The sequence below is a fragment of the Nocardia sp. NPDC058176 genome (genome assembly GCF_042883805.1).
Classification (GTDB): Bacteria; Actinomycetota; Actinomycetes; order Mycobacteriales; family Mycobacteriaceae; genus Nocardia.
In genome coordinates, this window is record NZ_JBHVVA010000004.1 from 173014 (window position 1) to 287747 (window position 114734).

The following is a 114734-nucleotide window of genomic DNA, read 5'->3' on the forward strand; positions in this document are numbered from 1 at the left end:
CACAGCAGGGTCACGACCCGTACGCGGGACAGGGTTACGCGCAGCCGGGTAATGGCCCCGCTCCCTACGACGCGCCCGCTTACGCCGCGCAGCCCTACGCCGCGCCCGACCACGGCGCACCGGCTCACGCCGCACCCGCCTATGGCGCGCAGCCCTATGCCGCGCCCGGCTACGGGACACCGGCTCACGCTGCACCCGGCTACGGGACACCGGATTACGGCGCGCCCGGCTACGGCGCATCGGCTCACGGCGCGCTCGGCTACGGGGTACCGGCTCATGCCGCGCCCGGCTACGGCGCATCGGCTCACGCCGTGCCCGCCTACGGGGCGCCACCTCACGGCTATGGCACGCCGGGTCATGGGCAGCCGCAGGTCAGCGGTGGTACCGCGATCGCCGCAGCCGTGATCGGTCTGGTGTTGTCCCTGCTCGGTGGGCTGTCCACGGCGATGACCGCCTCCGCCATGGAACACCTCGACGGGCGGATGGCCGGCAACGCCGAGGTTCAGCTGCTCATGTCCGGAGGATTCAGCGCGGCGATGTTCCTCGGCTCGATCCTGCTGTTCTGCCGCAAGGCAGGCGGCCGCGTGCTCGTGATCGTCGCGTCCGTGCTCGCGCTGGTGTTCAACATGGTCGGCATCGTCCTCGCGGTGGAAAGCAGATCTCGCTTCGACGTCGAAGTGAACATGGCTCCGATCATCGCCACCAGTGTGATCGGCGGCGGTATCGCCATGCTGGTGCTGTGCCTGGCCGCTGCCAAGTCCACTGATCGCTGGATCGAAGCGGGCCGCCGAAGCCCCTACCCGTACCGCTGACCCGACCGGTCGAGCGGGCGTGGCAGGGGCGCGGCGCACTCATTGGACCGAGCCGGTCCAATAGAGCCAGGTCAGCGCCCGGTAGGTGACTCCACCGGGACAATCCGCGGTCTTCCGATACGCTGGGCTCCCGTGACCGCCGCATCGTCCTCGGGTAACTCCGTCAACGCAGCTTCTTCCGCCCCGGCCAACCAGTACGACCTGATCGTGGTCGGCTCCGGTTTCTTCGGCCTGACCGTCGCCGAGCGTGCCGCGAACCTGCTTGGCAAGCGGGTGCTGGTGATCGACCGCCGCTACCACCTGGGTGGCAACGCCTACTCCGAGCCCGAACCGGAAACCGGTATCGAGATCCACAAGTACGGCGCGCACCTGTTCCACACCTCGAACAAGAAGGTCTGGGACTACGTCACCCAGTTCACCGAGTTCACCGGCTACCAGCATCGCGTGTTCGCGCTGCACAAGGGGCAGGCCTACCAGTTCCCGATGGGGCTCGGCCTGATCTCGCAGTTCTTCGGCCGCTACTTCACCCCCGACGAGGCACGGGCGCTCATCGCCGAGCAGGCCGCCGAGGTCGAGACCGGTGACGCGCAGAACCTCGAGGAGAAGGCGATCTCGCTGATCGGCCGTCCCCTCTACGAGGCGTTCGTGCGCGACTACACCGCCAAGCAGTGGCAGACCGACCCGCGTGAACTGCCCGCGGGCAACATCACCCGCCTGCCGGTGCGCTACACCTTCGACAACCGCTACTTCAACGACACCTACGAGGGCCTGCCCAAGGAGGGGTACACGAAGTGGCTGGAGAACATGGCCGCCTCCGAGCTCATCGAGGTGCGCCTGAACACCGACTGGTTCGACGTGCGTGACGAGGTCCGCGCGGCCAGCCCGGACGCGCCGGTCGTCTACACCGGCCCGCTGGACCACTACTTCGACTACGCCGAGGGCGAGCTGGGCTGGCGCACCATCGACTTCGAGACCGAAGTCCTCGACACCGGCGACTTCCAGGGCACCTCGGTGATGAACTACAACGACGCCGACGCCCCGTACACCCGCATCATCGAGCCGCGCCACTTCCACCCCGAGCGCGACTACCCGGCCGACAAGACGGTCATCATGCGCGAGTTCTCCCGCTTCGCGCAGACCGGCGACGAGCCGTACTACCCGATCAACACCCCCGAGGACCGCGCCAAGCTGCTCGCCTACCGCGAGCGCGCCAAGCAGGAGACCGCCGAGAACAAGGTGCTCTTCGGCGGGCGCCTGGGCACCTACCAGTACCTGGACATGCACATGGCGATCGGTTCGGCGCTGAGCATGTTCGAGAACGTGCTGCGCCCGCATCTGGAATCCGGCGCGGCTCTGGTGGACGAGGCGTGAGCGCGCAGCCGGTGCTCGCCGACGTGACCACGCCAACCCGCGCCAAGTCGCTGCTGCAGCGCGTGATCCTGCCGCGCCCGGGCGAACCGCTGGACGTGCGGACCCTCTACCTGGAGGAATCCACCACCAACGCCCGCCGCGCGCACGCCACCAGCCGGACCGCGCTCTCGATCGGCGCCGAGTCCGAGGTGTCGTTCTGCACCTACTTCAACGCACTGCCCGCCAGCTACTGGCGACGCTGGAGCGTGCTGAACTCGGTGGTGCTGCGCCTGGAACTGGCCGGGCACGGCCGGGTCGACGTCTACCGTTCCAAGGCCGACGGTTCGCGAATCCACGTGCAGGGCAAGGAGTTCGCCGTCGCCTCCGGCGCGGACTCGGTGTTCGTCGAGTTCGAGACCGATCTCGGCCCGTTCGAGGACGGCGGCTGGATCTGGTTCGACATCACTACCGACACGGCCGTGACGCTGCTGGCCGGCGGCTACTACGCCCCGCAGGAAGCGCCGGGCACCGGCACCATCGCGGTCGGCATGCCGACGTTCAACCGTCCCACCGACGCGGTGAAAACCCTTGGCGCCCTTGGTGCCGACCCGCTGGTGCTGGAGAAGATCGCCGCGGTGATCATCCCCGACCAGGGCACCCGCAAGGTCGTCGACGAGCCCGGATTCGCCGAGGCCGCCGCGGTTCTCGGTGATCGGCTCAGCATCCACAACCAGCCCAACCTCGGTGGTTCCGGCGGCTACAGCCGGGTCATGTACGAGGCACTGAAGTCGACCGATGCCGAATTCATCGCCTACATGGACGACGACATCGAGATCGAGCCCGACTCGATCCTGCGCGCCCTGGCCTTCTCCCGTTTCGCGAAGTCGCCGCTGCTGGTCGGCGGACAGATGCTCAACCTGCAGGAGCGCTCGCACCTGCACGTGATGGGCGAGGTCGTCGACCGCAGCATCTTCATGTGGAGTGCCGCGCCGAACGTCGAGTACGACCACGATTTCTCCAAGTACCCGCTCAAGGACCGCGACAACTCCAAGCTGCTGCACCGGCGCATCGACGTCGACTTCAACGGCTGGTGGACCTGCGTGATCCCGCGCCAGGTGGCCGAGGAGATCGGGCAGCCGCTGCCGCTGTTCCTCAAGTGGGACGACGCCGAATACGGCCTGCGCGCCCGCGTCGCCGGCTATCCCACGGTGACCCTGCCCGGCGCGGCGGTCTGGCACATGGCCTGGTCCGACAAGGACGACGCCATCGACTGGCAGGCCTACTTCCACCTGCGCAACCGCCTGGTCGTGGCCTCCCTGCACCTGCCCGGTGACGGCAAGCCGATGATCGTGAACACGGTCAAGGCCACCCTCAAGCACCTGCTGTGCCTGGAGTACTCCACGGTCGCCATCCAGAACGAGGCGATCCGCGACTTCCTGGCCGGTCCGGAAGGGCTGTTCGACCTGCTGCCGACCGCGCTGGGCAAGATCCACGCGATGCGCAAGCAGTACCCGGACGCCGTGGTCGTGCCGTCCTCGACCGAACTGCCGCTGGCCAGCCGCAACGGCGTCGGCGCGGTCGGCGAGCCGGGCAATCCGCTCGCCAAGGTCGCGCGCCTGGCCAAGGGCGTGGTGCACAACTTCCGCAAGGCCGACCCGGTCGCGCACGAGACGCCGCAGCTGAACGTGCCGACGCTGGACGCGCGCTGGTTCCTGCTCTCCCAGGTCGACGGCGTCACCGTGACGACCGCCGACGGCCGCGGTGTCGTCTACCGCAAGCGCGATCCGCGCAAGGCCGCCGAGCTGCTCAAGGAAGCGCTGCGCCTGCGCAAGGAACTCACCACCCGCTTCCCGGAGATGCAGCAGCGCTACCGGGCCGCGCACGCCGAGCTCACCAGCACGGCCGCGTGGGAGAAGGTCTTCAGCCAGACAGGAACCGAGAAGTGAACGCGATCAACCCGGAACTGCCCGAGCTGGACCTGCTCGACGAGGGCTGCGGCGGCGACTGCGCCTGCAGCGGCGAGTACGAAGAGGTGCCGGTCGAGGTCGCGATCCTCAACGCGGTGCAGGGCACCATCGGCACCAACCCGGCCGTGGTCTCGGCCGCGCGCGGCATGTCGCACTTCGGTGAGCACGCGCTGGGCTGGGTCGGCATCGCGGCGGCGGGCTGGCTGGTCGACAAGCCGCGCAGGCGGCAGTGGGCCGGTGTCGCGGTCGGCGCGGTCGGCGCGCACGCGGCCTCGATCGTGATCAAGCGGATCGTCCGGCGTCCGCGCCCGAACGATCCGTCGGTGCAGGTCAACGTGTCGACGCCGAGCAAGCTGAGTTTTCCGTCCTCGCACGCCACGTCCACCACCGCGGCGGCGGTGTTGCTCGGTAGATTGACCGGGCTACCCTTGCCTGCGGTGCTCGTCCCGCCGATGCTGCTGTCCCGGGTCGTGCTCGGGGTGCACTACCCTTCCGACGTGCTCGCCGGTTCCGCACTGGGGGCCGCGTCGGCAGCCGCCGTGCTCGCCGCCGAAAAGAGACTCCGACCTTGACCGCAACCGAAAGAACCTTGGCTGAGATGAGCGAAGAACCGTCCGCCGCCGTCCTGGACGAGGCTGTTGTGAAGGGCCCGCCGAAGACGCTGCTCGGCGGTGTCGTCAAGGCCATCCGCCCACGTCAGTGGGTCAAGAACGTGCTCGTGCTCGCGGCGCCGCTCGCCGTGGGCCCGGAGGCGATCAGCGACGGTGGCGTGCTCGTGCACGTCGCGATCGCGTTCGTGGTGTTCTGCATGGCGGCCTCGGGCATCTACCTGGTCAACGACTCGCTCGATGTCGAGGCCGACCGGGCGCACCCGACCAAGCGGTTCCGGCCGATCGCGGCGGGCGTCGTGCCCGTCAACCTGGCTTACGGTCTCGCCTCGATCCTGCTGATCGGCTCGATCGCCGCGTCGTTCCTGGCGTCCTGGCATCTGGCCGTGGTGATGGCGATCTACATCGCCATCCAGCTGGCCTACTGCCTCGGCCTCAAGCACCAGGCCGTGCTCGACATCTGCATCGTGTCCTCGGGCTTCCTGCTGCGCGCCGTCGCCGGTGGCGCGGCCGCCGACATCGTGCTCTCGCAGTGGTTCCTGCTGATCATGGCGTTCGGTTCGCTGTTCATGGCGGCGGGCAAGCGCTACGCCGAACTGCAGATCGCGCTGGAGACCGGCGCGAAGATCCGCAAGTCGCTGCAGTACTACACGCCGACCTATCTGCGCTTCATCTGGACCCTCGCCGCCACCGCGGTCGTGGTCTTCTACGGGCTCTGGGCCTTCCAGCAGGACTCGGCACGCGACACCCAGTGGTACTCGCTGTCGATGATCCCGTTTACCATCGCAATCCTGCGTTACGCGGTCGACGTCGACGGTGGCGAGGCCGGTGAACCCGAAGAGATCGCGCTGGGGGACCGCATCCTGCAGTTCCTCGCTATTGCCTGGATCGGAGCGGTAGGTGTCGCTGTCTATCTCACCTGACGAGATCGTGGTAGCGGAGCAGGAGTCAACCGAATACGAGCGGCTACGCGGCGAGGAATCGGCGCGTCCGGCCGCGCGTTTCACCGTCCTGTCCCGCGCCACCCTCGTGGGTGGGATCGTGCTCACCGTCGTGCTGTTCACGATCGGCGCGTGGCAGCGGCGCTGGATCGCCGACGACGGCCTCATCGTGCTGCGCACGGTGCGCAACCTGCTCGCGGGCAACGGCCCGGTGTTCAACATGGACGAGCGGGTCGAAGCCAACACCAGTACCGCGTGGACGTATGTGGTCTGGTTCTTCAGCTGGCTCACCCAGGCGCGGCTCGAGTACGTGGTGCTCGGCGTCGCGCTGACGGCCTCGGTGCTCGCGGTCGTGTTCGCGATGCTCGGCACCGCGCGGCTGTGGGGCGGTACCACCGGTCAGCTGCTCATCCCGGCGGGCGTGCTCGTCTACATCGCACTGCCGCCCGCCCGCGACTACGCCACCTCCGGGCTGGAGAGCGGGCTGGTCATCTGCTGGGTCGGGCTGCTGTGGTGGCTGATGATCCGGTGGAGCCAGGCCGCGGTGGTCAAGGTGCCGGGCCTGCTCGGGCTCGCCTTCCTCGCCGGTCTCGCCCCGCTGGTCCGGCCCGAGGCCGCGCTGATCGGTGTGGCGGCCCTGGCCATGATGTTCCTGGCCCCGATGCCGCAGTTCCGGTTCGGCCCGATCGTGCTGCGCGCGCTGATCGTGTTCGTCGCCGGGATCGTGCCGATCGCCTACCAGATCTGGCGGATGGGCTACTACGGCCTGCCCTACCCGAACACCGCGGTCGCCAAGGACGCGGGCGGGGCCAAGTGGGGGCAGGGCCTCACCTACCTGTGGGACCTGGTCGGACCGTACTACCTGTGGGTGCCGCTGCTGGTGCTGCTGGTCGCCGGGCTCGTCGTCGCGGTGACGCGCGGGTTCCTGGTCCGGCCGCAGTGGTCGGTGGCGGCGCTGCGTGGCTGGCTGCGCTCGCCCAGCGCGGTCGTGGTGATGGTGCTGGCCAGCGGGTTCCTGCTCACCGTGTACGCGGTCCGCGTCGGCGGCGATTTCATGCACGGGCGCATGCTGCTGACTCAGCTGTTCCTGCTGCTGCTCCCGGTGGCCGTGGTGCCGATCCGGTTGCCGCAGGGCGGGCTGCGCGCGTTCACCAAGGCGGACTGGTCGTTCGCCGTGCTGCTGTTCGCGCTGCTCGGGACCGCGGGCTGGTCGCTGTACGCGGCGAGCACCACCGCGATCACCACCGGCACCAAGATCAGTTCCTCCGGCATCGTCGACGAGCGCATCTACTACGTGCTCAACACCGGCAAGGATCACCCGATCCGGGCCGAGGACTACCTCGACTACCCGCGCATGCGGGCGATGCTCAACGACATCGCCGCCAATCCCAACGGCGGCCTGCTGCTGAACTCGCCCTCGTTCACGTTCTGGTACCTCGACCCGCCGCCGGAGCCCATCCCCGAGGAGGGCGCTGGGCACACGGTGTTCTTCCTGAACCTGGGCATGACGAGCATGAACGTGCCGCTGAGCGTGCGGGTGATCGACCCGATGGGCCTGGCCTACCCGCTGGCCGCGCATTCGGACCGGCTCGAGGACGGCCGCATCGGCCACGACAAGAGCCTCTACCCGGACTGGGTGGTCGTCGACACGGGCATGGTCGACCTGCACCCGTGGATGCCCTGGTACATGGACGAGGAGTGGGTCACCCAGGCCCGCACGGCCATGGCGTGCCCCGAGACGCAGGCGCTGTTGATCTCCACCCGCGACCCGCTGACCCTCGATCGGTTCAAGCACAACCTGCGCAACGCGTTCGGTTTCGCGAAATACCGGATCGACCGTGTTCCGAAGTACGAGATCCAGCGGTGTGGGCTGGTGGACCCGTTCCCCGAACCGCCGCGCTGAATCTGTCTCTTTGCGTCACACTGGACCCACCGAGTACCCGGTGACCCAGTGGTTACACCCGTTGGCCAGGCGTTTCGCAGTGGCGTATACCGCTAAATCACTTTTCGGTAACGCCAGGCTATCGATGTAGCGATATGGTCAACGAGAACCTCGCCCGTCGGCGCACTGGTGTGCCGGATGTCAGTCGGCGGCATTTGCAACCGCGGTTCCGCGCGAACCGCACGAGGAAAGGCCCAAAACAGAATGCGTGGCGGACGTCTGAGAACCAGGGGAGCCGGCTGGCTCAAGCGGGCAGCACTGGTTTCGTTGGCGGTTGTGCTGCCGCTGGGAGCATCGGTGGCCGGCCCTGCCGGTACCGCGTCGGCGGCTTTCAACCCGGATGGTTTCGATTTCTGGGTCGACTCCGAGATGGGCCCGATCAAGTCGCGGATCTTCCGCGCCGCGGACGGCAACACCGGTCGCGTGGTCTACGCGCTCGACGGTATGCGCGCCCGTGACGATCTCAGCGGCTGGGAGATCGACACCGAGGTCGCCCGTGCGCTGACCGCGAACAACATCAATGTCGTGATGCCGGTCGGCGGCCAGTCCAGCTTCTACGCGGACTGGAACGCCCCGAGCAACTTCTTCGGCATCGATGCCGGTTCGGGCGGCAGCTCGACCGGTTCGGCGGCCACCGGTTCCGCGATGACCGGTTCGTCGATCGCCCCCGCCCAGGTGGCAGGCAAGAAGAACACCTACAAGTGGGAAAGCTTCCTGACCAACAACCTGCGCAACGCGCTGGCCCAGCGGCTTGGCTTCAACCCCAACCGCAACGGTGTGTTCGGTCTGTCGATGGGCGGCTCGGCCGCGCTGACGCTGGCCGCCTACCACCCGGATCAGTTCAGCTTCGCCGGTTCGTTCTCCGGCTACCTGAACATCTCCGCGCCGGGTATGCGTGAGGCCATGCGAGTCGCGATGGTCTCGGCCGGTGGCTTCAACATCGACGCGATGGCGCCGCCGTGGGGCCCGCAGTGGCTGCGGATGGACCCGTTCGTCTTCGCGCCGCGCCTGGTCGGCAACGGCACCCGCGTGTGGGTCTCGGCCGCCAGCGGTATCCCGGGCGCGGGTGACGTGTCCAACCCGATGGAGATCGTCCAGGGCGTGCCGCTCGAGCTGCTCGCCATGGTGAACAGCCGGGCCTTCCAGGTCCGGATGGCCACCCTCGGCGGCGGCAACGCGCACTTCGACTTCCCGATCACCGGCGTGCACAACTGGCGCAACTGGGAGACCGAAGTCCACCGCATGATCCCGGATCTCTCCGCGAACATCGGCTAGCTCGAACGCTCGACGAAAAACCGCCCGGTGCGCGACGCACCGGGCGGTTTTCTCGTTTTCGTCACGATCCGACCCAGAGCCGGTGACGAATCATGTCCGAGAAGTGACTGTGAGTTGTGCTCACGGTCACTTTCCAGCAACATGTAGTGCATTCGTCACCGATTGATACACAGTGAGCATGCGTCGAGGTTGAATCGTCCGTTTTGCCCTGGATTGATCCATCTCGACGCCCGATGAGGGATCCGACTGCGTAGCTCGGGATTTGCGCATTCGGTCTGCGAGAAAGGTCTGATCGAATGCGTACACTGCGCCGCAAGCGTGGGCCCGTGAAGGTCGCGGCACCGGGTTCCTGGGTGCGGCGCTGGGCCGCAGGCGTGTCCATGGCACTGCTGGTGCCGATCGGGACGGTCGTCACCGGTGGCATCGCCCCCGCGTCGGCGGCGTTCAATCCCGCCGCGTTCGACTTCTGGGTCGATTCGCCCGAGATGGGCCCGATCAAGTCCCGCGTTCTGCGCGCGCGCGACGGCAACACCCACCGCGTCGTCTACGTCCTCGACGGCCAGCGCGCGCCGGAGACGCTCAACGGCTGGGAGATCGAGACCGACATCCCCAACGCGCTCGCCGCGGCCAACATCAACGTGGTGATGCCGGTCGGCGGCATGTCCAGCTTCTACGCCGACTGGAACGCCCCGAGCGAGTTCTTCGGCATTCCGGGCGCGGGCCCCGGCGGCTCCGGCTCCGGTGCGGCCGACGCCTTCTCCGGCGGCCCCGGCAAGAGCTACCGCTACACCTGGGAATCGTTCCTCACCAACCATCTGCGCAACGCGCTGGCCGCCCGGCTCGGCTTCAACCCGAACCGCAACGGCGTCTTCGGCCTGTCGATGGGCGGCTCGGCCGCGCTGACCCTGGCCGCCTACCACCCGGACCAGTTCTCCTTCGCCGGCGCGTTCTCCGGCTACCTCAACATCTCCGCGCCCGGCATGCGCGAGGCCATCCGCATCGCCATGCTCGACGCGGGCGGCTACAACGTGGACTCGATGGCACCGCCGTGGGGCCCACAGTGGCTGCGGATGGACCCGTTCGTCTTCGCCCCCAACCTGGTCGGCAACAACACCCGGCTGTGGATAGCGGCCGCCTCGGGCCTGCCGAGCAATACCGACGGCCCGCACATGGGCACCGTCAACGGGATGGCGCTCGAGGCGCTCGCGCTGGCCAACACGCGGGCCTTCGAGGTCCGCATGGCCACCCTCGGCGCCCGCAATGTCCACTACTCGTTCCCGCCCTTCGGCATCCACGCCTGGAACAACTGGAATGACGAGGCGCTGCGGATGATTCCGGATTTGTCGAACAACATCGGCTAGTCCGGCTCGAGCAGGAAACGCCCGGCGCATTCCCGCGCCGGGCGTTTGTTTTCCGGCGCTCGCCGGGGTGAACCGGAGGTTCACGGCCGCTGAGCTCGGCCGATCGCCGCGACCGGCGCACCGATTTCGAGCGCCGAGTTCTGTTGGCCTTGCAAGTGATTCAGCCGTCGAATATTCTGCGGCGAGCGTAAGTGTGACCAGATCGTTGTTTCACCTGTTCGATCGGCCGGATTGTCGGGGTCCGGCCGGTGCGTCGAGACAAGACTGGCATGCCACAACAGCAGAAAGAGAGCGGAATTCACATGCGTTTCGGCAGGGCCACCGCGCCGAAGGGTGACCACTCGGGCATGTCCCGAGCAGTAGCACCTCGTGGTTGGCGTAATCGAATTCTAGCTGTCGGCGCAGCGGCCCTCGTGCTGCCGCTCGCCGCGGGGGCGGCCCCGACCGCATTCGCCGCCCCGGTGTCCGCACCGGTGCTGCGGGCGCCTGCGGGCGGGTACGAAGAGCTGATGGTGCCGTCGAAGATGGGCCCGGTGAAGGTCCAGGTGCAGTGGGCGCGCCACGGCGGTACCGCCGCGCTCTACCTGCTCGACGGCCTGCGGGCGCGCGACGACCGCAACGCCTGGTCGTTCGAGACCAACGCGCTCGAGCAGTTCGCCAACGACAACGTCACCCTGGTGATGCCGGTCGGTGGCCAGTCCAGCTGGTACGCCGACTGGACCTCGGCGAGCAACACCAACGGCCAGAAGACCACCTACAAGTGGGAGACCTTCCTGACCGAGGAGCTGCCCACCTTCCTCGAGGGCTACGGCGTCTCCCGCACCAACAACGCGGCGCTCGGCCTGTCGATGTCGGGCCCGGCGGCGCTGCGCCTCGCCGCGCTGCACCGCGATCAGTTCAAGCACGCGTCCTCGCTCTCGGGCCCGCTGAACTGGAACGCTCCCGGCATGCGTGAGGCCATCCGCGTGATGATGCTCGACGCGGGCCGTTTCAACGTCGACTCCATGGCCGCGCCGTGGAGCCCGGCGTGGCTGCGGATGGACCCGATGGTCTTCGCGCCCGAGCTGCGTGGTCTGCCGATGTACATCTCCGCGGCGAGTGGCCTGCCCGGTGAGCACGATCGTCCGGCCGGTCTCGGTGGCGCCTACAACACCGCCAACGCGATGGGCATCGAGGTCATCTCGATGGTGAGCACCAGGGCCTTCCAGTCCCGGCTCAACACCCTCGGCATCAACGCGGTCTACGACTTCCCGTCCAACGGCACCCACTCGTGGAAGTACTGGGAAGACCAGCTGTGGAAGGCGCGTCCGCACATCCTGAACGCACTGGGCGCCTGATAGTTTCCGCCCAGCAACACCGATAAGACCGGTCCACCCGCAGGGTGGGCCGGTCTTTTTGCTGTGCCCGGCTATCGCGTGTCTTCCCCGGTTATCGGTCCGCGCTGCGGTACAACTCATCGGTGAGGCTGGTCCCAGGGCGGGGATGAGGAGGTCGCGTGTGTTGAAACATCGTGTCCGAGCGCCGATGCGGCGAAGCCGGAAACTTGTCAGCATCGCGGCCATGACCGCCGCCCTGCTCGCACCGGCCGTCGCCGTTCCCGCCCAGGCCAACGCGGCCGCCGCCGGAGTCCAGCGGGTGGAATGGCTCTCCGATCGCCGGGTGGCGATGTGGGTGTTCTCGCCCGCCATGAACACCCCGATCCAGGTGCAGATGCTGCTGGCCAGGGACTGGAACTCCCAGCCCGACGCGAAGTTCCCCCTGCTGCTGATGCTGGACGGGCTGCGCGCCCAGGACGACGAGAACGGCTGGACCAAGGACGCCGACGCCGAGGTCTTCTACGCCGACAAGAACGTCAACGTGGTGCTGCCGGTCGGCGGCCAGGCCAGCTGGTACGCCGACTGGATCTCGCCCGACAACGGTTTCACCTACAAGTGGGAGACGTTCCTGACCAAGGAACTGATCCCGGTCCTCGAACGCGACTGGCGCACCTCGGATGTGCGTGGGGTGCAAGGGCTTTCGATGGGCGGTACGGCCGCGATGAATCTGGCGGGCCGCAATCCGGGCCTGATGAAGTACGCGGCGTCCTACTCGGGGCTGCTCACCACGACGACGCTCGGGATGCCGCAGGCGATCCAGTTCGCCAACAAGGACGCGGGCGGGTTCGACTCGGGCGCCATGTGGGGTCCGCCCGGTGGTCCGGAATGGGCCGCGCACGATCCGTACCTGCTGGCCGAGAAGCTGGAGGGCGTGAGCATGTACGTCTCCAGCGGCAGCGGCCTGGCCGGTACCCACGACCAGCTCAGCACGATGCCGCTGATCAGCGAGAACTGGGCGGGCACCGGTCTGGAGATCCTGGCCAGGATGTCCACCCAGAACTTCGTGGCCAAGCTGGAGAAGCTGTCGATTCCGGTGCAGGCCAACTACCGTCCGGCCGGTACCCACACCTGGCCGTACTGGGATTTCGAGATGCGTCAGTCCTGGAACCAGGCGGCCGCGGCGCTCGGCACCGATGCCGGTGGTGCGGAATGCACCGTCGGCGGGGCGATCGAGGCGGTCGCGACCGGGGCCGACTGGCTCGGCGGCTGCATGACCGCGGAATACCCCGCGGCTTCCGGCGTCGTGCAGGACTTCCGCAACGGGCGGGTCTTCCATTCCGCCGCGACCGGCGCGCACGCGGTGGCCGGGCGGATCGGCGGCACCTACGCCGGTGTCGGCGGACCCGATTCCCCGCTCGGCCTGCCGACCGGCGCCGAGCGCGGCCTGCCCGACAACCGCGGGCGGATGCAGACCTTCGAGCACGGCTCGATCTACTGGACCCCGGCCACCGGCGCGCAGGTGGTGCGCGGCGCGATCCTCGACGCCTGGGGCAAGCAGGGTTTCGAGGGCGGACCCGCGGGCTATCCGGTGGCCGCCGAGGCGCCGACGCCCAGCCGCGAGGGTTCGGTGCAGTCCTTCGAGCACGGCCCGATCTTCTACAGCGCCGCCACCGGCGCGCACCGGCTGGAGGGCTTCATCCTCGACAAGTACGCCGAACTCGGCTTCGAGAACAGCCCGCTGGGCTTCCCGGCCGCCGAGGAGGAGCCGTTGAAGGACTTCGGCCGGTACGCGAAGTTCGAGGGCGGCAACATCTACTGGAGTCCGCTCTCGGGCGCGTGGTCGGTGCGCAACGGCGCGCTCGCCGACGCCTGGGGCGCGCAGGGCTTCGAGAACGGCAGGCTCGGCTATCCGGTGAGCGACGAATTCACCGTCCCCGGCGGGACCCAGCAGAATTTTCAGACCGGGTTCATCGTGGTGCGAGGCGGCAAATCCGAAGTTCACGGGGTGTGAGCCCGGACTGAGAACTCTCTGAGCATCGTCGCGTGCAACGCGAAGTGGATGGTTGTCCGGCTAGCCTGGTCAGCGACCGCTTCCCTGACGAATGATCGAGGAAAGACATCTTCATGCATCGGATCCCTGGCAAGGTAGCCGGATCGGTCGCGGCCCTGGCTGCCGTCGCCCTGTTGTCGGCCTGTGGTGGCAACGACTCGACCGCGTCGCAGACGCCCACCCTCTCCTCGAGCGCCGCCGCCTCGACGACCTCGGCCGAGGTCATCACCCCGCCGTCGGAGGCCGATCCCACGCCGTCGCCGGATTCCTCGGTTCCCGAGCAGCCGCAGACCGCACCGGAGGGCCAGCCGACCCCGGCCGGGCCGGTCACGGGCAACGATCAGGCCTTCCTCGACGAGCTGAGCAAGAACGGGATCAACCCGGCCGATCCGTCGATCGCGCTGACCGCGGCGAGCTACATCTGCTCGACCCGCGCCACCGGCGCCAGTGACGCCGATATCGCCACCTTCGTCGCCGCGATGGCCGGAACCGATCCCGCCTTCGACGAGTCGAAGATGGATGTCAACAAGGCAGCCGAGATCTACATCGCCGCCGCGACCTCGACCTACTGCTAGTGAACGCCCGTCCGACGCGACGCGCCCGCAGGTTCTGGCCCGCGGGCTGTCTGACCGTGCTGGCACTGCTCGTGCTGGTCGTGATCGTCATCGTGCTGCTGTGGTACCTGCTGGCAGGCCGGTTGCGCGAGCCGGGGCCGACACCGCCCGGTCCGCCGCCGCCCACGTCGCAGTCGGCGGATTGTCCCGATGTGATGCTGCTCTCGATCCCGGGCACCTGGGAGTCGGCCAGCAACGACGATCCCTACAACCCGAACTCGAACCCGATCTCGCTGATGCTCAGCGTGAGCGGGCCGCTGCGCGCGCAGTTCCCCGACGACCGGCTCGAGGTGTACACGGTTCCGTACGTGGCTCAGTTCTCGAACCCGATCGCCCTGCCGCCGGACGGGCAGGCCTCCTACAACAACAGCCGCACCGAGGGCACCGCGCGGGCGACCGACATCCTGGCCCAGCGGCACCGCGAATGCCCGCTGACCACCTACGTGATCGCCGGGTTCTCCCAGGGCGCGGTGATCGCCGGTGACGTGGCCGCCCAGATCGGCGCGGGCAACGGCCCGGTGCCCGAGGACAAGGTGCTCGGCGTGACGGTGATCGCCGACGGCCGCCGCACCGCCGAGAACGGCCCCGGCCAGCCCACCGAGATCGGCGACCCGGTGCCCACCGGTCAGGGCGCCGAGGTGGCGCTCAAGGGCGTCAATGTCCCTGGCATCAGCATGACCGGCCCTCGCCCCGGTGGCTTCGGCACGCTGGCGCCGAAGGTGAACTCGATCTGCGCGCCCGGCGACATGATCTGCGACGCGCCGCGCGAGGCCCTCAATCCGGCCAACGCGCTGGGCAGTCTGGCCGCGCTCATCCGCTCGGCGGGCAACCCGGTGCACGCGCTCTACGCCACCAACACCGTCGACGGCAACGGCACCACGGCCACCCAGTGGACGGTGAACTGGGCGGCCGGACTCATCGAGGGCGCGCCACACCCGCCGCATTCCTGAGCCCCTCCTGGCGGAGTTGTCACAGTCACAGCGGGTGCGTGATTGCCACCGATCATGCCTCGCTGTGACATCCGCACTCCGATTCGCTCGCACGCTGTAAAGTGCGCTGGTGATCGAGCCCGCATACACCGCACAGCCAGGAGCGAAGAGTTCATGACCGAAGCTGCCGCACCCGTCGGTGAGTTGACCGCGCTGGGTACGCCGCTGCGTCCGTTCCGCTTCGGAGCGGCCGGAGAGGGCAACAAGCAGGAGGGCGGCGCTCGCAAGTTCGTGCAGACCGCGCAGCAGGCCGAGGAATACGGGTACGACACGTTCTTCGTCCCCGATCACCTGGGCGACCAGATCGGCCCGATCGCCGCGCTGGGCGCGCTCACCCAGGCCACCTCCACGATTCGCCTCGGCACCTCGGTGCTGGCGAACGGCCTGCGCCATCCCGTCGTGCTGGCCAAGGACCTGGCCACCATCGACGTGCTGTCCAAGGGCAGGCTCGAGGTCGGTGTCGGCGCGGGCTGGATCAAGGAGGAGTTCGACAACGCGGGGATCCCGTTCGAACGCCCCGGTGTCCGGCTGGAGAAGCTCGACGAGTCACTGACCATCCTGGACACGCTGCTGCGCGGCCAGGAGTGCAACTTCGAGGGCAAGCACTACCAGGTGCGCGGCATCAAGGGCACCCCCCGGCCGCGCCAGGGTCCGCGTCCGCCGCTGTGCACCGGCGGTGGCGGCCCGAAGATGCTGGCGCTGGCGGCCAAGCACGCCGACATCGTCTCCATCGTCCCGCAGACCACCAAGAACGGTAAGGGCCTGCTCTCGGGCATCACGCTCGAGAAGACGATCGAGAAGGTCAACATCGTCAAGGAGGCTGCCGGTGACCGGTTCGCCGACATCGAGCTGAACTGGGCCATCACCGCCATCGTCATCACCGACGACCGGGAGAAGACGGCGGAGATGGCGTTGAACGCGATCGCCCGCGGCCTGCACCCCGACCTCGAGGTCGACGTGGAGCTCACCGTCGAGCAGATCCTGAATTCGCCCTACATCGCGATCGGCACGTTCGAGGAGATCGCCGAACAGGTCAAGCGTGTGCGCGAACTCACGTCGATGTCGTATGTGGGCATCTTCCCCACCCAGATGGACGCTTTCGCGCCTGTCATTCCGCTGCTGCGGGAGGACTGAGCGGGGGTTCTCTGTAACATGACTCTGGTTTGAGAACATCTAGCCGATAGCGGTCTACCGCGCAGACCGCTCGAAAATCCGCCAGGTTGTCAGGACGCACGCTCGGCGTGGTCCGGCAGGCCGGTGGCGATAGCGAGTCGGGGCCTCACAGGTGTCAGCGCCGCAGTGCGTTGCGATGATTCACCGGTGTCCGGGCCTCGGAGGAGAAGAAGGAATGGAAGAGACTTTCGACGACTACCTGGACGAGACCGGGAACATCATCATTCCCGAGGGTCGGACCCTGGTCGATCACGTCGAGAAGCACACCCGTAACGATGCGAACACGCTCGCGTACCGCTACATCGACTACTCGCGGGAACGCGACGGCGAGGTGCACGAGCTGACCTGGCAGGAGTTCGGAGTTCGGCTGCGCGCGGTGGCCGCTCGCCTGCAACAGGTGACCAACCCGGGCGACCGGGTCGCGATCCTCGCGCCGCAGGGCCTGGACTACGTGATCTCCTTCTTCGCGGCGATCTACGCGGGCACCATCGCGGTGCCGCTGTTCGACCCGGACGAGCCGGGCCACACCGACCGGCTGCACGCCGTGCTCGGCGACTGCGAGCCCTCGGCGATCCTCACCGCGACCTCCTCGGCCGCCGGTGTCCGCCAGTTCTTCCGCTCGCTGCCCGCCGCGCAGCGCCCCCGGATCATCGCCGTCGACGCGATCCCCGACACCCTCGGTGATTCCTGGATCCGCCCCGACACCGCGATCGACGACATCGCCTACCTGCAGTACACCTCGGGCTCGACCCGGGTGCCCGCCGGCGTGGAGATCACCCACCGCGCGGTCGGCACCAACCTGCTGCAGATGGTCAAGGCGATCAACCTGGACTGGAACTCGCGCGGCGTCACCTGGCTGCCGCTGTTCCACGACATGGGCCTGCTGACGGTGATCCTGCCCGCGGTCGGCGGCCGCTACATCACCATCATGTCGCCGAGCGCGTTCGTGCGCCGCCCCTCGCGCTGGATCAACGAGCTGGCCGCGGTCTCCGACGGTGCGGGCACCTTCGCCGCGGCGCCGAACTTCGCGTTCGAGCACGCCGCCGCGCGTGGCCTGCCCAAGGCGGGCGAGTCGCTCGACCTGTCGAACGTGATCGGCCTGATCAACGGTTCCGAGCCGGTGACGGTGTCGTCGATGAAGAAGTTCAACGACGCGTTCGCCCCGTACGGCCTGCCCAAGACCGCCATCAAGCCCTGCTACGGCATGGCGGAGGCGACGCTGTTCGTCTCGGCGACGAAGTCCGACGACGAGGCCAAGGTCATCTACGTCGACCGGCACGAGCTGAACGCGGGCCGGATGGTGCGCGTCGACCCGTCGCACGAGAACGCCATCGCGCAGGTCGCCTGCGGTTACGTGGCGCTGTCGCAGTGGGCCACGATCATCGACGGCGAGACGGTCGAGTCGCCCGAGGGCGGCCGCGAGCTGCCCGACGGCCGGGTCGGCGAGATCTGGCTGCACGGCAACAACATGGGCATCGGCTACTGGGGCCGCCCGGACGAGTCGACCAAGGCGTTCCGCAACAAGGTCACCGAGCGGCTCGCCGAGGGCAGCCACGCCGAGGGCACCGATGCCGACGCCGACTGGCTGCGGACCGGCGACTACGGCGTGTTCTTCGACGGCGAGCTCTACATCACCGGTCGCGTCAAGGACCTGGTGATCGTCGACGGCCGCAACCACTACCCGCAGGATCTGGAGTTCTCCGCCCAGGAGTCGTCCAAGGCGCTGCGGCCCGGTTTCGTCGCCGCGTTCTCGGTGCCGGCCAACCAGCTGCCGCCGGAGGTCTTCGGCGCCGACAGCCATTCGGGCCTGAAGTTCGACGCCGACGATGCCTCCGAACAGCTGGTCATCGTGGGCGAGCGTGGTCCCGGCGCGGGCAAGGCCGATCCGGGCCCGATCGCCGACGCGGTGCGCGCGGCGGTCTCGCAGCGGCACGGCGTCACCGCTCGTGACATCCTGCTGGTGCCCGCGGGTTCGATTCCGCGGACCTCCAGCGGCAAGATCGCCCGGCGGGCCTGCAAGGCCGCCTACCTCGAGGGAACGCTGCGCGGTGGTTACACCCAGCAGGCTTTCCCCGATGCACCAGAAGAGTAATCGGCACACCGAGTAGGCGATGACGCCCGGCATGACACGCATGCCGGGCGTCATTCCACGGCGCGCCCCGTACGCAGACAGGTAGCTTGAGGAACTGATGGCAAACAACGAGGGCTCCCAGAACCGCGCCGACGACCAGGGGACCGACACCCCTGCAGCCGCGGCCGTCCCGACCCCCGAGGCGACGGCCGCCCCGGCCGGTGAGCTCTCGGTCGCCGAGGTGCGCGAATGGCTGCGCAAGTGGGTCGCCGAGGCGACCGGGCAGTCGATCGAGGCGATCACGGTGGATCGGCCGATGGAGGAATTCGGGCTCGCCTCGCGCGACGCCCTCGCCCTCGGCGGGGACATCGAGGACTACGCCGGGGTCACCCTCGCTCCCACGGTGATCTACCAGCATCCGACGATCGGCTCGCTGGCCGAGATCATCGTCAACGGTGAGCCGGAGCTGCCCGCGGAGGACTCCGAGGACTACACCGCCGCGTACACGCCGTCGGAGGCGCACGACATCGCCGTCGTCGGTCTGTCGATGAGGCTGCCGGGTGCGGGGACGACGCCGGAGTCGACCTGGGATTTCATCATCGGTCGCGGGGACGCGATCCGTGAGCTGCCCGAGGGACGCTGGGACGAGTTCCGTGCCGATCCGTCGGTCGAGCAGGCCATCGAGGCGGGCAACACCCTCGGCGGTTACCTGGACCAGGACGTGGTCAAGGGCTTCGACGCCGAGTTCTTCGCCATGTCGCCGGTCGAGGTGGAGCGGGTCGATCCGCAGCAGCGGCTGATGATGGAGCTCACCTGGGAGGCGCTCGAGCACGCGCGCATTCCGGCCAGTGATCTCAAGGGCGGGCAGGTCGGCGTGTTCGTCGGCTCGTCGACCAGCGATTTCCAGCTGATCGCCTCCCTCGGTCTCGGCGATCGCGATCCGAGCCTGCCGGTGTCGGCCGAGGGGTACGCCCTGCTGGGCGCGTCGACCGGTGTCATCGCCAACCGCGTCTCCTACTTCTTCGACTTCCGTGGCCCGTCGGTCACCGTCGACACCGCCTGCTCGTCGACCATCGTCGCCGTGCACCAGGCCGTGCGCGCGCTGCGCCAGGGCGAGGCCGATGTGGCGCTGGCCGGTGGCGTGAACATGATCCTGGCCCCCGTCATCACCCTCGGCTTCGACCAGAACGGCGCGGTCGCCAAGGACGGGCACATCAAGGCGTTCTCCTCCGATGCCGACGGCATGGTCCGTTCCGAGGGCGCCGGTCTGGTCGTCCTCAAGCGACTGGCCGACGCCGAGCGCGACGGCGACAACATCCTGGGCGTGATCAAGGGTTCCGCGGTGAACTCCGACGGCCGCTCCAACGGCCTGTTCGCCCCCAACCCGGAGGCCCAGGCCGACGTCCTGCGCGCCGCCTACCGTGACGCGGGCATCGCCCCGTCGACCGTCGACTACATCGAGGCGCACGGCACCGGCACCCCCATCGGCGATCCGATCGAAGCCGAGGCGCTGGCCCGCGTCGTCGGCCGCGGCCGTGATGCCGACAAGCCCGCGCTGCTCGGCTCGGTGAAGACCAACTTCGGTCACCTCGAATCCGCGGCGGGCGTGCCTTCCCTCGCCAAGGTGCTGATGTCGTTCCAGCACAACGTGATTCCGCCGAACATCGGCTTCGCGGGCCCGAGCCCGTACATCCCGTTCGAGCAGGCCAACCTCTCGGTCGTCGACGAGCCCACCGAGTACCCGCGCTACAGCGGCGTGGCGACCGTCGGCATCTCCGGCTTCGGTTTCGGTGGCACCAACGCGCACGTGGTGCTGCAGGAATACGTGCCGAGCGTCGTGCCCGAGCTGGTTCCCGAGGTCACCGCCGAGCAGCTGGCCGAGGCCGAGGTCCTCGACGACGAGGAGACCACCGACGTCGTCGCCGAGGCCACCGCGATCACCGAGATCGCCGCCGAGCCCGTCCTCGAGTGGGACGGCGAACGCGCCGAGCCGCTGCCGGTGATCCTGCCGGTCTCCGCCTACCTGCCCTCGCGCCGCAAGCGCGCCGCCACCGAGCTGGCCGACTGGCTCGAGGGTCCCGGCAAGGACGTGCCGCTGACCGAGGTCGCCCGCGCGCTGGCCAAGCGCAGCCACCAGCGTTCGCGCGGTGTGGTGCTGGCCAAGACGCACGAGGAGGCCGTCGCCGGTCTGCGCGCCATCGCCGAGGGCAAGCCCGGTGCGGGCGTGTTCACCGCCGATTCCCCGGCCGCCGCCGCGCCGGTGTGGGTGATGTGTGGCTTCGGCGCGCAGCACCGCAAGATGTCCAAGCAGCTCTACAACGAGAACTCGATCTTCCGCAAGACCGTCGACCAGGTCGACGAGCTGGTGCAGGACGAGGCGGGCTACTCGATCCGCGAGATGTTCCTCGACGACGAGCAGGACTACGACGTCGGCACCTGCCAGGTCGGCATCTTCACCACCCAGCTCGGCCTGGCCGCGCTGCTGCGCGCGCACGGCGCCGAACCCGCTGCGGTGGTCGGTCATTCGATGGGTGAGGTCGCGGGCGCCTACATCGCCGGTGGCCTGAGCCTCGAGGACGCGGTGCGCGTGATCTGCGCCCGTTCGCGCCTGATGGGCGAGGGCGAGCAGATGATCACCGAGGACGACGTGCGCAACATGGCACTCGTCGAACTCAGCGCCCACGACGTGGCCGAGCTGCTGCCGCGCTTCCCCGACGTGGAGTGCGCGGTGTACGCCGCGCCGACCAACACCGTCATCGGCGGGCCGCGCGAGCAGGTCGAGCAGATCGTTGCCGAGGTGGAGGGCATGGGCAAGTTCGCCCGCATCCTGCCCACCCGCGGCGCCGGGCACACCTCACAGATGGACCCGCTGCTGGGCGAACTGGCCGCCGAACTGGCAGGCATCGAGCCCACCTCGCTGAAGGTCGGCCTGTACTCGACCGTCCACGAGGGCCTGCTGTTCAAGCCCGGCTCCGACCCCATCCACGACGAGCCCTACTGGGTGAAGAACATGCGCCACGCGGTGTACTTCACCAACGCGATCAAGGCCGCCGTCGATTCCGGGCACACCACCTTCCTGGAGCTGGCGCCCAATTCCGTTGCGCTGATGCAGGTCCTCGGCACCACCTTCGCCGCGGGCGTGCACGACGCGCAGCTCATCCCCACGCTCAAGCGCAAGGAGGACGAGTCCGCCGGTGTGATCGGCGCGCTCGCCCAGCTCTACGTGCACGGCCACGCCGTGAACCTGAGTTCGCTGCTGCCCGAAGGCGATTACGCCGACGTGCCGCGGACCGCGTTCGTGCGCAAGCAGTACTGGCCGAAGGCCAAGATCTCCTCGGGTGGCAACTCCCGCGTGCCCGGCGCGCACGTCGCCCTGCCCGACGGCCGCCACGCCTGGGAGGTCCAGGCCTCCTCGGTCACCGATCTGGCCGCGCTGGTGAAAGCCGCTGCCGCCCAGGTGCTCTCCGATGTCGCCGTCACGGTTTCGCACCCGCACGGCGCGCTGCCCACCACCGGCACGCTGACCACCACTCTCACCCCGCACCTCGGTGGTGCCTCGGTGCAGGTGCACGCCAAGTCGCCCGTCGGCTTCGCGCTGCTGTTCGACGCGGTCGTCACCTCCGGTGCCGCCCTGCCCGAACCGGTTGCCGCCGTTGCCGTTCCGGCCACCGACACCGCCGCCACACCGACCGCCGCCGAGCTCGCCGTCGCCACCAGCGACCGCTGGAACCCCGACAGCGGCGAGACCGTCGAGCAGCGGCTGTGCATCATCGTCGCCGAATCCATGGGCTACGCCGTCGAGGACCTCCCGATGGAGATCCCGCTGATGGAACTCGGCCTCGACTCGCTGATGGCGATGCGCATCAAGAACCGCGTCGAATACGAATTCGACATCCCGCAGCTGCAGGTCTCCGCCGTGCGCGACGCCAGCCTCAACGAGGTCGCCAAGGTGCTGCGCTACGCCATCGAGCACCGCGACGAGGTCGCGGCCATGGCGGAGAAGCAGGCTGCGGCCAAGGCGGCCGGTGAAGATGTCGAGCTGGGTGTCGACGCCAACTTCGTCGAGGCCGCGCGGGCCGCGATCGCCGCGGGTGATGATCCGCTGGCTGCCGCGAAGAAGGCGGGTGCCGAGCTGCCGTCGGATGCTGCTGAGCAGGCGTCGGATACCGCTGCCGCCGAATCGGTTTCGGATGCTGCTTCAACGGCCTCGACCGAGGCGAGCAGCACAGAGACCCCCGCTGCCGCGACCGTGCCGGTCGTGAACGGTACAGCCGCGCAGGCGATCCCCGATGTGGACTACTCGGCCCCGGCGGGCGACGAGGACAATGTTCCGCCACGTGACGCGGCCGAGCGCCTCACCTACGCGTCGTGGGCTGTCGTCACCGGTACGTCTCCGGGTGGCATCTTCAACACGCTCCCGATCCTGGAAGAGGAGGTCGCCGAGAAGCTGGCGGCCCGCCTCACCGAGCGGGTGGGTGCGGAGGTCACCGTCGACGATGTGCTCGATGGCGAGACGATCGAGCAGCTCGCCGATGTGGTCCGGCAGCTGCAGGACAGCGGTGCCGATGTCGACGGTTTCATCCGTCCGCTGCGTACGCGGACCGAAGGCTCCGACGCCACACCGGTTTTCGTGTTCCATCCGGCCGGCGGAAACACCCTCGTCTACGAGCCGCTGCTGCGGCGCCTGCCCGCCGACACCCCGATGTACGGCATCGAGCGGGTCGACGGCTCCATCGAGGAACGCGCCCGCCAGTACCTGCCCGAGCTGCGCAAGATCCAGGGTGACGGCCCGTACGTGTTGTACGGCTGGTCGCTGGGCGCGGTGCTGGCGATGCAGGTGGGTCAGCTGCTCCGCGAGGAAGGCGCCGACGTGCGTTACGTCGGACTGATCGACCTCGCGATGACGGTCGAGGACGAGGACAACAGCCCCGAGGAGCGCGTGCGCCGCCTCGAGCGTTACCAGGCCTTCGCGAAGAAGACCTACAACGTTCCCGCCGAACTGGACCGCGGCCAGATCGAGGAGCTTGCCGCTGCCACCGATGCCGAGCAGTTCTCGATGATCAGCGACTTGATCAAGCTGTCCGGCGCGAAGATCCCCGGCGGTGTGCTCGAGCATCAGCGCACCTCGTGGATCGAGAATCGCGCACTGGCGCAGGTGCAACCGCGCAAGTACGACGGCGATGTGGTCCTCTACCTCGCCGACCGCTACCACGACGGTGCCATCGAACTCGAGCCCCGCTTCGCCGACCGCAAGCCCAACGGCGGCTGGGATGAATACGTCTCCAACCTCGAAGTCGTCCACATCCCGGGCGACCACCTGCAGATCGTCGATGAGCCGCGTATCGGCCAGATCGGTGCCGACCTCGCCGCCAAGCTCACGAGGATCTCCGCCGAAGGGAGCTAAGTGAGCACCACCGCCGAGAAACTCGCGGATCTTCACCACCGGCTCGACCTTTCCAAAGAACCCACGGGTGCAAAGGGCATAGAGAAGCGGGCGCGTAAGGGGATCCCGAGTGCTCGGGCCCGGATCGACATGCTGATGGATCCGGGCACCTTCGTCGAGATCGGCGCGCTGGTCCGCAAGCCCGGTGATCCGACTGCGCTCTACGGCGACGGGGTCGTGGTCGGGCACGGTCTGGTCGACGGCAGGCCGGTGGCGGTGTTCTCGCACGATCAGACCGTTTACGGCGGTTCGGTCGGCGAGGCCTTCGGGCGCAAGCTGTGCGGGATCATGCAGTACGCGTCGAAGGTCGGGGTGCCGCTGGTCGGGATCAACGATTCCGGTGGTGCGCGCGTGCAGGAGGCGGTGAGCTCACTGGCCTGGTACGCGAACATGGCGCTGGCCGTCGAGCCGCTGTCGGGCATGGTTCCGCTGGTCTCGATGATTCTCGGCAACTGCGCGGGTGGCGCGGTGTATCAGCCGATCAACACCGATGTCGTGGTCGCCACCGAGTCGGCGCACATGTTCGTCACCGGCCCGAAGGTGATCAAAGAGGTCACCGGCGAGGACGTGAGCCTCGAGGAACTCGGCGGCGCGCGCACCCAGGCGCAGTACGGCAACATCCACCATGTCGCCAAGGACGAGGACGCCGCCTTCCAGTGGGTGCGCGAGTACCTGAGCTACATGCCGACCAGCTGCCAGGAACTCCCGCCGCTGGTGAATCCCGGGATGGAACCCGAGATCACCGATTCCGACCGCGAGCTCGACGGCATCATCCCCGACGCCGACAACGCCGGCTACGACATGCACGACGTGCTGCTGCGCATCTTCGACGACGGTGAGTTCAAGGAGATCAGCGCCGAGTCCGGCACCAACATCATCACCGGTTTCGCCCGTGTCGACGGTCGTTCGGTCGGCGTCGTCGCCAATCAGCCGATGGTGTCGGCCGGGGCCCTCGATGCCCGTGCCTCCGACAAGGGCTCACATTTCGTGCGCCTGTGCGACGCCTTCGAGATCCCGCTGATCTTCGTCGTCGACACCCCCGGCTTCCTGCCCGGCGTGGAACAGGAGAAGATCGGCGTCATCAAGCGCGGCGGCCGCTTCCTGTTCTCCTTCGTCGAGGCCTCGGTCCCCAAGATCACCCTGGTGGTCCGCAAGTCCTACGGCGGCGGATACGCCGTGATGGGCTCCAAACAACTCGGCGCCGACATCAACCTCGCCTGGCCCACCGCCCGCATCGCCGTCATGGGCGCCGAAAGCGCGGTCAGCCTCATCGGCGCCGCCCAGATCGCCGCCGCCCCCGAAGACCAGCGCGCCGCCGTCCGCCAGCAACTCATCGACTTCTACAACGCCACCATGGCCACCCCCTGGATCGCCGCCGAACGCGGCTACATCGACGCCGTCATCGAACCCTCCACCACCCGCCTCGAAATCCGCCGAGCCCTGAAGTTGTTGCAGGACAAGAAACTCCACCGCAACCCCCGCAAACACCACGTCTTCCCGCTGTAGCCGTCGCTGGTGACATGCGTCACACAGCGGATCCAGGCGGGTGGCGAGCGCGTCCAAGAGAGTATGGATAGCCGCCTGTTGGGGGCGACCGGCACGGTGTGACCAGGGCGGCGGCCCGTCGAGCGAATGTGGGACCTGAATAGTGCGAAAAATCTCCTCCTATGATTTCACTGTTGATCCGGATGACATCGATCTGGCGGCGCGGGGGCTGTGGAAAATTGCCGAAGACAATTCCCGTGCGGTCGCCTATTCGACGGAGTGGCTCGACGTGCAGGGCAGCGGCGGTGAGATTCTCACCCCGGTGCTGGAACAGCTGCAGGGTGCCTGTGATGTCGTGAAGGCGAATTACGAACGCCTGGGGCGGGTCACCGATGCGTCGTCCACCGAGCTGACGAACGCCGCGAAAATGTACCGCAAGACCGACAGTGCCTCGGCCGAAGCGCTCGACCGCACGTACGTTTCCGAGTGAGGCCGGCAAATGTCGAGTAAATTGAGCACCTATGATCCCAGCGCCTACCCGATCGACAAGCTGACCGCTCCCACCAGCTCGGATCCCGTCCCGGACTTCGTCGAGCTCATCATCGCCGGAAACGGTGTGAGCCTGACGTACTATGCGAATTTGATCATCAAGGGCGTGACCGGAACCGATCTGCTCGGGACCATCACCAACAAACTCTCCGGCGACTGGGGTGCGTTGCAGCAGTCCGCGGGAGCGATTCGGAATCTCACCGAATACAATACCGCTTTCCACAATTCGATCGATACCTCGATGAGTAATGTCGAGGATTCGTGGAAGGGTAACGCGGCCGACAGCGCACGCGAATTCTTTTCCGGATTGACCGCGGCTCTGGACAGTCAGATCGACCCGATGAACGAGGTCGCCGACGCGCTCGACGAATTCGCCCTCGCCTCGTACGGCATGGCGAACGGTATCGCCGGCGTGGTGCAGTATCTCGGTGATCTCGTCATCCAGCTGGTCGTCACGTGGGCGGCGCAGGCGGCCGCGGCGAGCAGTGTGGTCGGTGCACCGGCCGTGGCCGCCCTGAAGGCCGTCGAGGCGGCGATCCTCGCCTTCATGGCGCTCAAGGTGGTGCAGGTCATCAGCATGATCGGCAACATCGTCAACGGCGCGGAAGCGATGATGGGCTACCTGGTCGCCGGTGGATCGGCGATTCAGGCCGCCGAGGTGCCCGAGCTGGCGTCCACCTCCTACGACCATCCCGGAGTGTGACATGAAGCGCGACAACGAGCCGATGCTCGATCTCGCCGGTGGCGACACCGGAATGTCGAGGCATCTCGCGAAAGCTCTGAAAATCCTGGCCGACAGCGATATCGACAAGGGCCTGCAGAAGCAGTTCCGCGACATCGCCGAAGGCAAGACGAGCATGCGCGAGCTGGCCCAGAGCGAGGCGTTCCTGCGACTGTCCGACGCGGTTGTCCCGAAGGCGCTCGCCGATGTCGCGAACACGCCCGCCGACGAGCGGCAGCGGTGGGCCGCGGCTGGTGAGGCGATTCTGGAGCGGTACCGCAACGAGGTGCCGGATGAGCCGGCCGAGGCGCCCGCGAGCGAGCCGTCCCCGGGCGGACCCGCGCCCGCCGCTCACATCGCCGAGGAGCCCAAGGTCGTCCCCGGTACGCGCAAGCCCAATCGCGATCGGGTCGTCACGCCCGATGAGCCCGACGACGACGATCTCTACTACCAGGACCGGCGCAACAAGGGCTGGCTGCAATGAGCGACAGCGTGACTCCGTGACGAAGCAGGTCGTTGTTCCGCGCTACTACCACCGGCCCAACCGTGAGATCGCCATTCAGGTGCATCCGCCGAGTTCCTACACGGCTGAACCGAATCTGTATCCGCGGCCGTGGACGAGTCCGGGGGACGCGGCCATTCGGTTGCGCCGGTGCCGACAGCCGCTGCCGCATACCGGGCAGCACTGGCAGAAGCGAGGGTACGAGCTCCACGCGGCACCGCTGGAACTGGAGATCGATCACCCGCTGCCGGAGCTGTGCAGCAGGCATGGCGAGCCCGCCGTTGGTCGGCGTCCGGTCGAGGCGATCTTCTATGAGACGCGGGCCCATCCCCGGTTCCATCTGCCCCATCCCGGCGAACGGCGGGAGGATTTCAGCAGAGCGGACTGGAATCGGGCCGCGCCGGTGTCGACGATCCTCGTCGGTGAGTGGCCGGTCTGTGCGCAGTGCATGCATTCCGCGACTCGATATCGCAGGGTCGTCCGAGCGCTGTGGACGGCGCTGGCGATCATCGCGGTGCCGACCATCCTGATCGCGGTGCTCGGTGGCCGCGGATATCAATGGCCGACCGAACTCTCACTGTTGTTCTGCCCGGCGGTGTTCATCGTGCCGATCCTGGTCCGCTTGTTCGTGGGCCAACAGGAAGAACCGGTGAAGTTCCGGCCCATCTACGACGAACGATTCGTCTTCGTCGAAGCCGAGCCACGATTCCGCGCCGCGGTCGCGCAGTCCTGGCATCGCCGCCCGCCCTGGCCGGGCTGATGGTGAAACAACCGCGGGCCGCTACCCCGGAGGGTGGCGGCCCGCTGCGCTGACGTCGAGAGATTATGCGACGGTGGCGGATTCGATGATGACGTCGTCGACGGGGACGTCCTGGTGGGGGCCCGCGCTGCCGGTGGAGACGGCGGCGATCTTGTCGACGACCTCGGTGCCGTCGGCGACCTTGCCGAACACCGCGTAGCCCCAGCCCTGGCCCTGGGGGGCCGAGTGGTTGAGGAAGGCGTTGTCGGAGACGTTGATGAAGAACTGGGCGGTGGCCGAGTGCGGGTCGTTGGTGCGGGCCATCGCGACGGTGTACTTGTCGTTCTTGAGGCCGTTGGTTGCCTCGTTCTGGATCGGCGCCTGGGTCGGCTTCTGCTTCAGGCCGGGCTCGAACCCGCCGCCCTGAACCATGAAACCGGGGATGACGCGGTGGAACACGGTGCCGTTGTAATGGCCCGCGTTCACGTAGTTCACGAAGTTGGCGACCGTGTTCGGCGCGGCCTGGTCGTCCAACTCGAGCACGATCGGTCCGTAGTTGGTTTCGAGATTCACCTTGGTCATGGAGTCGAGTCTAGGGAGGGGAGGGGTTCGGAAGGGACCGGGGTCCGGCGGGCGCGTCGCATCGGGGGATTCGCGCCGGGTACCCGTGGGCGGCAACCGGCGCGAATATTGCCTACGATGTGGGGTGGAACCCGCGTGCGAGTGCGAGACGCACGCGGGTTCCTTTTATGGCCCCGTCATCTCATGCGGCCATTTCCGAATTCCCTCCCGGAATTGTCAGGGACCGACCGTGATCGGTACCGACGGGGTGGTGGTGTTGGCGACCCGATAGGTGCCGGTCACCGATCCGGTGGTGGCACTGGTCGGGCAGCCGAAGCCGCCGGTCACCGTGATGGGCGCCGGGGAATTGGTGGCCTGGACCGTCGAGGGGGTGCCGTTGGTCCAGGTGCCCGCCAGCGCGGCCGGCGCGCTGGGCGCGACGACCACCTTGCACGAGGCGAGCCCGCTGGTCTGGATGACCATGCCGCCGGTCGGGACATTGATCGTCCCGGCGATCGGCGACCCGTTCTGGCCCGTGATCGACCAGCTGCCACTGGTGGTCACCGTCGCGCTCACGCCCCACATGCTGGTGGAACAGCCGGTGAAGGTGGGTGCGCTGATCGGCACGGTGACCGGTCCGCTCGGGTTGGTGTTGCCCGGTGCGGCGGGTACGGCACCGGTCGCGGTGGAGGTGTTGCAGGTGATGGTGACACCACCCGCGACGGCCTTGACCGCGCCCTGGTTGGTGGCGGTCACGGCCGCGCCCGCGGGGCTGACGGTGGTCGAGGCCTGGGCCGCGGCGGGTCCGATGCCGAACGACGCCGCGGCCACCGCACAGCCCGCGGTGGCCAGTGCGGTGCGAGCGAAGAAACTGCTGTTGTACATGCGTACTCCTTGGGGAAAACGACAACTTCGGATGTGAAGATGTCGTGTTTCAAGAATACGAACAGGAATTTTCTGCAGCGGAGTATTCACGCCTACCATTTCATTCGGGAACCATCGCGTTTCGGCCGCCGCGATCGCGATCCGCATTTAAAATGCACGACCGTTACCGGGCGTAACGGTTACTCCGCTTTTTATCTATATGCATGCTGCACACTGGTATCGTCGGAAAAACTCCTGTGCCGCGCGCGCCCGCTCCTCGACCGCACCGGGCGGAACTCGATCGATAGCTGATTCGCATGATGCCGAAACCTCCGGCCATGCGCCGTTCGCTCCTCGCGCCCAGGGTCCAAGCGCGTCACACGCTTAATGAAACGCTTAAACTTCACATGATCGCGCAGGGGCCGGTTCGACAGCATGGCGTGCGGCCCCTCACAACGACGTGGGTGCGGATACCATGTCGAACCGTGCCAGACGCCGCAGCTGTTCTCACCAAGCCACCCGCAGAACCGGTGGCTTCCGCGAAGGACTTTCGGATCGCGCGATGGATCGCGATAGTCGCCGGAATCCTCGGCGCCGTGTTCGCGGTGGCCACGCCGTTCCTTCCGGTCAGCCAGACCACCGCGGAACTGAGCTGGCCGCAGAACGGCACTCTCGGCAACGTCGACGCGCCACTGATGTCCCAGGTGCCGATCGATCTGAACGCGACGATCCCGTGCGCCGCGGTCGCGCAACTGCCCGAGCAGGGTGGCATGCTGCTGGCGACCGCGCCGCCGCAGGGTGATCGCGCGGCGCTGGAGGCGCTGTTCGTCCGCGTCTCCGACACCTCGGTCGACGTGGTCGACCGCAACGCGGTGGTCGCCTCGGCGGAGCGCTCGGCGATGGACCAGTGCTCGGCGATCGTGATCAGCTCCGACCATGACCGCACGACCGCCGAGTTCCAGGGCCTGACCAGGGAGATCGAGCGTCCGATCGAGGGTCGGCCGGGCGCGGTCGAGACCGTGCGGGTCCCGGTGGCGGGCGAGCTGGCCGGCGATCTGCGCCCGCAGGTCGTCGGCGTGTTCACCGATCTGCGCGGTGAGGTGCCCGACGGCCTGTCGCTGACCTCGACGATCGACACCCGATTCACCTCGAGCCCCTCGGTGATCAAGCTGATCGCGATCATCGCGGCCGTGCTGTGCACGCTGCTGGCGCTCGGCGCGCTGGCCCAGCTCGACGGCAGTGACGGGCGCGGGCACCGCCGGTTCCTGCCCAAGAACTGGCTGCGCCCCACCTGGGCCGACGGCGCGGTGATCGGCACCCTGCTGACCTGGCATTTCGTCGGCGCGAACACCTCCGACGACGGCTACATCCTGTCGATGGTGCGGGTGGCCCCCGAAGCGGGCTACATGGCCAACTACTTCCGCTGGTACGGCGTGCCGGAGGCACCGTTCGGCTGGTACTACCACGTCATCCAGGTGTTCGCCGAGATCTCCACGGCCAGCGCGTGGGTGCGCCTGCCCGCGCTGTTCTGCGCGATCCTGTGCTGGATGGTGATCAGCCGCGAGGTGGTGCCGCGTCTGGGCAACGCCGTCAAGCGCAGTCAGGTGGCGCTGTGGACCGGCGGCCTGGTGTTCCTCGCCTTCTGGCTGCCGTTCGACAACGGCCTGCGCTCGGAGCCGATCGTCGCCCTGGGCGCGCTGCTGACCTGGGTCTCGATCGAACGCGCCATCGCCACCGGCCGGCTGCTGCCCGCGGGCATCGCGGTGCTGATCGCGGCATTCACCCTGGCCGCGGCGCCCACCGGCCTGATGTGTGTGGCCGCGCTGCTGGCAGGTATCCGCCCGCTGGTGCGGATCGTGGTGCGGCGGCATCGCGAGTTCGGCACCGTGGCGCTGCTCGCGCCGATCGCCTCGGCGGGTCTGCTGGTGCTCGTGGTGGTCTTCGGTGACCAGACCTTCGCCGGCATCCAGGAGGCCAACCGGGTTCGTCAGGCCACCGGCCCGAACCTGGCCTGGTACGAGGACTACCTGCGCTACTACTACATGTTCGTCGAGACCGTCGACGGCTCGCTGGCCCGCCGCTTCGCCTTCCTGGTGATGCTGCTGTGCCTGTTCACCACGCTGCTGGTGCTGCTGCGCCGCCGCCAGGTGCCCGGGATCGCCTCGGGTCCGACCTGGCGGTTGATGGGCGTGGTCTTCGGAACGCTGTTCTTCATGATGTTCAACCCGACGAAGTGGACCCACCACTTCGGCGCCTACGCGGGCATCGCCGGTGCGCTGGCGGCGGTGACGGCGGTGGCCGTCTCGCAGAGCGCGCTGCGCTCACGCAAGAACCGCGCGATCTTCCTGGCCGGATTGATGTTCGTGCTCGCCCTGTCGTTCTCCGGCATCAACGGCTACTGGTACGTCTCGAGCTATGGCGTGCCGTGGTTCGACAAGGTCATCTCGGTGCGCGGCATCCACTCCAACACCGTGATGCTGATCCTGTTCGGCGTCGCGCTGGCCCTGGTCGGCTGGTACGCGCTGCGCGAGGACTACGTGAAACCGGTGCCGTCGGTGCGCACCGCGCGTGGCAGGCGTATCCGCAAGTTCGCCGCCATTCCGCTGACGGTCGTCGTCGGGCTGATGGTGGCGTTCGAGGTGGCGTCGATGGTCAAGGGCGCGACCCAGCAGTACCCCGCGTACTCGCTGGCCCGCTCCAATATCGAGGCGCTCGGCGGCAACGCGTGCGGCCTGGCCAACGAGGTGCTGGTCGAGCCCGAACCCAACAGCGGCAGGCTGGAACCGATCGTCGACCCGGCCCGGCCGTTCGACGACCCGAACGATCCGCTGGCCGGTCGCGGCTCGGCGGGCTTCACCCCCAACGGGGTGCCGAGCGACCTGTCCGCCGACGCGGTGGAGGTGAAGCCGGGCACCGGCAACACCAGCAACCAGTCGGTCGGCGCCGCCTTCGCCGAGGGCGAGAGCGCCGGTACCGGCGGCGGTGAGGGCGCGCGCGGCATCAACGGGTCGACCGCGGCCCTGCCGTTCGGCCTCGATCCGGCCCAGACGCCGGTGCTCGGCTCCTACCAGGAGGGCGTGCAGCAGCCCGCGCACCTGCAGTCGGCCTGGTACGGGCTGCCGGAGCGCTCCGATGACTCGCCGCTGGTCGTGATCAGCGCGGCGGGCCGCATCCACTCCAAGACCGACACCGGCGACGACACCTACGGCCAGCTGCTGCTGGTCGAGTACGGCACCCGCAACCCCGACGGCAGCGTCACCGCGCTCGGCAGCTACCTGCCCCGCGACATCGGCCCGTTCCCGTCGTGGCGCAACCTGCGCGTGCCGCTGGCCGATCTCCCGGCCGAGGCCGATGCCGTGCGCATCGTGGCCAACGACCCGATCCTGATCGGTGACCAGTGGCTGGCGTTCACCCCGCCGCGGGTGCCGAAGCTGCAATCACTCGACACCTTCATCGGCCGCGATCAGCCGGTGCTGCTGGACTGGGCCGTCGGCCTGCAGTTCCCGTGCCAGCGTCCGTTCGCGCACCGCAACGGTGTCGCCGAGGTGCCGAACTACCGCATCCTGCCGGACCGGCCGCTGGCGATCTCGTCCACCGACACCTGGCAGGCCCAGGAGTTCGGCGGCCCGCTCGGCTTCACCCAGATGCTGGCGAGCCGGGTCACCATCCCGACCTACCTGAAGGATGACTGGGCCCGCGACTGGGGTTCGCTGGAACGCTACGACCAGCACCTCGACGCCGTACCGGCCGAGCTCACCACCGGGACCGAGTCGCGCGGCGGCCTGTGGGGCCCGGGGCGCCTGCGGGTGTTCTGACCCGGGCCCGGACAGTAGAAGGGGCGGACCACCTGGGTGGTCCGCCCCTTTTCGGCCGTAATGGGGGTGCAGGAGTCACACGTTGAGCATGCGACGGGTGAGGTCGCGGCGTAATACCTCTTGCGAAGGCAGTCTTTCCAGCACCCGCATCACGGCCGGTCGTAGTTCCTGCTTCTCGTCGTCGCTGAGCAGCTCGACGAGATCTCGCAGATCCATGTCATCGAAGGCTCCTGTCATACCCACAAGGGTACGTGCTCAAACGTGCCGACGACATGTCTTTACGCTGTCATTTACAGGTGCTTCATCAAGTCGAAATGTCCACGGCCGCAGCATGTTTCAATCCGTGCACGCGCAACTGCCCGCTCACTGCCCTTGCGCTGCCGCAGTCCCTACTTCGCCCGTATCGCAGGCTCTTTCGCCCATCCTGTCTGATCGATCACACTCACCGAGATCTCCGCGGGCGGCGCGGACTCGTACGGGGTGAACCGCTCCAGCGAGCCCCAATCCCGGCCGAGATCACGATCGAGATAGGTGGGGACAGTCTCGGCCCTGAGCAGCAGACCTGTCCACCCGAGCGGGCCACCGCCGATGTCGTCCTGCCAGGCATTGGACGCGTCGGAGCCGACCCGGTCGGGCAGAATCCGCCACTGCGGCGCCTCGGCGACCCCGTCGTGGTGCTCGAACGGGCGCTGGCAGGGGAAGGCGAGGCCGACGTGCCAGTCCAGCAGCACCGGATCGGTGCGGCCGACGACCGAGTCCAGGGTGGCCAGCTTCGGCAGCCGCGGCGGGGTCACCGCCAGCCACTGCCGCTGGGTGATGTCGTTGTCGACGGCGACCAGGCGCACCGCGTCGACGCCTTCGGGCAGCTGATCGATCGGCACGCGCAGGTTGCGCCACGACGGCGCGGGCCCGATGTCCATCGGCTCGACCGAACCGGACACCTCGACACTGCCGTCGGCGGACCTTGTCCCGTATTCCAGCCGCAGCTCCTGGCCGTAGTGCACGATGCCGTCGGTGTCGACGTAGCGGATGCGGCCCGCCGCGGTGACCACCAGCGCCTGATAGGCCGGATCCTCGCGCACGGCATCGGAGAGGTCGACGCGGTACCACTGTGAGGTCAGCCCGGCCTGCTGCTGCACGCCGTCCTGGTAGGAACCGAGCACGGGCGTGCGGGCGGGGTCGAGGCCGAAGGGCAGCGAGACGGAGCTGCCGTTGATGCCCACTTCCTCGGTGGTGCCGCCACCGGTACCGGCGCCGGTGGTGTTGGTGGTCTTGTTGGCTGAGTCCGTGTCGACCGAATTGGCGCCGCCGACCACGGTTTCGTCGGCATCGGCGGTCAGATCGTCGGCCACGCCGTTCGGGGTGAAGCCGGTGGATTCGGCGTTCAGCCCGTCGGCCGGATCGCCGTCGTACGGGGTGAGCAGGGAATCGGCCGTATTCGTCTCCACGAGCACGGCATCGGCCAAGGCGCAGGTGTTGCCCCGCAGCGACTCGATGTTCGACTTCGCGATCGAGTAGGCGGGGTACTGGGTGATGGCGCCCTTGGCCATCGACGCCACCTCGAACAGCACCAGCAGCGCCGCCGCGATGGTCAGCGGCATGGTCGCGAACCGGTCGAAACGTGGTGCGCGGGCGGGCTTTCGATAGGGGTCGCGCAGATGGAAGTAGAGCGCGAGCAGCAGGGCCAGCACGCTGAGCCCGAGGAACAGCGTCGACACGCCCTTGCCCGCCACCAGCGGCGCCTTGTCCCAGAACGGCACGCCGTAGCTCGAGACGTACCACCAGCCGTTGGAGCCGGTGAAGGTCATCGCGAGCAGGAACAGCACCGCCGCGGCGAACAGCGCTCGATTGCGTGGCGCGCGAATACCGTTGACGCCCACCGCGACCGCCGCCAGCGCCGCCAGCGAGCCCGCCAGGCCCGCGTAGACGCCGAAGTGATGGGTCCACTTGGTCGGCGTCCACATCATCAGCAGCATCGCCGCGAACACGATGCCGAGGATGCGCACCGACGGACCGCGCGAGGTGCCCGGGATCCGGCCCTTGCGCAGGACCTGCAGGATGCACACGAGCAGGCACAGCACCATCACCAGCACGCCGAAGCGGCGCGCGAGCGAGCCGTCGGGCGAGAGCATGAACAGCGAGTCCCAGCGGGTGCGTTCGTCGAACCAGGCGACATTGGGGCCGACCAGGGTGCGGACGCGGGTGGCCTCCATGACGGTGGCGAGGGTCTGATCGGCGAAGACGACGATCAGGACCAGGGTGCCCGCGGCGAGGCCGGGGGCGAGCAGGGCGGCGTAGCGGAAGATCGTGGAGCCCAGGGAGCGTCGCTGTCCCGTCGGCTTGTCGGTGACCACGTCCTGTCCGGCATCATCGGCAACCGCGCGGTCGGCGGCGATCCGGCGCGGCAGCACACCTTGGGCCCGCTTGATGATGATCTGCATGACCGGCCGCGTCCCCGCGATCAGCGCCGCGATACAGATCAACCCGGTCGGCCCGGCAGCCAGCGAGAACGCGGCGATCAGAATCGCCAGCGCCGCGGGCAGCAGTCGTCCGGTGGCGATGGCGCGTTCGATGGCGCACCAGGTGAGCAGCGCGCCCGCCGCGATCAGCGGTTCCGGGCGAAGGCCGTTGTCATAGGGCAGCCAGAAGGCGAGGAACACCAGCCCGGCCGTCCACAGCGCCACCTTGTCCCGGCGCACGCGAGCACCCAGGCGCGGCAGCACTTCCCGGCTGATCACCGCCCAGCAGACGAGCCCGGCGAGGAGGGCGGGCAGCCGCATCCAGATGCTGGCGTCGGAGACCTTCGTCATCCAGGCCAGCAGTTCGTAGGACCAGCCGAACGGCGCTTCCGGCACGCCGAACCAGCGGTAGTAGTTGGCCATGTAGCCCGACGGCCCCGACGCGCGAGCCATGTTCAGGATGTAGCCGTCGTCGGAGGTGTTGGCGCCGATCACGTGCCACAGCAGCAGCGTGCCGACCACCACGCCGTCGGTCGGGGTGACCCGCCACCAGTGCCGCGGCAGGAACCGGCGGGCCCGGCGGCCGTCGGAGGTGTCGAGCAGGTGCAGCGCGATCAGCGCGATGACGGTGAACACCGCGGCCGCGATCATCGCCGCGAGCTTCCACGGCGTCGGCGTGGAGGTGAACCGGGAGTCGATGTCGGCGTGCAGCCGGGCGCCGGTGAGCGCGGCCTCGTCGAGATCGGTGAACACGCCGACGATCTGCGGCCGCTTGTCCACGGTGACGGTGTTGCGGAACGGCGTTCCGTCCTCGCGGGTGATGCCGACGAACTCGACCGTCGTCGCCTCGATGGTCGAGACGATGTCGATCCGCTCGCAGCCGGCGATCTCGGCGATCGGCGCCGACAGCATCGGCACATCGCGTGCCTGCACCGCGAGCACGCCGTCGCGCGCGGTCACGCTCAGCCCGCGCGCGGTCTGGCCCGACTCGACCGGAATCGTGGTGAGCAGCGTCGTCGTCTGGCCGTCCTCGGCGCCGGGCAGCCCGCTCAGCATCGTGCACGGCAGCTGCGCGTCGAGCTGTTGGGGCACATACGACACCAGCGGCGCCTCGACACTGGTCGCGCCGGCCTGCGGCCACTGCAGGCTCGCGCGGTCCTGCTGCACCGGCAACAGCGGCGCCGACAGGGCAAGCACGAACCCGAGCAGCCCAGAGATCAGGGCGATCAGGCGGTATCGGGAGAACGCTCGTTCAGATCGGTCCGGTCGCACGGGGGTTGATGGTAGCCATCGAACCTGTGCGCGCGTCGGCGCCGCGTCCCGAAAGTGCTATCCGGTCATTTTCGTCGACCAGTCGAGCTGGGTTCTGATCCAGTCGGGGATCTCGGCGGCCGGGCGGGGGAAGGCGTCGAACTCGGCGCGCAGGTCCTCGACGGAGACCTCGGGCATCCAGTCCGCGACGGTGCCGGTGGAGTAGGTGGCCTTGTAGCGGGTGGGGCCCGCGATGAAGATCTCTGCGCTGAGCCAGGCGCCGGTGTTCTGGTCGTAGGACATGCGCTTGTGGTCGGCGAGGTGCTCGAGAACCTCGGGCGGGGGCACCAGATTGGCGACGGTGCCGTCGCGCTGTTTGGTCTGCACGCCCGCCACGGTGTGTCCGCCGATCTGCAGCGACCACAGCAGGACGAAGCGCTGGCCGGGCGCGAGGATGGCGATCGTCGCGTCGATCACGGCCCGTTCGATCTCGGCGAGTGAGCCCAGTGGCTCGCGAGGTGCGGGTTCGGCGTCCTCGCGCGCCTGGCGTGGCATCAGGAGATCGATCCGCTCGGGTCGGCTGAGCGTCATAGCTATACCTCTGCATCCGTACCGATCAGCACTACCAAAACTGATTTCGGTCGGCCGAACTTTCCAACATTTCGCAGCGTACTCGCCCCGCGACACGGACTTCGCGGTTTGTTGACACTGGCGGGACATATTGTCGTCTATCGAGCCCCCGCACACCAATGGCTACCGCGTGTTCATTGACACAGCCCGGTCTCAGGCGGCCGAGGCGCGCAGTGCGAACCAGCCGTCACGCGGGTCGGCGAAGCCGTGATAGATCAGGGGAACGCGCTGGTCGATCGCGAAGTACCGGTAGACCGCCGCCATCGCCTGCCGGATCGAATGCGCCTGGAAATCGTCGATCCGGCGGGGGCCGATGCGACGTTCCGGCAGCAGTTCCAAACGGGTCAGCTCGGCCGGATCGTCGACGTCGAGTCCCCAGGGCGCCGGTTCCTCGATGAGGTGATCGTGCAGCACGGTCCGCGCGGTCGACGGATCGTGGCGCGGTCCGGCGAACGCGACGCGCTGGGCGCGGGCGAGGCCGCGGGTGCTCAGCGGGGTGCGCACGGCCTGGATCAGGTCGATCAATTCGGCGTCGGGTTCGGGTGCGTGCCCGGTGACCGGCGCCTGTTCGAGCAGATGCAGCATCTGTCCGCCGTGGACCAGCGGTTCGGGCACCACGAAGACGCTGATACTCGGGCAGATGCAGTTCATCCCGGTGAGGCACACCCTGGTGTGCAACGGATCGGACATACGTCCTCCTCCGGTAGCGGGTCGGAGTTCTTGCCATCCGCCGGGAGGCCGGCGGGCGACCGTGCCGCACCAGTCAGTGTAGTGCGGTCGAGCGGTGTGGGCAGGGCGGATCGGGAACGATCTGCGCCGGGTTTCAGGCGATCGATTCGCCGTAGCGACGGGCCAGCGTGCGCAGGTGCTCGACCAGTTCCGGCGGGCCGTCCACCCGGAAGTCCATCATCAGCATGCTCAGGTAGATCGCGATCGTCTCCATCGCGTCGGCGCCGGTGAGCAGCGCGCAGCTGTGCTCGTCGATCGGCTCGACCACCCCGACGGCTGGATTGATCCTGGCGATCACGGTCTCGGCGGACGCGAGCACGGTGACGCGCGCGTGCACCCGCCAGCCCGTGCTCGCGATGTGGCGCATGACGAAGGCGACCAGGTCGTCATCGGGTGGTCGGCGGGGTGCGAACACCCGGGGACTCGCGTCCGCCCCGGTGATACCGGCGGCCGGAATCGCCACCCACGCATGGGTTCTCATGCTGTAGGCGACGAGGTACCAGCGGCGCTGCCAGTTGATCAGGCGATACGGTTCCAGCTCGGCGGTGCCATCGGCGGTCTCGACGGTGACGGCGGTGGTGCGGCGCACCGCGTCGGCCAGGGTGGTGAGGATGCCCGCGGCGACCGGGGCGTCGGGTTCGCGCGAGCCGGTGGTGGCCGGGCCGATCTCGGTGGCGTCGCGCAGCGCGGAGACCTTGCGCTGCAAGCGTTTCGGGAGAATCTGTTCGATCTTGCGCAGGGCCCTGGTGAGCTGGTCGCCGATGTCGGAGACGGCGAGCGAGCCGTCGTGCGCCACGGCGATGGACAGGGCCACCGCGACGGCTTCCTCGTCGTCGAGCAGCAGTGGCGGCATGGTCGCGCCACGGCCGAGGCGGTAGCCGCCGATGGCGCCGCGTTCGGCGTGGACGGGATAGCCGAGCTCGCGCAGCCGTGAGATGTCGTTGCGCACAGTGCGTTCGGTGATCTCGAGCCGGTCGGCGAGCTCGCGTCCGGTGTAGCTGCGGTCCTGCAGCAGGGCGAGCAGGCGCAGGACGCGGGGAGTGGTCGCGGACAATTTTTCACCTCGTCTTTTCGCCTCATTGAGAAATTAGGAAAGAAACGAGCCTAATAGGTTTCTAGGCTGGAGTCATCACCGAAACCGGGAACACCCGAAACGAAAGGCTCCATCATGAACAGCACCGCAACCACCTGGCGCGACCTGCTCACCACCGCCTACCAGGCGCTCGCCGACGTCGTCGCCGGTGTCGCCGACGATCAGTGGGACCTGCCGACGCCCTGCGCGGACTGGACCGTCACCCAGGTCGTCCAGCACGCCGCGGGCGATCAGCTCGCCTACGCCGCCGCCCTCGGGATCGGCACCGGCCCCACCTACAACCCCTTCGACCCCTCCGGCACGATCGACGGTTCCCCCACCGCCCTGGTCGGCGAAGCCGTCGCCCAGACCACCGCCGCCTGGTCCACCGTCACCGACACCACCCCCACCGTCCCGACCCCCCTCCCGCACGGCGACCTCCTGACCCCCGTCGCCGCGGGCATGGCCGCCCTCGACGCCGCCGTCCACGCCTGGGACATCGCCATCGCCACCGGCCAGCCCTCCCCCCTCACCGACGACCTCTCCGCCCAGCTCCTCGCCGCCGCCCGCGCCATCCACCCGGCCCCCGGCAGCGGGATCGACGCCGAAATCGTCGAACCCCTCCGCCAGTGGGGCGCCTACGCCCCCATCGTCGAAGGCAACTCCACCGGCGCCACCGACGACCTCCTCCACTACCTCGGCCGCACCCCCGCCTGAACGACGTGCCGCGATCGGCCCTTCCCTCGGGGGAGGGGCCGCAGCGTCAGCGGCGGACGGTGATCAGGGTGAAGGGGCCGATGTCGGTGGTGGTGAAGGCGGGGTTCTCGAAGAGGGACTTCGGGAAGGTGACGGTGTAGCGCTTGACGTTGGGGTCGTTGGGGTAGACGTCTTCGGCGAGGCGCAGGGTGTAGTTGTCGCCGTCGCGGCGGAAGAGGAAGGCGTCGGGGGCGCGCCAGGCGGCGGCGGTCATGGCGTCGAGAAGGGCGGTGGGGGAGTCGAGTTCGCTCCAGGCGGCGATGGTGTCGGCGCGGCCCTTGAAGTCGGCGAGGGGGTTCGCGTAGTGCGAGGTGAGGGCCTGGAAGCCGAAGTAGGGGTAGTAGGCGAGGAAGCTGGTGTCGGCGGTGAGGACGACGGATTCGCGTCGCGCACGGCCTGTTTGGGCCAGTAGGGCTTCGTCGATCTCGTGGTAGTAGGCGACGGCGGAGGGCTTGCGCTGGTCGGCGCGTTCGCCGTAGGTGCCGTCGGCGTCGGGGACGTCGGTGGGCACGGTGTCGGTGTAGGCGGTGTCGATCTCGTGGGTGAGCACGGTGGGGATCGACTGCGCGAAGGCCAGCGCGCCGAGCACGGCAACCACCGCGGCGGTGGTGCGCAGCGGGGCGGGTTCGTTGAGTGCCTGGTAGACCGCGCGTCCACCCTCGACGAAGCCGAAGACACCCGCGGCGGCGAGCAGGGCGAGCAGCACCGGCTCCAACCGGAACGACAGCAGAGTGGTCCCGGCGGCGGTCGCGGTCATCGACAGCAGCGTCCACAGATAGATCGCCACGACCCCGATCCCCAGCGCCTGCGCCCGCCGCGACGACCCGGCCCGCACCACCAGCCACAGCACGCCGAGCAGGCACAGCCCGCCGCGCAACGAGAACTCCAGCATCGGGAACGCCAGTTGCGCACCGGATTCGGGCAGATAGTGGAACGCGCTACCGGAGGGGATCTTCGCGCCGGAGAGCATCTTCAGCAGATACGGCGTCCACACGACAAGCGCCAGCACCCCGGCGATCACGCCGATCGCCACCAGGCGGGTCAGCGGGGCGATCGCCGCTCGCCAGGGTGCGGTCGTCGAGCCAGCGCCGGTCGGCGCGACTACGGCGGAGGATGTCGCGTCCGCGGTATCAGGCAACGCGTCGCCGGACTCGGACCGTTGGTCCGCTACATCAGCCGAAGCCGCCGCGGTGGCATTCTCGCTGATCGCGGCGGTCCTCCGCGCCCTGACCGCTCGCGAACCCCGCCGGGCTGCCGTGCGCCGCGCGTGCACAGCCAGCCCTGCCGCGAGCACGCCCATCAACACCACGGTGAAGGCCGCGATCGCGAGATACAGCGTGTAGAAGCAGGCCGCGACGCCGAGGAACAATCCGGTGCCGAGCACCGCGCCCCACCCGCCGCGCCCCGACGGCCGGTGCAGCGCACCCCACGCCAGGATCAGCACCGGCGGGATGAACAGCACCAGCACCGCGCCATAGGCCTCGGGCGAGGCGTAGGCCAGCGTCATCGCCGTCACCGCGGCGGCGGCACCCACCGCGAGATCGGCGCGCACCAGCTGCGTCCACAGCACCAGTGCCACCACCGCGGCCACCGCGAGCAGCCCGATCGAGTACGGCTTGAACGCTTCCCAGCCGTCCATGCCGAGCACGTTCGCCACGCGCCCGCCGAGCCAGAACCACCCGGCCGGATAGAACGGCGGGGTGTCCACATAGTTCATGTCCCGCAGCGCGGCACTGTCGGTGAGCCTGGTCAGGTACTGGGTGCGGAACTCCTGATCCACCGAGATCCCGAACAGATACAGCTTCGTCGCGGCCAGCGGCATCCCGAGCGTGACCGTCACGAAACCCGAAATCCCCACCCAGGACGCCAGTTTCGCCACCACCGGCCACTTCCGCAGCCGAATCAACGCCACCGCGAGAACCAGCAGCGCCACCGCGACGAACTGACCGACGGTGGTCAACGCCCGAGTCACGTTGGAGGAGTTGAACGCAGGCCACTGCACCGCCGAGAACGCGTACAGCCCGACCGCAGTCACCACCAGCGCTACACCAGCAGCCGCGACCCCTTCTCCGATCCCGGTCCAGATCCTGCGCCCCGGCCGCACCTGTTCATCGGTAGTCATCGGCGCGCAATCCTCCGGCTGCTGTCGGCTCCACGGTCGCAGCCAGCCTAGTGGAGGCCGGGCGGACCGCTGGTTTCAGACAGCCAGCTCGAGTGGCCCGTCGTGGACGTTGATTTGCCGCAGCTCGGTGGCGAACCGCGTCGCGGTGACGAAGTCTTTGTCGTCGTGGACGATGATGAGGTCGTGGTATCCGGCCGTCGCGCAGATCTGTAGGTCTATGGCCGAGAACGCGTTGATGCAGCCGCCCTGAGCCGCGCGATGTTGAAAGGTTCCGATCCACGAGCCAGCCGACTTCGGCACGGAGATCTCGCGGTAGAGCTGTTCGAACCGCGAGGCGAGCTTGGCGAATTCCGCGATGTTGCGCGAGGAGCTCAAGAACTCCGCTCGCTGGGGATAGCAGGAACGGATCAACTTGCTGGTAGTTGTGTCGCGCCAGGTCTCGCGGAGCTCGTCGGACCTGAGAATGCGCCACATCGCCGATGAGTCGATCAGGTAGCCCGTCACCGTCGACGTTCTGCTTTCTCGGCCCGGCGGCTGGCCTCAGCGCCCTCCAAGTCCATGTTCTTGGCCAGTTCGAAGAGCTCGTCGTAGGCGGCATCGAGGGTACGGCGCTCGTTGTACTCCTCGAGCGCGGCCGCGACCGCCGCGGTCTTGGTGCGATGCCCGCCCAGCCGCTTCGCCGTCTCCAGCGCCTCGTCGTCGATATCGATATGCGTTAGGGACATGTCAGCGCTCCTGTACATACTTTGGTCGACGCTCGTCTCCAAATTGTACATATCTTCCCCATCCTCCCCGTAAACGAAACCGCCGCCCCGTTAGCAACGGGGCGGCAGTGATTCGGAGCGGTGTCCGGTCTAGATGGGGAGCTTGCGGAAGATCGGCCGGGGGACGTGGCGCAGGGCCGACATGAGGAAGCGGGCCTCGCCGGGGGTCCAGACGATCTCGGTGCCCTTCTGCGAGGCGGCGACGGCCAGGCGGGCGACATCGGCCGGGTCGACGGTGAGCGGGGCTTCCTTGGTGCCGGTGGCTTCCCAGTGCGCCTTGGTCGCCGAGGTGCGGACCTGCATCGGGCGCACCACGGTGACGCGGGGGCCGTGCGGGCGCAGCGCCTCGCCGAGGCCGAGGTAGAAGCCGTCGAGGCCGGCCTTGGTGGAGCCGTAGACGAAGTTGGAGCGGCGCACGCGCTCACCGGCCACCGAGGACATCACGATGAACCGGCCGTGGCCCTGCGCCTTGAACTTGTCGCCCACCAGCACGCCCACCGAGACACCGGCGGTGTAGTTGATGCCGACGGTCACGACCGCCTTGCGCTGGTCCTGCCACAGCTGTTCGGCATCGCCGAGCACGCCGAAGGCGACGATGGCGACGTCCACGTCACCGGCGGCGAACGCCGCGTCGACGACCTTGGGGTGCGAGTCGGTGTCGAGCGCGTCGAAGTCGATGACGTCGACCTGGGTCGCCCCGGCCGCCTTCAACTCGGTGACGGCGTTCTCGAGCAGTGGATCGCCGGGCAGGTTCGCCAGGATGATCCGGGCCGGGCTCTTGCGCAGGTACTCGGCGCAGATCGCCAGCCCGATCTCGGACGTGCCGCCGAACAGCAGGATGGTCTGCGGGTTGCCAACTGCGTTGATCACTGGAGCTCCAGCCTCCTGGCCATATCGGACATGAAAACGCCGTTCGGGTCGACGCTGCGGCGGACCTTGATCCACTCGTCGATCCGGGGGTACATCTTGTGGAAGGCCTCGGCGGAGGTCCGCGAGTCCTTGGCGGTGTAGAGACGGCCGCCGAATTCCATCACGCGCCGGTCGAGGTCGCTGACCAGCTCGTTGAGGCCGCGCCGGATCGGGAAGTCGACGCAGATGTTCCACCCGGGCATCGGGAAGCTCAGCGGCGCCGCGTTGCCCTCGCCGAACAGCTTGAACACGTTGAGCGCCGAGATGTGCCCGGAGGCCTGGATGTCGATGATGATCCGCTTGAACTCCTCGACCGCCTCGGTCGGCACCACGAACTGGTACTGCAGGAAACCAGCGGGTCCGTAGGCCCGGTTCCACTCCGCGATCATGTCGAGCGGGTGATAGAACTGCGTCAGGTTCTGGATCTTGCCGGTGTAGGTGCCGCCCATGGCGTAGTACGCCTCGCCGACGGTGCCCAGCGACAGCCGGTTGGCCGACCAGCTGGGGAAGATGTTCGGCACGGTCAGCAGCTGCGGCGCGTCGAACTTCAGCGGGTTGCGGCGCAGCTTCTTGGGCAGCTCGTCGACCTTGGCCAGGCGGCCGCGGGTCAGGCAGGCGCGACCCAGCTTCGGCAGCGGGTTCATCACGTCGAACCAGGCGCTCGAGTAGGTGTAGTCGGCTTCGCTGCCGTCGCTGTGCACGGCGATGGTCTCGTCCAGCGTCGAGGTCTTGACGCCGTCGTTGAGGAAGTAGGCGGTCTCCGTCGGCGCCATCTCGATGGTGGCCCGCAGGATGATGCCGGTCAGCCCGTTACCGCCGACCGTCGCCCAGAACAGCTCGGCGTCCTCGCTCGGCGAGATCGTCCGCACCGCACCATCGGCGGTGAGCAGGTCGATCGAGCGGACGTGATTGCCGAAGCTGCCTTCGCTGTGATGGTTCTTGCCGTGGATGTCGGAGGCGATGGCGCCGCCGATGGTCACCTGGCGGGTGCCGGGTAGCACGGGCACCCACAGGCCGAACGGCAGCGCGGCCTTCATCAGCTGGTCCAGGCTCACGCCGCCGTCCACGTCGACGATGCGCGTGTCGCGATCGATGCGGTGGATGCGGTTGAGCCGGGGCATGTCGATGACCAGGCCGCCCGCGTTCTGCGCGTGATCGCCGTAGGAGCGGCCGAGGCCGCGCGCGATCACGCCACGGCGCAGGTGCGCTGGCTTGGCGTCGTTGTCCTCGGCGACCATGCTCACGGCCTTGACGATCAACTCGGGATCGCTGGTCGAGAGAACTTCGGCGGAGGTGGGTGCGGTGCGACCCCATCCGGTGAGCTTGCGGGTGCGCGTAGGGAGCGCAAACGGCCCATCGTCGGTGGTCGGAATGTTCTCGGACATCGGCTTAGAGGCTACATGCATGGCGACAGACGCGGCCGGTCTCGTAGTCTTCCTCACGTGCAAGCCCAACCGCATCTGCCCCTGCCCGCCGAAATTCCCCTGGTCGACGAGCCGGGCGGGACCGATGTCGACCTCAAGACGCAGATCGTGCGGTTCACCCTCACCGGTGGCTTCGCTGCCGTCGTCGACTTCGGGCTGCTCACCCTGCTGTCCAATGTCCTCGGCCTGCCGGAGATCCTGGCCAAGGCGATCAGCTTCATCGCGGGTACCACCACCGCGTACCTGATCAACCGCCGCTGGACGTTCAAGGCCGAGCCGAGCAGGGCGCGGTTCATCGCCGTGGTCGCGCTGTACGCGGTGACCTTCGCGGTGCAGGTCGGGATCTACGCGATGCTGTACTACACCCTCGCCGACGAGTGGTGGCGCCAGCCGCTGGCGTTCGTCATCGCGCAGGGCACCGCGACCGTCATCAACTTCGTGGTGCAGCGCGCGGTGATCTTCAAGATCAAGTAGGTCAGCCTGCCTTGGCGGCGGGGGCGGTGGGTTGCTTGCCCGCCTTGACGCCGAAGTAGTCACCGCCCTTGGCCCTGACATTGTCGGTGCCCCACTCGCGGCGGTCGCGCGCGACCGGGACCATCTGCGGAATGTGCTTGCGGCAGTGGATGTAGGCCTCTTCGACCTCGACGACGACCCACACCTGCGAGGTCTTTCCCCGTTCCGGGGGCGGCAGATCGTCGACGGTTTCGCGCAGCTCGCTGTCGGCGACCATGCGTGCCTTACCGTTGACGTGCAGCCCGATCAGATCGCGGACGAAGTCGATCATCAGGATCCCGACGTGCGGATTCTCGAGGATGTTGCCCAGGCTGGCCATCACCCCGTTACCTCGATATTCGGGGTACGCAATCGTGCGTTCGTCGATCACGTGCAGGAATCCCGGTGTCCCGGCGCGGAAGCTGGCATCGCACTCGCCGTGCGCGTCCGCGGTGGAGATGAAGGCCATGTCCATCCGGGCGACGAATTCGGTCATCGTCGGGTTGAGATGGTCGAGTACCTGGTCGTCGTAGAAGCGTTCGGCCCGTTCCGTGGTGCCCAACGTGTCCTGTAGCTCGTGCTCTCCGTCGCTGCCGACGTTTCTCTCGGGCATCGGGGCTCCCTCTGCTAGCCGACCGGGTGCTGCGGCCCTCGCGCCGAGACCCCCGCTGTGACCGCAATCTCAACCAGTGTAGGGGAGCATCACAAGTCGTGGGGCGAGTCCATTGTTGCGAATGGGATGAAAGCCGGTTTTGCGCAACGGTTTCCAGGACCGGACTGATCAGGCCGGTCCCACCGTCACCGGGACCCCGTTGAACACGGCGGTGCCGGAGATCGCGTCGACCACCGAATCATCGGTCAGTACATTGGCATTCACGCCCGCGGTCGCCGAGGCCACCGACTGGGTGGTGCTCGCGGCGTGGCCCCAGCCGTGCGGCAGGCTCACCACGCCGGGCATGATCGTCGGCGTCGGTTCCACCTGGACGGTCAACGTTCCGGCCGCCGAGGTGATCTCGGCCTGCTCGCCGAGCCCGAGTCTGCGCACGTCGTCGGGGTGGATCTGCAGCGTGCAGCGGTTGGACCCGCCGACGAGCCCGGCGATGTTGTGCATCCAGCTGTTGTTGGACCGCAACTGCCTGCGCCCGATCAGCACCATCTCCGGTGCGTCGGCAGTGCGCCCGTCCCGCAGGCGCGCCACATCGGCCAGCAGCTGGGGCGGGGCGAGTTCCACCCGGCCCGACGCGGTGCGCAGGACACCGGGCAGGCGTGGCCGCAGCGGTCCGAGGTCGATGCCGTGCGGGTTGTCCAGCAGGGTCTTCAGGCTGAGTTCGCCGTCGTTCCATTCGCCGTACGGACCGAGTTTCACCATCAGATCCAGGCGCTGTTCGGTGGTGTCGGCGCCGGTCAGCTCGTCGCGCCGGTCGCTCATCCCCGCCTTGTGCAGCATTCCGGCGATCACCAGTTCGTCGATCACGGCGATCGGGCTCTGCGCGCCGGTGCCCGCGTGCGGTTGCCCGCTGACGGCGGCGGCGAGCCGGGCGATCACCGCCGATTCCGCCGGCCTGCCGTCGAGCGCGACCAGCGGCGGCGAATACCGCGCGTAGTTGCGCACCGCGAACTGCAGCAGCGCGAAGTCGAAGTGCGGCGACTGGACCGAGCGCGGCGGCGGCAGGATGACATCGGCGTGCCTCGTCGTCTCGTTGACGTAGCGGTCCACACTCACCATGAACTCGAGCCCGGCCAGCCCCTGATCCAGCCGCGCACCGCTCGGCGCGGAGAGCACGGGGTTGCCCGCCACCGTCACCAGCGCCTTGATCTGGCCGTCACCCGGCGTTTCGATCTCGTCGGCGAGGGTGGCGACGGGCAGCTCGCCCATCGCCTCCGGCAGCCCGCGCACCCGGCTGGTCCACCGGCCCGGCCGGAACGGCCTGCTGCGCGCCACCCCGCCCGCGGCCGCGGCGGCGAACATGGCGCCGCCGGGGGAGTCGAGGTTGCCGGTGAGGGCGTTGATCGCGTCGACCAGCCACTGGGTGAGCGTGCCGAACTCGGCCGTGCAGGTGCCGATCCTGGCGTAGACGGCGGCCGTCGGCGCCGCGGCGAGGTCGCGGGCCAGCGCGCGGATCGCCGTCGCGGGAATTCCGGTGCGCGCGACCACCGCCTCGGGAGTGAAGTCCTCGGCCGCCGCGCGGAGCTCGTCGAGACCCTCGACCTCGACGCGCACATCGGTCAGCTCCTCGGCGAAGAGGACGTGCACCACCGCGAACAGCAGATACGCGTCGGCACCCGGCCGGATGAACAGATGCTCATCGGCGATCGCCGCCGTGCGCGTGGCCCGCGGATCGACGACGACCAACCGCCCGCCGCGCGCCCGCAGCGCCTTCAACCGGCCGGGGAAGTCCGGCGCGGTGCACAGCGAACCGTTGGATTCGAGCGGATTGGCCCCGAGCATCAGCAGGAAATCGGTGCGATCGAGGTCGGGGACCGGCACGGTCAGCGGATCACCGAACATCAGCCCGGCGGCGACCTGCTTGGGCATCTGATCGGCGGTGCTCGCGGTGTAGATGTGCCTGGTGCTCAGCGCGCGGATCAGGGCGGGCAGGTAGAGCGCCCCGGCGACGGTGTGCGCATTGGGATTGCCGAGGTAGATCCCGGTCGACCCGCTGCCGTGCGCGGCGACGACCTCGGCGAAGCGCGCCGCGATCAGCTCGAACGCCTCGTCCCAGCCCGCGGCGCGGAAACCGGCGCCCTCGCGGATCAGCGGGGTGGCGACCAGATCGGGGTCGTCGTCGAGTTTGCCGAAGCTGGCGCCCTTCGGGCACAGGAAGCCCTTGCTGAACGGATCCTCCCGATCGCCACGCACCGAGAGCACCCGATCGGTGTCGTCGAGGGTCAGGGTGAGACCGCAGACGGCCTCACACAGCGGGCAGGTGCGCAGCAGTGTTCGCGGAGCCATGTTTCATGCTTACGCCGCGTACCCCCGGCCGGGTTCGGAAACGCCGAAAACCCGCGACCGCGACGTCGGGGAACGTCGCGAGCGCGGGTTCGGTGGTTTCTGGGCCTAGCAGGCCACGGTGAGCGCGGTGCGCTTGCTGCGCGCCGCGGCGGAGCGCACGGCCGCGCCGAGTGCGACGACCGGCGGGATCCAGCGCGCCTCGGTGGGCGCGACGCTCCAGGCGGCCGAACCGGCGGCCAGCAGGGTCGGCGGCAGCGGGATGCTCGCGCCGTCGGTGTGCACGGTGACACCGGCCTCGCGCATCGCCTCGATCGCCATGGCGGCCTTGCGGACGCCGGTGACCAGGTGGATCTCGCGACGCTCCTGGCCCGGGATCTCGATCACGGGACCGGAGAGGTTGTTGGCGCGCAGGAAGCGGCGGACCGCGGCGGCCATGTCACCGGTGACCTCGATGGCGCTGAGGTCCTCGTCGGTGATCAGGCACAGGCCGTTGGCCGTTTCGGCAACCGTCCAACCAAGCGCGGCGTACTCCTGCGCGGCGGCACCCTTGTCGGTGCCCAAGGTGGTGGTCGGAAACGTCGTGCGCACTGTGTTCTCCATTCCCCGAATGCTGTCGTTCCTGCGTTCATGGGTCGTATCGGCTCGGGGTGGCCGCGGTGTTACGCCGTTACCGAAAAATGTCCGAGAGTGTCTGATACGTCTCAGTTCGGCAACCTTCGCTATCGCAGGTTGGGTCCGATCCGGGTTGGCGTAGGGGCTGAAACCGGGCAGGATTCGGGCTATGACCGAAGTGCCGGGCACCACCCCGTCGTCCGAGGAGGATGCCGAGGAGTTCGAAGCCGAATCACGCTGGCTCTCTTGGAAAGAGACCGACGTGAAGCGTTCGGCGGCCAAGTCCGACCGACCCGGCGCCGACAACGGCATTCCGGATGAAACAGACATACCACGCGATGCGGGCTTCGATGACCCGTTTCGCAGTACTCGTACCGCCAAGGAGTGGGCGGCCGAGGCGGCGCGCTCGCTGCTCGACGTGCAGTTCCGCAGGCCGGCGACCAGGACCTTGCTCCCGCTGGCCTACATCCTGGGCGTCGTCTCCTTCGGCATCGGCCTGCCGATCGCGCTGACGGTGCTGATGTGGAAGGCCTCGGTCCTGCTCGGCGTCCTCGCCGCGCTGGTCGCGGTGCCGCTCGGCCTCACCATCGCCGCCTCGGTGCGGCTGATGCTCGAATTCGCCGACAACGCCGCCCGTCTGGCCGGGCGGGTCGAGCACATCAGCGAGCTGGCCGACGGCCTGTTCCAGGCGCTGTCCGATGTCGCCGAACCGGTGAACCAGCTCTCCGAAGACGTTCGGGCCGTGCAGTTCTGGCGGTTCAGGAAGAAGAAGTAGTTCTGCGCGATGTCCGATTCATTGTGAAACAATCCGTCCGCAGATCTGATGATGCGTCAGCTGCGTACGGCGGCCTCCGAATGAGATGGGGGAGGCCGGATTTGGATACAGGGGGGAAGTATGGCTTCACCACAGGGCGTCACGGGTTCGACGATGCCGCGCAGGCAGCTGGGCAGGCACTTACGTGACCTGCGCAATCGTGCGCGGATGACGACACGGACCGCGGCGGCGCAACTGGAATGGTCGGAAGCGAAGATCTGGCGGATCGAGACTGGACAGACGTCGTTGCGCAGCCTCGACGTCGAAGCCATGTGCAAGGTGTACGGCGCACCGGCCGATCTGGTCGAACCGCTGGCCGCGTTGGCTCGGGAAACCAAGGCGCGGGGCTGGTGGACGGGCTACGGCGATGTGATCGCGGAGGGCTTCGAGGTCTACATCGGCCTGGAGGAGGCCGCGACGGGCCTGTCGCTCTACGAGGACGGGCTCGTTCCCGCGCTGTTGCAGACCGAGGACTACGCCGCGGCACTGCTCGAGCAGACCGTTCCCGGCCTGACCGAGGCCGAGCTCGAGCGCAGGCTGCGGGTGCTGCGCTCGCGGCAGGCGCTGCTCGGCCGCGCCGAATCACCGTTGCGGTTGCACGTCGTGCTGGCCGAGGCGGTGCTGACCAGGCGAATCGGTGACGACAAGGTGGCCGCCGGGCAGCGCGCGCGGTTGCGCGAGCTGGCCGAATCGGACACGGTGCACATCCAGGTGGTGCCCGCGGATACGGGCTACCACGCGGGGCTGGAATCAGGCCGGTTCGTGATCCTGGACTTCGGGGTCGACGGCTCGGTGGACAAGCCGGAACCGCCGGTGGTCTACGCCGAGACCTTCGCCGGTTCGGCCTATCTGGACAAGCCGAACGACCACGACCGCTTCCGCGGCGCGTTCGCCGACATCGTCGCGTCGGCTACGGGCACTGTGTAGTCCGGTCCCAGGAGTCGACGAGCACCGAACGGTGGGTGGGCAGGGCCTGGTCGTGGACCGCCCTGCCCTTGTCGGTCAGGTGGACGAAGATCGCGCGGCGGTCGTCCTCGCACATCATGCGTTCGACCAGGCCGTCGCGTTCGAGCCGGGCCACGGCGCGGGACAGCGCGCTTTGGCTCAGGTAGATGTCGCCGGCCAGTTCGGTCATCCGGTACTTCTGACATGCCGCGTCGACCAGGCGGTCCAGGGTCTCGAATTCGCTGAGACCGATGCCGTGGTCGTGCTGGAGCGCCTTCTCCAGTGCGCAGCTCACGGCGGCGTGCCGGGTGAGCAGTTCGCGCCACTGGCCGACGAGCTCGGTGGGCGCTTCGCTGCGCCGAGCTGTCGCGATGGCCGGGTTCGACATGCGGCCATCTTAGTGTCCCCGCCCTGTCTATGCAACCGCATCTTATGCGTTGGCAATTAATGCGTTCGCATGTAATGTCCTCGAACATGACTTCGCCAGCAACGCTGTCGGCCGCCGATCAGGCAGCCGATCCGACCAGGTGGCCCGCCCGGCTCTGGGCCATGCTGATCACCCTGTGCATCGTTCTGTTCCTCGATGGTCTCGACGTCTCGATGATCGGGGTCGCGCTGCCGTCCATCGGCGCCGAACTCGATCTGTCCACCTCCACCCTGCAGTGGCTCATCAGCGGCTACGTGCTCGGTTACGGCGGCCTGCTGCTGCTGGGCGGGCGCACCGCCGACCTGCTCGGGCGCCGCAAGGTCTTCCTCATCGCGCTCGCCGTCTTCGCCGTCGCCTCGCTGATCGGCGGCCTGGTCAGTGACCCGATGCTGCTGATCGTCACCCGCTTCATCAAGGGCCTGGCCGCCGCGTTCACCGCGCCGACCGGCCTGTCGATCATCACCACGACCTTCGCCGAAGGAAAGGCGCGCAACAAGGCGCTGTCGGTCTACACCGTCTTCGGCGCGGGCGGCTACTCCATGGGCCTGCTGTTCGGCGGCCTGATGACCGGCATCGGCTGGCGCTGGACCTTCCTGCTGCCCGTCCCGATCGCGCTCGCGGCCCTGGTCTCGGCCTACATCCTGATCCCCAAGGACGGACCCGCCGAAGAAGGCGGCCACGATCTGCTCGGCGCGTTGCTGTCCACCTCGGGCATGTTGCTGCTGGTCTACACCGTGGTCACCGCGCCGGAGGTCGGCTGGGGCTCGGCTCGCACGATCATCTCCTTCCTGGCCGTGATCGCCCTGTTCGCCGCGTTCGTGATCACCGAGCAGCGGGTGAAGCACCCGCTGGTCCGGCTGAGCATCCTGCGCAAGGTGAGCCTGGTGCGGGCCAGCCTGGCCGTCGTCGCGCTGGCCGGTTCGTACTTCAGCTGGCAGTTCATCGTCACCCTGTACCTGCAGGACACGCTGGAATGGTCGCCGCTGAAGCTGGCCATGGCGCTGCTGCCGGTGGGCGTGCTCGTGGTCGCCTCGGCGTTCTTCTCCGACAAGCTGATCGACCGCTTCGGCACCGGCCCGATCATCGCGGTCACCCTGTCGGTGATGGCCATCGGCTACCTGCTGTTCCTGCGCATCGACACCGCGCCCGGCTACCTCACCATGCTGCTACCCGCGATCCTGCTGATCGGCATCGGCTGGGTCGGCTTCCCGGCCATCAATGTGCAGGCCACCAGCGGAATCGACGACGACGAGCAGGGCCTGGCCGCCGGTGTCCTGCAGACCTCCATGCAGGTCGGCGCCGCCATCGTGCTCGCGGTGACCACCGCGATCGTCACCTCCGGTGTCCACCTGGGCAATTCGCCGCAGCAGATGCTCGACACCTACCGGCCCGGCCTGGAGTTCGCCGCGGGCGTCACGATCGTCGGCGCGCTGATCGCGCTCACCATCTTCCTGCCGCCGATGTTCCTGCCGCGCAAGGACGAACCGGTTGTCGACGAGGACGCCAAGGAGCTCGAACCGGTCGGCTGATCCGGACCGAAAAATGCCGAACGGCGCCACTTCTCGCAGGTGGCGCCGTTCGGTGTTTCACGTGGATCAGGAAAAAGGCGGGGCCGCTTCGTCTTTCGCCGACCGGATGTAGGTCAGTGGACGGCCGTCGCGGCCCTCGGTGGGCCAATCGATGCCGAGTCGCGGGTCGAAAGCGTCCATGTCCCGGTCGAATTCGGGGGAGTACTCGAGCGAGCACAGGTAGGTCACCGTCGAGCGGTTCTCCAGGGAGAGGATGGCGTGGCCGAGCCCCGCGGACAGGTACACCGAGCGCCGGTCGACATCGTCGAGCAGCACGCTGTCCCAGCGGCCGTAGGTGGGCGAACCCGGCCGCAGGTCGACCACCACGTCCAGGAACGCACCGCGCACACAGGTCACGTACTTGGCCTGACCGGGCGGATCGTCGGTGTAGTGGATCCCGCGCAGTACCCCGGCCGCCGAGACCGAGGTGTTCACCTGGTGTAACTCGAACGGGCGTCCGGTGGCCTTCTCGAACTCCGAGGCCTTGAACGACTCGCAGAACATGCCGCGATCGTCACCGAGCAGCCGAGGTGTCACCACCCAGGCGCCGGGAATGGCCAGTTCTCGAAAATCCATGCGTTACCAGTCTTTTCCACGATCGATCAGGTCGAGCAGATAGCGGCCGTAGCCCGAGCGCACCATCGGTTCGGCCAGCTCGCACAGCTGATCGTCGGTGATCAGGCCGCGCCGCCACGCCACTTCCTCCGGCACGCCGATCTTGAGGCCCTGGCGTTCCTCGATGGTGCGCACGTAGTTGGCGGCGTCGAGCAGCGAGTCGAAGGTGCCGGTGTCGAGCCAGGCGGTGCCGCGCGCGAGCACGTCGACGCTGAGCTTGTCCTGCTCCAGATAGGCCCGGTTGATGTCGGTGATCTCGTACTCCCCGCGCGCCGACGGCCGCAGCTCGCGCGCGATCTCGACCACGTCGTTGTCGTAGAAGTAGAGGCCGGGGATGGCGTAGTTCGAGCGCGGGACCTTCGGCTTCTCCTCGATCGAGACCGCGCGGCCCTGCTCGAACTCCACCACGCCGTAGGCGGTCGGGTCGCTGACCCAGTAGGCGAACACCGCGCCGCCGTCGATGTCGTGGAAGCGCTCCAGGCTGGCGCCGAGGCCGGGGCCGTGGAAGATGTTGTCACCGAGCACCAGCGCGGCCGGTTCGGTGCCGATGTGCCCGGCACCGAGGACGAACGCGCTGGCCAGACCGTCGGGGCTGGGCTGGACGACATAGCTGATCGAGATGCCGAACTGGCTGCCGTCACCGAGCAGCCGGGCGAACGCCTCGGCGTCGTCCGGGGTGGTGATCACCAGGATGTCGTCGATGCCGGCCAGCATGAGGGTGGACAGCGGGTAGTAGACCATCGGCTTGTCGTAGACCGGAACGAGCTGCTTGCTCACCCCGCGCGTGATCGGGTGCAGCCGGGAGCCGGTGCCGCCCGCCAGGATGATTCCGCGCATGGGAGGAGTCTATTGGCGGCCGGGGCCGCGGGCTTGCCGGGTTGGTCTTGTCGGTCACTTCGGGGTGCCGGGCTCGCCACGATCTGGTCACGGAGGTTTCGGCGGTTGGCGTGTCGGGCGATTACTGGTGCAGAGGCGACGTTCATCTGATTATGTGAGCGTCGATGTGTGAAACATCACTGTGTTAGATGTCAGCGTCGACATCCGATCCGGGGCTCCCGGGGTGGGACCGACGCGCCAGCTGTGAGGTAGGTGCGCGATGGGAGCGACCAAGATCGCCGGAACCGGTGTGCTGAGCGGGATCGTGCCCGCGGCCCCTGTGACCAGCGTCGAGCGGCCTGACCAGGGCATTGTCGTCAACTCCGGGCGGATGAGCACATCGTCACGGGTGTTGATGGGCGCCTGCCTCGGCGTCATCGGGCCGCTGCTGCGCACGGTCCCGATCAACCGGACGACCATTCCGATCGGCGCCGTCGCCGTCGACCTGCTCTCGCGGCTGCGGCCCGAGCCGCACGGCATCGAACGCGAGCAGATCCAGCTCGACGGCTTCCGGATGGAAATGGTGCGGCCCGCGGGCGGTTCCCGGGCGCTGCGCCACGGCGCGGTGCTGTATCTGCACGGCGGTGGCTTCGCCGTCTGTGGCCTGCAGACCCATCGGGCGGTCGTGGCCGGGCTGGCCCGGCGGACCGGCCTTCCGGTCCTCAATGTGGAGTACCGCCAGCTGCCTGGTTCGATCAGCGCCTCGGTCGACGACTGCGTGCTCGCCTACCGGTGGCTGCTGCGCCACGGCGCCGACCCGGCCCGCATCGTGTTCGCCGGTGACTCGGCGGGCGGCTTCCTCACCTTCGCCGCCGCCCTGCGGGCCCGCGAGATCGGCCTGCCGCTGCCCGCGGCGCTGATCGGGTTGTCACCGCTGCTCGACCTGGACTACCGGGCCAAGCAGGACTACGTCAACGTCCGCCGCGACGCCTACATCCCGCTGTCGGGACTGGAAGCGGTCGTTCGCCTCGGCGCGGAGACCGAGGGGCCGCTCGATCCGGCGTTGTCGCCGGTCAACGCCGACCTCACCGGACTGCCGCCGGTCCTGCTCATCGCCGCCGAAGACGAATTGCTGCGCTACGACTGCGAACTGATGGCCCACCGCCTCGCCGCGGCGGGCGTGCCGACCACGCTCGAACTGTGGCGCGGTCAGGTGCACGCCTTCATGAGCATCCTGCCGAGCATGCCGGAGAGCCGGTCGGCGCTCGGGCGGGTCTCGAAATTCGTTCGGGCGGCGCTGGAACCGGCGCAGCGGGCCCGCACGGCCTGAGGCCCCTCGGAACACGACCGTGCCCCCGCCCGGAATCCGGACGGGGGCACGGTCGTCTGTGTGCTGCGGAATTACTTGGCAGCGGCCGGCGGGACGGGAGCCGGCTGGTTGATGGTGATGATGTACTGCAGCGCGGCACCGATCGCGACCGGGGCGGTCACCAGGATCTGGCCGGCGATCACGCCGAGGGCGCCGATGGTGGTGGCACCGACGATGCAGCCGGCGAGGGGGCCCGCACCGAACAGGGCCAGCAGGACACCGGTCGCGACGAGGCCGGCACCGGCGCCGACGATGCAACCGACAGCCGCGCCGCCGAGGCCACCGACGAGGGTGCCGATGGCGGCACCCAGGGAGATGGTGGAGGTCAGGCGGGACCAGGCGGCCTGCTCACGCTCGTACTCGGTCTTCCACGGCGCCTGGCTCTCGAAGGGGAGCGCGACGGGCTTGTAGACGGCCTTGGCGGGATCGAGCTGCGGGGTCAGGGTCGCGGTGTTGCCCGAGATCTCGGCCGCGATGGGGAGCTCGAACTCGTCGAGGCGGAACGAGAGCGGGGTGCCGGCGACGGTGGTGCCGTTGGCGGCCTTGACCTTGAAGACACCGTCCTCGACGACCAGCGAGCCGGCGTCGGTGGAGATGACGGCCTTCGCGTCGTCGACGACCTCGGCGGAGTAGTTGACCGCGTCGGCCTCCGGGGCCGGAGCGGCGTGGGCGGTACCGGCGGCGACGCCAAGAGCGGCGATCAGCAGCGCCGAGGTGGCGGTGAATTTCCTCATCAGCATTTTTGTTTGAACCTCGATGTTGGAGCTTTCGGAGGGGACTCGATGATCCAAAGCCTTCGCAGCTAACGAGCGGTGAACCGGCCGTGACTGTCTATTCAAATTCCGTTCACTGTTGATACCCCGGAGTCTGTGCGTATCCAGAAACCTGAGCGACGACCGGGGTTTTTCTCAGGAAACAGAACTTCAAGTCTTAACCTGGAACGATTCACTGTGACCGAGATCACGTCACCGCCTCCGAGCTGGTCAGGTGGTGGTGAGCACGTATCGTTGGCCTGGTGCGAGTGCTCGTAACCGGCGGGGCCGGGTTCATCGGTGCGAATTTCGTCCAGCAGACCGTGGCCACGCGCCCGGACGTGGGAGTGACCGTCCTCGACGCGCTCACCTACGCCGGAAATCGCGCCTCCCTCGACCCGGTCGCCGACCGGATCGAATTCGTGCACGGCGACATCGCCGACCTCGACCTGGTCGACAATCTGGTCAGCGGTGTCGACGCGGTCGTGCATTTCGCGGCCGAATCGCACAACGACAACTCCCTCGCCGAACCGTGGCCGTTCGTGCAGACCAATATCGTCGGCACCTACTCGCTGCTGCAGGCGGTGCGCCGCCACGATGTGCGCTACCACCACGTCTCCACCGACGAGGTGTACGGCGACCTCACCCCCGACGAGCCCGCCTTCACCGAAACGACCGCCTACAACCCGTCGAGCCCGTATTCGGCGACCAAGGCGGGCAGCGATCTGCTGGTGCGCGCCTGGGCCCGCTCGTTCGGCGTGCGCGCCACGCTGTCGAACTGCTCCAACAATTACGGTCCGTATCAGCACGTGGAGAAATTCATTCCGCGCCAGATCACCAATCTCATCGATGGCGTGCGGCCGCGCTTGTACGGCGCCGGTCATCAGGTGCGCGACTGGATTCACGTCGACGATCACAATCGCGCGGTCTGGGACATTCTCGACCGCGGCCGGATCGGCCGGACCTATCTCATCGGCGCCGACGGCGAACTCGACAATCTCAGTGTCGTCCAGCTGATTCTGCGCGCCTTCGACCGCGACCCCGCCGATTTCGATCACGTGACGGATCGCCCCGGTCACGACCAGCGCTACGCCATCGACGCGAGCGTGCTGCGCGACGAACTCGGCTGGTCACCGCGCTACGCCGATTTCCGGGCCGGACTGGCCGACACCATCACCTGGTACCGCGAGAACGAGGACTGGTGGCGGCCGAAGAAAGCCGATACCGAACGCGCTTACGCGGCCGCGGGCGAACAGAAATTGTGACCGCACACCGTCATTCGGGGAATCATCCCCAGATGACGGTGTAATACGTTGCGGCCGCGGCGATCAGCGCGAAGGTCGAGGCGCAGGTGACGGTGATCGCCGTCCCGCGCGTCGGCGTGACGCCCTCGGAATTCGTGAGCCGAAGCGGCACCCACCGCGCGACGACCGCGAGGCCGACGATGGCCAGCGGGACGAAATACCGGCCCTGTACACCGTCGATGATGTAGAAATCGACCGGCGTGAACGACATGTACAGCGTCACATAGATCATCGCCACACTGGCCAGCACCGTGAGTGCCACGATCAGCGTGCGCCGGAAAGTGGCTGTCGCGGTGCTCATTCGATCGGCGATGCCGAAACTCACCGCGAAGGCGATCAGGCACGCCAGCATCGATACCGCGGGCACGTCCACATACGCGAAACCGAGTTCACCGAAGAACTGGTTGAACCAGCGGTGATCGCGCAGCGCGATGCTCTCGCCGAAGGTGTGCACGAATTGCACCGGGTCGCCGAGGATGCCCTTGAGCTGATCGGCCGGGCGCACCTGGCCCCACTGGTGCGGCGGGCGCATCAGGCTCATGCCGTCACCGGTCGGCGCGGCGATCTTGGTCCAGGCCAGGAACAGGGCGGCGCCGGTCGCGGCGAACGCCCATGGCAGGAACCTGAGTTTCCCGGCGAGGCCGAGCCGGTCGGCCGGAACGACCACGACGAGCATCGCCAGCAGCACATACGTCGGCTTGCTCAAAGGCAGCGCGATCGCCGCGGCCAGCAGCGCGGCGGTCTCCACCGGGCGCAGGCGGTCGCCGACGAACAGGGCCTTGAGCAGCAGTGCCGACACCATGATGGCGAGCGCGTTGGTGAGCGTGTCCGCGGTGACGGTGCCCGCCTGGAACAGCGCGATCGGCAGCACGGCGACGGTGAACACCAGCCACTGGCTGCGCCGCTCCCGCAGCGCGTAGAGCGCGAACCCGACCACCGCCAGGTAGGCCACCAGGCCCGCCAGACGGGTCAGCAGGTACATGCCGCCGACGCTCAGGTCGAGCGCCTCGCCGAGCCGGATGCCGACGGCGGCGGGGACGTAGGGCACCGGCGAGTAGGCGGCGGTGTTGGTGAACCACATCTGCTGGGTCTGCGCGGAGATCTTCGCGGCGCCGAGCCGGTCGTAGGCGGCCGGGTCGGCCACCATCGCGAAGGGCTCTTCGGGGTTCTGGTTGTAGTCGTGGAAGGCGTAGTTCATCAGCGCGTCGACGCTGACCGGGATCTGCCCGCCGTAGGCGACCCCGCGATCGTCCTCGATCTCCTGCGGGAACACCCCGCCGTGGGCGACCTGGTAGGCGCGGCCGAACTGGGTGAGCTCGTCGTGGCCCCAGAACGGCGGGGTCAGCACGGCGAACAGCGCGCCGAAGATGGTGGCGATCACCGCGAACGCGACGGTCGCGGCGCCGAAGCGCCGGGTCAGCGAGTGGATCGGGGCGAGCGCCCGGTCCTTGGCCGATGGTGTGGGAGCGGCGGTCTTGCTCGGTTCGACGGTGGTGTCCGGCTCGGTCGAGGTGGTCACCGAGGGTCTCCGGTCGCGATGTCGGCGTTCACCCCGACGGCCGAGTAGCGCAGGTAGACCAGTCGCGCCGTCTCGTGCCGGGAGCGGCGGATGCCGTCGAGGATCAATCCGGCGGTCCAGGCGAGGCTGCCCAGCAGTAGCAGCGTGAACGCCAGGAACAGCGTCGGGAACCGGGCCACCTCGTGGGTGTTGTAGAACTCGATCACGATCGGGACGGTGAGCACGAGCGAGACCAGCCAGGCCAGCGTGCCGAACAGGCCGTAGAACGCCACCGGGCGCTCGTGGCGGGCCAGGCCCAGGATCAGCGCCAGGATCTTGGTGCCGTCGCGGTAGGTGCGCAGCTTGGACTCACTGCCGGCCGGGCGGTCGCGGAAACCCACCGGCACCGCGGTCCGCGGCACGCGCAGGTGCAGCGAGTGGACCGTCAGCTCGGTCTCGATCTCGAACTCGCGCGAGACCGCGGGGAAGCTTTTGACGAAGCGGCGCGAGAACACCCGGAACCCGCTCAGCATGTCCTCGACGTTCTCGCCGAACACCTTGCCGACCACGCCGTTGAGCACCTTGTTGCCGGTCTCGTGGCCGGAGCGGTAGGCGCTGGTGTCGGTGTCGTCCTGCTTGCGCACGCCGAGCACATGGTCGTAGGGGCCGTCGAGCAGCGTCTTGATCATCAGCGGGGCCGCCGAGGCCTCGTAGGTGTCGTCGCCGTCGATCATCAGGTAGATGTCGGCCTCGATGTCGGCGAAGGCGCGGCGGACCACATTGCCCTTGCCCTTGATGTTCTCGTAGCGCACGATCGCCCCGGCCTCGCGGGCGCGTTCGGCGGTGCGGTCGGTGCTCAGGTTGTCGTAGACGTAGACGACGATCCCCGGCACGGCGGCCTTGAGGTCGGCGACGACCTTGGCGACCGCGGCCTCTTCGTTGTGGCAGGGGACCACGGCGGCAATGCGAAGCTCGGTGGAGTCCACCCGGGTCAATCCTCGAATGTCGGCAGCAAGGGTCATCGGGAGGTTACACAGCGCGTGTCCTGTTCGCTCACCCGGTTCCGCGAGCTTATCGCGGGGGTGGAAGCGCTCTCGGTGTACGGTCGGCCCGTGTCCCAGCCCGATCCCGCCGTCGCCACCCCCGTGCCACTCGTGTCGAAGGTCGTGACGGCGCTGCGGCAGGGCGCGGCATTCCTCGTCGTCGGGGCGATCGGGTTTCTCGTCGACGCGGGTACCTACAACCTGCTGGTGTTCTGGGACGGCGGATTCTCCTTCGGCGAAGGTGTGCTCCATCACGCTCCGCTACCCGCCAAGATCATCGCGATCGCGGTGGCGACGGTGGTCACCTACTTCGGCAACAAGTGGTGGACCTTCTCCCACAAGAAGACCGACAACCCGGGGCGCGAATACCTTCTGTACTTTCTGTTCAACATCGTCGCGATCGGCCTGCAGCTCGGCTGCCTCGGCTTTTCCCGCTATGTGCTCGATCTGTCCTCCCCGCTGTCGGACAATATTTCCGGCACCCTGATCGGTCAGATCGTCGCGGTCGTATTCCGCTATTGGGCCTACGACAAATTCGTCTTCACCGGCTCCGCGGCAACCGGGGAGCAACACGCGCGGGGTGCGGCAACGCCTCACTGACAGCGCGACCGCGCCGCGCGATTGATATCCTCACCCCCGCCCGCGGCGACGCCCTTTTCTTTACGTGACTGCCTGCGTCGGCGCAGTCGATACCGAGAATTTCGAGGACTTCATGGAGCAGTCGGCTACTCAAGCCGTGACCGAATCGAACGATCGGCGCGAGGCCGCGCCCGCATCGCTGCGAGCCGAGCACTCAGCGCCCGAACGACTCGTGCTGGCCAGGGGCATCTTCACCGGGCCGTCGGCACGGGTGAGCGACGAGCTGTACGCCGTCGTCAAGGGGGGCGCCGCGGTTCGCGAGCGGCTGGCGCTGCACCTGCCCAAGGGCGCCACCGCGCACACCAACACCTACTTCGGCCGCTTCGCCGCCAGCTACTGGCAGCGCTGGACCACCGTCACCGAGGTGAGCGCGAGCGCGCAGCTCACCGTCGGCAACAGGGCCAACGTGCGCCTCGTCGCCTCCGACATCGCGGGCCACCGCCGCATCATCGCCTCGCTGGTGGCCACCAGCAGCGGCGTCGTGAGCCTGACCGCGCCGCTGGATCAGTACGTCGACGGCGGCGCGCTGTGGCTCGAGTTCGACGCCATCGGCGGCGAGCTCGACATCACCGACCTGGCCTGGACCGCGCAGGCGCCCGAGCGGGTGCGCCCGGTCGCCATCGCGATCTGCACCTTCAACCGCGCCGAGGACTGCGCGCACACGGTGGCCGCGCTGGCCTCCGATCCGACCGTGCTGGCCGCCATCGACGCGGTCTACGTCGTCGACCAGGGCACCGACCTGGTCGAGAACCGGCCGCTGTTCCAGCAGGTGCGCCCCGACTTCGGCGACAAGCTGCGCTACATCCGCCAGCCCAACCTCGGCGGTGCGGGCGGCTTCACCCGCGGCCTCTACGAGGTGTCGGCGGCCAACGAGCACGCCGACGTCATCCTGATGGACGACGACATCCTCTGCGAGCCCGAAACGGTCCTGCGGCTGCAGGCCTTCGCCAACCTCACCGTCGAACCGACGCTGGTCGGCGCGCAGATGCTGTTCCTGCTCAACCCCGACTACCTCAATGTCGGCGCCGAGGACGTGCACCTGCACGAGCTCAAGCACGGCCAGAAGGTGCCCAAGGCGCTGCGCAACACCTCCATGCTCAAGAAGAACCAGGAGCGCCGGGTCGACGCGGGCTACAACGCCTGGTGGACCTGCCTGATCCCGGCCGAGGTGGTCGCCAAGATCGGCCTGCCGGTGCCGATCTTCTTCCAGTGGGACGACGTCGAGTACGGCGTGCGGGCGCGCGAGCACGGTTTCGTCACCGTCACCCTGCCCAACGCCGCGGTCTGGCACGCCGACTTCTACTGGAAGGACTACGACGACTGGGCGCGCTACTTCTCCACCCGTAACTCGCTCATCGTCGGCGCGCTGCACACCGATCTCGACGGCAAGGCGATCACGCGCGAGTTCTTCCGCTACATCGCCGAGCATCTCGTCGGCATGCAGTACGGCCTGGTGCACACCACCCTGCAGGGCATCGAGGACTTCCTGAAGGGCCCGAAGGTGTTGCGCGACGGCGGAATCGACGCGCTCGCCGCCGCCCGCGCCACCCGCAACGACTACCCGGAGACGATCAAGCACCCCGCCGCGACCCCGCCGGTGAACTCCGCCGACATCTCGGTCCGCCGCGCCGGTGGCGAACCCAGCCGCACCACGCTCGTGCTGATCAAGCGCGCGATCGCCCAGTGGACCGGCCGCACCCAGCACGGCCTGATCGGTGTCACCCGCGAGGACGCGCACTGGTGGCATGTCGGCCTGTTCGACCACGTGGTCGTCACCGACGCCTCCCAATCCGGCGTCCGCGTCCGCATCCGCGACAAGGCCCGCGCCCGCGCCCTGCTCATCCGCACCTACCGCACCCTGCGCAAACTCCGCAAGGAACTCCCGGCCCTCCAGGCCGAATACCGCGCCGCCGTCCCCGAACTCACCAGCCGCGAGAACTGGGCCCGCCTCTACGGCATCGACCCCAGCTAGCTCCCGCGGATCAAGATCACCACGCTCTGGTGGCGGTCGGCTCTCGGCCGATGCTCACACCAGAGCGTGGTGATCACTTGCCCAGGTCAGCGGTGGCCGCGGGCCTGGTAGTGGCGGCGCTGGAATTTGGTGATGTCGCGCCAGACCTTCTCGCGTTCGGCGGCCAGGCGTTTGTCGGTTTTGGCTGCTTGGTACTCGTTCTCCTTGGCGAGTTTGCGATAGCTGATGAGGCGACGTTCCGGGAGCGTGCCGTCGTCGATGGCGGCGCGCACGGCGCAGCCGGGTTCGGACTCGTGCGCGCAATCGGCGAAACGGCAATCAGCGGTGAGGGATTCGATATCGCTGAAGGTCTTGCTGATGCCCTCGGTGGCGTCGTACAGGCCGATACCGCGTAGGCCGGGCGTATCGATGAGCGTGCCGCCGCCGGGCAGTGCGCGCAATTCGCGGTGCACGGTGGTGTGGCGGCCCTTGCCGTCGACCGCGCGTACCGCGTTGGTGGCGAACACGTCCTCGCCGAGTAGTGCGTTGGCGAGGGTCGACTTGCCCGCACCGGACGGGCCGATCAGTGCGACGGTGCCGTCGAGCACCGCGGTGAGCACATCCAGCCCGGTCTCGGCGGCGGCACTCACCGCGAGCACCGTCGCACCCGGCGCGACCGCGCGCACGATGTCGAGTGGGATGTCCACCGCCGCATCGGCTTTGGTGAGCACCACGACCGGCTGGGCGTTGCTCTCCCAGGCGAGGGCGAGCATGCGCTCGATCCGGCCCAGGTCCACATCACCGTCGGCGGCGGTACAGATCAGCACGGTGTCGACATTGGCGGCCAGCACCTGGGCGACGGATCGCCCCGACACCGACGACCGGACGATGGCCGAGCGGCGCGGCAACAGCTGCCGCACAGTGCCTTCGGCATCGAGGCCGACCCAGTCGCCGGTGCACAGTCCGGTGAGGTCCCGGGTGCAGGTGGCTCTGGCCGGTCCGCTCGGTGTCACCACATCGCATTCGCTGCGGTCCATCCGGACGATCCTGGCCGGGATGCGCTCGGGGTCGAGCTGGGGGAGATATTCGTTGGCTACGGCTTCGGTCCAGCCGTAAGGGACGAGTCGGTCGTAGTCGACCATGAGGGGAATCCTTCGTCGGGTGCCGAACCCGAACGAGCGGATTCAGCGAGGTGAGGTGATGTCCGGAAGGGCCAGGGCGGGCGCAGCGATGCGCGGCCCGGGCGCGGCAATCCACGCGGGCGTATTCACGGACATCCACCTCCTCTCCAACGTTCGACCTCGACTCTGCCCGACGGCCCGAGAACTCCGCAACCGATTTATCGCCGGTGCCCGGCTACGGCACGAAGACCTCGACCGACTGCGGCAGGTTCGGCCGGTCCGTCCGCACGGTCAGCAGCACACGGCCAGGGCCGGTGCCGGCGAGGACGATCGTGGGGTAGGTGCTCGTGCGCCCGGCGGGGATGAAGTGGGTCACCGAGCCGGTGTTGCCGTGGTCGAGGTTGTGCCATTCGGCGACCAGGTGCACGTCGCAGGCCAGGACGGTCGGCGCCCAGTTGCCCAGCGGGGAGAAGCCCTGGGAGACCCGCAGCACCACCGAGTGCTCGGCGCCGGGCGCTTCGGTGTACTCGGCGAGCGGGCCGTCGAACCCGTTGCCCGCCACATTCAGGATGCCGACGCAGACGCCGTCGCCGAGGAAGGCGACCGGGGCGGTCCGGAAATCGGTCATGGCGCAGGTACGCGGGCCCACATTGGACCAGCCGAGCTGGCAGGGGTCGGCGGCGTGCGCGGTACCCGGTGCGGCGAGACAGAGCGCGGCGCCGGCGAGAACGGCCGCCGCGGCGGATGCGAAACTCTTCGTTGAGGTCACATCTCGCATCGTAAGACGGATCGGCCACTCATTTCCAGCGCGAACGACCCCCGATTTCCGGGGTTATTCCGGTTTGCCGAAATGTTCGTTGCGGCCCAGCGAGCGCAGCCGGAACCATTCCTTGAGCCCGGCCGGATCGCGGCGCGTCACCAGGAAGAACCAGGAGAAACGGATCCACTCCTGCGGCAACAACTTCCGCATACCCGGCTGCGACATCAGGTAGCCGCGGTTGCGGTAGGTGAAGTAACGCTTGACCGGGTCGTCCGGGTATTGGGTGTGCATCCGGCCGCCGAGGATCGGCTTGAATTCCTCGGCGCCGTTGGGATGCAGGTAGGCGGTCTGCAGACAGGTGCCGAACGGCAGGCCCGAGCGGACCAGGCGACGATGCACCTCCACCTCGTCACCGCGCACGAACAGACGCAGGTCGGGCACGCCGATCAGGTCGACGGCCTTGGCCGAGATCAGCGCGCCGTTGAACAGCGAGGCGATGCCGGGCAGGAAGTCCTCGTCACCGAGCTCGGAGCGCAACCGCCGCCACACCACGCCGCGGCGCAGCGGGAAGGCGAGGCGGTCGGGTTCGTCGATATCGCAGACCACCGGGGAGACCTCGACCAGATCGTGCCTGCGCGCGCAATCGATCAGCGTGGCGAGCACCTCGGGACCGTCGGGTCGGCCGTCGTCATCGGCCAGCCACACCCAGTCCGCGCCGAGGGTGAGCGCGTGCAGCATGCCGAGCGCGAACCCGCCCGCGCCGCCGAGATTGTGCCGCGAACCCAGGTAGGTCGCCTCGATCGGCTGCTGGGCGACCAGCTCGGCCACCGCGTCCTCGTTGGCGTTGTCGACCACGATCAGATGGTCGACCGGGCGCGACTGCGAGGCCAGCACCTTCAGCGACTCGGCCAGCAGTTCCCGGCGCTTGTGCGTGACGACCACCGCGATGATCCGGGCTTCCGGACCGGTCTCGGTGCGCAGATCGGCCAGCTCGGCGCCCTCGGGCAGTTCGGCGTCGTCGGGGAGTTCGGCGGTGTCAGGCAATTCGGTGGGCAGCTCGGCCTCCGCGGGCAAGTCGGCGGCGGGTTCGATCGGCGCCGCTGTCGCCTCGAGCCGGTCGGTCATGCTGAAACCGCCGGGCACGCTGGGGCGGCTCATCTTCGTTGCCGAATCCGGCTGTCGACCGCTCATGCCTGGTTCTGCTCCAGTTCCTTCTCGCCCGTCGCGCCCTCGGTCTCCAGTTCGCGCAGCACCTGTGCCACGTGATTACCCGCCTCGGGACCCTCGTACGCTCGCACAACTTCTTCGATCCCGCCGTGCAAGCGGATCTGTCCGTGGTCGACCCACATCGCGGTATCGCAGAGCTGGGCGAGGAACTCGTTGGAATGACTGGCGAAGACCAGGATGCCCGAGCGCGCGACCAGCGACTGCAGCCGCTCACGGGCCTTCTTCATGAACTCCGCGTCGACCGCGCCGATACCCTCGTCGAGCAGCAGGATCTCGGGGTCGATCGAGGTCACCACGCCCATCGCCAGCCGCACGCGCATGCCGGTGGAGTAGGTGCGCAGCGGCATCGACAGGTATTCGCCGAGCTCGGTGAAATCGGCGATCTCGTCGATCTTGGCCAGCATCTGCTTGCGCGTCTGACCGAGGAACAGGCCGCGGATGATGATGTTCTCGTAGCCGGAGATCTCCGGGTCCATGCCGACGCCGAGGTCGAACACCGGGGCCACCCGCCCGCGGATGCGGGCGCTGCCGCGCGAGGGTTCGTAGATGCCCGACAGCAGCCGCAGCAGCGTCGACTTGCCCGCGCCGTTGTGGCCGACCAGCCCGATCCGGTCGCCCTCCTTGAGCGAGAGGTTGATGTCACGCAGCGCCTCGACGACCACCACATCGGAGCTGTTGCGCCCGATCGCGCCGCCCGCCTTGCCCAGGAACGCCTTCTTCAGCGACCGCGACTTGGCGTCGAAGATGGGGAACTCGACCCACGCCTCATGGGTTTCGATACTCACACGGCTCATCGGAGTCTGCTCCTAAACCCAGTACGGGACGCGGGCACGGTACTGCTTGAGCGCCAGGATCGCCACGATCCAGCCGATCAGCGTGATCACGCCGACGATCACCCAGTGCCGCAGCGCCGACGGCTCGCCGAGCAGGGGCGCGCGGATGATCTCCAGGTAGTGGTAGGTGGGCACGATCTCGAGCAGCCGCGCCCGGTCGCTCATGTCGCCCGCCGCGTTCTCCAGCGCCTTGGTCGACCACATGACCGGGGTGAGCACGAACAGCATCAGCGTCATCGAGCCGAGGATCGGGGCGATGTCGCGGTAGCGGGTGGCGAAGATGCCGAACGCGATCGAGATCCACATGGCGTTGAGGAACAGCAGCAGGACCGCGGGGATCACCAGCAGGACCGAGGCGTCGAGATCACGCCAGATGGAGAACGCCACCAGCAGCAGGACATAGATCGCCGCATTGTGGAGGAAGAAGAGGAATTGTCGCCACACCAGGCGATAGACGTGCACGCTCAGCGCCGAGGGCAACTGTTTGATCAAACCCTCGTTGGCGATGAATACATCGGAGCCGTCGAGAATCGCGGCACTGATGACATTCCAGACAATCAGGCCGATCGTCACATAGGGGAGATATTCACTGATCGGCTGATCGAGCAATGTCGAATACAGCAGACCCATCGCCAAGGCCTGCAGACCGGTCGCGATGGTGATCCAGAACGGGCCGAGCACCGACCGGCGATACCGCTGCTTGATGTCCTGCCAGCCCAGCGACAACCACAGCTCGCGCTGATGGAAGCCGTCGCGCATGTCCTTGAACGCGCGCTTGAACGTCTGCGAGTCCGACACGATCGGGGTCGCGACGAGCAGCGGTGCGTCGGTGGTGTGCTCGGCTTCGGCTACTTCGGTCAGCTCGGTGTCGGTGGCTGAACCGTCGGTGTTGTCTTCGGAAGGCACGGGGCTCTCTTCGGGACGCGCGTCACTCTGGTCGGAGACCGATTCGGGGCGAGCGGAGGCGGCGGGCACGGTCCCCGACACTACAGTGTCTATTTCCGGCTGGCGCCGGGTGTTCGCGGCCCTGAGGGGCTTATAGGTACTGCCCGCCGCCGACGTGACCGCCCGTTTTGTGATCGCCCGCGTGCATGCCCGGTGGCAGTGCCCCTTGACGCATCTGTTCGAGCTGGGCGCGCGCGGCCATCTGCTGGGCGAACAGCGCGGTCTGGATGCCGTGGAAGAGCCCCTCGAGCCAGCCGACCAGCTGGGCCTGGGCGATGCGCAGCTCCGCATCGGAGGGCACCGACTCGTCGGTGAAAGGCAGGGTGAGCCGTTCCAGCTCCTCGCGCAGCTCGGGGGCCAGGCCCTGCTCGAGCTCGCGGACCGAGGACTTGTGGATCTCCTTGAGGCGCGAGCGGCTGGCGTCGTCCAGCGGTGCCGCGCGCACCTCTTCGAGCAGCTGTTTGATCATGGTGCCGATGCGCATCACCTTGGCGGGCTGCTCGACCATGTCGGCCAGCGATTCCCCGGCGTCACCGCTGTCCGCGTCGGCCTTCTCGCCGTCGTCGGGCACCACCTGCCCGGTGAAGGCGGCCTCGCCGTTCGCGTCGACCGGCACGGTGAGCGGACGGCCGTCGGGACCGATCACGACGATGGATTCGGGGACATCCTCCGAGTGCGTCATATCCCTATCATTGCGTGTGTGTCGGGTTCGCGCTAAAACCCCTACGCGGTTACACCGCGACGCCCGCTGCCCTTAAAGTGGCCACCATGACTTATGACGTCGCGAGGGTTCGGGGCCTGATACCGTCCCTGGGCGACGGCTGGATCCATCTGGACCCGCAGGCGGGGATGCTGGTTCCCGATTCGGTATCTCGTGCCGTCTCAACGGGTTTCCGTACCTCCTCGTTTTCGCACATCGGCCGCCACGGTGCGGCGACACGCAGCGGCGCCATTCTCGACGCCGCCCGCGAGGCGGTCGCCGACCTGGTCGGTGGAGATCCGGCCGGCGTCGTGCTCGGACCCGATCGCGCGGTTCTGCTGGCCTGGCTGGCCGAATCGCTGAGCTCGCGCCTGGGCCTGGGCACCGGCATCGTGCTCTCGCGCCTCGACGACGAGGCCAATGTCGCGCCCTGGCTGCGCATCGCCAACCGGTACGGCGCGCACGTGCGCTGGGCCGAGGTGGAGATCGAGACCTGCGAGATGCCGTCGTGGCAGTTCGAGGAGCTGATCGGCCCGACCGCGCGCCTGGTCGCGCTCACCGCCGCGTCCCCGATCGTCGGCTCCGCGCCCGCGGTCCGGGTGGCGGCCGACCGCGTGCACGACGTGGGTGGCCTGCTGGTCGCCGACGCGTTCGGCGCCGCGCCCTACGCGCTGATCGACATCGACGAGCTCAACGCCGATGTGGTCGCGCTGAGCGCGCCGTCGTGGGGCGGTCCGCAGGTGGGCGCGCTGGTCTTCCGCGATCCGGCCTTCCTCGACCGGATCCCGTCGATGTCGCTCAACCCCTACGCCAAGGGCGCTGAACGGCTCGAGGTGGGCGGGCACCAGTACGCGCTGCTGGCCGGGCTCACCGAGTCGATCGACTTCCTCGCCAAGCTCGACGAGCGCGCCACCGGCACCCGCCGCGAGCGGCTGGAGATGTCGATCACCTCGCTGCAGGACTATCACGATCAGCTCTTCGACCATCTGATGCAGGTGCTGGAGAAGATCGAGGGCCTGACCGTGATCGGCCGCGCCTCCACCCGCATCCCCACCGTCAGTTTCACGATGGCCGGGATGCAGGCGGAGAAGGTGGCGGCCAAGCTGGCCGACAACCGGATCGGCACGGTCAGCGGGGTGCACGGCGGGAGCCGGTTGCTCGACGCGCTCGGCGTCAACGACGAGGGTGGCGCGGTCACCATCGGGCTGGCTCCCTATACGACGCGCTACGAGATCGACCAGCTCGGCCGCGCGCTCATCGCCCTCGAATAAACCGCCGCCCGGCGAACTGTCGCGCTGTCGACAGCGGCTACTCGAGCTGAGTGTTCGGTCGCCACCGGCGCCCAACTGGTCCGTCCGCGTGCAGTGGATCCGACCGTTCCGGGCGCCGATCAGTCGCGGATGCGCAGAACCACCTTGCCGAAGGTGGCCGAGTCGTCGAGCAGCTCGTGCGCCCGTGCCGCCTCGGTGATCGGCACCTCCGCCGAGATCACCGGGACCACCTCGCCCGCGGCGACCTGCGGCCACAGCTGCGCCCGCACCGCCGCGATGATCTCGGCCTTGCTGCCGACACCGGTCCGCGGCCTGCTTCGCACATTCGTCGCGTGCACCGTGCCCCACTTGCGCAGCAGCGCGCCCAGGTTCAGGGTGCCCTCGACCCCGCCCTGCATGCCGATCACCACCAGCTGCCCGTGCGGGGCCAGCGCCTCCACATTGCGCTCCAGATACACCGCGCCCATGTTGTCGAGAACGATGTCGGCGCCACCCTCACCAGCGATCACCTCGACGAAGTCCTGCGTCCGATAGTTGATCAGCACCTCGGCCCCCAGCTCCGCGCACTTGGCCAGCTTCTCGTCCGACCCCGCCGTCACCGCCACCCGCGCACCCCGCCGCCGGGCCACCTGAATCGCATGCGTCCCGATCCCACCCCCGCCACCGTGGATCAACACCAACTGCCCCGCCCGCATCCCCGCCGTCAGCACCAGGTTCGACCACACCGTGGCCGCCACCTCCGGCATCCCCGCGGCCGCCACGGGATCGAGCCCCGCCGGAATCGGCAGCAACTGCGTGGCGGGCACCGCGACCAGCTCCGCGTACCCACCACCCGACAGCAGCGCACACACCCGATCCCCGACCCGCCAGTCGCTCACCCCCGCCCCGAGCGCGACGATCGTCCCCGAACACTCCAGCCCCAACACCGAACTGGCATCGGCGGGCGGCGGATAGAACCCCCGCCGCTGCAACAGATCGGCCCGATTCACCCCCGCCGCGATGACCTCGACCAGAACTTCCCCCGGCCCCGGCTCCGGATCGACCGTCACGGTCCACTCCATCACCTCTGGCCCACCGAACCCGTCCAACTCGATCGCGTGCATTCCGCCTCCCCGCGTATTTTGGCCAGACCCAGGTGCGTGGAACTTCGCGTTGGCGCCCGGCGGTTGCGTTGGTTGGTTCGTTGGCTCGTTCCCGGTGAGTTACCCATGTACTTGCGAGATCTGTGGGCGCAACGGCATCCGCTACGATCTCAGCTTAGGGAGACGTGGCAGAGCGGCCGAATGCACTCGCCTTGAAAGCGAGCGTGGCGTAAAAAACCACCGGGGGTTCAAATCCCTCCGTCTCCGCCACCGCCGGGTTCGGCGACGTCGTACGAGGGGAATTCTCATGACCGGTCCCGTCCCAGGGGCTGCCGTTTCGGCGCCGCCGCAGTTCCGTACCGTCCCGGGGCAGACCGGGATCATCGTCTACGCGTGGAAGATGCCGATCGCCTTCGGTATCGGCGTGAAGATCCGCGTCAACGGCTATCCGATTCCGAAGGCGAAGTGGGGCGCCAACTTCGTGCCGGGTCCGCCCGGGGTGCACACGGTGACCGTCGATTCGACGCAGCTGGGGATGGAGTACGGCGGTAGTGCCGTCGCGCTGCAGGTCTTCCCCGGGTACGCCACCGAGGTGCACTACACCGTGCCCGCGAACACGTTCGCGAAGGGCGTGCTCACGCCTGAGCGCCGGAGTGCGCCCGGCCAGGTGGTCGGGTACCTCAGCTTGGCGATCTGCGTCCTGCTCCTGGCGTTCTCGGTGTACGTGTTGGTCACGTAGTTCAGCTGATCCGCGCGGCGCTCGGCGCCCGCAACGCCACGATCTCCTCGGCGTGCGCCCCCACCCAATCCAGTAGTCCGCGCAGCTGTTCGGCCAGTTCGTGCCCCATCGGGGTCAGCTCGTAGGAGACGCGTGGTGGGACAGTGGGTTCCACGATGCGGATCATCAGTCCGTACTCGGTGAAGGTGCGCAGGTTCTGCGAGAGCATCTTCTCGCTGATGCCGCCGATCCGGTCGCGCACGATGTGGAACCGCATCGGCCCGTCGCGCAGGGCGGCCAGGATCAGTACGCCCCAGCGGCTCGTCACCTTGTCGAGGATGGTGCGGGCGGGGCAGTCCTTGTCGAATACATCACGTCGCGCGCCCGTGGTTCGTGCGTTGTCCGGGACACCTACCGCCATGACCTGAGCTTACCCAGAGGTAGGCCCTTTCCAGAAGTAAGCCCGATTCGTACCGTCGAGGCATGGTCGAATCCAGCAGAATCCTGGTGATCGGGGCAACCGGTCACGTCGGCGGTCAGGTGGCCGCGCAGCTCCTCGCCACGGGCAGCGCGGTGCGGGCGCTCGTCCGAAACCCCGGTGCGGCAGCACTACCCGCGCAGGTCGAGATCGCGCCGGGTGACCTGTCGGCACCGGACACCCTGCGTGCGGCGCTCGACGGCGTCGACGCGGTTTACCTGACCTGGCCCATGCTGTCCGCCGAGGTCGCGAAGGCGGTGATCGGCGTCATCGCCGAACGGGGGCGCCGTATCGTCCTGCTCTCCTCGGCAGCGGTCGACGACGCCCTCGACGAGCAGGACAACCCCGTCGGTCGCGCCCACGCGGTCATCGAACAGCCCATCCTCGATTCCGGCCTCGAGTGGACCTTCCTGCGCCCCCACGGATTCGCGACCAACACCCTCGAATGGGCCCCGCAGATCCGCACCGGAAACGTCGTGCGTGGCGCGTACGGCAAGGCGACGATGCCGCTGCTGCACGAAGCCGACATCGCCGCGGTCGCGGTCGAGGCGCTCACCACCGACGGCCACGCCGGTGCGCGCTACGAACTGACCGGCTCGGCGGCACTGAGCCGGATCGACCAGGTCGAGGCCATCGGCGCGGCGCTGGGCCGACCGCTGCGCTGGGAAGAGATCGATCCGGAATCGGCGGTCGACGAGATGCGCTGGCTGACACCGGAAATCGCCCGCTTCGTCCTCGGCGGCCTCGCCGCACTGACCGAGACCCCGGGCGAGCCGACCGCCACGGTTCGCGAGGTCACCGGCGCACCCGCCCGCAGCTATCAGCAGTGGGCGATCGACCACCGGTCCGACTTCGCGTGAGCACCTGAACGCGCCCCAGCCGAGCATTGTCGGCTGGGGCGCCTCGCGACCATCGGGTGACGAGGACCAAACAAGCGACGGCCCAGGTCAGGACCGAGATGACCCGTCCTGCGTTCGACGGCTACTGACGGCGGGGATCGTCTTCCACCCCTTCGGTTTCCACGCGCTCCTTGCGGACCGTGCCGGAGACCTCCTGCTCGTCGTCGACCTCGTCGACCGCCAAGCGCACCCGCTCCACGGGAACGGCTTCCTTGTCGACGTGCACCTGGTCGGCGTGCAGGACCACCTCGCGTTCCTCCTCACCGATATCGGCCTGCCGGCCGGCGCGCTCGCCGGTGATCGGCTCCCGTTCGACGTGGACCTCTTCGTGCGTCGTCGGCACCGTGAAGGTCTGCTCCTCGGTGACGACGTACTTGCGCAGCCGGGCGGTGCCGACCTCCTCGCTCTCGGTGTCCACGCGCAACCGCTCCTCCGACCGCACGATCGAGTCGTCGGCACGGTTGCCATGGGTCATCGGCGGATCCTCGTCAGGCCGAATCTGCTGACGGCCGTAGGTGTTCCACCCCGCCGCTCGCGGGTCGACGTGATAGTGCGCGAACAGTTCCTGCTCGGCCTCCGGACTGATCCGGCCGCCCTCGTCGAGATGCGGCGCGGACTTCACCTCGCTCTTGTCGACCCGAAGGCGCAGCACGTCCTGGTCGGGCTGGTGCTCGGCGCCGGCCAGCGGCACCAGTGAGTCGCCGTGGAACAGGCCGGTCGAGACCGAGGCCCAGGTCGGCGAGCCCGACGAGTTCTCCAGATAGATCTGCTTGACCTTGCCGATCTTCTCGCCGTGCGCGTCGTACGCGGTGGCGCCGATCAGCGAATCCAAGGTTGCTCTGCTCATGGTGATCCCTCCTACCGGGCGCGGAGGACACCGATTCCGGACGCGATGGGTCCAGCTCACGGGCTCCGCTGGGTTGATGGTGATCAGCTACGTGGCAGCAAATACCCGGACGGTTCAGGGTCAAACACTCCCGGTCAGGGCCGGGTTCGCTCAGTCCCTGCGGACGAAGTTGGGGCGCACGTCCAGGTCGGGCGGGTCGTAGTAGCGATGGAAGGTGGGCGTGAGCCCGGAGGAGATCGGCGGGTTGACCCAGCTCCAGTCGGTGGGGCAGGTCCGGCCCGCGGATTCCTCGCGTTGGACGTGATCGCAGAACTGCTTGGCGACCGTGTGATGGTCCACCATGTGCACACCGGACGTGCGGAAACTGTGCAGGACAGCGTGATTCAGTTCGATCAGGGCCTTGTCGCGCCAGAGGGTGCGCACCGAGGAGGTGTCGAGCCCCATCATGTCGGCGATCAGCGGGAGCATGTTGTAGCGGTCGGTGTCGCTGAGATTGCGCGCGCCGATCTCGGTGCCGACGTACCAGCCGTTGAACGGGGCGAAGGAGTAGCTGACCCCGCCGACCTCGAGATCCATGTTCGAAACCGCGGGCAGCGCATGCCATTTCAGGCCGAGCCCGGCGAACCACGGGTAGTCGGGGTGGCTCAGTTCGACCTCGCGGACCAGTTCACGCGGGACCTCGAAGTACTGCAGTTCCTCGGTGGGCGTGCTGATCAACACGGGCAGCACGTCGAAAGGGGTGCGCTCGCCGTGCCAGCCCAGCGCCAGCGCCTGCTCGGTGGCGGCGATATTGGCCGGATCGCCGGTGACGGTGCCGTCGCCGTTGCGGTAGCCGGCGTAGCGGATCAACTGCGAACTCTCGATGCGGTATTCGGCACCGCCGGGTTCGCGCGGTGGGCCGACCGTGATCATCGACTGGATGGCGCCGCCATTGGTGGCCAATCGCATGTGCTGCCAGCACACTTCGGACAGTTCGCGCGCGGTGGTGACCCGGCGCGCGTCGAGGAGTTTCAGTGACCGCCAATGTTTGCGGCCCACACAGCGAGCGTGGTTGCGCCAGGCCAGTTTCGCGCCGATCAGGATCTCTTCGGCGGTCTGCCGGTAGGTGCCGGTTTCGCGCAGTTCGGCGAGTGCGCCGAGGCGTCGCTGGGTGGGTAGGTGCCCGAGTTCGGGGTTGCGGAAGAACTCGTCGCATTCGCGCAGCCGACGGTCCAGCGCGGTGTCGGGGGCGGCGGCGACCAGTTCGCTCGCGTCGTTCAAAGCGGTTGCGGTGGTGCGTTTTTCACAGACAGCAGGGCGAGAGCGTTGGTTCACGGTACATCTCCGGTCGGGCAGCGGGGTCCACCGAAATCAGCGTGGGATCAGCCTACGACCGGTGTGCTGACAGTGTGCTCGAAATCGCGGTAATGCCACCCGGACTCACGTCAAGGGATGCTGACCGTGTGCCGGCCTAACGGAATCGGGCGGCCGTTTCCGGTGCCGTGGCGAAGGCGAGGAACTGGTCGTTCTCGTGCGGATCGCCGATCGTCACCCGCACACCGTCGCCGGCGAACGGCCGGACCAGCACCCCCGCGGCCGCACTGGCCTCGGCGAATTCAACGGTGCGCGCACCCAGCGGCAGCCACACGAAATTGGCCTCGCTCGGCGGCACCGCGTAGCCCGCGGCGAGCAACGCCTCGCGCACCCGGCCGCGCTCGGCCACCAGCAACTCGGTGCGATCGAGCAGCTCGCCGCGTGCCTCCAGCGACGCGATCGCGGCCGCCTGCGCCACCCGGTTCACGCTGAACGGGATGTGCACCTTGAGCAGCGCGGTGATCACCTCGGGCGCGCCCACCGCGTAACCGACGCGCAGCCCGGCCAGGCCGTAGGCCTTCGAGAAGGTGCGGAGCACGACCACGTTCGGCCGGGTCCGCGCGATCTCGACGCCGTCGGGACGCGTCTGCGGGGTCAGCCGCAGGTATTCGTAGTAGGCCTCGTCGAGCACGACGAGCACGTGCGCGGGCACCCGGTCGAGGAACCGTTCCAGTTCGGCGCGCCCGTGCGCGGTGCCGGTCGGGTTGTTCGGGTTGCAGACGAAGATCAGCTTGGTGCGCTCGGTGACCGCCGCGGCCATCGCGTCCAGATCGTGCAGGTGGCCCTCGGTCAGCGGCACCGTCACCGCGGTGGCATTACCCACCTGCGTGACGATCGGGTACGCCTCGAACGAACGCCACGCGAAGACCACCTCGTCGGTGGGGGCGTCGCAGGTGATCTGCACGAGTTCCTGACACAGCGCGACACTGCCGCAGCCCACCGCGACCTGGGCGACGGTGACGTCGAGGAACCGCGCCAGCGCGGTCCGCAGCTCGGTGACCTGGTTGTCCGGGTACCGGTTGGCCTGCTCGGCGGCCTCCGCGATCGCCTTGGCGGCGCTGGGCAGCGGGCCGAAGGTCGTCTCGTTGGACGCGAGCTTCACCGCATCGGGGTGGTTACGGCCGGGAACATAGGCCGGGATGGTGGCGAGGTCGGGCCGGATGTGCGCTGTCACGCCTCCACCCTACGATGATCGGCCGCCGCGACGCGCGGCGCGGCCACCAAGCCCTACCCAAGTCCAGTTCCGCCGCCTACGCTGGGTTTATGCCGGGCACTTATGACGATGTCGCCCCACTCCGGTCGGTGGAGCCCACCGCCGAGGCGCGCGGCGTGGACACGATCGGATCCGCGAGCCGCACCGGCGTGCCCATCACCGTCGTCGAGCCGGAGCGCGTGGCCCGCGGTGGCATCGTCGTCCTGCACGAATCCAGGGAGTTCTCACCCCAGTTGCGCGAGCTGATGAAGTCGCTGGCGTTCGAGGGCTGGATCGTCGTCGCCCCGCACCTGTTCGATCGCATCGCCGACGAGGAGGTCGGCCAGGTGTTCGGCGATGACCTCTTCGACGATTTCGACGCGGGCTTCGACTGGCTCACCCGTCGCGGGGTCTTCCCCGACACCATCGGCGTCCTCGGTTTCGACACCGCGGGCACCGCCGCCTTCCTCGTCGCCACCAACCGCCCGATCGGTGCCGCGGTGAGCGTGGCCGCGCCCGGCATCATCGAGCCGCTGCCGGACCAGAACACCGCCCTGGTCGACGTCGCCGCCGATCTCCAGGCGCCCTGGCTCGGCCTGTTCGGCGCCGACGACCCGGCCACCCCGCCCGAGACCGTCGACCGCCTCCGCGACGCCACCGCCCGCGCGAATGTGGCCAGTCTCACCATCAGCTACTCCGGCCTCGGTCACCGCGTCGATCGCCCCGACCCCGACGACGATGCCGCCGCCGCGATCCAGATCGACTCCCAGACCCGCATCTACGACTGGTTCGACAGCAACTTACGCTGATTGACCAGGCGTTTTGGACTACCAAGACTGCTCGTGTAATCTTCATTCCCGGCGGTTCGACAAGGACCGGTGCCCTCGAAAGAGAAGGCTCCAGGAGGCGTGCCAGAGCGGCCGAATGGGACTCACTGCTAATGAGTTGTCCCTTCACGGGGACCGGAGGTTCAAATCCTCTCGCCTCCGCCACACCCCGGTTCGCCGGGCAACAACTGAACACCATGCGCCCGTAGCTCAACGGATAGAGCACTTGACTACGGATCAAGAGGTTAGGGGTTCGAATCCCTTCGGGCGCACAAAGAATCGGCCCCCAGCAAATGCTGGGGGCCGTTTCTCATTCGGGTTGTTCGGGTCCGAAGGATTCGATGGCGCCGATGCCGAGGGCGGCGTCCTGGCACACCGATCTGACCACCCTTGGTTGTGGGCCCGAGTTGACGCCGACGGCGTTCGCCGCGGCTACGCCACGGGTGGTGTCACGGGCCCACGACCAGTTGTTGTTCGTCGCGCGGGAGACGGCGGCGCAGAGGCCGCTGGCGGCGGTGACGAACGCCTCGCAGTCGCTCTTCTTGCAGGCCTTCTCCGCGGCCCTCTCAGCGGCTCGCTGACTCGGGTAGTTCCACGACGCAGCCGTCGCGCCGGTCTTTTTCGAGATGGCGATCGAGGCGTAGAGGGTCGGGCCGGCCGACGCGGGGGCGGCGGCTACGGTGGCTCCGATGCTGGCGAGTGCCACGACCGAGACGAGCTTGATACCAAGTGCAGCAAGAGATTTCATGCACATGATGATCGGCTGGGTCGGTTGTGGAATTCTTGGCGGCGGCTATCGGCCGCCGCCGACTTCCAGGCTGCAGGGGTGGATCAGGTCGGGGTCGCGGCCAGGACTCGGGCGGTTTCGCGGGCGGTGGGGGCGGGGGTGGCAACGCCCTTGAGGCCGGCGACCTTGGCGGTGATGTTCTCGGCGACGGTGATCGGGGGGTAGCCCTGTTCGCCGGGAGCGAGGGTGCCGGGGAGGGGTTCGATGACGGCGTCGTGGTTGCCGTCGAAGAAGAAGGCGGCGGAGCGGCGGCGGCGGATGTGGCCGTTGATGATCGGTGGGTCGACGCGGTGGATGGTCGACATCCAGCGGTCGTTGGTCCAGCGGGCCATGGCGTCGCCGAGGTTGATGAGCAGGGCGTCCTCGGCGGGTTGGACGTCGTGCCAGTGGCCGTGTTTGTCGAGGACCTGGAGGCCGGGGACGCGGTCGGCCCACAGGATGGTGAGGATGCCGAAGTCGGTGTGCGCGCCCATGCCGGTCATGTCGCCGTCGAGGCGCAGTTCGCCCTCGGGCAGGGCGTAGTTGTTCATCTTCAGCGCGTCGATGGAGTGATCGGTGAGGGTGTCGAAGTGGTCGGCGGGCAGGTGCAGTGCGGCGGTGAAGGCGCGCAGCAGGATTCGGGACAGCTGCTGGGCGTGGGCGAAGTAGGTGTCGATCGCGGGTCGGAAGCCGGGTGCCGCGTCGGGCCAGTTGTTGGCGGCGTAGGAGGACGCGGGCAGGTCGAGCTCGGGGAAATCGGCGGACTGGGTGCCGACGATGAACGCCTCGTAGAAGTCGTTCATCTGGTTCGCCGTCGGCAGGCCGAGGCTCAGGCTCAGGGATTCCGAGCGCGGCGGCGAGTAGCCACGGTTCTCCGAGGTGGAGCGGCGGTAGCGCTTCTTGACCTCGAGCGGGAGCGCGAAGAACTCGTCGAGGGCACCGGTGAGTCCGGCGATCGCGTCGTCGGGGATGCCGTGGCCGACGATCTGCATGAAGCCGACCTCGCGGCAGGCGGTGTCGATCGCGGCCGCGACGGCGGCCCGGGCAGTGTCGTCGGCGTCGGTGCGGAACGCGGTGATGTCGATGGTGGGTACGGCGAAGGCTGGAGTCATTCCTCCACGGTCCATTGCATGTATTGCCTGTGTATTACGGGATTGTAGGAAGTTCAGACATGTAGTGAATGTGTAACGCTCGCGAAACGACCCAGCAGTTGCATGTAGACGTCGTGCAGAACGACACGACTGCGAGGAGATCGACATGCTGAACGACCGATACCGTCCCCGGGCCCGCAGGCGCGCCGCGGCAACGGGAGCCGCCCTGCTCACGGCGCTGCTCGCCGTCGCCGGTTGTGGCAGCGACACCGCCGATCAGGAGGGCGCGGCCGTCGCGCTCGAACCCGCCGCACCCGCGCAGACGCTACGCGGGGTGTGCCCGGACACCGTCACCATTCAGATGCAGTGGCAGCCGCAGTCCGATCAGGGCGGGCTGTTCCAGCTGCTCGGGCCCGGCTACCGCGTGGACGAGGAGACCAAGTCGGTCGAGGGCCCACTGGTCGTCGGGGGCAAGGACACCGGCGTGCGGTTGCAGCTGCGTGCCGGCGGTCCGGCGATCGGCTTCCAGTCCGTCGCCTCGCGCATGTACGTCGACGATTCGGTGACCCTCGGTGTCGTGCACGGTGAACAGGTGATCGCGGCGAGCGCGGCCAAGTCGGTCGTCGCCGTCACGCCACTGCTGAAATACAGTCCCTCCATTCTGATGTGGGATCCGGCGAGTCACCCGGACTGGCACTCGATCGCCGACATCGGTCGGTCGGACGCTCCGGTGGTGGTGTCGAAGGAGCAGATCTTCCCGCAGTGGCTGGTGGCCAAGGGGCTGCTGAAGCAGTCGCAGATCGACACCGGATACGACGGCGCGCCCGCCCGTTTCGTCGCCGACCCCACGATCGCCCAGCAGGGCTTCGCCAGCGCCGAACCCTATGTCTACGAACACGAGGCGCGCGCGTGGAACAAGCCGGTCGCCTACGACCTGATCAAGAACGTGGGCTTCGACACCTACGCCTCCAATGTCACCGTGCGCGCCGACAAGATCGACGGGCTCACCTCGTGCCTGGAGAAGCTGGTGCCGATCATCCAGCAGTCCGGCGCCGACTTCGCCGCCGCGCCCGCCGACACCAATGCCAAGGTCGTCGACATCGTCTCCCGCACACCGGCGTTCAATCCCTATCCCGCCGGTCAGGCGGAGTTCGCCGCGAAACAGCTCACCGAACTCGGCCTGCTGGCCAATGAGGACGACGGCTCCTTCGGGACCTACGACCTGTCCCGCGCTCAGCGCAATCTCGACGAACTGCGGCCCATCCTGGTCGCGGGTGGTGCGGCGATCCCGCCCGCGCTGACGGCCGAGGAGATCTTCACCAACCGGTTCACCGACCCGAAGATCGGCATTCGCTGACGGTCGCTATTTCCAGGCGGGCAGCGGTGGCAGCGGCCCGGTGAGGTCGCTGCCCGAGCTGCGGCCGAGGAGCCAGGCCAGCAGGGCCGAGGCCGGGCCGAGGACGGTGTGGTGCGGGCGCCCGGGGCCGACGGTGGCGATGAAATCGGTATCGGTGGACTGGATGTCGAAGGTGGGGGTGGCTTCGGGGAGCACCTTGGCGGAGAGGTCGGTGATGGCTTCGGGAAGCAGGCGGGCGACGAAGGCGGCCGGCCAGTCGGCGGGGGTGTAGCCGACATCGAGGTCGACGTGGTGGATCTCGGTCTCGCGCAGGCGCATCCACGGGACCTGGTCGGCGGTCAGCTCACCACCCTGGCGATTGCGGACCAGCGCGTGCCATTCGGCATCGGACATCGTGCCGGCGACCGCCTGCCAGCGGTGCGCCGAGGCGGTGAAATCGGCGTGCTGCACAGCCAGCGAGCGGGGTGCGCCCGCGGCGATGTCGGCATCGCGCACGGCGACGCTCGGATACTGCGGGATCTCGATGCCGGTACGCGCCCACAGCAGCAGGTTCAGCAGGCTGTCGGCATTGCGGGACATGTGGGCGAGGACATGGCCGCGCGTCCAGCCGGGTAACTGGGACGGCTCGGCCAGCGCCGCGTCGGTCAGGGTGCCGATCGCGGTATCGAAGCGCGCGGTGGAGGCGGCGACCTGGGTGAGCAGGTCGGTAGGAGTAGCCGTTTCGCTGGTCACGGGATCGAGCGTAGTTGTCCGGCTCTGCCCACATCGCCGTTCACGCCGGGTTCGAAACCTGCCTGTGGATAACCGCGAACCTGTGGACAACTGTGCGATTTTCGCCATCGACGGCCGGATCCGGACGCGGCGGCGTGTGAGGATTCAGCCAGCGATGATCGCGTCGGCCTCGATCTCGACCAGCAGGCCGGGGGCGATCAACGCGGCGACCTCGTACATCGAGGCGGCCGGGCGGATCTCGCCGAACACCTCGGCATGCGCGGCAGCCACCTCGGGCCAGCGGGAGATGTCGGTGACGAAGATCCGGGTGCGCACCACATCGCCCAGACCGGCCCCCGCCTGCTCGAGCGCGGTGCCGATCCGGGCCAGAACCTCGCGGGCCTGCGCGCCGATGTCGTCACCGCCGACTGCGCCGCCACCGGGCACAGCGGCGGTGGTGCCACTCACGACGACATGGTTGCCGACCCGCACTGCCCGCGAATAACCGACGACATCTTCGAAATCGGAGGCAGAGGAAATGTTCACCCGAGTTGTGGTCACGACAGCAAGAATGGTCCACCGTGTGGTGGGCGGCAATTCGATATCGGCGAGGTCATCGAGGATCCGGCCGATCCTCACGCGGGTGATCGTCGGCTCGCTGCCCGGCTTCGGTGTACACGGCGGCGGCCAGGGCGAGCAGCCACACCGACATCGAGCCGACCTGGATGCGCTGGGCGATGCCGAGCGCGTGGCTGCCGGGGAGGTTGTCGGCGACCAGCATCCAGATGGTCGCCGCCGACCCGAGGACCAGTACGCAGGCACCGAACTCGCGCAGGATGCGCCAGCGGTGATAGCGGAAGGCCGCGGCGCTGAAGGCGAAGGCCGCCACCGCGATCGAGGTGACGGCGAGCGAGCTGGTCAGCGCGTGCGGTTGGTGCAGCTGCGGGAACAGGCCGCTGTCACCGCCGCACGTGCTGTCGCCGGGAGCGCAGTTGCGCAGGGGGAGCAGCGCGTCGGCGATGGTCGAGGCGCCGAAGCACAGCAGCGCGACCCAGCCGATCGTGGTCAGCCGGCGGCGCGGGAAGACGAGCAGTCCACCCACCGCCGCCGGGATCAGCAGCAGGCCGGACAGCTTGTCCGCGGTCGCGAACACCGCGCGATACGGCTTGCCCTCGGCGTCGAGTTCGCTGAGGAAGTCGTCGACCGGATCGGTGTGGACCGGCAGCACGAACTCGAGCACCCAGGACGAATAGCAGAGCCCGGCGAGTGCGATCGCGAGCGCGATCAGCAGCGGGTAGCCACGGGTGCGCCGCGCGGATTCGGTCACACCGACCATTGTGCGGCCCGGTGCCGACCTGCGGGTTCACCGGTGGATCGGGCGCGTCGGCGGCTGCTGCGTGGTTTCATCACAGTGCGCACAGGTTGCTGTCAGGTTCACCGGGCAGGCTGGTTACCGAAACGATCGGGAGGTCCAGATGAGCTACGTGATCGCACTGGCAGGGTTCGCCACGGTGCTGGCGATGGCGGTGTCGAGCTACATCGCGGCCAACGCGCCACGGTCGCTGGTCCGGGTTCGCGTGCACAGCGACCCGCGTCGTCGCTGACCACCGGCCTCGGCCGAGCGCTCCGACCTCGGCTGATCCGTGCTCCGGCATGGTTATTGCCGCCCGGCTCCGCCGTCGCGAGCCGGTTTCTCGACAGCGCCGCGCCGCGACGATCCGGCCACGGGGTGCTCGCGGCACTCGCGAACCAGTGCGCCGATCTGTTCGGCGGCGGCCAGCGGGTCCTCGTGTTCCCACACCCGAACCACCTGCCAGCCCGCGGCGATCAGCGCGGCGTCGGTAGCCCGGTCACGGGCCACATTGCCCGCCAGTTTGTCGGCCCACCACTGGGCGTTGTTCTTCGGATCGGTGGCGTGTTCCGGGCAGCGATGCCAGAAGCAACCGTCGACATAGACCGCCACTCGCTGGCGCGGAAACACCACATCCGCGCGGCGGCGCTGTCCCTTGATGGGCGGGCGATCGACGTAGTAGCGCAGGCCCGCGCGATGGAGTTCGCGGCGCAGGGCCAGCTCAGGAGCGGTGCCGGTGCGGCGTTGCTTGGACATACGCGCCCTGGTCGCGGCATCGATGGGTGCGGGACGGTTCGAGACCGCCGGGGTCGAGGGCGCTGGAGACTCGTCCGAAGGCCGGTCGACGCCGCGCCGCGCGCTCATGCCGCCCAGCCGCCCATGCGGTCGAGGTGGTCGCGGACATTGTCGAGAAAGCCGGGCGGAAACCGCAGATTGCCCATGGACGTGCGGCGCAGGAAGCCCGCGGTGGCGCGGGGCGAGAGCAATCGGGGGTCGGTGAGGAAGTTCTTCAGGTCCTCGTAGGGCTCGTGGACCGGCCAGGTCGACAGCGGCACGCGATGCACCACGCCCGCCCGACCCCAGGCCGCGGTCGGCCACGGTTGGCCGGGGCGCAGCGGCTCGCCCTCGGTGAGCGGTGTGAGCGGCGCGGCCAGTCGCTCGCCGACCCAGTTCGCCATCCGAACGCTCACCGCATTGCCCACGAGCTTCCAGCGATGTCCCTGCCGCACGCCGGGCACGTCGAGGGCGGGCGCGGTCCACTCGGCGTCGAAGCCCTGTAATCGCTCGCCGTCGACGATGCCCGGCGTGACGATCTCGCCCGCGGGCAGCCGGACCGCGGGCGGACTGGCGATCCCGAGACCCGAACCACCTTTGAGGGTCGGCACCGCGTTCACCGCCCAGCCGAGGCCGCGCACCCCCTCGGTCCAGTAGAAGCCGCATGGATCGCGGTCGGGGTCACCGTAATCGCGGGGGCCGGCGTCGTCGCCGAACAGGACCGGACGTGGGTCCTCGGTCCGCGAGGCCAGCATCAGCACGCGCTGACGCCGCTGGGGCAAACCGAACGCGCGGCCGTCGACGACCCGGTACGCCCACATGTATCCGAGTTCCTCGAGCGCGGTGGTGATGTGGCGCATCGCCGCACCGCGGCCGAGTTGCAGCATGAAGGGGACGTTCTCGATCAGCAGCCAGCGGGGGCCGCGTTGCCGCCGGACCAACCGGAACACTTCGTCGACCAGACCCGAACGGCGCCCGGTGATCCCCGCGGTCCGGCCGGCCTGCGAGAGATCCTGGCAGGGGAAGCCGGCGGCGACGAGTTCGGTTCCGGCGGGGAGGGAGCGCAGCCGGGTGATGTCGCCGTGCAGCGGGGTGTCGGGGAAGTGGGCCGCGAGCACGCCCTGCGCGCCGGGGTCGATCTCGCACAGCAGCTCGGTCGACCAGCCGTTCCTGCCGAGGCCGAGTTCGAGTCCACCGATCCCGGCGAACAACCCGACCATCCGCGTCAAAAGAACTCCCTGTGTTTTTTGGAGCGCGGGCGCGCTCGAGTTCGCGCCCCCTTGGGGCCCACCGATCAGCGGCCCGCTACTCGCGCCTGCGGCGCATTGTATCGGGCCGCTGATCGGTGGGCCGGGCGCGAACGAGGCCTCCTCGAGGTCGGCTGCTCCGGTGGTAGGGAGTGCACGGGGCGCGGGTTGTCTTCGGAGGTCGGATGTGGCCGAGTGCGCGGTTCGTCCGGCGTAGTCGGGGTCGTGTTGCCGGGTGGTGTGGATCGGGACCGGTTGTGGCTGGTGGGGGTGGGTTGAGCCTGCTCCGGGCGGCCGGAAAATCGGTGGCTCCGGGATGGGGTGCGGTGCCACTCTTGTTGAACCGACTTGTCGGACCCCGGTGCGAACATCACTGGGCGTCCGTTCCGGAAACCCACCATCCATCGGGCACAAAGGGGGAGCTTTTGTCTGTCACGTTAGATCTGGCGGCGGCCGATACGGAGGCCGACAGACCAGGTCCGATCGCACCGAAATCGACCGGGGGAATGCGGTCGCTGCGGCGGTTCCTGCCCTATCTGCGCAAGCATCGGGTGCCGCTGATCGCGGCCAACGTGCTCGCGATCCTCGCCACCGGTACCGCGATCGCCATTCCGCTGGTGATCGCGGGTGTGGTGGATGGGCCGATCGCGCGCCGCGACTTCGTCGGCCTGCTCCTGCCGGTCGGGCTGATCTTCCTGCTCGGTTCGCTCGAATCGTTCGGCATGTGGGGCAGACGGTGGCTGGTGTCCAAGCCGTCGACGCTGTTCGAGATCGAGATGCGGGCCAAGCTGTTCACCCAGCTGCAGGCGCTGTCGATCGGGCGACACGACGGCTGGCAGTCCGGCCAGCTGCTCTCGCGCGCGATCGACGATCTCGCGGTGATCCGGCGGTTCGTGGCCTTCGCCGGACCGTTTCTCGTCGTCCACAGCGTGGTTCTCCCGGTCGGCCTGTTCGCGCTGTTCGCGATGAACTGGCAGGTCGGGCTGATCTTCACGGTGCTCTCGCTGCCGCTGACGCTGTTCTGTGTGCGGTTCGTGCGCCGGTTCGAGGTGGCCTCGCGGCGCTCGCAGGACCAGTCCGGTGATCTGGCGACCATCGCCCAGGAGTCCGCGCAGGGTGTGCGGGTGCTCAAGGCGCTCGGTCGCGGCCGGTTCTTCGGCGCGCGCTTCACCGCACTCTCACGCGAACTGCAACGCACCGAACTGGAGAAGGTGCGCCTCGACGCCACCCTGTGGGCGGCCATGGTGGTGCTGCCGACGGTCGCGATCGCGATATCGCTCGGTGTCGGCGGCTACGCGGTGGGCCAGGGCACGATGACGCTCGGCACGTTGGTCGCGAGCATCACGCTGGCCACCTTCTTGCAGTGGCCGATCATCTGGACCGGTTTCCTGCTGTCGGAACTGTTCGAGGCGCGCACCGCCGCCGACCGGTTCTGGGAGATCATCGACACCCCGCTCGACATCACCGACCCGCCGCGCCCGGCGCGACTGCCTGCCGGATTGCGTGGCGAACTGGTCATCGACGGGGTCCGCTTCGGCTACCCGCGCGCCGACGACGGACCGGAACACGTTGTGCTCGAAGATGTCTCGTTGCGCATCCGGCCGGGGGAGACGGTCGCGCTGGTCGGTGCCACCGGCAGTGGCAAGACCGCGCTGCTGGAACTGATCCCTCGGCTCTACGACGTCGACGCGGGCGCCATCACCATCGACGGCATCGACATCGCCACCCTGCGACTGGCCGACCTGCGCCGGGTCGTGACGGTGGCTTTCGAAGAGCCGGTGCTGTTCTCGGCCAGCGTGCGCGAGAACGTGGCACTGGGCGATCCGCGCGCCACCGACGCCGATGTGCGCCAGGCGCTCGACATCGCCCAGGCCACCGAGTTCGTCGATGCGCTGCCCTGGGGACTCGACACCAGGATCGGCGAGCAGGGCATGAGTCTGTCCGGTGGGCAGCGGCAGCGGCTCGCGCTGGCCAGGGCGGTGCTCATCGCCGACACCGCCGCCGAACGCGGCCGGATCATGGTGCTCGACGATCCGCTCTCGGCGCTGGACGTGGAAACCGAAGAGCGCGTCCAGGATCGGTTGCGCACCGTCCTCGCAGGCGCCACCACGCTGCTGGTCGCGCACCGGCCATCCACCGCGGCGCTGGCCGATCGCGTCGCCCTGCTCGCCGACGGCCGGATCGTCGCCGAGGGCACGCACGAGAAGCTGCTGCGCGGCAACAGCCGCTACCGCGAACTGATGGGAGGTGAATCATGACGACGAGCACGAAGCCGCCGGAAAGCACGGCGCCGCAGGAGGAATCCGATCTAGCGGCCGACTGGCGCGGCATCGCCAAGGAGGACGACGCCGTCACCGGTACCGGAAACCTGGTGCTGGCCGGGCGATCCCGGAAGCTGCTGCTCGACCTGGTGCGGCCCTACCGCAAACAGGCCGTGCTCACCTTCGTGCTGATCCTGCTCGACAACGCGGCCAAGGTGTCGCTGCCGCTGTTCGTCGCCTACGGCCTCGATCACGGCATCAGCCAGGGCCGACAGGGCAACTGGGTGCCGATGATGCAGACGGTCGCCGGCTTCGTCGCGGTGACCGTGCTGTCCGGTGTCACCACCTTCTGCTTCCTGCGGGCTTCCGGGTCGCTCAGTCAGCGGGTGCTGTTCGACCTGCGGGTGCGGGCGTTCCAGCACACGCAGAAGCTGAGCGTCGCGTTCCACGAGAAGTACACCTCGGGCAAGGTCGTCACCCGGCTCACCAGCGATATCGAGGCCCTGCAGGAACTGCTCGAAGGGGCGCTGAACCAGGCCTTCGGCGCGATCCTGTCCGTGGTCACCATCGCGATCCTGCTGGTCTGGCTCGACCCGCTGCTCGCCTCGATCGTGCTGCTCGGGTTCGTGCCGCTGGTGCTGGTCACCCGGTGGGCGCAGCGGCGGCAGCGGGCGGGCTACCGGCGCACCCGTGGCGCGATCGCCCGCGTCGTCGTGCAGTTCGTCGAGGCGATGAGCGGGATGCGGGCGGTGCAGGCGTTCCGTCGCGAAGCCCGCAACCAGGAGGTACTCGGCACCGAGGACTCCGAGTACCAGCGGGCGACGACCACGGCCATCCGCGGCATCGGCGACTACGTCGGCCTGTCCAACTTCATCGGCAAGCTGACCACGGTGATCGTGCTGCTGGTCGGTGCCTGGCAGGTGATGGAGGGCAATCTGGCGATCGGCGTGCTGGCCGCCTACCTGCTCTACCTCGACCAGTTCTACGGTCCGCTCGACGAACTGGCCCAGGTGTTCAACTCCTACCAGTCCGCCGCGGCGGCGCTGGAGAAGATCTCCGGCGTGCTCGAGGAGGAGCCCTCGGTCGCCGAACCCGAGGACCCGCGCACCCTCGACAAGGCCACCGGCGCGGTGCGGATGGATCAGGTCTGGTTCGGCTACAACGACATCTCGGTGCTGCCCGAGTTCGACCTGGACATCCCGGCCGGTCAGGTGGTTGCCCTCGTGGGCGCCACCGGCGCGGGCAAGTCGACGCTGGCCAAGCTGCTCACCCGGTTCTACGACCCGAGTGGCGGCACGATCACCCTGGACGGGGTGGACCTGCGCCGCTTGGTCGACACCGAGCTGCGCAGGCACGTCGTGATGGTCACCCAGGAGGCCTATCTGTTCTCGGGCACCATCGCCGACAACATCCGGCTCGGCCGGCCCGACGCGACCGACGCCGAGGTCGTCGCCGCCGCACGGGCGGTGGGGCTGGACGCCTTCGTCGACCAGCTGCCCGACGGGTACGCCACCGATGTGCGTACCCGCGGCGGCAGGCTCTCGGCGGGGCAGCGTCAACTGGTGGCCTTCGCGCGGGTGTTCCTGGCCGATCCGGCGGTGATCGTGCTGGACGAGGCCACCTCCAGTCTCGACATCCCGGGCGAGCGGCAGGTCCAGCACGCGCTGGAAACGCTGCTGCGCGACCGGACCGCGGTGATCATCGCGCACCGGCTGTCCACCGTCGCCATCGCCGACCGGGTGCTGGTGCTCGACGGCGGCCGGATCGTCGAGGACGGTGCACCGCGGGAGCTGATCGCCGGGCAGGGCCGCTTCGCCGGGCTGCACGCCGCGTGGCGGGATTCGCTGGTCTGATGGCCCCGTGTTGTACAGCGGTGGGGCCGGTGTCGCTTACCGTAGAGAGGTGACGACCCCAGCCCCGGGCCCGGCCGCAGGCCCCACCGAGAACCGACCACCCTCCCGGTGGCCGTCGGTACTCACCTGGCGTGCCCACGACAACACCCGGATGGAATCGGTGCGCGTCACGGTGAACGGCAACCGGATCAGGGCGGCGGGCCGGATGATCGGCAGCGCGAGTAGCGAACACCCGGCGTTCAGCGCCTCCTACGATCTGGTCACCGACGAGGCGGGCGCCACCAGGCGGTTGTCGCTGCGCACCACCACCGCCGCCGGTGAACGCCATGCCTCGATCTCGCGCGACGAGGAGAACTACTGGCTCGTCGACGCGGGCGGTTCGCACGTGCGCTCCACCTTCGCGGGCGCGCTCGATGTGGACGTGGTGCTCAGCCCGTTCTTCAACACGCTGCCGATCCGCCGGTTCTGTCTGCAGAACGCCGTCGGTGACGTGCAGGTCCCCGTCGTCTACGTGCGCCTGCCCGATCTGCTGGTGCAGGAGGCCGAGCTCACCTACTCGAGCGCGGCCGACGGCATCAATGTGCTCTCGCCGGTCTCGAGCGCCACGCTGACGGTCGATCCGGAGGGTTTCGTTCTCGACTACCCGGGGCTGGCCGAGCGGGTCTGACGCCGGAGCTTCTGGCGCGGAACAGGATTCGCCGTGCGTGCGAAAGCCCGCCACTCTGCTCGGTCGCGGCGGTCGGCTTCACAGGGCGCGGATCACGCCACCCCGTTGACCGGCTCGATGCAATTCGCCGAGCCAGTCCCCGACGCCAGGGGTGACTCCGGTGATGTCCCACTGGGTGCGGCCCTCGTACGCGGTGCGTCCGCGGTAACCCGTCTCGACAAGTTCGCCGAGGGTGCCGTCCGCGCGCAGTGCGTCGCGGGCGGCCACCAGTGCGTCGATGGTCTCGTCGAGCACCTGCTCGAGTGCGATGGCGTTCGGTTCGCAGATCGCGCGCACGAGGTCGGGCGCGGTCCCGGCGACCCGGGTGCCGTCGCGGAACGAACCCGCCGCCAGGCCGAGCGCCAGCTCACCGCCTGCCGCGCCCGCCGCTGCCAGCGCTTCGGCGAGCACATGCGGCAGATGCGAGATCCGCGCGACGGCCCGATCGTGCTCCTCGGCGACGACCGGAACGACGACCGATCCGCAGTCCACGGCCAGCCTAACGACCCTCAGCCACGGCTCGACCCGCGTGCCCTCATCGACCCCGACCGCCCAGACAGCCCCGCGAAACAGGTCGGGATCGGTTGCTGCCCAGCCGGATTCGGAAGTGCCGGCCATGGGGTGCCCGCCCACGTAACCGGCCTCGAGGCCCTGCTTGCGCACCGCATCGGCGACGGGTCCCTTGATACTGACCACATCGGTCAGCGGGCACCGCGGCGCGTGCACGGCGATCTCACCCAGGATGTGCCCGACCGCGGGCATCGGCACCGCGAGCACCAGCAGCGCGTCGGCCGCCGCGGCCCGGCCAAGCACCGCGGGCAACTCGCCCGAGACGTCGAATCCGTCCCGACGCGCCGCCTCGACACCGGACTCGGAGCGGTTGTAGCCGAACGCCTCGTACCCGGCCGCGACGGCGGCGCGCAGCAGTGAGCCGCCGATCAGGCCGGTTCCGAGGACGCAGACAGCAGCACGTGGGTCGAGGGTCACCGGAACAGATTGGCACACGAGTTCATCATTACGGGCGGGACAGACTACCGTTTGGTCCATGGCAGCACAGCGCTCGAGCACGAACAGGGCGACGTCGGACGACGACTTCGACATCGAAGGGTTCGCGGTGGCGGTGGTCCGTGAAGAAGGCACGTGGCGGTGTAGTCCCCTCAGCAACGACGCGCTCGTCGATCTGTCGGTCGCCGAGACCGAACTGAAGGCATTGCGCAGCTCAGGCGCGGTGTTCGGGCTGCTCGACGTCGACGACGAGTTCTTCATCGTGCTGCGCCCCGCGCCGAGCGGCACCCGGCTGCTCGTCTCCGACGCGACCGCGGCGATCGACTACGACATCGCCGCCGATGTCCTCGATGCGCTCAACGTCGAGATCCCCGACATCGACCCCGACGAACTCGACGACGTCGAACCGTGGGAAGAGGGCGACCTCGGCGTCCTCGCCGACCTCGGCCTGCCCGAACCGGTCCTCAGCGTGATCCTCGCCGAGACCGACCTCTACCCCGACGAGCAGCTCGGCATGATCGCCCAGCGGCTCGGTTTCGCCGACGAATTCGCGGCGGTGCTGGACAAATTGCCCAGGTGAGCACCGAAACCGTGTCCGATCGCGACATGGTGCGCGCCGCGATCGCGGCCGCCGCCGACGCCGACCCGCGCGATGTGCCGGTCGGCGCCGTCGTCTTCGACGCCGAAGGCCGCGAACTCGCCCGGGCCGCCAATGCGCGTGAGGCACTCGGCGACCCCACCGCGCACGCCGAGATCCTGGCCCTGCGCCGCGCCGCCGCCGTGCACGGTGACGGCTGGCGACTCGAGGGCGCGACCCTGGCCGTCACCCTCGAACCCTGCACGATGTGCGCGGGCGCGCTGGTCGCGGCCCGCGTCGGCAAGGTCGTCTTCGGCGCCTGGGAACCCAAGACCGGCGCCGTCGGCTCCCTCTGGGACGTCGTGCGCGACCGCCGCCTCAACCACCGCCCCGAAGTCCGCGGCGGCATCCTCGAACCCGACTGCGCCGCCCTCCTCGACGATTTCTTCCGAACCCAGCGCTGACCAGCCGATTTAACGATCCCGCACCCCCTCCGGTATCGTAGGCGGCGGTGGCGTGTCCGAGCGGCCTAAGGAGCACGCCTCGAAAGCGTGTGACGGGTAACCCCCGTCCGAGGGTTCAAATCCCTCCGCCACCGCCAAGAAGCCCCTCACCTGTTCACTCAGGTGGGGGGCTTCGTTGTATGCCGGCATCGTCGTCAGCGAGGTGCGGACTGAGCCGGTATGTCCGTGCCCTGCCGTGCGCGGAAGGTGTTGCGGTAGGCGGAGGGGGAGGTTTTGAGGGACTTGGCGAAGTGGTGGCGGAAGGTGACGGGGGTGGCGAAGCCGGCGGCGGTGGCTACTTCTTCGACGGGGGCGTCGCCGGTTTCGAGCATTTCCAGGGCGGCTTGGATGCGTTGGGCGATCAGCCATTTGCTCGGGGTGGTGCCGGTCGAGCGGACGAAATGGCGGAGGTAGGTGCGGGGGGACAGGCCCGCGATGTCGGCCAGGTCGGGGATGCCGATCGGGTCGGCGAGGTGTTCGATGGCCCAGGTGAGACTGCGGGCGATCGGGGCGTCGAGTGGTTCGGGGGGCATGGGAGATTCGATGTATTGGGCTTGGCCGCCCGCGCGGTGGGGCTGGATGACCAGGCGACGGGCGACCGCGTTCGCCACCGCGCTGCCCAGATCCTTGCGGACCAGGTGCAGTGCCAGGTCGAGGCCGGCGGCGCAGCCCGCGCTGGTGAGGATGTCGCCCTCGTCGGTGTAGAGCGGTTCGGGGTCGACCTCGACGGCGGGGTAGCGCTCGCGTAGCAGCTCGGCGTAGCGCCAATGCGTGGTGGCCCGACGGCCGTCGAGCAGGCCCGCGGCGGCCAGGGCGAACGCGCCGGAACAGATCGAGACGACCCGCGCGCCGCGGCGATGGGCCAGCTGGAGTGCCTCGATCAGCGCGGGTGAGGTCTCGGCCCTCGGGTCGGCGACGCTCGGGACGACGACGGTGTCGGCGGCAGCGAACTCGGCCAGCCCGTGCGGACTGCTCAGCGTCGCCCCGCCGATCACCCGGATGGGCTCGGGCGTCTCGGTGCACACCGTGAGCTCGTACCAGGGGTGATCGATATCGGACCAGGTCAGGCCGAACACCTCGATGACGATGCCCGTCTCGAACGCGGTCATCCCGTCGTACGCCAGAACTGACACTGTCGAAGCCATGTCTGAATCTTAGCGATAGTCGTCATATACGCCACTTCTCCGGACGTCGCGAAGCTCGGACGATGAATTCATGTTGAAGAACCTGAAGGAATTCGCCCTCGGAATCCACGCCGCCAACGCCATCCGCCACGGCATCCAGCCACCGGCCGGGGCGAGGCAGGCCGGCCCGAAAGCCCGACGACCGTGCGGCCAAGTGCCACAAGATCATCCGGGGTAGCCGGTGCTGCGGTACTGTCCGCGGCGTGATCGATACAGGTGAGGCCGCCATTTCGTCGGGTGTTCACGCTGGACGGCACTGGCCGCGGGCCCGGACGTAATAGACTGGGAGGACCGAAATCCGGGAAGGAACGATGTCTTATGCGCGGGCGACAGCCGCCACCCGCGAAGTCCGGGATCGGGCTCGGGGGGAAGCTTCTGGTTCTTGTCGTGCTGGGGTGGGTGGCCGTCGGGCTGCTCGCGGCGGGCCAGCGGAGCTATTTCGCGCAACTGCCTCGCGAATGCGCGGACTGGGCGACCATCGCGGTGACGGCGGCGGCGGGTCCCGCCAACTACGTGGGTCTCAATCCGCGGGTCACGCAGTGCCAGGTTCCGCAGCCGAGTCAATAAGCGCCGCAAGCCTCGAACGCGAAAAAGGGGCTGCCCGGTAGCCGGACAGCCCCTTCCTTCAGCTCGGCGTCATGGACGCGCGTCGACGGGCGTCTTCTGCGGTTGCAGCTCCCGAAGGCGAGCGCCCTCCACATCGATGTCGGGCACGATCTTGTCCAGCCACTTGGGCATCCACCACGCCCACTTGCCGAGCAGCACGAGCAGCGCGGGGATCAGCACCATTCGCACGACGAAGGCGTCCAGCGCCACGCCGGCGGCGAGCGCGAAGCCCATCGACTTCGCGGTGACATCGGTTTCGAGCAGGAACGAGCCGAACACCGAGATCATGATGATCGCCGCGGCGGTCACCACGCGGGCACCGTGGTGGTAGCCCTTGACCACGGCCTCGGTGGGGGTCGAGCCGTGCACGAATTCCTCGCGCATGCGGGTCACCAGGAACACCTGGTAGTCCATCGCGAGGCCGAATACCAAGCCGATCAACATGATCGGCAGGAAGCTGACCAGCGGATGTGGCTCCTCGATCAGGCCGAGCTTGCCCTCCTGGAAGATCAGCACGGTCGCGCCGAAGGTCGCCGCCATCGACAGCAGGAAGCCGAGCGCGGCGGTGAGCGGGACCAGGATCGAGCGGAACACCAGGATCAGCAGGATGAATGCCGCGCCCGCCACGATCGCCATGTAGGGGACGATCTTGCTCAGCAGCACGTGGTCGATGTCGGCGTAGATCGCGGTGGTGCCGGTGATGCCGTAGGACATGTTGTATCGCTCGTTCAAGTCCGCCTCGGCATCGCGCGCTGACTGCACGAGATCCTTGGTGGACTGGGCGTTGGGACCGGACTTGGGGATCCCGTTGAGCAGCGCGCCCGCGCCGTCCTGACTCATCTGCGGCTCGGTGACCAGATCCATGTCGGGGTAGGAGGCGAGCTGGGCGCGCAAGGCGTCCAACGCTTCCGGACGCTGGTCTGCGGGGGTGTCGCTGAGATCGACGGCCACCTGCAGCACGCCGTTGCTGCCCTCGCCGAAGCCCTCGGTGCGCAGGTCGTAGGCCTTGCGGACCGTGCTCGTCTTGGGCAGGCTGTCCTCGCCGGGCAGGCCGAGATTCAGGTTGACCGCGGGCGCGGCGAGCAGGCCGAGGACCACGATGGCCAGCACCATCGTGATCGCGGGCGACTTGGCGATCACCCTGGCGACGCGGGTGCCGTTGGTGACGATGCTGTCGTCTTCGGGATCGTGCTGGGCGATCAGCGGCAGCTTCGGTTTGAACAGCGACTTGCCGAACGCGCCGAGCAGCGCGGGCATCAGCGTGATGGCGGTGAGCACGGCGAACGCGGCGGCCACGGCACCACCCAGACCCATGAACGTCAGGAATCTGACCCCGACGATACTCAGGCCGACCAGCGCGATGATGACGGTGAGCCCGGCGAACACGACCGCCGAGCCCGCCGTCCCGAGCGCGGTGCCCGCGGCTTCCTCGGCCGAATCCTGCACCGACAGTTCGTGTTTGTACCGGGAGACGATGAACAGCGCGTAGTCGATCGAGAGCGCGATGCCGATCATCGAGGCGAGGAAGGTGGTGAAGCTCGGCACCGACAGCACCGAGGTGGACAGGAAGATCAGCGAGGTTGCCGCGCCGAGGCCGACGATGGCGGTGATGATCGGGACGAACGCGGCCACGATCGCGCCGAACGCCACGACCATCACCACCAGGGCCACGGCCATACCGATCAGCTCGGACTTGCCGCTCGGCATCTCCTGTTCCATCGCGATGGTGCCGCTGATCTCCACGGTCAGCCCGGCTTCGCGCGCGGCATCGCCGACGGCGTAAGCGGCCTCGCGTTCCGTGGCGGTGATGTCGGCGAAGTCGGTGATGGTGAACGGGACACTGAAGAACGCGACGGTGTCGGGCGCCTCGGTGTTGAGCACGTTCAGTGGCGCGCCGCTGCACGTCGAGGGGTCGGGTTGCTCGGTGAGACAGCCCATTTCCTCGGTGGCGGCGATCGGATCGACGATCGGTTCGGTGTGATCGACGATGTCGAGCTCGTCGAGCCGCTCGATGACCCCGGCCAGTGCCGCCCGGTTCGCCGGATCGGTGAGCTTCTGCCCGGCGGGCGCCCCGACCACATAGGTACCGGTGACGGCGTCGAAGGCGAAGGCCTCCGACATGCCGGGGAAGTGTTTGTCGAGGATCTCGGTGGCCCGTTCCGAGGGCAGGTTCGGCATGCTGAAGTCGTCGGTCATCGGTTTCTGCAGCTGGGCGCCGAGGCCGCCGAGCAGCAGGAACAGCAGCAACCAGACGGGTAGCACGATCCATTTGCGGCGAAAGGCCAGCTTGCCCCACCGGTACAGATAGACGGACACGGATTACTCCTCGCGTGATCGGTGCAGAGCGCGGATCGGGAGGTGGAGCCGGTCGAGATAGACCCGAGTCTGGTGCCCGGTCGGCGCGATATCAAGCACCCGCTAACGCCGGTGGCGAAAACAACACGACCCCGCAATCCGGTGACGGATTGCGGGGTCGTTGGCGTTGACGCAGGTCAGCCGACCGGGACCGGCTGCTTCTCGGTATCGACCTTCGCGGCGCGCAGCTCCTCGAGCTTGGCGCCCTCGACATCGATGTCGGGCAGGATGCGGTCGAGCCACTTCGGGATCCACCACGACCACTTGCCCATGATCACCAGCAGCGCGGGCACGATCACCATGCGCACGACGAACGCGTCGATCGCGACACCGACGGCCAGCGCGAAACCGAACGACTTCGCGGTGACATCCGATTCCATGATGAACGAGCCGAACACCGAGATCATGATGATCGCCGCGGCGGTCACCACGCGGGCGCCGTGGTGGTAACCGGACACCATCGCGTCCTTGGGCGATTTGCCGTGCACGAATTCCTCGCGCATGCGGGTCACCAGGAACACCTGGTAGTCCATCGCCAGACCGAACACCAGGCCGATCAACATGATCGGCATGAAGCTGACCAGCGGTTGCGGATCCTCGATCAGGCCGAACGCGCCCTCCTGGAAGATCAGCACGGTCGCACCGAAGGTGGCCGCCATGGAGAGCAGGAAGCCCAGGGCCGCGGTGAGCGGGACCAGGATCGAGCGGAACACCAGGATCAGCAGGACGAACGCGGCACCGGCGACGATCGCCAGGTACGGCAGGATCTTGCTGAGCAGCACGTGGTCGACATCGGCGTAGATGGCGGTGGTGCCGGTGATGCCGTACGACATGCCGTACTGCGCGTTCAGCTCGCTTTCGGCGCCACGCGCCTCGGCGACCAGGTCCTTGGTGTCCTGATTGTTCGGACCGGACTTCGGGACGCCGTTGAGCATGACGCCCTGCTTGTTCTCGTTCCACTGCGGCTCGGTGACGTAGTCCATGCCCTCGTAGGACGCGAGCTTGGCCCGCAGCGCGCCGACGGCGTCGTCGCGTTCACCCTCGGGGGTGCCGCTGAGGTCGGCGACGACCATGAGCACGCCGTTGCTGCCCTCACCGAAGCCCTCGGTCCGCAGGTCGTAGGCCTTACGGATGGTCGAGGTGGTCGGCATGCTGTCTTCACCCGGCAGGCCGAGGTTCAGATTGATGGCCGGGGCGGCGAGCGCGGCGAGCGCACCGATCGAGATGACCAGCGCGATCCACGGACCCTTGCCGATCAGGCGGCCGAAGCGCTGGCCGACGGTGACCGTGCTGTCGTCCTCGGGGTCGTTCTGGGCGACCAGCGGCAGCTTCGGCTTGAACAGCGACTTGCCGAAGGCGCCCATCAGGGCCGGCATCAGGGTGACGGCGGTGAGCACGGCGAAACCGGCCGCGATGGCGCCACCGAGGCCCATGAAGGTCAGGAACTCCACGCCGACGATGCCGAGCGCGCCGAGCGCGATGATGACGGTCAGACCGGCGAACACCACGGCCGAACCGGCGGTGCCGAGTGCGGTGCCCGCGGCTTCCTCGGCCGAATCCTGCACGGCGAGTTCGTGTTTGTACCGGGAGACGATGAAGAGCGCGTAGTCGATCGAGAGCGCGATGCCGATCATCGAGGCGAGGAAGGTGGTGAAGCTGGGGACTTCGATCACCGAGGTGCCGAGCATGATCAGCGAGGTCGCGGCGCCGAGGCCGACGATGGCGGTGACGATCGGCACGACCGCGGCGACGATGGCGCCGAAGGCGACGACCATGACGACCAGCGCGACGGCCATACCGATCAGCTCGGACTTGCCGCTCGGCTGTTCCTGCTTCATCGCGATCGAGCCGCTGACCTCGACGGTCAGGCCCGCGTTGCGGGCTTCGGCGCCGATGTCGAAGGCGGCGTCACGATCGGCGTCGGTCACGTCGGTGACGGTGGCGATGTCGAACGGCACGGTGATCACGCCGACGGTGTCGGGCGCGGTCTCGTTCAACACGTTGAGCGGGGCACCGGAACACGTTCCCGGGTCCGGATTGTCGAGGCAGCCCATCTTCTCGGCCATCACGACGGGGCTGGTCAGCGGCTTGTCGGGGTCGGTGGCGACGATGTCGAGCCCGTTGAGCTTGGCGATGAAGGCGTCGATCGCGGCGCGGTTGGCCGGATCGGTGAGCTTCTCGCCCTCGGGGGCGCCGATCACGTAGGTGCCCGACACGGCGTCGAAACTGAACTGTTCGGACGCACCGGGGAAGTGCTTGTCGAGGATCTCGTTGGCGCGAGCCGAGGGCAGCTCGGGCATGCTGAAGTCGTTGCTCATCGGCTTGCTGAGCGAGAAGCCGACACTGCCGAGCAGGACGAACAACAGTAGCCAGACCGGCAACACGATCCATTTACGGCGGAAAGCGAACTTTCCCCATCTGTACAGGTATACGGACACGAGGGTGCTCCTAGCGCGAAGAACTCGGGTGGGATCAGGCTCGTAGACAGCACACGCGGTCCGCCCGTGACGGTTCCGCCTCCACATCGTCGTTTTCTGCCTACCGTGCGGTAGGTAGACTACCGAGGCGGTAAGTGGAGAGGCAACCTCAATTTCGGGGGCGCCGGATGAGTCACACCGAATGATGGGAAGATCTGCGCATGGCTGCCCGACACACCACCGACACCGTCGCCGCAGGTGGAGGCACCAAGCAGGCGATTCTCGACGCCGCGGTCCAGCTTTTCGGGACCAAGGGCTTCGAGCAGACGAGCCTGCGCGAGGTCGCCGATATGGTGGGAATCACAAAGGCCTCGCTGTACTACCACTACGCCTCGAAGCTCGACCTGCTCCTCGCGATCATCGATCCGATCATCGATCACATGCGCGGCATCGTGGAGGACATCGACGCCGTCCCCTACACCGACGAGGGTATCCGCGCGGTGCTGCGCACCTATCTGCGCGGGATGATCCGGCACCGCGCCGCGGGCGCGCTGTGCGTGCGCGACACCGCCGCCATCGTCAACGCCATCGCCGACCGATACCCCGACCTGATGGAACCCACCAGGGAATTGCGGCTGTGGCTGGCCGGACCCGAGCCGACCGACGAGCGGCGGCTGCGCGCGTCGGCCGCCATCGAGGTGCTCGGCGTCGCCCTGCTGTCGACTGAGCTCGCGCCCGGCGCGGCCGACGAAGTGGTCGAGAAGACCTTGCTGGACGCGGCCACCTGCGTCCTGACCGCCTGCGGCACCGCGTAAGTTCGACTTCGTGCATATCACGGCCAGGGTCGACTACGCGGTGCGAACGTTGCTCGAGCTCGCCGCGGCCGACGGAGTCCTCAAGGCCGAGACCATCGCCGCCGCCGCGCAGATCCCACCGAAGGTGCTGGAATCGGTGCTGGCCGAACTGCGCCGGGCCGAGCTCGTGCTCAGCAGGCGCGGTCCCGACGGCGGTTACCGCCTGGCCAGGCCCGCACCGCAGATCTCGGTGGCCGATGTGATCCGCGCGGTGGAATCGCCGCTGGCCTCGGTGCGCGGGCAGCGGCCGGAGGACGTGCGCTACCCGGGCGCGGCCGAACCGCTGCAGCAGGTGTGGATCGCGCTGCGGGTGAACATCCGCGCCGTGCTCGAGAACGTCGCCATCGCCGATATCGCCGACAACCAGCTGCCGGGCTTCATCGCCGAGCTGGTTTCCGACCCCGGCGCGTGGGCGCGTCGCGAGCCGCGGACCGCCGCGGGGGCGTGAGTACTCCACACCCCCTGGTTATCCACAAGACGAGTAAAACCGCGGGGCTTCACACATCCGCACGCGGTAGCCTGCGACCATCATGTTGATCACCCTGCTGCGGACCTACTTGGCCCCGTACCGCGCCCAGCTGGCCGGGGTTCTCGTCCTCCAGCTGATCTCGGTCATCGCGATGCTCTACCTGCCCAGCCTCAACGCCGACCTCATCGACGACGGCGTCACCAAGGGCGATATCGGCTTCATCTGGACCACCGGCCTGTGGATGCTCGCGGTGAGCTTCGTGCAGATCGTGGCCTCGGCGGCGTCGGTGTACTTCGGCGCGCAGGCGGCGATGGGCGCCGGGCGCGACATGCGCGGCGGGGTGCTGCACCGGGTCGAGACGTTCTCGGCGCGCGAGGTCGGCGTCTTCGGCGCGCCCTCGCTGATCACCCGCTCCACCAACGACATCCAGCAGGTGCAGCTGCTCATCGTCATGTCGGTGACGATTCTGGTGATGGCGCCGATCATGTGCGTCGGCGGCATCATCATGGCGGTCCGCGAGGATCTCGGGCTGTCCTGGCTGCTGCTCATCGCGGTGCCCGCGCTCGCGCTGGCGATGGGCACCATCGTGGCCAGGATGGTGCCTGGCTTCCGGCAGATGCAGACGCGCATCGACGAGGTCAACCGGGTGCTGCGCGAGCAGATCACCGGCATCAGGGTGGTGCGGGCCTTCGTGCGCGAGCGCCAGGAGATCTGGCGTTTCGGGATGGCCAACCGCTCGCTCACCGATGCCTCGCTGCGGGTCGGCAAGCTGGCGGCGCTGATGTTCCCCACCGTCATGCTGATCAGCAATGTCACCGCCGTCGCGGTGATCTGGTTCGGCGGTCACCACGTCGACGAGGGCAGCATGCAGATCGGCTCGCTCACCGCGCTGCTGTCCTACATCATGCAGATCCTGATGGCCGTCATGATGGCCTCGTTCCTGGCGATGATGGCCCCGCGCGCCGCCGTCTCGGCCGACCGGATCGCGGCCGTGCTCGAGACCGAGTCCTCGGTCCGCCCGCCGCGGCTGCCCCAGCCCTTCGCGGGCGACCCGGCCACCGTCGACCTGCAGTTCGCCGAATTCGCCTACCCCGGCGCGGAGAAGCCGGTGCTGCGCGGCATCCGCTTCCAGGTCGCGCCGGGCACCACCACCGCCGTGGTCGGGTCCACCGGTTCGGGCAAGTCCACGCTGATCAACCTGATCCCGCGCCTGATCGATGTCACCGACGGCGCGGTCTACGTCGGCGGCACCGATGTGCGCCACCTCGACCTGGAACTGCTGCGTGGCGGCATCGGCCTCGTCCCGCAGAAGGCGTACCTGTTCTCCGGGACGATCGCCACCAACCTGCGCTACGGCAAGCCCGACGCCACCGACGAGGACCTGTGGCACGCGCTCGAGGTCGCCCAGGCGGCCGATTTCGTGCGGGAGATGCCGCAGGGGCTCGACACCCCGGTCGCCCAGGGCGGCACCACGGTCTCGGGTGGTCAGCGCCAGCGGCTGTGCATCGCCCGCGCGCTGGTGCGGCAGCCGCGCGTGTACCTGTTCGACGATTCGTTCTCCGCGCTCGACGTGGCGACCGATGCCCGGCTGCGCGCGGCGCTGAAGCCGGAGACGGCCGACGCGGCGGTGATCATCGTCGCCCAGCGGATCCAGACCATTCGCGACGCCGACCAGATCGTCGTGCTCGAGGACGGTGCCATGGCAGGCATCGGCAATCACGACCATTTGATGCAGCGATGTCCGGAGTACCGCGAGATCGTCGAGTCCCAGCTGAGTGTGGAGGAGGCTCGATGAGGCCAGGCGCGCCGGGCCCCGGAGCACCGGGGACCAAGCCGAAATCGTTCGGTCCGTCATTGAAGCGGCTGCTGCGCAGGCTCGCTCCCGAACGGTTCACCGTCGGGATGATCATCGCGCTGGTGATCACCTCGGTCGTCCTCAACACCCTCGGCCCCTATCTGCTCGGCAAGGCGACCAACCTCGTCTTCGACGGTTTCGTCGGCAAGGAACTCGACCCCGGTCTCAGCAAGGACCAGACCGTCGAGCTGCTGCGTGCGCAGGGCGAGAACACCCGCGCCGACATGCTCTCGGCGATGAACGTGATCCCCGGTACTGGCGTCGACTTCCACGCCGTCGGCCAGGTGCTGATCCTCGTGCTCAGCCTGTACGTGGCGGCCTCGGTCTTCGGCTGGCTGCAGGGTTACCTGCTCAACATCGTCATCAACCGGACGGTGAAGCGGCTGCGCGACGAGGTGGAGAACAAGCTGCACCGGCTGCCGCTGCGCTACTTCGACACCGCCCCCCGCGGTGACGTGCTCAGCCGCGTCACCAACGACGTCGACAATGTCTCGCAGAGCCTGCAGCAGACCATGAGCCAGCTGCTGGTCTCGCTGTTCACCGTGGTCGGCATCCTGATCATGATGTTCTGGATCTCGCCGCTGCTGGCGCTGATCGCGCTGCTCACCGTGCCCGCGGCGATCATCGTCACCGCGCAGATCGCCAAGCGGTCCAAGCCGCACTTCGTCGACCAGTGGAAGTTCACCGGCGAGGTGAACTCCTCGGTCGAGGAGGCCTACACCGGCCACGAGATCATCACCGCGTTCGGCCGCGGCCGCGAGGTCGGCAAGGAGTTCGACAAGCGCAACCAGAAGCTGCACGACGCGAGCTTCAAGGCGCAGTTCATCTCCGGCCTGATCATGCCCGCGATCATGTTCCTCGGGAACATCAACTTCGTGTTCATCGCCCTGGTCGGCGGTCTGCGGGTGGCCACCGGCAACCTGTCGCTGGGTGAGGTGCAGGCCTTCATCCAGTACTCGCGCCAGTTCAGCCAGCCGCTCACCCAGATCGGCGCGATGGCGAACCTGCTGCAGTCCGGTGTCGCCTCCGCCGAGCGGATCTTCGAGATCCTCGACGCCGAGGAACAGAGCCCGGACCCGCTGGTGGAGAACCAGCGCCCGGTCGATCGCGGCCGCGTCGAATTCGAGGGGGTGTCCTTCGGCTACGACCCGGAGACCCCGATCATCGAACGACTCTCGCTGGTCGCCGACCCCGGCCACGTCATCGCCATCGTCGGGCCGACCGGCGCGGGCAAGACCACGCTGGTCAACCTGCTGATGCGGTTCTACGAACTCGACGCGGGCGCCATCACGATCGACGATGTCGACATCACCACCATCACCCGCGACCATCTGCGCTCGCGCATCGGCATGGTGCTGCAGGACACCTGGCTGTTCAAGGGCACGATCAGGGAGAACATCGCCTACGGCAATCCCAACGCGTCCGAACACGACATCCTCGCGGCTGCCCGCGCCGCCTACGTCGACCGGTTCGTGCACTCGCTGCCGCACGGCTACGACACGGTGATCGACGAGGAGGGCGGCGGCGTCAGCGCGGGGGAGAAGCAGCTGATCACCATCGCCCGCGCATTCCTGGCCAAGCCGTCGATCCTGATCCTGGACGAGGCGACCAGCTCGGTCGACACCCGCACCGAACTGCTGGTCCAGCAGGCCACCGCCGCCCTGCGTCGCGATCGCACGAGTTTCGTGATCGCGCACCGCTTGTCGACGATTCGCGACGCCGACCTGATCGTGGTGATGGAGAAGGGCCGCATCGTCGAACACGGCAACCACGAACGGTTGCTCACCGAGAAGGGCGCTTACTACAACCTCTACAACGCCCAGTTCGCGGCGGCCGAAGCCTAGACCGGGCAGCGGGGCTGGCACGATGGGCCGGTGGCCGAGCGCAGCGAGTTCTCCTTCGAAGTAGGTACCCGTCTCGATGGTGGGCGCCACGGCCGGACCGGGGTGATCTCCACCCCGCACGGTGAGATCGCCACGCCCGCCTTCATTCCGGTGGGGACCAAGGCCTCGGTGAAGGCGGTCCTGCCGGAGGCGATGAAGGAGCTGGGCGCGCAGGCCCTGCTGGCCAACGCCTATCACCTGTACCTGCAGCCCGGCGCCGACATCGTCGACGAGGCGGGCGGGCTCGGCAAGTTCATGAACTGGGCGGGCCCGACCTTCACCGACAGCGGCGGGTTCCAGGTGATGTCGCTGGGGGTCGGGTTCAAGAAGGTGCTCGCGATGGAGGCCGTCGACATCCGCTCCGATCAGGTGATCGCCGCGGGCAAGGAGCGGCTGGCCACCGTCGACGACGACGGCGTCACCTTCCGCTCGCACCTGGACGGGTCCAAGCATCGCTTCACCCCCGAGGTGTCGATGGGCATCCAGCACGAACTCGGCGCCGACATCATGTTCGCCTTCGACGAGCTGACCACGCTCATGAACACCCGTGGCTACCAGGAGAAATCGCTACAGCGCACGCACGAGTGGGCCCAGCGCTGCATCGACGAGCACGAACGCCTTACCGACCAGCGTGCCCACCGGCCGTATCAGGCGCTGTTCGCGGTGATCCAGGGCGCGCAGTACGAAGACCTGCGGCGCAAGGCCTGTCGCGAGCTGGAGACGATCCGCGGCAGTGGCGGAACGGAATTCGACGGCTACGGCATCGGTGGCGCGCTGGAGAAGCACAACCTGGGCACCATCGTCGGCTGGTGTTGCGACGAGCTGCCCGAGCACAAGCCGCGCCACATGCTCGGCATCAGCGAACCCGAGGACATGTTCACCGCCATCGAGAACGGCGCGGACACCTTCGACTGCGTCAACCCCTCGCGGGTGGCCCGCAACGCGGCCATCTACGTCGACGAGGGCCGGTTCAACATCAACACCAGCCGGTTCCGCCGCGATTTCACCCCGATCGACGAGAACTGCGACTGCTACACCTGCGCGCACTACACCCGCGCCTACCTGCATCACCTGTTCAAGGCCAAGGAGATGCTCTCGGCGACGCTGTGCACGATCCACAACGAGCGGTTCACCGTGCGGCTGGTCGACCGGATCAGGGCCAGCATCGATGGCGGCTACTTCGACGCGTTCAAGGCCGAGTTCCTCGGGCAGTGGCAGGGCCGGATCAAGGCGCCCGGGTCGGCGTGACCCGGGCGCCGCGCGCTCAGTCGTGCAGCGCGTCGCGTTTCGCCGGGGCGTAGGTGGGTTCGGATTTCTTGAGGATCGCGATCACCCGGTAGGTGATGGGCAGCATCAGCACCTCGCACAGCGTCTTCCAGAGGAAGCCGATGATCACGAAGTTGATGAACGACTGCCAGGTGTCGATGCCGATGGCGGTGGCGGCGATCGAGCAGAAGATGAGGGTGTCGGCGAACTCGCCGATCACGGTGGAACCGATCAGCCTGGCCCACAGGTGCTTTTCCTTGGTGCGTTCCTTGATCATCACCAGGGTGGCCGAGTTCAGCAACTGGCCCACGAAATAGCCCGCCAGCCCGGCCAGCACCAGCTGCGGGGTGGTGCCGATGACGGTGCGGAAGGCTTCCTGGTTGTCGTAGAAGCCCGCGGGTGGCAGCCGGATGGCGATCGTGAAGGCGCCGACGGTGAGCAGCAGCGCGGCGAAGCCGGTGTAGATGGCGTGGCGGGTGGCGCGGAAGCCGTACACCTCGCTGAGCACGTCACCGAGGATGTAGGCGAGCGGGAAAAGGAAGAAGGCGGCATCGGTGGTGATCGGCAGCAGCTGCAGCGGCCCGAGCATCACCGACTTGTCGGCGAAGAACTCCACGCCCTTGGTGGCGCAGATGTTGGAGATGATCAGCGTCGCGGTGAACACGGCGACGATGGTCGGATAGAACCCCCGCGCAGCCTGGGCGAATGCCGCATGGTCCGGCGCGGGGTGCCCAGTGTCGGTGGGTTTGTCGAGAGCGTTCGGTTCGGTCACGCCCTCCATCCAACCAAGGTCGTGCCGCGCCACGGTCCTGGGTTGTGGAATAGGCTGTAGTAATGACGAATCCCGGCGATTCCGACGAGTGGTGGAAGCAGTACGGCGGCTCCGGCGTGTCGCCGGAGTCCGGCGCGCCGGGTTCGGTGCCGCAGTACCCGACCGCCCAGCCGTCGCAGCCTTCCCAGCCGCAGCAGCCCAGCTATCCGTCGGCGCCGCAGTACCCGCAGCAGTCCGCCCCGCCGCCCTCGCAGCCGCAGTACCCGAACTACCAGCAGCCGCAGGCCGGGGCGCCGCAATATCCGCAGCAGCCCGGTTACGGCGGGTACCCGCAGGCCGGTGGCTACCAGCCCTACGGCGCCTACCCTCAGCCGCAGGGCACCAACGGGCTGGCCATCGCCTCGCTGGTGACCTCGCTGATCGGCATGTGCACCTGCATCGGTTCGATCGTCGGCATCGTGCTCGGTGTGATGGCGCTCAACCAGCTCAAGGAGCGTGGTGGTGAGGGTCGTGGCATGGCGCTGGCCGGCATCTGGATCGGCGCGATCACGCTGGTGCTCGCCCTGCTGTACGTGGTCTTCGTGATGGTCCTCGGCTTCGCCAGCGGGTGGGAAACCACGTCGACCTACTGACCCGCACAGACGGCAACAGGGGCGCTTCCGGATCCGGAAGCGCCCCTGTTGTTTCGCGTCGGCTGGGAATCAGCCCTTGACGACCTGCGTGCCGCCGGCGAACTTGTCGTGCCAGCCCTGCTTGTTCGGGTCCTGGGAGATGGTGATCGCGATGTAGATCGCCAGACCCAGCCCGGCCAGGCCGCCGATGCACGGGATCGCGCTGACAGCGACGAACAGGTTGCGCTTGAGCGACTGCTCGGGCGTCAGGTTCGGGGCGCCACCGGGGGCGACGACCCGCAGACCGAGGATCTTCTTGCCCAGCGTGGTGCCCTGGCTGACCTCCATGGCCACGAAGTAGCCGTAGAGCGCCAGCGAGGCGATGAAGCCGGTGGCCAGCTGCACCGTGTTGCCGGACAGCACGAGCGAGAGCACGATCGCGATCGGGATGCTCACGATCAAGTTGTCGATGACCCGCGCACCGAAGCGGATGCCCAGGTCGGCCGGGGTGACACCGCCGAAGCCCGCCTGCCCGTACGGGTTCGGGTTCTGGCCGTAGCCCTGTTGCGGGTACGGGTCCTGGCCGTAGGTCGGCTGCTGCTGGCCGTAGGGGTCCTGGCCGTAGCCGGGCTGCTGCTGGCCGTACGGCTGCTGCTGTCCGTATCCCGGCTGCTGCTGGCCGTAGGGATCCTGGCCGTAGCCGCCGGGCTGACCGCCCTGCGGGTACTGGTTGGGGTCGTAACCACCGCTGGTCATAAATTCGTCCTCGTCGTGATCAGTAGATCGGTCGATGCGTACGTTACGGACATCCCTCTGGTCGGAACAACCCGATAGGCTCGAGTATCCATGGTTTTCCGGGGATGTGCGTGGGGTCGAATACTTCGCGGAGCTCTGCCGTTGTCCGCGCGGAATACCCGAGCGAGTCCGCGATCGCGGTCACCACGTCCTCGGGCGTGTTGCCCAGTGCGCGTTGATCCGAAAGGCTCACTGCCCCGTCACGTTTGGCCAATCGCTTGCCCTCCTGATTGAGCACGAGCGGCACGTGGGCGTAGGTCGGCGCGGCGAGTCCGAGTAGCTCGGCGAGGTAGGCCTGGCGCGGGGTGGACGGCAGCAGATCGTCACCGCGCACCACCTGGTCGATGCCATGAGCGGCGTCGTCGACCACCACGGTCAGGTTGTAGGCGGGAATGCCGTCACCGCGGCGCAGCACCAGATCGTCGACGGCGCCGCGATATCGGCCGTGCAGCAGATCGGTGATCTCGTAGTCGGTGACCTCGGCGCGCAAACGCAGTGCGGCGGGCCTGCCTTCGGCGCGGCGGGCCGCGCGCTGGGCCTCGGTCAGCTCGCGGCAGGTGCCCGGATAGGCGCCCATCGGGCCGTGCGGCGCCGTGGCGGCCTGCTGGATCTCGCGCCGGGTGCAGAAACATTCGTAGGTGCGCCCGGCCGCGGTGAGTTCGGCGACGGCCGCCGCGTAGGCGGGCAGCCGCTCGGACTGGTAGACGACGGGACCGTCCCAGTCGATGCCGATCGCGGCGAGGTCGTCGAGCTGACGGGCGGCGGCGCCGGGCCGCACCCGGTCGAGGTCGTCGACCCGGATCAGGAACCGCCGCTCGGTGGTTCGCGCGAACAACCAGGCGAGCACGGCGGTGCGCAGGTTCCCGATGTGCAGCTCGCCCGACGGGCTCGGGGCGTAGCGGCCCGCGCCCGGAGCCTGGCTGGTCGACACCGCACCCATCCTAGGTGGGTTCGGCGCACAGCCTCGGCCGCAGCCGGTCCTCGGTGATCTCGGCGCCGGAATCGAGGGCGGCGAGCAGTTCTCGCGCGTGCGCGATCAGTCCGTCGCGGTCGACTTCGTGGTGCTGGGCATTCGCCGGGTACACCGTGAGCCGCTCGCTCGCGCGGCGCAGCAGGGTGCCCGCGCCCTTGCGATTGCCGCGCTGGATGTGGGTGATGCCCACCGCGTATTGCGCCAGACCCTGCCAGAGCATCCGCTCGGCTACCGGCCCGTTCTTCCATGCCGCTTCCAATACTTCGTGCGCGTTGAATGCCAGACCGTCGTCCAGCAGTTGCTGAGCGAAGGTCAGAGTTTGCTGGGGCGTCAACTCGAGGTCGTCGGGAATTCGGGCCACTCCGGCACTGCCGGGTGGCAGCGGCCTGCCGAGTCGGTCGCGGGGGCGGTCGTTGCGGGCACGACCTGCGGCGTCACGGTCACGGGAGATCATTCCCCCATGATCCACGCCCGCTCTCGATGGTGCCTATGGGACGGGTGAGACAACGCGGATAGTGACGTATCACGGACCAATCACGCCGACGTAAAAGTTGATGTGTCAGCCGGATCCGGAATGGGTATAGGGACCTGGCAATGCTCCCGCAAACGTGAACCTTCGCAACATTGGCAAAAGGATATGAGAAAGCAAATTCTCATCCGCAAACTTGCGGAAGACCTGCTAGTGTCTCTTCCGCGGGGGCAGCCCCCGGAGGCGGAAACGCCTCGATGTGCTGGTTCGTGCCGGTAGGTTGCGCGTGCCGTGTGGCGGTCTCTGTGTGCCACGAAGTAACTCGTCGGTCGCGCCGGAATCCGGAATATTGCAGCGATTCCAGGAGTAATCCCGTTCTCGATGACGCAAAGGAGCAAGTGCCGTGGGAGTTGATGTGACGAACGCTGTGTGGCGGAAGAGCACCTACAGCGGACCCGATGGGAACTGCGTGGAAGTGGCCTTTCTCGCCGGTTCCGAGGTGGCGGTCCGTGACACGAAGGATCTCGGTGGCGGCCCCGTGCTGGCCTTCGGACCGGGAGCGTGGGACGCCTTTCTCGCCGACATCAACTCGGGAGCGTTCGGGCAAGGCTGAATCCACACCGTGTGCCTCGCGCAGGTAGTTCCGGCCCCGAGTCGGTAGGACTCGGGGCCTTCTCAGTGGTGGCCTATCGTGGCCGGATGACGAGGATGGCCCCGCGCGACGCGACGATGTTCTGGCTGTCGCGGCGCACCGCCAATGATGTGTTCCTGCTCTACTCTTTCGCCGAAAACGCCACTGCCACCGATGAACTCCGCGCTTTCATCGCGGCGCGCGTCGCGCGCATTCCGGATCTGCGGATCCGGTTGCAGGAGATACCGGGCGACCTCGACTATCCCCGGTGGATATCCACTGAATTCGTGGCCCAGCAATTCGTGACCCACCGCCCGGATGGCCGGTCGTGGCACAGTCTGCTCGATCGCGTGGGCGAACTTCTGGGCACCGGTCTGGATGCCACCGAATACCCCTGGCGCATCCATGTCTTCCGTGGTGTGCGAGATGCGCCGGGTTCGGCGGTGCCGGTGCTGGTGGCGATCCTTCAGGTTTCCCACGCGCTGGCCGACGGCACCAGGGCCGCCGCGATCGCCCGTGCCCTCTTCGGTCCGGCGCCCGAGGGTGAAGTTGTCCACAGCTCTCCCGGTGAGCCTGTGGATAACTCGGGATCCCGGCCGGTACAACCAGCGAAAACCTCTACACAGACTGTGGATTCCTGTGGACAAGTCTGTGGATGGACGCCACCGGCAGCAGCCGTGAGTGTGCTTGGGCTACTGCGTTTTCCCCAGCGGGCCGCGCAGACGATCTGGCGTGGTCGCGCCGCCTACCGCGCACAGCGGGAGCTGGCCGACCGCACCGCGACGGGCGAGGTCCCCGCGGCCGCAACCGGGTTCGCGCCCTGCGCGCTGAACCCCGCGGTGCCGGTCGCCGATCATCAGGTCCGCCTGCTCGTCGTCGACGCGACCGAGCTTCGAATTCCCGGCCGAACCGTGACTGTCGTTGCCCTGACCGCGATTTCACGCGCACTCGCCGGCTATCTCACCGAACGCGGCCTGCCGCCCGAGTGCCTGGGTACCGCGCTCCCGATGGCGCTGCCGGATCGGGGAGCGGCCCGCAACAACTACCGCGGTCTGTCGATCGACCTGCACATCGACGAACCGGACCTGCGCCTGCGCGCCGCCCTGATCGCCGACGACCTCGCCACCCGCCGCGACCGAGCGCTCAATCCACTACTGGCCGCACAGGATCGGGTGGGGGCGGTGGTGCCCGCCGTGCTGGCCGTGCGCGATGTCGAGCGCGCCGATCTGCACAGCGTGCCCGACGCGCTCGACGGCAACACGGTCGTCTCCAGTGTCTACCGCGGCCCGGCCGATCTCGCCTTCGCGGGTGCGCCGGTCCTGTTCACCGGCGGATTCCCCGCGCTCGGCACGGTCATGCATCTGACTCATGGCGTGCACGGCATCGGTGAAAAGCTGACGCTGTCAGTGCATTCCGATCCCGAGGTGCTGCCCGACCCGGACCGGTACCTGGAACTGCTCGCCGAGTCACTCGGCGCCGTGGTCGCCGCACACGGTTAGGGCTTCGCGCCTGGCCTGGTCAACTCGATGCTGACCGCGCGCAGCGCCGAGTGCAGCGCGGTCGCGGGATCGGTGCCCGCGGCCTCGCCCTCGATCAGCCCGTCGATGCGGAACGGGCAGAAATAGCCGGTTCCGGTGTCGCCCTGGTGCGGTCGGCCGATCTCGATGAGCGGTTGGCCCGCGCGGTGCGCGGCCGCGATGGCCGTGGCGAGCGCGGCATCGGCGGCGCGCGGATCACGTCGGCGGGTGCGCGGTAGCGCGGGCGCGGATTGGGAGTGGATGCGTTCGTACCAGTCGATCACCTCGGACGGCGCTGCGCGCGTACCGGTTTCGTAGTGACCGAGCGCGGCCCTGCTGTACGGGACGCGGGCGGCCAGCGCCGTCAGGGACAACCCGGACTCTTCACGTAGCCGCCGCAATCGCGCTCCGACGATGGTGGTCGCGCCGTTCCCCTGCTCGCCCCGACTGGACATGAGGCCATCGTAGAGAACTGTAGACGTTTGTAGACGCTTTTTGCTGTCCAAAAGGTCTTGACGGCGACCATACTTTTGTCCGGCGGCTTCGTCATCACCATACCGCGCCACCCGTGCAAGCTGTGACTCGTTCGGAGGGGACCGATGGACATCTACGTGTGGATCGCGCTGGGGCTGTTCGTGTTCGGCGCGCTGACCCGCTACCTACTACTCCTGCCGCCCCCGGAAACCACCGCGCGTCCGAGCGTGGCAGAGATCCGGCTGCGGCTTCAGGCCGAGCGCGCGCTCCCCGGCCACGACTCGACGACGCCGTCGGTGCGCAGCAGTTCCAGCAGCAGCTTCTCGGCGTCGGACTTCTCCCTGGCCAGGGCGCTCCAGCCACGGACGAGGCCGTCGTCGCCGGATTTCGTCGTCCACGAGCCGACGGCGTGAGCGCCTTGGGGGTGCAGCGAGTAGTAGATGGTGCCGACCGGGAACGCGATGTCCATGCCGCGCACCCAGCCGGTCAGTGCGTCACCGTCCCACACCCGCATCTCGCCACGGACCTGCGCGACCGGATCCGCCTCCGGCGCTGGGGCTTCCGCGTCCGAGTCGAGCAGCAGATGGTCACCCTCGTGCCGGATGTTCACCGCCGCCACTTCGACCTGCTCGCCGTGCTTGGCCGCCTTCTGCCAGGCCGCCCACCACCGGCCTGCCAGGTCGATCCGGTTGTCCACGATGCCCGCCAGTTCGGCCAGCGAGATCTGCAGCGCCTCGGCCAGCCGGATGGCGACCGGCAGCGTGGGCGACTGCTCCTCGGATTCGTACCGGGTGATCTGTCGCGAGCTCACCCCGATCGCGGTGGCGAGCGCGGGCTGCGACAACCCGAGCAGCCGCCGCCGCTCCTGGATCACCTTCCCCGTCCCGGTGTTCATACAGTCATCGCCTCCATCGCTGGCCCCTACCGTCACACCCTGCTGGACACATCCGCACCAGACCCGCCGGCATCGCGCGCCGCCCTGCGTGATCGCGAAGACCGCTGGCGCGCCGCGCATGCCGACTGCGTGGCCGATTCTCCCATTTCTTCGCTGCAGCAGGCCCGTTTCGTGCTGACTCAGCACGACGGGTGCGGTCCGCGCTGCCTGCAACACCTGGCGGCGACGGCCTACAGCACCGGATTGATCGACGACATCTGAGCCTACGGCGCGCGGTGATGTGCTCGGCGTTCGCCTGTAACAGGCGACACGTTGACGAACACGTTGCGAGGCGCCGAACCCCCTCCGAACGCCGTTACCGTCGTGGGTATGAGTGTGGACCCCGAGGTGGAAGGCGACGGCGCCACGACCACCGAGCGCCGAGGGCTGCGTTCCCGGTTGCGGCTGCGGCTGCGCCGCCCGTTCGTGCTGCCGTCCCAGCGGGCCACGGCCGACAACATCGTCGCCGCCCCCACCCCGCTGCAGCCGATCGACCTCACCGACGACGCCGAGGTCTCGCAGGTGCTCGATCTCGCGGTGCGGGTCGGCGAGGTGGTGCTGGCCGCCGGTACCGGTGTCGGTGACACCTCGGCGCAGGTCCGGTTCATCGCCTCGACCTACGGCCTGGACAAGTGCGACATCGACGTCACCTTCGACGCGATCCGCATCTGGGCCGACCGCGGCCCCCGGCTGCCACCGGCCAGCGACATGCGGGTGGTGAAGTACCGCTCGCTCGACTTCACCCGGCTGGCCGCGGTCGACCGGCTGACCCGCCGGATCCGCAGCCAGATCGTCCCCGTCGACGAGGCGCACGCCGCGCTCGACGAGATCGTCTCGGCGCGCCACCCCTATCCGCGATGGGCCTCGACCGCGGGCTGGTCGCTGCTGGCGGCCGCGATCGCGGTGCTGCTCGGCGGCGGGGCGGTGCTGGCCGCCATCAGCTTCGCGACCACCGCGCTGATCGATGTGGTCAACCGGGCGCTGCACCAGCTGGGTCTGCCGATGTTCTTCCAGCATCTGGTCGGTGGTGTCATCGCCGCCGTGCCCGCGATCGCGCTGGCCTCGATCAGCGATCACTGGCGTGCCGACGCGGCGCTGATCGTGGCCGCGGGCATCACGGTGCTGCTCAGTGGGCAGCAGCTGGTCGGTTCGGTGCAGGACGCGATCACCGGCGCGCCCATCACCGCCGCGGCCCGCATGCTCGAGGTGTTGATGATGACCGGCGGCATCATCGCCGGTATCGGTCTGGCGCTGCGGGTTTCGACCATGCTCGGGATCGCGGTGCCCGAGATCGCGGCCTCGGCCGGGCGCGATACCGAGTATCTGGGGATCAAACTCGCGGCCGGTGCGGTGGCGGCGATCGCCTTCACCCTGGCCTGTTACGCCGAGCGGCGGGCGCTGCTCGCGGCCGGGCTCAGCGGCGCCGGTGGCACCATGGTCTTCCTCGGCGCGCAGGACATCGGCTTCGGCCCGGTCGTCGCCTCGGGCATGGCGGCCACGGTGATCGGCCTGGCCGGTGGCCTGATGGCGCGGCGCGCGCTCACGCCGCCGCTGGTCGTCGCGGCCGCGGGCATCACGCCGCTGTTGCCTGGTCTGAAGGTGTATCGCGGCCTGTACGCGCTGCTGGAGGACGAGTCACTGCTCGGCTTCAGTCAGCTGCTCGGCGCGTTCGGCGTCGGCTGCGCGCTGGCCGCGGGCGTCATCCTGGGCGAGTGGTTCGACCGGTTGCTCAGCCGCCGCGGCGCACCGCGCGACTTCGATCCGACCTACACCAGCGACCGTTGACCTAGGTGGCCTGCACCAGGGTGCGCGGGCCGTCGGCCGCCGTCTCGGCGGGCGCCGGGTCCTGGACGCGGGGTTTGCCCGCCGCCCAGCGCATCTGGCTGCGGGCCGCGGGCGCCTCGGTCGCGGCGGGGATGACGAGCAGCGCGAGCGTGGCGCCGTTGCTGCCGACCAGATGCATGATGCGCGAGGCCTGCTCGCCGGTGCCGGATTCGACGCTGTTCCAGTCGAATCCGAGCCGGGCCAGCTTGCCGATGCGCGGTCCGACCGCGGCGACCAGCTGGTGCAGCTCGGTCATCGGCTGATCGGTACGCGGCCACCAGGCGCCGTCGATCGGGCCGGTGGTGGCATCGCGGTCACGCAGCATCAACCGGATCGGCCCGGTCGCGTCGCGACCGATGCTCGTTTCAGGTGCTGTATTCACTACGGATGTTTTCTTTCTCAAGTCTGTGCGGTCGAACGCCGTCCAGCGACATCGACCGGCGCACGCCGTCCATCTGGGCCGGGCGCGAAGGTTGGGTACCCACTCCACTGTGTCGGCACGCACATCTGCGCGATGCGCGGCGACGCCGGTGGGTGGATGTGGTGGGGGTCTCCCGCACCATCGGGGCTCACTCTACGGATGCCTACCGACAGATCCACCGATTAAACGAACAGGGCCCCGACCGGCGAACCGATCAGGGCCCTGCTGTGGCGGAGGATAGGGGATTTGAACCCCTGAGGGCGTTAACCCAACCCGCGTTCCAGGCGAGCGCCATAGGCCACTAGGCGAATCCTCCGTGGAGCAGCATAGCGGCAGCTGTGCCCCGGTGTAAAAACGGGTCGGGTCGGCGAGGCCGGATCCAGGCACTATACGGCTGCGTACACTGAGTGGCCCGGCCGCTCTCGCTGCGGCATCGTCGAACGATATGAGGTGGAACACGTCGTGGGCACCGCGCGCACTCCCCGGGCCAGATGGGTCGAGGAAGGCCTGCGCGTGCTGGCCGATTCGGGTGTCGACGCCGTGCGGGTGGAGGCGCTGGCCAAGCGCATCGGCGTGACCAAGGGCGGGTTCTACGGATACTTCGCCGACCGCGACGCCCTGCTCACCGAGATGCTCGACGAGTGGGAGCGCGAGGCCGTCGACCAGGTGATCGACCAGGTCGACCGGCCCGGCATCGACGCCAAGACCAAGGCCAGGATGGCCGGCCTGCTCACCTTCTCCAGCCAGCGGCTGCTGCCGATCGACCTCGCGATCCGCGGCTGGGCCCGCCGCGACGAGGCCGTCGCCGAGCGGCTGCGCCGGGTCGACAACCGGCGAATGGCGTTGCTGCGCGAGACGATCGGTGAATTCTGCGATGATCCCGACGAGGTCGAGGCGCGCAGCCTGC

General features: G+C 68.3%; 103 protein-coding genes, 5 tRNA genes and 1 pseudogene (2 of these 109 only partly in view). 58 read left to right on the top strand and 51 right to left on the bottom strand.

Annotated elements, in window-relative coordinates; translation table 11 throughout:
- The 20 genes from ACFVVM_RS22155 to ACFVVM_RS22250 all read left to right on the top strand — a co-directional run.
- Positions 1–812: the 3' portion of a hypothetical protein gene (locus ACFVVM_RS22155; protein ID WP_387621309.1), read on the top strand. Its footprint begins 19 nt before the window's first position; the window shows 812 of its 831 coding nt (coding positions 20–831); its start codon lies off the left edge, out of view; the stop codon is at positions 810–812.
- A gap of 132 nt (positions 813–944) precedes the next feature.
- Positions 945–2183 (top strand): UDP-galactopyranose mutase, encoded by a 1239-nt coding sequence (gene glf, locus ACFVVM_RS22160; protein WP_387621312.1) that lies wholly within the window; start codon positions 945–947, stop codon positions 2181–2183.
- Complete coding sequence (locus ACFVVM_RS22165; protein WP_387621314.1) at positions 2180–4108, top strand: glycosyltransferase; 1929 nt, start codon at positions 2180–2182, stop codon at positions 4106–4108. Before glf ends, ACFVVM_RS22165 begins: the two co-directional genes overlap by 4 nt.
- Positions 4109–4194: 86 nt before the next feature.
- Positions 4195–4701, top strand: a complete 507-nt coding sequence (locus ACFVVM_RS22170; protein ID WP_071931072.1) for a phosphatase PAP2 family protein — start codon at positions 4195–4197, stop codon at positions 4699–4701.
- Between the two features lie 26 nt (positions 4702–4727).
- Positions 4728–5660, top strand: coding sequence for a decaprenyl-phosphate phosphoribosyltransferase (locus ACFVVM_RS22175; RefSeq protein WP_387621318.1), 933 nt, complete (start codon positions 4728–4730; stop codon positions 5658–5660).
- Positions 5638–7581: a flagellar motor control protein ZomB gene (gene zomB / locus ACFVVM_RS22180; RefSeq protein ID WP_387621321.1), complete on the top strand. Its 1944-nt coding sequence runs from the start codon at positions 5638–5640 to the stop codon at positions 7579–7581. Before ACFVVM_RS22175 ends, zomB begins: the two co-directional genes overlap by 23 nt.
- Before the next feature lie 243 nt (positions 7582–7824).
- The gene (locus ACFVVM_RS22185) at positions 7825–8895 is read left to right on the top strand and encodes an alpha/beta hydrolase (protein ID WP_387621323.1); all 1071 of its coding nucleotides are present in this window, start codon (positions 7825–7827) and stop codon (positions 8893–8895) included.
- 296 nt (positions 8896–9191) lie between these two features.
- Entirely contained in the window at positions 9192–10256 is a 1065-nt protein-coding gene (locus tag ACFVVM_RS22190; RefSeq protein ID WP_387621326.1) for an alpha/beta hydrolase, read from the top strand.
- 347 nt (positions 10257–10603) lie between these two features.
- Positions 10604–11593 (top strand): alpha/beta hydrolase, encoded by a 990-nt coding sequence (locus ACFVVM_RS22195; RefSeq protein ID WP_387621329.1) that lies wholly within the window; start codon positions 10604–10606, stop codon positions 11591–11593.
- Positions 11594–11780: 187 nt separating this feature from the next.
- Complete coding sequence (locus ACFVVM_RS22200; RefSeq protein ID WP_387621332.1) at positions 11781–13583, top strand: alpha/beta hydrolase-fold protein; 1803 nt, start codon at positions 11781–11783, stop codon at positions 13581–13583.
- Positions 13584–13696: 113 nt separating this feature from the next.
- Positions 13697–14197, top strand: coding sequence for a DUF732 domain-containing protein (locus ACFVVM_RS22205; RefSeq protein WP_387621335.1), 501 nt, complete (start codon positions 13697–13699; stop codon positions 14195–14197).
- Positions 14191–15186: a cutinase family protein gene (locus ACFVVM_RS22210; RefSeq protein ID WP_387622312.1), complete on the top strand. Its 996-nt coding sequence runs from the start codon at positions 14191–14193 to the stop codon at positions 15184–15186. Before ACFVVM_RS22205 ends, ACFVVM_RS22210 begins: the two co-directional genes overlap by 7 nt.
- A gap of 153 nt (positions 15187–15339) precedes the next feature.
- A complete protein-coding gene (locus ACFVVM_RS22215) occupies positions 15340–16359 on the top strand; it encodes an LLM class F420-dependent oxidoreductase (protein WP_387621338.1) in 1020 nt (339 codons plus the stop codon).
- A gap of 214 nt (positions 16360–16573) precedes the next feature.
- On the top strand, positions 16574–18490 hold the full coding sequence (fadD32, locus tag ACFVVM_RS22220; RefSeq protein ID WP_387621341.1) for a long-chain-fatty-acid--AMP ligase FadD32: 1917 nt from the start codon (positions 16574–16576) through the stop codon (positions 18488–18490).
- Between the two features lie 97 nt (positions 18491–18587).
- Positions 18588–23873, top strand: a complete 5286-nt coding sequence (gene pks13, locus ACFVVM_RS22225) for a polyketide synthase Pks13 (RefSeq protein ID WP_387621344.1) — start codon at positions 18588–18590, stop codon at positions 23871–23873.
- Positions 23874–25418 (top strand): acyl-CoA carboxylase subunit beta, encoded by a 1545-nt coding sequence (locus tag ACFVVM_RS22230; protein ID WP_387621347.1) that lies wholly within the window; start codon positions 23874–23876, stop codon positions 25416–25418. It abuts the gene before it with no gap.
- A gap of 142 nt (positions 25419–25560) precedes the next feature.
- Complete coding sequence (locus ACFVVM_RS22235; protein ID WP_387621349.1) at positions 25561–25887, top strand: type VII secretion target; 327 nt, start codon at positions 25561–25563, stop codon at positions 25885–25887.
- Between the two features lie 9 nt (positions 25888–25896).
- Positions 25897–26649 carry a WXG100 family type VII secretion target gene (locus ACFVVM_RS22240; protein ID WP_387621352.1) on the top strand — a complete coding sequence of 251 codons (753 nt, stop codon included), beginning with the start codon at positions 25897–25899 and terminating at the stop codon, positions 26647–26649.
- A 1-nt stretch (position 26650) separates the two neighbouring features.
- Positions 26651–27151, top strand: coding sequence for a hypothetical protein (locus ACFVVM_RS22245; protein ID WP_387621355.1), 501 nt, complete (start codon positions 26651–26653; stop codon positions 27149–27151).
- Positions 27152–27167: 16 nt separating this feature from the next.
- Positions 27168–27929 carry a hypothetical protein gene (locus tag ACFVVM_RS22250; RefSeq protein ID WP_387621357.1) on the top strand — a complete coding sequence of 254 codons (762 nt, stop codon included), beginning with the start codon at positions 27168–27170 and terminating at the stop codon, positions 27927–27929.
- Positions 27930–27992: 63 nt separating this feature from the next.
- Here ACFVVM_RS22250 and ACFVVM_RS22255 read toward each other — a convergent pair whose 3' ends face one another.
- Together ACFVVM_RS22255 and ACFVVM_RS22260 are read right to left on the bottom strand one after the other, a co-directional pair.
- On the bottom strand, positions 27993–28490 hold the full coding sequence (locus ACFVVM_RS22255) for a peptidylprolyl isomerase (RefSeq protein ID WP_387621360.1): 498 nt from the start codon (positions 28488–28490) through the stop codon (positions 27993–27995).
- 216 nt (positions 28491–28706) lie between these two features.
- Complete coding sequence (locus tag ACFVVM_RS22260; RefSeq protein ID WP_387621363.1) at positions 28707–29354, bottom strand: hypothetical protein; 648 nt, start codon at positions 29352–29354, stop codon at positions 28707–28709.
- A gap of 464 nt (positions 29355–29818) precedes the next feature.
- Here ACFVVM_RS22260 and ACFVVM_RS22265 point away from each other — a divergent pair, with 464 nt between their 5' ends.
- Entirely contained in the window at positions 29819–33148 is a 3330-nt protein-coding gene (locus ACFVVM_RS22265) for an arabinosyltransferase domain-containing protein (RefSeq protein ID WP_387621366.1), read from the top strand.
- A 75-nt stretch (positions 33149–33223) separates the two neighbouring features.
- Here ACFVVM_RS22265 and ACFVVM_RS22270 read toward each other — a convergent pair whose 3' ends face one another.
- The 5 genes from ACFVVM_RS22270 to ACFVVM_RS22290 all read right to left on the bottom strand — a co-directional run bounded on the left by ACFVVM_RS22270 (position 33224) and on the right by ACFVVM_RS22290 (position 39271).
- Positions 33224–33385, bottom strand: coding sequence for a hypothetical protein (locus ACFVVM_RS22270; RefSeq protein WP_156910224.1), 162 nt, complete (start codon positions 33383–33385; stop codon positions 33224–33226).
- A 152-nt stretch (positions 33386–33537) separates the two neighbouring features.
- Complete coding sequence (locus ACFVVM_RS22275; RefSeq protein WP_387621369.1) at positions 33538–36879, bottom strand: arabinosyltransferase domain-containing protein; 3342 nt, start codon at positions 36877–36879, stop codon at positions 33538–33540.
- Between the two features lie 57 nt (positions 36880–36936).
- The gene (locus ACFVVM_RS22280; RefSeq protein ID WP_387621371.1) at positions 36937–37449 is read right to left on the bottom strand and encodes a hypothetical protein; all 513 of its coding nucleotides are present in this window, start codon (positions 37447–37449) and stop codon (positions 36937–36939) included.
- Positions 37450–37641: 192 nt separating this feature from the next.
- Positions 37642–38178, bottom strand: coding sequence for a hypothetical protein (locus ACFVVM_RS22285; RefSeq protein WP_387621374.1), 537 nt, complete (start codon positions 38176–38178; stop codon positions 37642–37644).
- Positions 38179–38311: 133 nt separating this feature from the next.
- Positions 38312–39271, bottom strand: coding sequence for a helix-turn-helix transcriptional regulator (locus ACFVVM_RS22290; RefSeq protein ID WP_387621377.1), 960 nt, complete (start codon positions 39269–39271; stop codon positions 38312–38314).
- Between the two features lie 114 nt (positions 39272–39385).
- Between ACFVVM_RS22290 and ACFVVM_RS22295 the strand changes: the two genes are divergently transcribed.
- Positions 39386–40006, top strand: coding sequence for a TIGR03086 family metal-binding protein (locus ACFVVM_RS22295; protein WP_387621380.1), 621 nt, complete (start codon positions 39386–39388; stop codon positions 40004–40006).
- Positions 40007–40052: 46 nt separating this feature from the next.
- Here ACFVVM_RS22295 and ACFVVM_RS22300 read toward each other — a convergent pair whose 3' ends face one another.
- The 5 genes from ACFVVM_RS22300 to ACFVVM_RS22320 all read right to left on the bottom strand — a co-directional run bounded on the left by ACFVVM_RS22300 (position 40053) and on the right by ACFVVM_RS22320 (position 45225).
- On the bottom strand, positions 40053–42167 hold the full coding sequence (locus tag ACFVVM_RS22300) for a galactan 5-O-arabinofuranosyltransferase (RefSeq protein ID WP_387621383.1): 2115 nt from the start codon (positions 42165–42167) through the stop codon (positions 40053–40055).
- Between the two features lie 75 nt (positions 42168–42242).
- Complete coding sequence (locus tag ACFVVM_RS22305; protein WP_387621386.1) at positions 42243–42671, bottom strand: PIN domain-containing protein; 429 nt, start codon at positions 42669–42671, stop codon at positions 42243–42245.
- Positions 42668–42892 (bottom strand): type II toxin-antitoxin system VapB family antitoxin, encoded by a 225-nt coding sequence (locus ACFVVM_RS22310; protein WP_387621388.1) that lies wholly within the window; start codon positions 42890–42892, stop codon positions 42668–42670. Before ACFVVM_RS22310 ends, ACFVVM_RS22305 begins: the two co-directional genes overlap by 4 nt.
- A 129-nt stretch (positions 42893–43021) precedes the next feature.
- Positions 43022–43801: a decaprenylphospho-beta-D-erythro-pentofuranosid-2-ulose 2-reductase gene (locus ACFVVM_RS22315; protein ID WP_387621391.1), complete on the bottom strand. Its 780-nt coding sequence runs from the start codon at positions 43799–43801 to the stop codon at positions 43022–43024.
- Positions 43798–45225 carry an FAD-binding protein gene (locus tag ACFVVM_RS22320; RefSeq protein ID WP_387621394.1) on the bottom strand — a complete coding sequence of 476 codons (1428 nt, stop codon included), beginning with the start codon at positions 45223–45225 and terminating at the stop codon, positions 43798–43800. The genes ACFVVM_RS22315 and ACFVVM_RS22320 overlap by 4 nt, the downstream gene beginning before the upstream one ends.
- Before the next feature lie 15 nt (positions 45226–45240).
- On the opposite strand from ACFVVM_RS22320, the gene ACFVVM_RS22325 reads away from it, so the two are divergent.
- Positions 45241–45738 (top strand): GtrA family protein, encoded by a 498-nt coding sequence (locus ACFVVM_RS22325; protein ID WP_387621397.1) that lies wholly within the window; start codon positions 45241–45243, stop codon positions 45736–45738.
- A gap of 1 nt (position 45739) precedes the next feature.
- Here the strand turns inward: ACFVVM_RS22325 and ACFVVM_RS22330 are convergent, their stop codons facing one another.
- From ACFVVM_RS22330 to ACFVVM_RS22340, 3 genes are all read right to left on the bottom strand, one after another.
- Positions 45740–46369: a pyridoxamine 5'-phosphate oxidase family protein gene (locus ACFVVM_RS22330; RefSeq protein ID WP_387621399.1), complete on the bottom strand. Its 630-nt coding sequence runs from the start codon at positions 46367–46369 to the stop codon at positions 45740–45742.
- Between the two features lie 168 nt (positions 46370–46537).
- Positions 46538–48709, bottom strand: a complete 2172-nt coding sequence (locus tag ACFVVM_RS22335) for a molybdopterin-dependent oxidoreductase (RefSeq protein WP_387621402.1) — start codon at positions 48707–48709, stop codon at positions 46538–46540.
- A gap of 105 nt (positions 48710–48814) precedes the next feature.
- Positions 48815–49309, bottom strand: a complete 495-nt coding sequence (locus ACFVVM_RS22340; protein ID WP_387621404.1) for a hypothetical protein — start codon at positions 49307–49309, stop codon at positions 48815–48817.
- A gap of 181 nt (positions 49310–49490) precedes the next feature.
- On the opposite strand from ACFVVM_RS22340, the gene ACFVVM_RS22345 reads away from it, so the two are divergent.
- Positions 49491–50096: a DUF4282 domain-containing protein gene (locus tag ACFVVM_RS22345; protein WP_387621406.1), complete on the top strand. Its 606-nt coding sequence runs from the start codon at positions 49491–49493 to the stop codon at positions 50094–50096.
- A 120-nt stretch (positions 50097–50216) separates the two neighbouring features.
- Complete coding sequence (locus ACFVVM_RS22350) at positions 50217–51062, top strand: helix-turn-helix domain-containing protein (RefSeq protein ID WP_387621408.1); 846 nt, start codon at positions 50217–50219, stop codon at positions 51060–51062.
- Here ACFVVM_RS22350 and ACFVVM_RS22355 read toward each other — a convergent pair.
- Positions 51046–51468 (bottom strand): MarR family transcriptional regulator, encoded by a 423-nt coding sequence (locus ACFVVM_RS22355; protein WP_387621410.1) that lies wholly within the window; start codon positions 51466–51468, stop codon positions 51046–51048. The two genes, ACFVVM_RS22350 and ACFVVM_RS22355, sit on opposite strands and share 17 nt — an antisense overlap.
- An 86-nt stretch (positions 51469–51554) precedes the next feature.
- On the opposite strand from ACFVVM_RS22355, the gene ACFVVM_RS22360 reads away from it, so the two are divergent.
- Positions 51555–53036 (top strand): MFS transporter, encoded by a 1482-nt coding sequence (locus tag ACFVVM_RS22360; RefSeq protein WP_387621413.1) that lies wholly within the window; start codon positions 51555–51557, stop codon positions 53034–53036.
- A gap of 66 nt (positions 53037–53102) precedes the next feature.
- Here ACFVVM_RS22360 and ACFVVM_RS22365 read toward each other — a convergent pair whose 3' ends face one another.
- Together ACFVVM_RS22365 and rfbA are read right to left on the bottom strand one after the other, a co-directional pair.
- The gene (locus tag ACFVVM_RS22365; protein ID WP_387621415.1) at positions 53103–53651 is read right to left on the bottom strand and encodes a dTDP-4-dehydrorhamnose 3,5-epimerase family protein; all 549 of its coding nucleotides are present in this window, start codon (positions 53649–53651) and stop codon (positions 53103–53105) included.
- Positions 53652–53654: 3 nt separating this feature from the next.
- Positions 53655–54527: a glucose-1-phosphate thymidylyltransferase RfbA gene (rfbA, locus tag ACFVVM_RS22370; protein ID WP_387621418.1), complete on the bottom strand. Its 873-nt coding sequence runs from the start codon at positions 54525–54527 to the stop codon at positions 53655–53657.
- A gap of 259 nt (positions 54528–54786) precedes the next feature.
- Between rfbA and ACFVVM_RS22375 the strand changes: the two genes are divergently transcribed.
- A complete protein-coding gene (locus ACFVVM_RS22375) occupies positions 54787–55836 on the top strand; it encodes an alpha/beta hydrolase (protein WP_387621420.1) in 1050 nt (349 codons plus the stop codon).
- A gap of 71 nt (positions 55837–55907) precedes the next feature.
- On the opposite strand, the gene ACFVVM_RS22380 is transcribed toward ACFVVM_RS22375, so the two are convergent.
- On the bottom strand, positions 55908–56615 hold the full coding sequence (locus tag ACFVVM_RS22380; RefSeq protein ID WP_387621423.1) for a hypothetical protein: 708 nt from the start codon (positions 56613–56615) through the stop codon (positions 55908–55910).
- A gap of 275 nt (positions 56616–56890) precedes the next feature.
- Here ACFVVM_RS22380 and rfbB point away from each other — a divergent pair, with 275 nt between their 5' ends.
- Complete coding sequence (rfbB, locus tag ACFVVM_RS22385) at positions 56891–57892, top strand: dTDP-glucose 4,6-dehydratase (RefSeq protein WP_387621426.1); 1002 nt, start codon at positions 56891–56893, stop codon at positions 57890–57892.
- A 22-nt stretch (positions 57893–57914) separates the two neighbouring features.
- On the opposite strand, the gene ACFVVM_RS22390 is transcribed toward rfbB, so the two are convergent.
- Together ACFVVM_RS22390 and ACFVVM_RS22395 are read right to left on the bottom strand one after the other, a co-directional pair.
- Positions 57915–59450, bottom strand: coding sequence for a DUF2142 domain-containing protein (locus ACFVVM_RS22390; RefSeq protein WP_387621429.1), 1536 nt, complete (start codon positions 59448–59450; stop codon positions 57915–57917).
- Positions 59447–60415: a glycosyltransferase gene (locus tag ACFVVM_RS22395; protein ID WP_387621432.1), complete on the bottom strand. Its 969-nt coding sequence runs from the start codon at positions 60413–60415 to the stop codon at positions 59447–59449. The genes ACFVVM_RS22390 and ACFVVM_RS22395 overlap by 4 nt, the downstream gene beginning before the upstream one ends.
- Before the next feature lie 54 nt (positions 60416–60469).
- On the opposite strand from ACFVVM_RS22395, the gene ACFVVM_RS22400 reads away from it, so the two are divergent.
- Both ACFVVM_RS22400 and ACFVVM_RS22405 read left to right on the top strand, forming a co-directional pair.
- Positions 60470–61072 carry a GtrA family protein gene (locus tag ACFVVM_RS22400; protein ID WP_387621435.1) on the top strand — a complete coding sequence of 201 codons (603 nt, stop codon included), beginning with the start codon at positions 60470–60472 and terminating at the stop codon, positions 61070–61072.
- A gap of 112 nt (positions 61073–61184) precedes the next feature.
- On the top strand, positions 61185–63083 hold the full coding sequence (locus tag ACFVVM_RS22405) for a glycosyltransferase (RefSeq protein WP_387621438.1): 1899 nt from the start codon (positions 61185–61187) through the stop codon (positions 63081–63083).
- An 86-nt stretch (positions 63084–63169) separates the two neighbouring features.
- Here ACFVVM_RS22405 and rsgA read toward each other — a convergent pair whose 3' ends face one another.
- The 6 genes from rsgA to ACFVVM_RS22435 form a co-directional block, all read right to left on the bottom strand.
- Positions 63170–64204, bottom strand: coding sequence for a ribosome small subunit-dependent GTPase A (gene rsgA / locus ACFVVM_RS22410; protein WP_387621441.1), 1035 nt, complete (start codon positions 64202–64204; stop codon positions 63170–63172).
- A gap of 214 nt (positions 64205–64418) precedes the next feature.
- Positions 64419–64952, bottom strand: coding sequence for a hypothetical protein (locus ACFVVM_RS22415; protein WP_387621444.1), 534 nt, complete (start codon positions 64950–64952; stop codon positions 64419–64421).
- Between the two features lie 63 nt (positions 64953–65015).
- On the bottom strand, positions 65016–66101 hold the full coding sequence (locus tag ACFVVM_RS22420) for a glycosyltransferase (RefSeq protein WP_387622315.1): 1086 nt from the start codon (positions 66099–66101) through the stop codon (positions 65016–65018).
- A 29-nt stretch (positions 66102–66130) separates the two neighbouring features.
- Positions 66131–66964 carry an ABC transporter ATP-binding protein gene (locus ACFVVM_RS22425; RefSeq protein ID WP_387621447.1) on the bottom strand — a complete coding sequence of 278 codons (834 nt, stop codon included), beginning with the start codon at positions 66962–66964 and terminating at the stop codon, positions 66131–66133.
- 12 nt (positions 66965–66976) lie between these two features.
- Positions 66977–67762, bottom strand: coding sequence for an ABC transporter permease (locus ACFVVM_RS22430; protein WP_387622317.1), 786 nt, complete (start codon positions 67760–67762; stop codon positions 66977–66979).
- Between the two features lie 277 nt (positions 67763–68039).
- Positions 68040–68630, bottom strand: a complete 591-nt coding sequence (locus tag ACFVVM_RS22435) for a bacterial proteasome activator family protein (RefSeq protein WP_387621450.1) — start codon at positions 68628–68630, stop codon at positions 68040–68042.
- Between the two features lie 86 nt (positions 68631–68716).
- On the opposite strand from ACFVVM_RS22435, the gene ACFVVM_RS22440 reads away from it, so the two are divergent.
- Positions 68717–69919 carry a cysteine desulfurase-like protein gene (locus ACFVVM_RS22440; protein WP_387621453.1) on the top strand — a complete coding sequence of 401 codons (1203 nt, stop codon included), beginning with the start codon at positions 68717–68719 and terminating at the stop codon, positions 69917–69919.
- Between the two features lie 119 nt (positions 69920–70038).
- On the opposite strand, the gene ACFVVM_RS22445 is transcribed toward ACFVVM_RS22440, so the two are convergent.
- The gene (locus ACFVVM_RS22445; protein WP_387621456.1) at positions 70039–71022 is read right to left on the bottom strand and encodes an NAD(P)H-quinone oxidoreductase; all 984 of its coding nucleotides are present in this window, start codon (positions 71020–71022) and stop codon (positions 70039–70041) included.
- Between the two features lie 158 nt (positions 71023–71180).
- On the opposite strand from ACFVVM_RS22445, the gene ACFVVM_RS22450 reads away from it, so the two are divergent.
- Positions 71181–71271, top strand: a tRNA-Ser gene (locus ACFVVM_RS22450).
- 37 nt (positions 71272–71308) lie between these two features.
- The gene (locus tag ACFVVM_RS22455) at positions 71309–71740 is read left to right on the top strand and encodes a hypothetical protein (RefSeq protein ID WP_387621458.1); all 432 of its coding nucleotides are present in this window, start codon (positions 71309–71311) and stop codon (positions 71738–71740) included.
- A gap of 1 nt (position 71741) precedes the next feature.
- On the opposite strand, the gene ACFVVM_RS22460 is transcribed toward ACFVVM_RS22455, so the two are convergent.
- A complete protein-coding gene (locus tag ACFVVM_RS22460) occupies positions 71742–72140 on the bottom strand; it encodes a winged helix-turn-helix transcriptional regulator (protein ID WP_387621461.1) in 399 nt (132 codons plus the stop codon).
- A gap of 62 nt (positions 72141–72202) precedes the next feature.
- On the opposite strand from ACFVVM_RS22460, the gene ACFVVM_RS22465 reads away from it, so the two are divergent.
- Positions 72203–73057, top strand: a complete 855-nt coding sequence (locus ACFVVM_RS22465; RefSeq protein ID WP_387621464.1) for an SDR family oxidoreductase — start codon at positions 72203–72205, stop codon at positions 73055–73057.
- Between the two features lie 121 nt (positions 73058–73178).
- Here ACFVVM_RS22465 and ACFVVM_RS22470 read toward each other — a convergent pair whose 3' ends face one another.
- The 3 genes from ACFVVM_RS22470 to hisC form a co-directional block, all read right to left on the bottom strand.
- The gene (locus ACFVVM_RS22470) at positions 73179–73943 is read right to left on the bottom strand and encodes a PRC and DUF2382 domain-containing protein (protein ID WP_387621466.1); all 765 of its coding nucleotides are present in this window, start codon (positions 73941–73943) and stop codon (positions 73179–73181) included.
- Between the two features lie 150 nt (positions 73944–74093).
- Complete coding sequence (locus ACFVVM_RS22475; protein WP_387621469.1) at positions 74094–75203, bottom strand: nitric oxide synthase oxygenase; 1110 nt, start codon at positions 75201–75203, stop codon at positions 74094–74096.
- A gap of 190 nt (positions 75204–75393) precedes the next feature.
- Complete coding sequence (hisC, locus tag ACFVVM_RS22480; protein WP_387621471.1) at positions 75394–76470, bottom strand: histidinol-phosphate transaminase; 1077 nt, start codon at positions 76468–76470, stop codon at positions 75394–75396.
- An 89-nt stretch (positions 76471–76559) separates the two neighbouring features.
- On the opposite strand from hisC, the gene ACFVVM_RS22485 reads away from it, so the two are divergent.
- The 3 genes from ACFVVM_RS22485 (at position 76560) to ACFVVM_RS22495 (ending at position 77587) form a co-directional block, all read left to right on the top strand.
- Positions 76560–77297 carry a dienelactone hydrolase family protein gene (locus ACFVVM_RS22485; protein ID WP_387621474.1) on the top strand — a complete coding sequence of 246 codons (738 nt, stop codon included), beginning with the start codon at positions 76560–76562 and terminating at the stop codon, positions 77295–77297.
- A 93-nt stretch (positions 77298–77390) separates the two neighbouring features.
- Positions 77391–77480 (top strand) — tRNA-Ser (locus ACFVVM_RS22490).
- Between the two features lie 34 nt (positions 77481–77514).
- Positions 77515–77587 (top strand) — tRNA-Arg (locus ACFVVM_RS22495).
- Between the two features lie 38 nt (positions 77588–77625).
- Here ACFVVM_RS22495 and ACFVVM_RS22500 read toward each other — a convergent pair.
- Entirely contained in the window at positions 77626–78063 is a 438-nt protein-coding gene (locus ACFVVM_RS22500) for a DUF4189 domain-containing protein (RefSeq protein WP_387621477.1), read from the bottom strand.
- Positions 78064–78146: 83 nt separating this feature from the next.
- Positions 78147–79193, bottom strand: a complete 1047-nt coding sequence (locus ACFVVM_RS22505; protein ID WP_387621480.1) for an isopenicillin N synthase family dioxygenase — start codon at positions 79191–79193, stop codon at positions 78147–78149.
- A gap of 145 nt (positions 79194–79338) precedes the next feature.
- Between ACFVVM_RS22505 and ACFVVM_RS22510 the strand changes: the two genes are divergently transcribed.
- Positions 79339–80529 (top strand): nitrate ABC transporter substrate-binding protein, encoded by a 1191-nt coding sequence (locus ACFVVM_RS22510; protein ID WP_387621483.1) that lies wholly within the window; start codon positions 79339–79341, stop codon positions 80527–80529.
- 6 nt (positions 80530–80535) lie between these two features.
- Here ACFVVM_RS22510 and ACFVVM_RS22515 read toward each other — a convergent pair whose 3' ends face one another.
- The 3 genes from ACFVVM_RS22515 to ACFVVM_RS22525 all read right to left on the bottom strand — a co-directional run bounded on the left by ACFVVM_RS22515 (position 80536) and on the right by ACFVVM_RS22525 (position 82567).
- Positions 80536–81261, bottom strand: a complete 726-nt coding sequence (locus ACFVVM_RS22515; RefSeq protein WP_387621486.1) for a maleylpyruvate isomerase family mycothiol-dependent enzyme — start codon at positions 81259–81261, stop codon at positions 80536–80538.
- A gap of 144 nt (positions 81262–81405) precedes the next feature.
- Positions 81406–81801: a RidA family protein gene (locus ACFVVM_RS22520; RefSeq protein ID WP_387621488.1), complete on the bottom strand. Its 396-nt coding sequence runs from the start codon at positions 81799–81801 to the stop codon at positions 81406–81408.
- A 52-nt stretch (positions 81802–81853) separates the two neighbouring features.
- Positions 81854–82567: a DUF998 domain-containing protein gene (locus ACFVVM_RS22525; RefSeq protein ID WP_387621490.1), complete on the bottom strand. Its 714-nt coding sequence runs from the start codon at positions 82565–82567 to the stop codon at positions 81854–81856.
- A gap of 148 nt (positions 82568–82715) precedes the next feature.
- Here ACFVVM_RS22525 and ACFVVM_RS22530 point away from each other — a divergent pair, with 148 nt between their 5' ends.
- Positions 82716–82844 (top strand): hypothetical protein, encoded by a 129-nt coding sequence (locus tag ACFVVM_RS22530; protein WP_387621492.1) that lies wholly within the window; start codon positions 82716–82718, stop codon positions 82842–82844.
- Between the two features lie 53 nt (positions 82845–82897).
- On the opposite strand, the gene ACFVVM_RS22535 is transcribed toward ACFVVM_RS22530, so the two are convergent.
- Positions 82898–83347: a very short patch repair endonuclease gene (locus tag ACFVVM_RS22535; RefSeq protein ID WP_387621495.1), complete on the bottom strand. Its 450-nt coding sequence runs from the start codon at positions 83345–83347 to the stop codon at positions 82898–82900.
- Positions 83348–83451: 104 nt separating this feature from the next.
- Entirely contained in the window at positions 83452–84585 is a 1134-nt protein-coding gene (locus ACFVVM_RS22540) for a DNA cytosine methyltransferase (protein ID WP_387622320.1), read from the bottom strand.
- Between the two features lie 533 nt (positions 84586–85118).
- Between ACFVVM_RS22540 and ACFVVM_RS22545 the strand changes: the two genes are divergently transcribed.
- From ACFVVM_RS22545 to ACFVVM_RS22555, 3 genes are read left to right on the top strand one after another with little or no spacing between them, the layout of a single operon-like run.
- Positions 85119–86870, top strand: a complete 1752-nt coding sequence (locus ACFVVM_RS22545; RefSeq protein ID WP_387621497.1) for an ABC transporter ATP-binding protein — start codon at positions 85119–85121, stop codon at positions 86868–86870.
- A complete protein-coding gene (locus ACFVVM_RS22550; RefSeq protein ID WP_387621500.1) occupies positions 86867–88726 on the top strand; it encodes an ABC transporter ATP-binding protein in 1860 nt (619 codons plus the stop codon). Before ACFVVM_RS22545 ends, ACFVVM_RS22550 begins: the two co-directional genes overlap by 4 nt.
- A gap of 49 nt (positions 88727–88775) precedes the next feature.
- Complete coding sequence (locus tag ACFVVM_RS22555; protein WP_387621502.1) at positions 88776–89393, top strand: putative glycolipid-binding domain-containing protein; 618 nt, start codon at positions 88776–88778, stop codon at positions 89391–89393.
- Between the two features lie 78 nt (positions 89394–89471).
- Here ACFVVM_RS22555 and ACFVVM_RS22560 read toward each other — a convergent pair whose 3' ends face one another.
- Entirely contained in the window at positions 89472–90419 is a 948-nt protein-coding gene (locus ACFVVM_RS22560; protein WP_387621505.1) for a prephenate dehydrogenase, read from the bottom strand.
- 58 nt (positions 90420–90477) lie between these two features.
- On the opposite strand from ACFVVM_RS22560, the gene ACFVVM_RS22565 reads away from it, so the two are divergent.
- The 3 genes from ACFVVM_RS22565 (at position 90478) to ACFVVM_RS22575 (ending at position 91615) form a co-directional block, all read left to right on the top strand.
- A complete protein-coding gene (locus tag ACFVVM_RS22565; RefSeq protein WP_387621507.1) occupies positions 90478–91017 on the top strand; it encodes a tRNA adenosine deaminase-associated protein in 540 nt (179 codons plus the stop codon).
- 26 nt (positions 91018–91043) lie between these two features.
- A complete protein-coding gene (locus ACFVVM_RS22570) occupies positions 91044–91478 on the top strand; it encodes a nucleoside deaminase (protein ID WP_387622322.1) in 435 nt (144 codons plus the stop codon).
- Positions 91479–91524: 46 nt separating this feature from the next.
- Positions 91525–91615 (top strand) — tRNA-Ser (locus tag ACFVVM_RS22575).
- Between the two features lie 57 nt (positions 91616–91672).
- Here ACFVVM_RS22575 and ACFVVM_RS22580 read toward each other — a convergent pair.
- A complete protein-coding gene (locus ACFVVM_RS22580) occupies positions 91673–92662 on the bottom strand; it encodes a helix-turn-helix domain-containing protein (RefSeq protein ID WP_387621509.1) in 990 nt (329 codons plus the stop codon).
- A gap of 426 nt (positions 92663–93088) precedes the next feature.
- Between ACFVVM_RS22580 and ACFVVM_RS22585 the strand changes: the two genes are divergently transcribed.
- Positions 93089–93268 carry a hypothetical protein gene (locus ACFVVM_RS22585; protein ID WP_387621512.1) on the top strand — a complete coding sequence of 60 codons (180 nt, stop codon included), beginning with the start codon at positions 93089–93091 and terminating at the stop codon, positions 93266–93268.
- Positions 93269–93337: 69 nt separating this feature from the next.
- Here ACFVVM_RS22585 and ACFVVM_RS22590 read toward each other — a convergent pair whose 3' ends face one another.
- Together ACFVVM_RS22590 and ACFVVM_RS22595 are read right to left on the bottom strand one after the other, a co-directional pair.
- Positions 93338–95623: an MMPL family transporter gene (locus tag ACFVVM_RS22590; RefSeq protein WP_387621515.1), complete on the bottom strand. Its 2286-nt coding sequence runs from the start codon at positions 95621–95623 to the stop codon at positions 93338–93340.
- Between the two features lie 176 nt (positions 95624–95799).
- Positions 95800–98100: an MMPL family transporter gene (locus tag ACFVVM_RS22595; RefSeq protein WP_387621518.1), complete on the bottom strand. Its 2301-nt coding sequence runs from the start codon at positions 98098–98100 to the stop codon at positions 95800–95802.
- Positions 98101–98300: 200 nt separating this feature from the next.
- On the opposite strand from ACFVVM_RS22595, the gene ACFVVM_RS22600 reads away from it, so the two are divergent.
- From ACFVVM_RS22600 to tgt, 5 genes are all read left to right on the top strand, one after another.
- Positions 98301–98894: a TetR/AcrR family transcriptional regulator gene (locus tag ACFVVM_RS22600; protein ID WP_387621520.1), complete on the top strand. Its 594-nt coding sequence runs from the start codon at positions 98301–98303 to the stop codon at positions 98892–98894.
- 10 nt (positions 98895–98904) lie between these two features.
- Positions 98905–99381, top strand: coding sequence for an RrF2 family transcriptional regulator (locus ACFVVM_RS22605; protein WP_387621522.1), 477 nt, complete (start codon positions 98905–98907; stop codon positions 99379–99381).
- Positions 99382–99463: 82 nt separating this feature from the next.
- Entirely contained in the window at positions 99464–101197 is a 1734-nt protein-coding gene (locus ACFVVM_RS22610) for an ABC transporter ATP-binding protein (RefSeq protein ID WP_387621524.1), read from the top strand.
- A complete protein-coding gene (locus ACFVVM_RS22615; protein ID WP_387621527.1) occupies positions 101194–103101 on the top strand; it encodes an ABC transporter ATP-binding protein in 1908 nt (635 codons plus the stop codon). The genes ACFVVM_RS22610 and ACFVVM_RS22615 overlap by 4 nt, the downstream gene beginning before the upstream one ends.
- A 30-nt stretch (positions 103102–103131) precedes the next feature.
- Positions 103132–104388 carry a tRNA guanosine(34) transglycosylase Tgt gene (gene tgt, locus ACFVVM_RS22620; protein WP_387621530.1) on the top strand — a complete coding sequence of 419 codons (1257 nt, stop codon included), beginning with the start codon at positions 103132–103134 and terminating at the stop codon, positions 104386–104388.
- 16 nt (positions 104389–104404) lie between these two features.
- Here the strand turns inward: tgt and ACFVVM_RS22625 are convergent, their stop codons facing one another.
- Positions 104405–105187 (bottom strand): queuosine precursor transporter, encoded by a 783-nt coding sequence (locus tag ACFVVM_RS22625; RefSeq protein ID WP_387621532.1) that lies wholly within the window; start codon positions 105185–105187, stop codon positions 104405–104407.
- Between the two features lie 53 nt (positions 105188–105240).
- Here ACFVVM_RS22625 and ACFVVM_RS22630 point away from each other — a divergent pair, with 53 nt between their 5' ends.
- On the top strand, positions 105241–105810 hold the full coding sequence (locus ACFVVM_RS22630; RefSeq protein WP_387621534.1) for a DUF4190 domain-containing protein: 570 nt from the start codon (positions 105241–105243) through the stop codon (positions 105808–105810).
- Positions 105811–105879: 69 nt separating this feature from the next.
- Here ACFVVM_RS22630 and ACFVVM_RS22635 read toward each other — a convergent pair whose 3' ends face one another.
- Genes ACFVVM_RS22635 through ACFVVM_RS22645 form a run of 3 tightly spaced genes read right to left on the bottom strand, consistent with a single transcriptional unit; the run spans position 105880 to position 108011 of the window.
- Entirely contained in the window at positions 105880–106545 is a 666-nt protein-coding gene (locus tag ACFVVM_RS22635) for an RDD family protein (protein WP_387621537.1), read from the bottom strand.
- A 43-nt stretch (positions 106546–106588) separates the two neighbouring features.
- Complete coding sequence (gluQRS, locus tag ACFVVM_RS22640) at positions 106589–107524, bottom strand: tRNA glutamyl-Q(34) synthetase GluQRS (protein WP_387621539.1); 936 nt, start codon at positions 107522–107524, stop codon at positions 106589–106591.
- 1 nt (position 107525) lies between these two features.
- Positions 107526–108011 carry a DUF309 domain-containing protein gene (locus ACFVVM_RS22645; protein ID WP_387621542.1) on the bottom strand — a complete coding sequence of 162 codons (486 nt, stop codon included), beginning with the start codon at positions 108009–108011 and terminating at the stop codon, positions 107526–107528.
- 430 nt (positions 108012–108441) lie between these two features.
- Between ACFVVM_RS22645 and ACFVVM_RS22650 the strand changes: the two genes are divergently transcribed.
- The 3 genes and pseudogenes from ACFVVM_RS22650 to ACFVVM_RS22660 all read left to right on the top strand — a co-directional run bounded on the left by ACFVVM_RS22650 (position 108442) and on the right by ACFVVM_RS22660 (position 110156).
- Positions 108442–108639 (top strand): DUF397 domain-containing protein, encoded by a 198-nt coding sequence (locus ACFVVM_RS22650; RefSeq protein ID WP_387621544.1) that lies wholly within the window; start codon positions 108442–108444, stop codon positions 108637–108639.
- Positions 108640–108755: 116 nt separating this feature from the next.
- Positions 108756–109229, top strand: a pseudogene (locus ACFVVM_RS22655) (wax ester/triacylglycerol synthase domain-containing protein); the annotation flags it as partial.
- Positions 109230–109334: 105 nt separating this feature from the next.
- Positions 109335–110156, top strand: a complete 822-nt coding sequence (locus tag ACFVVM_RS22660) for a WS/DGAT domain-containing protein (RefSeq protein WP_387622324.1) — start codon at positions 109335–109337, stop codon at positions 110154–110156.
- Here ACFVVM_RS22660 and ACFVVM_RS22665 read toward each other — a convergent pair.
- A complete protein-coding gene (locus ACFVVM_RS22665) occupies positions 110153–110629 on the bottom strand; it encodes a helix-turn-helix domain-containing protein (protein ID WP_387621547.1) in 477 nt (158 codons plus the stop codon). The genes ACFVVM_RS22660 and ACFVVM_RS22665 overlap by 4 nt on opposite strands.
- A 269-nt stretch (positions 110630–110898) precedes the next feature.
- The gene (locus ACFVVM_RS22670; protein WP_387621550.1) at positions 110899–111543 is read right to left on the bottom strand and encodes a helix-turn-helix domain-containing protein; all 645 of its coding nucleotides are present in this window, start codon (positions 111541–111543) and stop codon (positions 110899–110901) included.
- Between the two features lie 129 nt (positions 111544–111672).
- Between ACFVVM_RS22670 and ACFVVM_RS22675 the strand changes: the two genes are divergently transcribed.
- The gene (locus tag ACFVVM_RS22675; RefSeq protein WP_019044495.1) at positions 111673–111804 is read left to right on the top strand and encodes a hypothetical protein; all 132 of its coding nucleotides are present in this window, start codon (positions 111673–111675) and stop codon (positions 111802–111804) included.
- A 108-nt stretch (positions 111805–111912) separates the two neighbouring features.
- The gene (locus tag ACFVVM_RS22680; RefSeq protein ID WP_387621553.1) at positions 111913–113367 is read left to right on the top strand and encodes a threonine/serine exporter ThrE family protein; all 1455 of its coding nucleotides are present in this window, start codon (positions 111913–111915) and stop codon (positions 113365–113367) included.
- A gap of 1 nt (position 113368) precedes the next feature.
- Here the strand turns inward: ACFVVM_RS22680 and ACFVVM_RS22685 are convergent, their stop codons facing one another.
- Together ACFVVM_RS22685 and ACFVVM_RS22690 are read right to left on the bottom strand one after the other, a co-directional pair.
- Positions 113369–113788, bottom strand: coding sequence for a DUF5994 family protein (locus tag ACFVVM_RS22685; protein WP_387621555.1), 420 nt, complete (start codon positions 113786–113788; stop codon positions 113369–113371).
- A gap of 267 nt (positions 113789–114055) precedes the next feature.
- Positions 114056–114143 (bottom strand) — tRNA-Ser (locus tag ACFVVM_RS22690).
- Positions 114144–114277: 134 nt separating this feature from the next.
- On the opposite strand from ACFVVM_RS22690, the gene ACFVVM_RS22695 reads away from it, so the two are divergent.
- A protein-coding gene (locus ACFVVM_RS22695; protein WP_387621558.1) for a TetR/AcrR family transcriptional regulator crosses the window boundary here: on the top strand, positions 114278–114734 show its 5' portion. It continues 116 nt past the right edge of the window; only the first 457 of its 573 coding nucleotides appear in the window; the start codon lies at positions 114278–114280; the stop codon falls past the right edge of the window.

Coding starts and splice junctions, on each gene's coding strand:
- ACFVVM_RS22470 (WP_387621466.1), bottom strand. CDS start 73,943: ATGAGCAGAGCAACCTTGGATTCGCTGATCGGCGCCACCGCGTACGAC.
- ACFVVM_RS22460 (WP_387621461.1), bottom strand. CDS start 72,140: ATGGCGGTAGGTGTCCCGGACAACGCACGAACCACGGGCGCGCGACGT.
- ACFVVM_RS22365 (WP_387621415.1), bottom strand. CDS start 53,651: ATGGATTTTCGAGAACTGGCCATTCCCGGCGCCTGGGTGGTGACACCT.
- ACFVVM_RS22610 (WP_387621524.1), top strand. CDS start 99,464: ATGTTGATCACCCTGCTGCGGACCTACTTGGCCCCGTACCGCGCCCAG.
- ACFVVM_RS22350 (WP_387621408.1), top strand. CDS start 50,217: ATGGCTTCACCACAGGGCGTCACGGGTTCGACGATGCCGCGCAGGCAG.
- ACFVVM_RS22665 (WP_387621547.1), bottom strand. CDS start 110,629: ATGTCCAGTCGGGGCGAGCAGGGGAACGGCGCGACCACCATCGTCGGA.
- ACFVVM_RS22270 (WP_156910224.1), bottom strand. CDS start 33,385: ATGACAGGAGCCTTCGATGACATGGATCTGCGAGATCTCGTCGAGCTG.
- ACFVVM_RS22425 (WP_387621447.1), bottom strand. CDS start 66,964: ATGAGCCGTGTGAGTATCGAAACCCATGAGGCGTGGGTCGAGTTCCCC.
- ACFVVM_RS22465 (WP_387621464.1), top strand. CDS start 72,203: ATGGTCGAATCCAGCAGAATCCTGGTGATCGGGGCAACCGGTCACGTC.
- rfbA (WP_387621418.1), bottom strand. CDS start 54,527: ATGCGCGGAATCATCCTGGCGGGCGGCACCGGCTCCCGGCTGCACCCG.
- pks13 (WP_387621344.1), top strand. CDS start 18,588: ATGGCAAACAACGAGGGCTCCCAGAACCGCGCCGACGACCAGGGGACC.
- ACFVVM_RS22345 (WP_387621406.1), top strand. CDS start 49,491: ATGACCGAAGTGCCGGGCACCACCCCGTCGTCCGAGGAGGATGCCGAG.
- ACFVVM_RS22355 (WP_387621410.1), bottom strand. CDS start 51,468: ATGTCGAACCCGGCCATCGCGACAGCTCGGCGCAGCGAAGCGCCCACC.
- ACFVVM_RS22195 (WP_387621329.1), top strand. CDS start 10,604: ATGTCCCGAGCAGTAGCACCTCGTGGTTGGCGTAATCGAATTCTAGCT.
- ACFVVM_RS22455 (WP_387621458.1), top strand. CDS start 71,309: ATGACCGGTCCCGTCCCAGGGGCTGCCGTTTCGGCGCCGCCGCAGTTC.
- ACFVVM_RS22375 (WP_387621420.1), top strand. CDS start 54,787: ATGGGAGCGACCAAGATCGCCGGAACCGGTGTGCTGAGCGGGATCGTG.
- ACFVVM_RS22510 (WP_387621483.1), top strand. CDS start 79,339: ATGCTGAACGACCGATACCGTCCCCGGGCCCGCAGGCGCGCCGCGGCA.
- gluQRS (WP_387621539.1), bottom strand. CDS start 107,524: ATGGGTGCGGTGTCGACCAGCCAGGCTCCGGGCGCGGGCCGCTACGCC.
- ACFVVM_RS22680 (WP_387621553.1), top strand. CDS start 111,913: ATGAGTGTGGACCCCGAGGTGGAAGGCGACGGCGCCACGACCACCGAG.
- ACFVVM_RS22310 (WP_387621388.1), bottom strand. CDS start 42,892: ATGTCCCTAACGCATATCGATATCGACGACGAGGCGCTGGAGACGGCG.
- ACFVVM_RS22200 (WP_387621332.1), top strand. CDS start 11,781: ATGCGGCGAAGCCGGAAACTTGTCAGCATCGCGGCCATGACCGCCGCC.
- ACFVVM_RS22625 (WP_387621532.1), bottom strand. CDS start 105,187: ATGGAGGGCGTGACCGAACCGAACGCTCTCGACAAACCCACCGACACT.
- rsgA (WP_387621441.1), bottom strand. CDS start 64,204: ATGGTCGACTACGACCGACTCGTCCCTTACGGCTGGACCGAAGCCGTA.
- ACFVVM_RS22285 (WP_387621374.1), bottom strand. CDS start 38,178: ATGTCCGATCCGTTGCACACCAGGGTGTGCCTCACCGGGATGAACTGC.
- ACFVVM_RS22335 (WP_387621402.1), bottom strand. CDS start 48,709: ATGGCTCCGCGAACACTGCTGCGCACCTGCCCGCTGTGTGAGGCCGTC.
- ACFVVM_RS22205 (WP_387621335.1), top strand. CDS start 13,697: ATGCATCGGATCCCTGGCAAGGTAGCCGGATCGGTCGCGGCCCTGGCT.
- ACFVVM_RS22635 (WP_387621537.1), bottom strand. CDS start 106,545: ATGACCAGCGGTGGTTACGACCCCAACCAGTACCCGCAGGGCGGTCAG.
- ACFVVM_RS22570 (WP_387622322.1), top strand. CDS start 91,044: ATGGTGCGCGCCGCGATCGCGGCCGCCGCCGACGCCGACCCGCGCGAT.
- ACFVVM_RS22255 (WP_387621360.1), bottom strand. CDS start 28,490: ATGACCAAGGTGAATCTCGAAACCAACTACGGACCGATCGTGCTCGAG.
- ACFVVM_RS22405 (WP_387621438.1), top strand. CDS start 61,185: ATGGAGCAGTCGGCTACTCAAGCCGTGACCGAATCGAACGATCGGCGC.
- ACFVVM_RS22380 (WP_387621423.1), bottom strand. CDS start 56,615: ATGCTGATGAGGAAATTCACCGCCACCTCGGCGCTGCTGATCGCCGCT.
- ACFVVM_RS22540 (WP_387622320.1), bottom strand. CDS start 84,585: ATGGTCGGGTTGTTCGCCGGGATCGGTGGACTCGAACTCGGCCTCGGC.
- ACFVVM_RS22330 (WP_387621399.1), bottom strand. CDS start 46,369: ATGCCCGAGAGAAACGTCGGCAGCGACGGAGAGCACGAGCTACAGGAC.
- ACFVVM_RS22245 (WP_387621355.1), top strand. CDS start 26,651: ATGAAGCGCGACAACGAGCCGATGCTCGATCTCGCCGGTGGCGACACC.
- ACFVVM_RS22300 (WP_387621383.1), bottom strand. CDS start 42,167: ATGACTACCGATGAACAGGTGCGGCCGGGGCGCAGGATCTGGACCGGG.
- ACFVVM_RS22645 (WP_387621542.1), bottom strand. CDS start 108,011: ATGATCTCCCGTGACCGTGACGCCGCAGGTCGTGCCCGCAACGACCGC.
- ACFVVM_RS22185 (WP_387621323.1), top strand. CDS start 7,825: ATGCGTGGCGGACGTCTGAGAACCAGGGGAGCCGGCTGGCTCAAGCGG.
- ACFVVM_RS22565 (WP_387621507.1), top strand. CDS start 90,478: ATGGCAGCACAGCGCTCGAGCACGAACAGGGCGACGTCGGACGACGAC.
- ACFVVM_RS22530 (WP_387621492.1), top strand. CDS start 82,716: ATGAGCTACGTGATCGCACTGGCAGGGTTCGCCACGGTGCTGGCGATG.
- ACFVVM_RS22360 (WP_387621413.1), top strand. CDS start 51,555: ATGACTTCGCCAGCAACGCTGTCGGCCGCCGATCAGGCAGCCGATCCG.
- ACFVVM_RS22500 (WP_387621477.1), bottom strand. CDS start 78,063: ATGAAATCTCTTGCTGCACTTGGTATCAAGCTCGTCTCGGTCGTGGCA.
- ACFVVM_RS22435 (WP_387621450.1), bottom strand. CDS start 68,630: ATGACGCACTCGGAGGATGTCCCCGAATCCATCGTCGTGATCGGTCCC.
- ACFVVM_RS22175 (WP_387621318.1), top strand. CDS start 4,728: ATGAGCGAAGAACCGTCCGCCGCCGTCCTGGACGAGGCTGTTGTGAAG.
- ACFVVM_RS22505 (WP_387621480.1), bottom strand. CDS start 79,193: ATGACTCCAGCCTTCGCCGTACCCACCATCGACATCACCGCGTTCCGC.
- ACFVVM_RS22670 (WP_387621550.1), bottom strand. CDS start 111,543: ATGAACACCGGGACGGGGAAGGTGATCCAGGAGCGGCGGCGGCTGCTC.
- ACFVVM_RS22535 (WP_387621495.1), bottom strand. CDS start 83,347: ATGTCCAAGCAACGCCGCACCGGCACCGCTCCTGAGCTGGCCCTGCGC.
- ACFVVM_RS22295 (WP_387621380.1), top strand. CDS start 39,386: ATGAACAGCACCGCAACCACCTGGCGCGACCTGCTCACCACCGCCTAC.
- ACFVVM_RS22280 (WP_387621371.1), bottom strand. CDS start 37,449: ATGACGCTCAGCCGACCCGAGCGGATCGATCTCCTGATGCCACGCCAG.
- ACFVVM_RS22550 (WP_387621500.1), top strand. CDS start 86,867: ATGACGACGAGCACGAAGCCGCCGGAAAGCACGGCGCCGCAGGAGGAA.
- ACFVVM_RS22240 (WP_387621352.1), top strand. CDS start 25,897: ATGTCGAGTAAATTGAGCACCTATGATCCCAGCGCCTACCCGATCGAC.
- ACFVVM_RS22430 (WP_387622317.1), bottom strand. CDS start 67,762: ATGCGCGACGGCTTCCATCAGCGCGAGCTGTGGTTGTCGCTGGGCTGG.
- ACFVVM_RS22320 (WP_387621394.1), bottom strand. CDS start 45,225: ATGTCCGAGAACATTCCGACCACCGACGATGGGCCGTTTGCGCTCCCT.
- ACFVVM_RS22340 (WP_387621404.1), bottom strand. CDS start 49,309: ATGGAGAACACAGTGCGCACGACGTTTCCGACCACCACCTTGGGCACC.
- ACFVVM_RS22260 (WP_387621363.1), bottom strand. CDS start 29,354: ATGTACAACAGCAGTTTCTTCGCTCGCACCGCACTGGCCACCGCGGGC.
- ACFVVM_RS22580 (WP_387621509.1), bottom strand. CDS start 92,662: ATGGCTTCGACAGTGTCAGTTCTGGCGTACGACGGGATGACCGCGTTC.
- ACFVVM_RS22215 (WP_387621338.1), top strand. CDS start 15,340: ATGACCGAAGCTGCCGCACCCGTCGGTGAGTTGACCGCGCTGGGTACG.
- ACFVVM_RS22630 (WP_387621534.1), top strand. CDS start 105,241: ATGACGAATCCCGGCGATTCCGACGAGTGGTGGAAGCAGTACGGCGGC.
- ACFVVM_RS22325 (WP_387621397.1), top strand. CDS start 45,241: ATGCATGGCGACAGACGCGGCCGGTCTCGTAGTCTTCCTCACGTGCAA.
- ACFVVM_RS22420 (WP_387622315.1), bottom strand. CDS start 66,101: ATGAGCCGCCCCAGCGTGCCCGGCGGTTTCAGCATGACCGACCGGCTC.
- ACFVVM_RS22190 (WP_387621326.1), top strand. CDS start 9,192: ATGCGTACACTGCGCCGCAAGCGTGGGCCCGTGAAGGTCGCGGCACCG.
- ACFVVM_RS22485 (WP_387621474.1), top strand. CDS start 76,560: ATGCCGGGCACTTATGACGATGTCGCCCCACTCCGGTCGGTGGAGCCC.
- ACFVVM_RS22600 (WP_387621520.1), top strand. CDS start 98,301: ATGGCTGCCCGACACACCACCGACACCGTCGCCGCAGGTGGAGGCACC.
- ACFVVM_RS22445 (WP_387621456.1), bottom strand. CDS start 71,022: ATGCACGCGATCGAGTTGGACGGGTTCGGTGGGCCAGAGGTGATGGAG.
- ACFVVM_RS22545 (WP_387621497.1), top strand. CDS start 85,119: ATGCGGTCGCTGCGGCGGTTCCTGCCCTATCTGCGCAAGCATCGGGTG.
- ACFVVM_RS22615 (WP_387621527.1), top strand. CDS start 101,194: ATGAGGCCAGGCGCGCCGGGCCCCGGAGCACCGGGGACCAAGCCGAAA.
- fadD32 (WP_387621341.1), top strand. CDS start 16,574: ATGGAAGAGACTTTCGACGACTACCTGGACGAGACCGGGAACATCATC.
- ACFVVM_RS22440 (WP_387621453.1), top strand. CDS start 68,717: ATGACTTATGACGTCGCGAGGGTTCGGGGCCTGATACCGTCCCTGGGC.